The sequence below is a fragment of the Paenibacillus pectinilyticus genome (assembly GCF_001700435.1).
Lineage (GTDB): Bacteria > Bacillota > Bacilli > Paenibacillales > NBRC-103111 > Paenibacillus_E > Paenibacillus_E pectinilyticus.
Genome location: NZ_LYPC01000002.1, coordinates 115,221 through 230,563 on the forward strand (window position 1 = coordinate 115,221; position 115,343 = coordinate 230,563).

The 115,343-nt window shown below is 45.3% G+C and carries 111 protein-coding genes, 2 tRNA genes, 1 other RNA gene and 1 other annotated feature (2 of these 115 cut by a window edge); of the genes, 18 read left to right on the plus strand and 96 right to left on the minus strand.

Annotation, left to right across the window (positions count from 1 at the left end; all coding sequences use genetic code 11):
- Positions 1 to 201, minus strand: the start of a protein-coding gene (locus A8709_RS00810; protein WP_141692376.1) for a collagen-like protein. 1,233 nt of this gene lie to the left of the window's left edge; only the first 201 of its 1,434 coding nucleotides appear in the window; the start codon lies at positions 199 to 201; its stop codon lies off the left edge, out of view.
- Between the two features lie 197 nt (positions 202 to 398).
- Here A8709_RS00810 and A8709_RS00815 point away from each other — a divergent pair, with 197 nt between their 5' ends.
- Positions 399 to 1,451: a YheC/YheD family endospore coat-associated protein gene (locus tag A8709_RS00815; RefSeq protein WP_084224584.1), complete on the plus strand. Its 1,053-nt coding sequence runs from the start codon at positions 399 to 401 to the stop codon at positions 1,449 to 1,451.
- A gap of 134 nt (positions 1,452 to 1,585) precedes the next feature.
- Here the strand turns inward: A8709_RS00815 and A8709_RS00820 are convergent.
- The 3 genes from A8709_RS00820 to A8709_RS34350 all read right to left on the minus strand — a co-directional run bounded on the left by A8709_RS00820 (position 1,586) and on the right by A8709_RS34350 (position 2,001).
- A tRNA-Ile gene (locus A8709_RS00820) sits at positions 1,586 to 1,659 on the minus strand.
- 11 nt (positions 1,660 to 1,670) lie between these two features.
- Positions 1,671 to 1,747, minus strand: a tRNA-Met gene (locus A8709_RS00825).
- 89 nt (positions 1,748 to 1,836) lie between these two features.
- Positions 1,837 to 2,001 (minus strand): hypothetical protein, encoded by a 165-nt coding sequence (locus tag A8709_RS34350; protein WP_167356966.1) that lies wholly within the window; start codon positions 1,999 to 2,001, stop codon positions 1,837 to 1,839.
- Between the two features lie 230 nt (positions 2,002 to 2,231).
- Between A8709_RS34350 and A8709_RS00830 the strand changes: the two genes are divergently transcribed.
- Both A8709_RS00830 and A8709_RS00835 read left to right on the plus strand, forming a co-directional pair.
- Positions 2,232 to 3,623, plus strand: a complete 1,392-nt coding sequence (locus A8709_RS00830) for a dipeptidase (RefSeq protein WP_341833411.1) — start codon at positions 2,232 to 2,234, stop codon at positions 3,621 to 3,623.
- Between the two features lie 33 nt (positions 3,624 to 3,656).
- Positions 3,657 to 4,160, plus strand: coding sequence for a GNAT family N-acetyltransferase (locus A8709_RS00835; RefSeq protein WP_065850319.1), 504 nt, complete (start codon positions 3,657 to 3,659; stop codon positions 4,158 to 4,160).
- Between the two features lie 207 nt (positions 4,161 to 4,367).
- Here A8709_RS00835 and A8709_RS00840 read toward each other — a convergent pair whose 3' ends face one another.
- Together A8709_RS00840 and dapA are read right to left on the minus strand one after the other, a co-directional pair.
- On the minus strand, positions 4,368 to 4,757 hold the full coding sequence (locus A8709_RS00840; protein ID WP_065850320.1) for a RidA family protein: 390 nt from the start codon (positions 4,755 to 4,757) through the stop codon (positions 4,368 to 4,370).
- Between the two features lie 22 nt (positions 4,758 to 4,779).
- On the minus strand, positions 4,780 to 5,655 hold the full coding sequence (gene dapA, locus A8709_RS00845) for a 4-hydroxy-tetrahydrodipicolinate synthase (protein WP_065850321.1): 876 nt from the start codon (positions 5,653 to 5,655) through the stop codon (positions 4,780 to 4,782).
- 122 nt (positions 5,656 to 5,777) lie between these two features.
- On the opposite strand from dapA, the gene A8709_RS00850 reads away from it, so the two are divergent.
- Complete coding sequence (locus tag A8709_RS00850) at positions 5,778 to 6,659, plus strand: LysR family transcriptional regulator (protein ID WP_065850322.1); 882 nt, start codon at positions 5,778 to 5,780, stop codon at positions 6,657 to 6,659.
- 236 nt (positions 6,660 to 6,895) lie between these two features.
- Here A8709_RS00850 and pyrE read toward each other — a convergent pair whose 3' ends face one another.
- The 7 genes from pyrE to pyrR all read right to left on the minus strand — a co-directional run bounded on the left by pyrE (position 6,896) and on the right by pyrR (position 15,650).
- On the minus strand, positions 6,896 to 7,537 hold the full coding sequence (gene pyrE / locus A8709_RS00855) for an orotate phosphoribosyltransferase (protein ID WP_065850323.1): 642 nt from the start codon (positions 7,535 to 7,537) through the stop codon (positions 6,896 to 6,898).
- A 51-nt stretch (positions 7,538 to 7,588) separates the two neighbouring features.
- The gene (gene pyrF / locus A8709_RS00860) at positions 7,589 to 8,317 is read right to left on the minus strand and encodes an orotidine-5'-phosphate decarboxylase (RefSeq protein ID WP_065850324.1); all 729 of its coding nucleotides are present in this window, start codon (positions 8,315 to 8,317) and stop codon (positions 7,589 to 7,591) included.
- Between the two features lie 15 nt (positions 8,318 to 8,332).
- Positions 8,333 to 11,542: a carbamoyl-phosphate synthase large subunit gene (gene carB, locus A8709_RS00865; RefSeq protein WP_065850325.1), complete on the minus strand. Its 3,210-nt coding sequence runs from the start codon at positions 11,540 to 11,542 to the stop codon at positions 8,333 to 8,335.
- Positions 11,529 to 12,701 carry a glutamine-hydrolyzing carbamoyl-phosphate synthase small subunit gene (carA, locus tag A8709_RS00870; protein WP_065850326.1) on the minus strand — a complete coding sequence of 391 codons (1,173 nt, stop codon included), beginning with the start codon at positions 12,699 to 12,701 and terminating at the stop codon, positions 11,529 to 11,531. Before carA ends, carB begins: the two co-directional genes overlap by 14 nt.
- Before the next feature lie 190 nt (positions 12,702 to 12,891).
- The gene (locus tag A8709_RS00875; RefSeq protein WP_065850327.1) at positions 12,892 to 14,175 is read right to left on the minus strand and encodes a dihydroorotase; all 1,284 of its coding nucleotides are present in this window, start codon (positions 14,173 to 14,175) and stop codon (positions 12,892 to 12,894) included.
- Between the two features lie 21 nt (positions 14,176 to 14,196).
- Positions 14,197 to 15,105 carry an aspartate carbamoyltransferase catalytic subunit gene (locus A8709_RS00880; RefSeq protein ID WP_065850328.1) on the minus strand — a complete coding sequence of 303 codons (909 nt, stop codon included), beginning with the start codon at positions 15,103 to 15,105 and terminating at the stop codon, positions 14,197 to 14,199.
- On the minus strand, positions 15,102 to 15,650 hold the full coding sequence (pyrR, locus tag A8709_RS00885; RefSeq protein WP_065850329.1) for a bifunctional pyr operon transcriptional regulator/uracil phosphoribosyltransferase PyrR: 549 nt from the start codon (positions 15,648 to 15,650) through the stop codon (positions 15,102 to 15,104). Before pyrR ends, A8709_RS00880 begins: the two co-directional genes overlap by 4 nt.
- A 403-nt stretch (positions 15,651 to 16,053) precedes the next feature.
- Here pyrR and A8709_RS00890 point away from each other — a divergent pair, with 403 nt between their 5' ends.
- The 4 genes from A8709_RS00890 (at position 16,054) to A8709_RS00905 (ending at position 21,594) form a co-directional block, all read left to right on the plus strand.
- Complete coding sequence (locus A8709_RS00890) at positions 16,054 to 17,778, plus strand: ABC transporter ATP-binding protein (protein WP_065850330.1); 1,725 nt, start codon at positions 16,054 to 16,056, stop codon at positions 17,776 to 17,778.
- The gene (locus A8709_RS00895) at positions 17,775 to 19,661 is read left to right on the plus strand and encodes an ABC transporter ATP-binding protein (RefSeq protein WP_065850331.1); all 1,887 of its coding nucleotides are present in this window, start codon (positions 17,775 to 17,777) and stop codon (positions 19,659 to 19,661) included. The genes A8709_RS00890 and A8709_RS00895 overlap by 4 nt, the downstream gene beginning before the upstream one ends.
- 73 nt (positions 19,662 to 19,734) lie before the next feature.
- Positions 19,735 to 20,445, plus strand: a complete 711-nt coding sequence (gene dapD, locus A8709_RS00900) for a 2,3,4,5-tetrahydropyridine-2,6-dicarboxylate N-acetyltransferase (RefSeq protein WP_065850332.1) — start codon at positions 19,735 to 19,737, stop codon at positions 20,443 to 20,445.
- 27 nt (positions 20,446 to 20,472) lie between these two features.
- Positions 20,473 to 21,594, plus strand: coding sequence for an N-acetyldiaminopimelate deacetylase (locus A8709_RS00905; RefSeq protein ID WP_065850333.1), 1,122 nt, complete (start codon positions 20,473 to 20,475; stop codon positions 21,592 to 21,594).
- A 576-nt stretch (positions 21,595 to 22,170) separates the two neighbouring features.
- Here A8709_RS00905 and A8709_RS00910 read toward each other — a convergent pair.
- The 3 genes from A8709_RS00910 to lspA are packed head-to-tail and all read right to left on the minus strand — an operon-like array spanning position 22,171 to position 24,802.
- Positions 22,171 to 23,325: an aminotransferase A gene (locus A8709_RS00910; protein WP_065850468.1), complete on the minus strand. Its 1,155-nt coding sequence runs from the start codon at positions 23,323 to 23,325 to the stop codon at positions 22,171 to 22,173.
- Positions 23,326 to 23,358: 33 nt separating this feature from the next.
- Positions 23,359 to 24,309, minus strand: a complete 951-nt coding sequence (locus A8709_RS00915; RefSeq protein WP_065850334.1) for an RluA family pseudouridine synthase — start codon at positions 24,307 to 24,309, stop codon at positions 23,359 to 23,361.
- Positions 24,284 to 24,802 (minus strand): signal peptidase II, encoded by a 519-nt coding sequence (lspA, locus tag A8709_RS00920; RefSeq protein WP_065850469.1) that lies wholly within the window; start codon positions 24,800 to 24,802, stop codon positions 24,284 to 24,286. Before lspA ends, A8709_RS00915 begins: the two co-directional genes overlap by 26 nt.
- A gap of 137 nt (positions 24,803 to 24,939) precedes the next feature.
- On the opposite strand from lspA, the gene A8709_RS00925 reads away from it, so the two are divergent.
- Positions 24,940 to 25,677 (plus strand): TraR/DksA C4-type zinc finger protein, encoded by a 738-nt coding sequence (locus tag A8709_RS00925; RefSeq protein ID WP_065850335.1) that lies wholly within the window; start codon positions 24,940 to 24,942, stop codon positions 25,675 to 25,677.
- A gap of 75 nt (positions 25,678 to 25,752) precedes the next feature.
- On the opposite strand, the gene ileS is transcribed toward A8709_RS00925, so the two are convergent.
- The 38 genes from ileS to A8709_RS01115 form a co-directional block, all read right to left on the minus strand.
- The gene (gene ileS, locus A8709_RS00930; RefSeq protein WP_065850336.1) at positions 25,753 to 28,521 is read right to left on the minus strand and encodes an isoleucine--tRNA ligase; all 2,769 of its coding nucleotides are present in this window, start codon (positions 28,519 to 28,521) and stop codon (positions 25,753 to 25,755) included.
- Positions 28,522 to 28,585: 64 nt separating this feature from the next.
- Positions 28,586 to 28,835, minus strand: a binding site (T-box leader).
- Positions 28,836 to 28,906: 71 nt separating this feature from the next.
- Positions 28,907 to 29,383, minus strand: a complete 477-nt coding sequence (locus A8709_RS00935) for a DivIVA domain-containing protein (RefSeq protein ID WP_065850337.1) — start codon at positions 29,381 to 29,383, stop codon at positions 28,907 to 28,909.
- A gap of 151 nt (positions 29,384 to 29,534) precedes the next feature.
- Positions 29,535 to 30,317 carry a YlmH family RNA-binding protein gene (locus A8709_RS00940; protein WP_065850338.1) on the minus strand — a complete coding sequence of 261 codons (783 nt, stop codon included), beginning with the start codon at positions 30,315 to 30,317 and terminating at the stop codon, positions 29,535 to 29,537.
- Positions 30,318 to 30,319: 2 nt separating this feature from the next.
- Complete coding sequence (locus A8709_RS00945; protein ID WP_141692377.1) at positions 30,320 to 30,592, minus strand: YggT family protein; 273 nt, start codon at positions 30,590 to 30,592, stop codon at positions 30,320 to 30,322.
- Positions 30,593 to 30,624: 32 nt separating this feature from the next.
- Complete coding sequence (locus A8709_RS00950) at positions 30,625 to 31,047, minus strand: cell division protein SepF (RefSeq protein ID WP_056612633.1); 423 nt, start codon at positions 31,045 to 31,047, stop codon at positions 30,625 to 30,627.
- Positions 31,048 to 31,094: 47 nt separating this feature from the next.
- On the minus strand, positions 31,095 to 31,781 hold the full coding sequence (locus A8709_RS00955; RefSeq protein ID WP_065850339.1) for a YggS family pyridoxal phosphate-dependent enzyme: 687 nt from the start codon (positions 31,779 to 31,781) through the stop codon (positions 31,095 to 31,097).
- Positions 31,782 to 31,822: 41 nt separating this feature from the next.
- Positions 31,823 to 32,677 (minus strand): peptidoglycan editing factor PgeF, encoded by an 855-nt coding sequence (gene pgeF, locus A8709_RS00960; protein WP_065850471.1) that lies wholly within the window; start codon positions 32,675 to 32,677, stop codon positions 31,823 to 31,825.
- Between the two features lie 148 nt (positions 32,678 to 32,825).
- The gene (locus tag A8709_RS00965) at positions 32,826 to 33,125 is read right to left on the minus strand and encodes a YlmC/YmxH family sporulation protein (protein WP_065850340.1); all 300 of its coding nucleotides are present in this window, start codon (positions 33,123 to 33,125) and stop codon (positions 32,826 to 32,828) included.
- 212 nt (positions 33,126 to 33,337) lie between these two features.
- On the minus strand, positions 33,338 to 34,120 hold the full coding sequence (gene sigG, locus A8709_RS00970) for an RNA polymerase sporulation sigma factor SigG (RefSeq protein ID WP_056612640.1): 783 nt from the start codon (positions 34,118 to 34,120) through the stop codon (positions 33,338 to 33,340).
- Between the two features lie 160 nt (positions 34,121 to 34,280).
- Entirely contained in the window at positions 34,281 to 35,003 is a 723-nt protein-coding gene (gene sigE, locus A8709_RS00975; RefSeq protein ID WP_065850341.1) for an RNA polymerase sporulation sigma factor SigE, read from the minus strand.
- A gap of 195 nt (positions 35,004 to 35,198) precedes the next feature.
- The gene (gene spoIIGA, locus A8709_RS00980; RefSeq protein ID WP_065850342.1) at positions 35,199 to 36,122 is read right to left on the minus strand and encodes a sigma-E processing peptidase SpoIIGA; all 924 of its coding nucleotides are present in this window, start codon (positions 36,120 to 36,122) and stop codon (positions 35,199 to 35,201) included.
- 323 nt (positions 36,123 to 36,445) lie between these two features.
- Positions 36,446 to 37,570 (minus strand): cell division protein FtsZ, encoded by a 1,125-nt coding sequence (ftsZ, locus tag A8709_RS00985; RefSeq protein WP_065850343.1) that lies wholly within the window; start codon positions 37,568 to 37,570, stop codon positions 36,446 to 36,448.
- Between the two features lie 30 nt (positions 37,571 to 37,600).
- On the minus strand, positions 37,601 to 38,845 hold the full coding sequence (ftsA, locus tag A8709_RS00990; protein ID WP_065850344.1) for a cell division protein FtsA: 1,245 nt from the start codon (positions 38,843 to 38,845) through the stop codon (positions 37,601 to 37,603).
- A 299-nt stretch (positions 38,846 to 39,144) separates the two neighbouring features.
- Positions 39,145 to 39,945 carry a cell division protein FtsQ/DivIB gene (locus tag A8709_RS00995; RefSeq protein WP_065850345.1) on the minus strand — a complete coding sequence of 267 codons (801 nt, stop codon included), beginning with the start codon at positions 39,943 to 39,945 and terminating at the stop codon, positions 39,145 to 39,147.
- A 185-nt stretch (positions 39,946 to 40,130) separates the two neighbouring features.
- Positions 40,131 to 41,399 (minus strand): UDP-N-acetylglucosamine 1-carboxyvinyltransferase, encoded by a 1,269-nt coding sequence (gene murA / locus A8709_RS01000; protein WP_065850346.1) that lies wholly within the window; start codon positions 41,397 to 41,399, stop codon positions 40,131 to 40,133.
- A 15-nt stretch (positions 41,400 to 41,414) separates the two neighbouring features.
- Positions 41,415 to 42,320, minus strand: coding sequence for a UDP-N-acetylmuramate dehydrogenase (gene murB / locus A8709_RS01005; protein ID WP_065850347.1), 906 nt, complete (start codon positions 42,318 to 42,320; stop codon positions 41,415 to 41,417).
- Between the two features lie 205 nt (positions 42,321 to 42,525).
- Positions 42,526 to 43,596, minus strand: coding sequence for an undecaprenyldiphospho-muramoylpentapeptide beta-N-acetylglucosaminyltransferase (locus A8709_RS01010; RefSeq protein WP_065850348.1), 1,071 nt, complete (start codon positions 43,594 to 43,596; stop codon positions 42,526 to 42,528).
- Between the two features lie 7 nt (positions 43,597 to 43,603).
- Positions 43,604 to 44,701: a stage V sporulation protein E gene (gene spoVE, locus A8709_RS01015; RefSeq protein ID WP_065850349.1), complete on the minus strand. Its 1,098-nt coding sequence runs from the start codon at positions 44,699 to 44,701 to the stop codon at positions 43,604 to 43,606.
- A 99-nt stretch (positions 44,702 to 44,800) separates the two neighbouring features.
- Entirely contained in the window at positions 44,801 to 46,195 is a 1,395-nt protein-coding gene (murD, locus tag A8709_RS01020) for a UDP-N-acetylmuramoyl-L-alanine--D-glutamate ligase (protein WP_065850350.1), read from the minus strand.
- Positions 46,196 to 46,198: 3 nt separating this feature from the next.
- Positions 46,199 to 47,134, minus strand: coding sequence for a phospho-N-acetylmuramoyl-pentapeptide-transferase (gene mraY / locus A8709_RS01025; protein ID WP_065850472.1), 936 nt, complete (start codon positions 47,132 to 47,134; stop codon positions 46,199 to 46,201).
- Positions 47,135 to 47,197: 63 nt separating this feature from the next.
- Complete coding sequence (locus A8709_RS01030; protein WP_065850351.1) at positions 47,198 to 48,580, minus strand: UDP-N-acetylmuramoyl-tripeptide--D-alanyl-D-alanine ligase; 1,383 nt, start codon at positions 48,578 to 48,580, stop codon at positions 47,198 to 47,200.
- The gene (locus A8709_RS01035; RefSeq protein WP_065850352.1) at positions 48,577 to 50,067 is read right to left on the minus strand and encodes a UDP-N-acetylmuramoyl-L-alanyl-D-glutamate--2,6-diaminopimelate ligase; all 1,491 of its coding nucleotides are present in this window, start codon (positions 50,065 to 50,067) and stop codon (positions 48,577 to 48,579) included. Before A8709_RS01035 ends, A8709_RS01030 begins: the two co-directional genes overlap by 4 nt.
- A gap of 100 nt (positions 50,068 to 50,167) precedes the next feature.
- Positions 50,168 to 52,096: a stage V sporulation protein D gene (locus tag A8709_RS01040; RefSeq protein WP_065850353.1), complete on the minus strand. Its 1,929-nt coding sequence runs from the start codon at positions 52,094 to 52,096 to the stop codon at positions 50,168 to 50,170.
- An 86-nt stretch (positions 52,097 to 52,182) separates the two neighbouring features.
- The gene (locus A8709_RS01045) at positions 52,183 to 54,477 is read right to left on the minus strand and encodes a penicillin-binding transpeptidase domain-containing protein (protein ID WP_065850354.1); all 2,295 of its coding nucleotides are present in this window, start codon (positions 54,475 to 54,477) and stop codon (positions 52,183 to 52,185) included.
- Between the two features lie 15 nt (positions 54,478 to 54,492).
- Positions 54,493 to 54,945 (minus strand): cell division protein FtsL, encoded by a 453-nt coding sequence (ftsL, locus tag A8709_RS01050; protein ID WP_065850355.1) that lies wholly within the window; start codon positions 54,943 to 54,945, stop codon positions 54,493 to 54,495.
- A 20-nt stretch (positions 54,946 to 54,965) separates the two neighbouring features.
- A complete protein-coding gene (gene rsmH, locus A8709_RS01055) occupies positions 54,966 to 55,916 on the minus strand; it encodes a 16S rRNA (cytosine(1402)-N(4))-methyltransferase RsmH (protein WP_065850356.1) in 951 nt (316 codons plus the stop codon).
- A 74-nt stretch (positions 55,917 to 55,990) separates the two neighbouring features.
- Complete coding sequence (gene mraZ, locus A8709_RS01060; protein ID WP_065850357.1) at positions 55,991 to 56,428, minus strand: division/cell wall cluster transcriptional repressor MraZ; 438 nt, start codon at positions 56,426 to 56,428, stop codon at positions 55,991 to 55,993.
- 126 nt (positions 56,429 to 56,554) lie between these two features.
- On the minus strand, positions 56,555 to 57,598 hold the full coding sequence (locus A8709_RS01065; protein ID WP_065850358.1) for a DUF4349 domain-containing protein: 1,044 nt from the start codon (positions 57,596 to 57,598) through the stop codon (positions 56,555 to 56,557).
- A gap of 214 nt (positions 57,599 to 57,812) precedes the next feature.
- Complete coding sequence (locus tag A8709_RS01070) at positions 57,813 to 59,075, minus strand: adenosylhomocysteinase (RefSeq protein ID WP_065850359.1); 1,263 nt, start codon at positions 59,073 to 59,075, stop codon at positions 57,813 to 57,815.
- Positions 59,076 to 59,086: 11 nt separating this feature from the next.
- Entirely contained in the window at positions 59,087 to 60,715 is a 1,629-nt protein-coding gene (bshC, locus tag A8709_RS01075; protein WP_244163060.1) for a bacillithiol biosynthesis cysteine-adding enzyme BshC, read from the minus strand.
- A gap of 171 nt (positions 60,716 to 60,886) precedes the next feature.
- Positions 60,887 to 61,867 (minus strand): ABC transporter ATP-binding protein, encoded by a 981-nt coding sequence (locus tag A8709_RS01080; protein WP_065850361.1) that lies wholly within the window; start codon positions 61,865 to 61,867, stop codon positions 60,887 to 60,889.
- Complete coding sequence (locus A8709_RS01085; protein ID WP_167356967.1) at positions 61,860 to 62,894, minus strand: ABC transporter ATP-binding protein; 1,035 nt, start codon at positions 62,892 to 62,894, stop codon at positions 61,860 to 61,862. Before A8709_RS01085 ends, A8709_RS01080 begins: the two co-directional genes overlap by 8 nt.
- A 16-nt stretch (positions 62,895 to 62,910) precedes the next feature.
- Positions 62,911 to 63,843 carry an ABC transporter permease gene (locus A8709_RS01090; protein WP_065850363.1) on the minus strand — a complete coding sequence of 311 codons (933 nt, stop codon included), beginning with the start codon at positions 63,841 to 63,843 and terminating at the stop codon, positions 62,911 to 62,913.
- Between the two features lie 3 nt (positions 63,844 to 63,846).
- Complete coding sequence (locus A8709_RS01095) at positions 63,847 to 64,779, minus strand: ABC transporter permease (RefSeq protein ID WP_065850364.1); 933 nt, start codon at positions 64,777 to 64,779, stop codon at positions 63,847 to 63,849.
- A gap of 98 nt (positions 64,780 to 64,877) precedes the next feature.
- A complete protein-coding gene (locus tag A8709_RS01100; protein WP_065850365.1) occupies positions 64,878 to 66,560 on the minus strand; it encodes a peptide ABC transporter substrate-binding protein in 1,683 nt (560 codons plus the stop codon).
- A 391-nt stretch (positions 66,561 to 66,951) separates the two neighbouring features.
- Entirely contained in the window at positions 66,952 to 67,350 is a 399-nt protein-coding gene (locus tag A8709_RS01105; RefSeq protein WP_065850366.1) for a DUF3397 domain-containing protein, read from the minus strand.
- 16 nt (positions 67,351 to 67,366) lie between these two features.
- Positions 67,367 to 68,326 carry a ketopantoate reductase family protein gene (locus A8709_RS01110; protein WP_065850367.1) on the minus strand — a complete coding sequence of 320 codons (960 nt, stop codon included), beginning with the start codon at positions 68,324 to 68,326 and terminating at the stop codon, positions 67,367 to 67,369.
- Between the two features lie 116 nt (positions 68,327 to 68,442).
- Positions 68,443 to 69,096: an RsfA family transcriptional regulator gene (locus tag A8709_RS01115; protein WP_065850368.1), complete on the minus strand. Its 654-nt coding sequence runs from the start codon at positions 69,094 to 69,096 to the stop codon at positions 68,443 to 68,445.
- Positions 69,097 to 69,452: 356 nt separating this feature from the next.
- Between A8709_RS01115 and A8709_RS01120 the strand changes: the two genes are divergently transcribed.
- Positions 69,453 to 69,683, plus strand: a complete 231-nt coding sequence (locus A8709_RS01120) for a DUF2626 domain-containing protein (protein WP_028558057.1) — start codon at positions 69,453 to 69,455, stop codon at positions 69,681 to 69,683.
- A 32-nt stretch (positions 69,684 to 69,715) separates the two neighbouring features.
- On the opposite strand, the gene A8709_RS01125 is transcribed toward A8709_RS01120, so the two are convergent.
- On the minus strand, positions 69,716 to 70,849 hold the full coding sequence (locus A8709_RS01125) for a class I SAM-dependent methyltransferase (RefSeq protein ID WP_065850369.1): 1,134 nt from the start codon (positions 70,847 to 70,849) through the stop codon (positions 69,716 to 69,718).
- An 87-nt stretch (positions 70,850 to 70,936) separates the two neighbouring features.
- Between A8709_RS01125 and A8709_RS01130 the strand changes: the two genes are divergently transcribed.
- The 3 genes from A8709_RS01130 to A8709_RS01140 all read left to right on the plus strand — a co-directional run bounded on the left by A8709_RS01130 (position 70,937) and on the right by A8709_RS01140 (position 73,629).
- Positions 70,937 to 71,902, plus strand: coding sequence for a hypothetical protein (locus tag A8709_RS01130; RefSeq protein WP_065850370.1), 966 nt, complete (start codon positions 70,937 to 70,939; stop codon positions 71,900 to 71,902).
- A 100-nt stretch (positions 71,903 to 72,002) separates the two neighbouring features.
- Complete coding sequence (locus A8709_RS01135; protein WP_065850371.1) at positions 72,003 to 73,097, plus strand: murein hydrolase activator EnvC family protein; 1,095 nt, start codon at positions 72,003 to 72,005, stop codon at positions 73,095 to 73,097.
- Between the two features lie 43 nt (positions 73,098 to 73,140).
- Positions 73,141 to 73,629, plus strand: a complete 489-nt coding sequence (locus A8709_RS01140) for a hypothetical protein (protein ID WP_065850372.1) — start codon at positions 73,141 to 73,143, stop codon at positions 73,627 to 73,629.
- Positions 73,630 to 73,670: 41 nt separating this feature from the next.
- Here A8709_RS01140 and A8709_RS01145 read toward each other — a convergent pair whose 3' ends face one another.
- A complete protein-coding gene (locus A8709_RS01145) occupies positions 73,671 to 75,002 on the minus strand; it encodes a PhoH family protein (protein WP_065850373.1) in 1,332 nt (443 codons plus the stop codon).
- A 113-nt stretch (positions 75,003 to 75,115) separates the two neighbouring features.
- Here A8709_RS01145 and A8709_RS01150 point away from each other — a divergent pair, with 113 nt between their 5' ends.
- The gene (locus tag A8709_RS01150; RefSeq protein WP_065850374.1) at positions 75,116 to 75,664 is read left to right on the plus strand and encodes a YhcN/YlaJ family sporulation lipoprotein; all 549 of its coding nucleotides are present in this window, start codon (positions 75,116 to 75,118) and stop codon (positions 75,662 to 75,664) included.
- A gap of 40 nt (positions 75,665 to 75,704) precedes the next feature.
- Here the strand turns inward: A8709_RS01150 and A8709_RS34355 are convergent, their stop codons facing one another.
- From A8709_RS34355 to A8709_RS01175, 6 genes are all read right to left on the minus strand, one after another.
- A complete protein-coding gene (locus A8709_RS34355) occupies positions 75,705 to 75,848 on the minus strand; it encodes a hypothetical protein (protein WP_167356968.1) in 144 nt (47 codons plus the stop codon).
- A 188-nt stretch (positions 75,849 to 76,036) separates the two neighbouring features.
- Positions 76,037 to 76,318 carry a hypothetical protein gene (locus A8709_RS01155; RefSeq protein WP_065850375.1) on the minus strand — a complete coding sequence of 94 codons (282 nt, stop codon included), beginning with the start codon at positions 76,316 to 76,318 and terminating at the stop codon, positions 76,037 to 76,039.
- Between the two features lies 1 nt (position 76,319).
- Positions 76,320 to 76,757 (minus strand): hypothetical protein, encoded by a 438-nt coding sequence (locus A8709_RS01160; protein WP_065850376.1) that lies wholly within the window; start codon positions 76,755 to 76,757, stop codon positions 76,320 to 76,322.
- Positions 76,758 to 76,779: 22 nt separating this feature from the next.
- A complete protein-coding gene (locus A8709_RS01165) occupies positions 76,780 to 77,055 on the minus strand; it encodes a YlaH-like family protein (protein ID WP_065850473.1) in 276 nt (91 codons plus the stop codon).
- Positions 77,056 to 77,201: 146 nt separating this feature from the next.
- The gene (gene typA / locus A8709_RS01170) at positions 77,202 to 79,043 is read right to left on the minus strand and encodes a translational GTPase TypA (RefSeq protein ID WP_065850377.1); all 1,842 of its coding nucleotides are present in this window, start codon (positions 79,041 to 79,043) and stop codon (positions 77,202 to 77,204) included.
- A 164-nt stretch (positions 79,044 to 79,207) separates the two neighbouring features.
- A complete protein-coding gene (locus A8709_RS01175; RefSeq protein WP_244163061.1) occupies positions 79,208 to 79,648 on the minus strand; it encodes a hypothetical protein in 441 nt (146 codons plus the stop codon).
- Positions 79,649 to 79,906: 258 nt separating this feature from the next.
- On the opposite strand from A8709_RS01175, the gene A8709_RS01180 reads away from it, so the two are divergent.
- Positions 79,907 to 81,112, plus strand: a complete 1,206-nt coding sequence (locus A8709_RS01180) for an MFS transporter (protein WP_065850379.1) — start codon at positions 79,907 to 79,909, stop codon at positions 81,110 to 81,112.
- 24 nt (positions 81,113 to 81,136) lie between these two features.
- On the opposite strand, the gene A8709_RS01185 is transcribed toward A8709_RS01180, so the two are convergent.
- The 9 genes from A8709_RS01185 to A8709_RS01225 form a co-directional block, all read right to left on the minus strand.
- Positions 81,137 to 81,817, minus strand: coding sequence for a TerC family protein (locus A8709_RS01185; protein ID WP_065850380.1), 681 nt, complete (start codon positions 81,815 to 81,817; stop codon positions 81,137 to 81,139).
- 71 nt (positions 81,818 to 81,888) lie between these two features.
- Complete coding sequence (thiI, locus tag A8709_RS01190; RefSeq protein ID WP_065850381.1) at positions 81,889 to 83,097, minus strand: tRNA uracil 4-sulfurtransferase ThiI; 1,209 nt, start codon at positions 83,095 to 83,097, stop codon at positions 81,889 to 81,891.
- Positions 83,094 to 84,272 carry a cysteine desulfurase family protein gene (locus A8709_RS01195; RefSeq protein WP_065850474.1) on the minus strand — a complete coding sequence of 393 codons (1,179 nt, stop codon included), beginning with the start codon at positions 84,270 to 84,272 and terminating at the stop codon, positions 83,094 to 83,096. Before A8709_RS01195 ends, thiI begins: the two co-directional genes overlap by 4 nt.
- A 166-nt stretch (positions 84,273 to 84,438) precedes the next feature.
- Positions 84,439 to 85,149: a lytic transglycosylase domain-containing protein gene (locus A8709_RS35370; RefSeq protein WP_065850382.1), complete on the minus strand. Its 711-nt coding sequence runs from the start codon at positions 85,147 to 85,149 to the stop codon at positions 84,439 to 84,441.
- A 124-nt stretch (positions 85,150 to 85,273) separates the two neighbouring features.
- On the minus strand, positions 85,274 to 86,566 hold the full coding sequence (locus A8709_RS01205) for a hemolysin family protein (RefSeq protein ID WP_065850475.1): 1,293 nt from the start codon (positions 86,564 to 86,566) through the stop codon (positions 85,274 to 85,276).
- A 336-nt stretch (positions 86,567 to 86,902) separates the two neighbouring features.
- Positions 86,903 to 87,313, minus strand: coding sequence for a hypothetical protein (locus tag A8709_RS01210; RefSeq protein WP_065850383.1), 411 nt, complete (start codon positions 87,311 to 87,313; stop codon positions 86,903 to 86,905).
- A 22-nt stretch (positions 87,314 to 87,335) separates the two neighbouring features.
- Positions 87,336 to 87,554, minus strand: coding sequence for a DUF1540 domain-containing protein (locus tag A8709_RS01215; RefSeq protein WP_065850384.1), 219 nt, complete (start codon positions 87,552 to 87,554; stop codon positions 87,336 to 87,338).
- A gap of 47 nt (positions 87,555 to 87,601) precedes the next feature.
- Entirely contained in the window at positions 87,602 to 88,696 is a 1,095-nt protein-coding gene (locus tag A8709_RS01220; RefSeq protein ID WP_065850385.1) for a glycoside hydrolase family 15 protein, read from the minus strand.
- 86 nt (positions 88,697 to 88,782) lie between these two features.
- Positions 88,783 to 89,283, minus strand: coding sequence for a YpuI family protein (locus A8709_RS01225; protein ID WP_065850386.1), 501 nt, complete (start codon positions 89,281 to 89,283; stop codon positions 88,783 to 88,785).
- Positions 89,284 to 89,465: 182 nt separating this feature from the next.
- Here A8709_RS01225 and A8709_RS01230 point away from each other — a divergent pair, with 182 nt between their 5' ends.
- Positions 89,466 to 91,394 (plus strand): S8 family peptidase, encoded by a 1,929-nt coding sequence (locus A8709_RS01230; RefSeq protein ID WP_065850387.1) that lies wholly within the window; start codon positions 89,466 to 89,468, stop codon positions 91,392 to 91,394.
- Positions 91,395 to 91,506: 112 nt separating this feature from the next.
- Here A8709_RS01230 and rnpB read toward each other — a convergent pair.
- From rnpB to rsgA, 25 genes are all read right to left on the minus strand, one after another.
- Positions 91,507 to 91,921: RNase P RNA component class A (rnpB, locus tag A8709_RS01235), an RNA gene on the minus strand.
- Positions 91,922 to 92,017: 96 nt separating this feature from the next.
- The gene (locus A8709_RS01240) at positions 92,018 to 93,127 is read right to left on the minus strand and encodes a Nif3-like dinuclear metal center hexameric protein (protein ID WP_065850388.1); all 1,110 of its coding nucleotides are present in this window, start codon (positions 93,125 to 93,127) and stop codon (positions 92,018 to 92,020) included.
- Entirely contained in the window at positions 93,103 to 93,867 is a 765-nt protein-coding gene (locus A8709_RS01245; protein ID WP_065850389.1) for a tRNA (adenine(22)-N(1))-methyltransferase, read from the minus strand. The genes A8709_RS01240 and A8709_RS01245 overlap by 25 nt, the downstream gene beginning before the upstream one ends.
- A 3-nt stretch (positions 93,868 to 93,870) precedes the next feature.
- Complete coding sequence (locus A8709_RS01250; RefSeq protein ID WP_141692379.1) at positions 93,871 to 94,713, minus strand: hypothetical protein; 843 nt, start codon at positions 94,711 to 94,713, stop codon at positions 93,871 to 93,873.
- Between the two features lie 109 nt (positions 94,714 to 94,822).
- The gene (gene rpoD, locus A8709_RS01255) at positions 94,823 to 95,938 is read right to left on the minus strand and encodes an RNA polymerase sigma factor RpoD (RefSeq protein ID WP_028558036.1); all 1,116 of its coding nucleotides are present in this window, start codon (positions 95,936 to 95,938) and stop codon (positions 94,823 to 94,825) included.
- Positions 95,939 to 95,975: 37 nt separating this feature from the next.
- The gene (gene dnaG / locus A8709_RS01260; RefSeq protein ID WP_065850391.1) at positions 95,976 to 97,823 is read right to left on the minus strand and encodes a DNA primase; all 1,848 of its coding nucleotides are present in this window, start codon (positions 97,821 to 97,823) and stop codon (positions 95,976 to 95,978) included.
- Positions 97,824 to 97,872: 49 nt separating this feature from the next.
- The gene (locus tag A8709_RS01265; RefSeq protein WP_244163062.1) at positions 97,873 to 98,373 is read right to left on the minus strand and encodes a YaiI/YqxD family protein; all 501 of its coding nucleotides are present in this window, start codon (positions 98,371 to 98,373) and stop codon (positions 97,873 to 97,875) included.
- Between the two features lie 59 nt (positions 98,374 to 98,432).
- The gene (locus A8709_RS01270; RefSeq protein ID WP_065850392.1) at positions 98,433 to 99,245 is read right to left on the minus strand and encodes a pyruvate, water dikinase regulatory protein; all 813 of its coding nucleotides are present in this window, start codon (positions 99,243 to 99,245) and stop codon (positions 98,433 to 98,435) included.
- 176 nt (positions 99,246 to 99,421) lie between these two features.
- Positions 99,422 to 100,171, minus strand: coding sequence for a DNA repair protein RecO (gene recO / locus A8709_RS01275; RefSeq protein WP_065850393.1), 750 nt, complete (start codon positions 100,169 to 100,171; stop codon positions 99,422 to 99,424).
- Positions 100,172 to 100,217: 46 nt separating this feature from the next.
- Positions 100,218 to 100,370, minus strand: coding sequence for a YqzL family protein (locus A8709_RS33445; protein WP_082593664.1), 153 nt, complete (start codon positions 100,368 to 100,370; stop codon positions 100,218 to 100,220).
- 96 nt (positions 100,371 to 100,466) lie between these two features.
- Positions 100,467 to 101,366 (minus strand): GTPase Era, encoded by a 900-nt coding sequence (era, locus tag A8709_RS01280; protein ID WP_065850394.1) that lies wholly within the window; start codon positions 101,364 to 101,366, stop codon positions 100,467 to 100,469.
- 6 nt (positions 101,367 to 101,372) lie between these two features.
- Positions 101,373 to 101,786, minus strand: coding sequence for a cytidine deaminase (gene cdd, locus A8709_RS01285; RefSeq protein WP_065850395.1), 414 nt, complete (start codon positions 101,784 to 101,786; stop codon positions 101,373 to 101,375).
- A gap of 79 nt (positions 101,787 to 101,865) precedes the next feature.
- A complete protein-coding gene (locus A8709_RS01290) occupies positions 101,866 to 102,570 on the minus strand; it encodes a diacylglycerol kinase (protein WP_065850396.1) in 705 nt (234 codons plus the stop codon).
- Complete coding sequence (gene ybeY, locus A8709_RS01295) at positions 102,570 to 103,106, minus strand: rRNA maturation RNase YbeY (RefSeq protein WP_065850397.1); 537 nt, start codon at positions 103,104 to 103,106, stop codon at positions 102,570 to 102,572. The genes A8709_RS01290 and ybeY overlap by 1 nt, the downstream gene beginning before the upstream one ends.
- 21 nt (positions 103,107 to 103,127) lie before the next feature.
- Positions 103,128 to 105,356: an HD family phosphohydrolase gene (locus A8709_RS01300; protein ID WP_065850398.1), complete on the minus strand. Its 2,229-nt coding sequence runs from the start codon at positions 105,354 to 105,356 to the stop codon at positions 103,128 to 103,130.
- Positions 105,357 to 105,396: 40 nt separating this feature from the next.
- Positions 105,397 to 106,359 carry a PhoH family protein gene (locus A8709_RS01305; RefSeq protein ID WP_425262301.1) on the minus strand — a complete coding sequence of 321 codons (963 nt, stop codon included), beginning with the start codon at positions 106,357 to 106,359 and terminating at the stop codon, positions 105,397 to 105,399.
- 9 nt (positions 106,360 to 106,368) lie between these two features.
- The gene (gene yqfD / locus A8709_RS01310; protein WP_065850400.1) at positions 106,369 to 107,562 is read right to left on the minus strand and encodes a sporulation protein YqfD; all 1,194 of its coding nucleotides are present in this window, start codon (positions 107,560 to 107,562) and stop codon (positions 106,369 to 106,371) included.
- 34 nt (positions 107,563 to 107,596) lie between these two features.
- The gene (gene yqfC, locus A8709_RS01315; RefSeq protein WP_065850401.1) at positions 107,597 to 107,875 is read right to left on the minus strand and encodes a sporulation protein YqfC; all 279 of its coding nucleotides are present in this window, start codon (positions 107,873 to 107,875) and stop codon (positions 107,597 to 107,599) included.
- Between the two features lie 139 nt (positions 107,876 to 108,014).
- Entirely contained in the window at positions 108,015 to 108,476 is a 462-nt protein-coding gene (locus A8709_RS01320) for a hypothetical protein (protein ID WP_065850402.1), read from the minus strand.
- Between the two features lie 17 nt (positions 108,477 to 108,493).
- Positions 108,494 to 109,483, minus strand: coding sequence for a flotillin-like protein FloA (floA, locus tag A8709_RS01325; RefSeq protein WP_279615835.1), 990 nt, complete (start codon positions 109,481 to 109,483; stop codon positions 108,494 to 108,496).
- Positions 109,480 to 110,163 (minus strand): NfeD family protein, encoded by a 684-nt coding sequence (locus tag A8709_RS01330; RefSeq protein WP_065850403.1) that lies wholly within the window; start codon positions 110,161 to 110,163, stop codon positions 109,480 to 109,482. The genes floA and A8709_RS01330 overlap by 4 nt, the downstream gene beginning before the upstream one ends.
- 139 nt (positions 110,164 to 110,302) lie before the next feature.
- Positions 110,303 to 110,746, minus strand: coding sequence for a GatB/YqeY domain-containing protein (locus tag A8709_RS01335; protein ID WP_065850404.1), 444 nt, complete (start codon positions 110,744 to 110,746; stop codon positions 110,303 to 110,305).
- Between the two features lie 8 nt (positions 110,747 to 110,754).
- Positions 110,755 to 110,928 (minus strand): 30S ribosomal protein S21, encoded by a 174-nt coding sequence (gene rpsU / locus A8709_RS01340; RefSeq protein ID WP_028558020.1) that lies wholly within the window; start codon positions 110,926 to 110,928, stop codon positions 110,755 to 110,757.
- 115 nt (positions 110,929 to 111,043) lie between these two features.
- Positions 111,044 to 111,394 (minus strand): histidine triad nucleotide-binding protein, encoded by a 351-nt coding sequence (locus A8709_RS01345; protein ID WP_065850405.1) that lies wholly within the window; start codon positions 111,392 to 111,394, stop codon positions 111,044 to 111,046.
- A gap of 89 nt (positions 111,395 to 111,483) precedes the next feature.
- Entirely contained in the window at positions 111,484 to 112,557 is a 1,074-nt protein-coding gene (rsgA, locus tag A8709_RS01350) for a ribosome small subunit-dependent GTPase A (RefSeq protein ID WP_425262302.1), read from the minus strand.
- Between the two features lie 182 nt (positions 112,558 to 112,739).
- Here rsgA and A8709_RS01355 point away from each other — a divergent pair, with 182 nt between their 5' ends.
- Complete coding sequence (locus A8709_RS01355) at positions 112,740 to 114,662, plus strand: FAD-dependent oxidoreductase (protein ID WP_065850407.1); 1,923 nt, start codon at positions 112,740 to 112,742, stop codon at positions 114,660 to 114,662.
- A 166-nt stretch (positions 114,663 to 114,828) separates the two neighbouring features.
- Positions 114,829 to 115,343, plus strand: partial view of a hypothetical protein gene (locus A8709_RS01360; RefSeq protein WP_065850408.1) — the 5' end (the start) only. Its footprint extends 685 nt past the window's final position; 515 of the gene's 1,200 nt are visible here — the first part of the coding sequence; the start codon lies at positions 114,829 to 114,831; the stop codon falls past the right edge of the window.

Sequence of the window (115,343 nt, forward strand, 5' to 3'; positions counted from 1 at the left end):
TGCTCCAGCTTCTCCAGTCGCCCCAGTTCTTCCTGTCGATCCCGTTGCTCCAGTTCCTCCTGTCGCTCCAGTTGGCCCAGTTCCTCCCGTTGCTCCAACTTCTCCTTTTGCTCCTGTTGCTCCTGTTGGACCAACTACTCCTTGAGGCCCTCGTGGTCCCTCAGGACCAGGTGGACCTGGAGGACAATTACATCTCCCCATAATCTCATCTCCTAGTTTTAGCAAATACTTCATCATATTAAAATTTCAAAAAAATGAATTGTATCCATGCCTATCTAACCCTAAAAAAAGAGGTATAATCCAATATTTCCCTTCTTCTACTATGCCATTGTCCATTACCTTTATATCTACGTCAGCATAGATAGTAAATGGAATCGATTGGCTAGGGAGTGATGAGATTGGAGAGTCGCCCATGGATAGGAATTTTGGTAACTAGTAGAAAAAGTAGAAAAAGAATTTTGAAGCTTTATCAACGATATAACAGTCTAAATCTAAAGCTCTACATCTTTACTCCATCAGATATCCGATGGAAAAAACAAAGAATTATTGGACTTAGCCTACAAAAAGGCATATGGAAACAAAGTTTATTTCCATTCCCACAAGTCGTATACAATCGATGTTTTAATAAAAAGGTACAAACTATTCAAAGCCTTGAGAAAGCAATTGGTAGGAATCAATGTTTCAATGCAATTAATTTTTTTAATAAATGGGATCTCTATAACCGATTATCACAGACAAGTCTAAAAACCTACTTGCCAGAAACATTTTCATATAAGTATTCGAATGTATCAGAGCTGTTGGAGACATATCCACTGCTGTATATCAAACCATTTTATGGATCAAAAGGGAGATCTGTTTATCGGATTGAACGAAGGGATCATGGAGACATTGATATCAGTTTGCATAGCACAGCTCCGAGATATATTTGCCGTAAAAATGAAGACATTCAGGGGAAATTGGACGAACTTCTTGGAAGTGCGCAGTACATGGTCCAGCAAGGCATTGCTATGAGTCGAGTCGACCGTAAGTATTTTGATATCCGTGTTCTTGTTCAAAAAGATATTTTAGGCGAATGGACGGTTTCGGCAATCACATGCAGAGTGGCTTATGAACAATATTTTAATACGAGTATGTGTGAAAACATGTATGATTTTGTTGAACTACTTTCGAAAGAACTTCCGCCCGAACAATTCAATACGATTCTTCAAACATTGAATGAAGTCAGTGTGAAGGCTGCACTAGAAGCAGAAACGCTTTTAGGTTTATTGGGAGAGTTGAGTGTTGATTTTGTTTTAGACGAGCAAAACAAGCTATGGATTATTGAACTTAACGGGAAACCTCAAAAAAACATGTACAACGACCTCAAATCGAAGTCTATTAAACGTAAAGTTTATAGTAAACCGTTGGAATATGCTTATTATCTTTCACAAAGCCCTCGTCCTTTTAAATAGGAATGAAGGGCTTTATCTCTTTGTGCACGCATTAAGAAAAAGCCCCTCATTTCCATCATAATCATGATGAAAACGAGAGGCTTTTTGGGTTCCGAAATAAATAAAAACCCTTATGAAGAAGGGTTTACGTGCTATGGGCCCAGAGGGACTCGAACCCCCGACCAATCGGTTATGAGCCGACCGCTCTAACCAACTGAGCTATAGGCCCTTATGAAAATTTGGTTGCGGGGGCAGGATTTGAACCTGCGGCCTTCGGGTTATGAGCCCGACGAGCTACCGAGCTGCTCCACCCCGCGTCATGTATGCCGCTCAACAGCGACAAAAATAAATATACACCAACCGCGCAGGCTAAGTCAAGCGTTAATTTTTGAGATTTTCAGCCCAATTATGTATTGTACCTAACACCGAAACGTCCTTTCTTAGACTTATAGACCTCCACTTCCTGCGGACATTCATAGCCATATATCCACCAATCTTCTTCCATTCTTTTCGCTAAACAACCAGCTTGAAACTTCGAATCATATAATTTCGCCCAATAAATCCAGTTCATGCTCATCCCTCCATCAATTTCAGATCGTTACAACTAGCTTATCCATAAATAGGGTCTCTTATTAGCCCGCTCCATTAGGCTGCTACTTCTGTAGAACAATCCGATTATTTTTTTGACCATATGACAAATAATTTGTGACGGTTTGCTGGAACAGCAGGAATTTAAGCGCTTTTGGGGAAGTTAAAGTAAGATAGACCAATTGGCATTGGAAAAAGGAGCATATACCCATGATGGATACGATCAAGAATTATTTACAAGCACATAGGGATCAACATATAAACGAGCTCATGCAGTTTCTGCGAATTCCAAGCATTAGTGCAGTTGCTCAGCACCAACCAGATATAACGCGGTGTGCCGAGTTCACAGCCCAAGCTTTGAAGCAAGCCGGCCTCGAAAATATTGAGATCATGCCTACAAACGGTCATCCCGTCGTTTATGCGGATTGGTTGCATGCCCCTGGCAAGCCAACCGTTCTGATCTATGGGCACTATGATGTACAGCCAGCAGAGCCATTGGAATTATGGGATACACCTCCTTTTGAGCCGATTATCCGAGATAATAAGCTTTTTGGACGGGGGAGCACGGATGACAAAGGTCAATTATTGCTCTATGTAAAAGTCGTTGAAGCCTTCCTACAGACACAGGGTTCGCTTCCCGTCAACGTAAAATTCTGTATCGAAGGTGAAGAGGAAATTGCAAGTAAGAACCTGCCTGCATTTGTAAAGGCACATGCTTCCAAACTGCAAGCCGATTCCATCGTTCTATCTGACACTCAGATGCATGGCCCTGGCAAACCGGCTCTGATGTATGGACTACGCGGTCTAGCTGGATTCGAAATCACCATAGACGGCGCTAACAGCGACCTCCACTCGGGTCTATTTGGTGGCGCTGTGCAGAATCCGATTCACGCTATGTCGAAGCTGCTCAGTTCTTTCCATGATGAGGAGGGTCGCGTGGCTGTTAAAGGCTTTTATGACCGTGTTATTGCCCTTTCCGACAAAGAACGCGAAGCATTCAAGAAAGTCGAGCCCGATGAGAATAAGGTTCGGACAGATTTAAGTGTTACGGACCTCTACGGGGAAAAAGGTTTCTCTTTCTATGAGCAAACGACTTCTCGCCCAACCCTAGAGATCACGTCAGTTAGTGGCGGATTCCAAGGTGAAGGTATTAAACCGATCATTCCCAATCGAGCTACTGCCAAAATCGCATGCCGCCTCGTAGCCGCTCAAGTGCCTGAAGAAATCATGGATTTGGTCGAAGCCCACATCCATGCTCAGTCACTTCCCGGCGTGAAGATCACGCTGGATCGCCAACTGCGCGGCAATCCTTTTATCACACCGATTGATGAGCCTGTGATGGTTGCTGCTGCTGAGGCTTACCACGAAACCTTCGGCGAATGGCCAGTCTATACACGCAGCGGGGGGTCCATTCCGATTGTAGAGGTTTTAGGCCGTGTCTTGGCTGCACCAGTCGTCTTGATGGGATTCGGATTGCCAGGAGAGAACCTTCATGCGCCGAATGAGCATTTCCATTTGATGAATTGGGACAATGGCACCGAGACCATCAGCCGATACTGGTTGAAACTTGCCGCTATGCCTGAAGAGGCTGCTCCATCTAAATAACGCTAAAATGACAGAGTTAAAGGAGATACTTCTATGGGTACGTCATTACATATACGCGATGCACAACTTGAAGATTTGAGTGAAATCGTCCGTATTTACAATTCAACGATTGCTGGCCGTATGGTTACAGCAGACACAGAGCCAGTTACAATAGCCAGCCGTGAGCGCTGGTTTCACGAGCATTCCGCGGACTTCCGTCCCTTATGGGTCCTGGAAAATGAGAGTGGCATCTGTGGATGGCTGAGTTTCCAATCCTTCTACGGACGACCTGCCTATAATGCCACTGCGGAAGTCAGTATCTATGTTGATGAAGCTTCTCGCGGCCAAGGCATTGGCCGCTACCTGATGGAACAAGCGATAGAAGCTAGCCCGAAGCTTGGATTGAAGTCGTTGCTCGGCTTTATTTTCGGCCACAATGAGCCGAGTTTACAGCTTTTCCGCAAATTCGGATTCACGAATTGGGCGCATTTGCCCGGAGTCGCGGAGCTGGATGGGATTGAGCGAGATTTGATTATTTTAGGGAAACGTGTGGGCTAGCCGATAGCTTAGGGACTCGTGTCGCTTATGAGACACGAGATAAGCTTGCCGATTATGAAACACGACAATTCCTTATCGCTAGGGAAAAAAGCGCTACTCCTCTTATGCACGCGGGTATGACACCGCGATGCGTGAGGGAATAGCGCTTTTTGTTTTACAGGGCTAAAGCAAGAATCAACTGTGGGAAGTACTGAGTGATTTTGCAAATTACTCTCCCACCACAACCGCCTCAACCTCAATCTCGATCAACAATTGCGGATCAATCAATGCCTTCACTTCCACCATTGTCGCCACTGGCTGCACATCCCTGAAATACTCACCATGCGCACGGCCATACTGCTCCCACAATGAGATATCCGTCACGAACATGCGGGTTCGAATGACATCAGACATTTGTGCACCAAGCTCATGCAACGCTCCTTCAATCAATTGAAGAATGCATCGCGTTTGCTCGTAAGCATCTCCGACACCGACGACCTCGCCATCCTTCATAGCCGTTGTTCCAGCAACTTCAATCCGATCCCCTACACGTATCGCCCGGCAATAACCAACAACTGGCTCCCATGGTGAGCCCGTAAACACTCGCGTTCTTTTCATACAGTCCTCCATAACCACGATCTTATAAATATGAAGCTAATTTCGCCTGTAAATTCTCCGTAATTGGTAAAAGCGGTAATCGCAATGTGCCCGACTCAATGATGCCCTGCTGGTGTAGCAGCCATTTGAGCGGAGCCGGATTAGGCTCTTGGAAAAGCAATCGAATCAGCGGAAGCAGCTCCTCGAATGCTTGTCGGCTTTGCTCCTGCGCCCCATTTGCAAATTGTCGAATAAATGACACGAAACGCTCTGTTTCCACGTTAGCTGAGGCACTCATTACACCTTTGGCCCCTGCTTGCAGCGCCGCAAAGAGTAGGGAATCCTCACCACATAGGACCGGTTTTGATCCAAGTCGCGTAAGTTCCGTGACCAGCTGTGTGTTCGGTGTACTGTCCTTCATTCCTATCACACCATCAATGTCAAGAATGGTACGCACGGTATCCAGCTCCAGCGTTACGCCTGTACGATGTGGTACATCATATAGAATAACAGGAACACCCACGCTGGCTACCTTGCGGAAATGCGCAATAATGCCTTGCTGACTCGGCCGGTTATAGTAAGGTACAACGACAAGTGCAGCCTCTGCGCCTAACTTTCCAGCCTCATCAGTCTTTTTAACCGTAGATAACGTATCATTCGTTCCTGTTCCCACAATAAGAGGGACTTGAACATGCGCAGCATCGCGTGCAGCTTGAGCAGTCGCGAACAGGACCCCTAGCTCGTCTTTCGTAATGGTTGGTGATTCTCCTGTTGTTCCATTGACAACCAACCCGTCGATTTCATCTTGAAACAAGTTATACGCCTGATTATAAAATGATGCGGCATCTACCTCGAACTCTTCATCAAAAGGTGTGATGATCGGAACATAAATCCCGTGTAGGTCTTTTTCTTGTAGCATATTAACCATCTCCCTGCTTCGATTGTCTGTACAATTACTTTAGCATGGAACTACTCATCACAGTTAGCTATAATAAATGATAGAACTCATCAAAAATTTTGATAATAAAAGCGAGGGCACCCATGGATCTGACTTATTTCCGAACCTTCCGCGAGGTAGCTCGCCAGAAAAGCTTCACACGTGCTGCTGAAGAACTAGGTTATGCACAATCTAGTATTACGATGCAAATTCAGAAGCTGGAGCGCGAGTATGGAGTTCCCCTTTTCGAACGATATGGACGCCAGCTCCGCTTAACACCACCAGGCGAGAGCTTACTCGTCCTGACTCTCCAAATGTTAGAAATTTTTGATCAATCCAAAGAAATGATTGCCAATCAAGTCAGCGGAACCCTGACGATCGGAACGATCAACTCGTTAGCCGCTTACTATTTGCCCCCTTTTTTACATGCGTTGAAACAGCTCTACCCTGGACTTAATATCCAGTTGTTCCCAGACAGCGAGACGGCCATCCTAACGAAAGTAAAAGAGGGAGATTATGACATCGGGCTGCTGTTAGATCAGTATCCTGCTGATCCCTCGCTTGCCTGTACGCGTGTGAGAGAAGAACAGCTTGTTCTCATCGCACCACAAAACCATCCATTAACTAGGCAAGCTAACGTACATGTTACCGATCTCGGGAATACCGAATTTATTGTCACGGAAGAAGGCTGTATATACAGAGGGAAATTTGAAAAGCTTCTGAAAGACAATGCTGTCGCTCTCCAAATAGGCTTTGAATTAGGCAATCTAGAAACAATTAAGCATTGTGTGATGAGTGGTCTGGGTATCGCCCTACTGCCTCGTATCACCGTTGCTAGCGAGCTTGAGATGGGAAAACTGGTGCAGCTGCCTTTTGCACATAAACAGCTTACGATGGACTTACAGCTAGTGCTGCATCCGAAAAAATGGATGTCTCAGCCTCTTCAAGCATTTATGAACATGTTAACGAAGCAGCTTGAATCTTGAATCTTTGAATCTCGCGTCTCCATACACAGCTAAAAAAAAGAAGCTCACCTTTTCGAAAAGGTAGAGCTTCTTCTTATTTATACGCGAGTAGCCAGACGGCGCCGCTGATGCGGTATCCTATGTGTCTGTCGCATTCACGTTATTCGCTTGTTCGTCCCTGAAAAGATACTTCAAGCACTCATTAAGTATAGAGGAATTTGATGCGATTCGTCAATTTTCACCCTAAGCTTTGAAGCCTAAACACCGTAAGCAGAAGGATTTGCTCTCCACGAACGAAGCAGCTCCATATCGGATTGCTGGATCTTCCCTTTTTCTAAAGCAACCTCAAGCAAGGTTGAGTAGTTAGAAAGGGTATCTAATGGCATATCTGCCGCCGCGAACGCATCGGTCGCTTTATCCAGCTGATAGGAGAAAATCGCAAGCACGCCTAGCGCAACTGCGCCAGCATCTTTGACGGCAACTGCCGCTTTCAACGAGCTTCCTCCTGTGGAAATTAAGTCCTCGATTACGATGACTTTTTGCCCCGGCTTTACGGTGCCTTCGATCAGGTTCTCTTTGCCATGACCCTTCGCTTTATCGCGAATGTAGATCATCGGAAGCCCCAGCTTCTGAGCAACCCATGCTGCGTGTGGAATGCCAGCCGTAGCTGTACCTGCAACAACCTCAGCTTCTGGGAATTTCTCTTTGATCAACGCTACGAATCCATCGGCAATCGCTTCACGAATCGCTGGGTGAGACATGGTCAGACGGTTATCACAGTAAATCGGAGATTTTAGTCCGGATGTCCATGTAAAAGGCTGTTGTGGACGAAGCGCAACCGCTTCGATATCTAATAACGACGCTGCAATATGCTGTGCAATTGTTTCTAGCTTACTCATACTACGCTCACCGTTCCCTTCATTTTCACATCATCGAAAAGCCTGCAAAACCTATACGATTGATTCGATAATCGCTTCAATTGCTGCTCTAGGGTCCGCTGCGCCCGTGATCGGACGACCGATCACAACGTAGTCCGTCCCCTGCGCGAACGCCTCAGCCGGCGTCATGATGCGCGACTGGTCGCCCACGTCGGCCCCCGCCGGGCGGATGCCTGGCGTCACGGTGACGAAGCTGTCACCGCACGCCGCCTTAATCGCTGTCACCTCAAGCGGTGACGCGACAACCCCTTGAAGCCCCGCGGCTTGCGCCAAGCGGGCATAGCGAATGACGGCCTGCTCGGTTGTACCGGCAAGGCCGATCTCGTCATTCAGCACCTGCTGCGAGGTGCTGGTTAACTGCGTCACGCCGATTACCATCGGGCGTGCTGCCCCTACTGCCAGCCCCTTGTCGATACCCTCCAAGGCGGCTTCCATCATGTGCTTGCCTCCGGCAGCATGCACATTGAACACATCAACCCCAAGGCGCGTCACGCTCTCCGCGCCGCCCTTTACCGTGTTCGGAATATCATGCATCTTCACATCGAGGAACACCTTGTAGCCGCGATCCTTCAGACTCGCGACAAAGGTAGGACCTGCAGCATAAAACAGCTGCATTCCTACCTTTACATAACAGGGAATGCCTTGGAGCTGCTTAAGCAGCCCCTCAGCACTTTCTGCGTTCGCGTAGTCCAAGGCGACCATAATGCGTCCGGTAACATCGTTTCGAGTTAACGTACTCATCGTTGGCACCATCCTTTAGACATGTATTGGCATTGCGCGTGAGGAGAAGTTAATCGCTTCAAGCATATTCACTAGTGCTCTGACTGTATCGAGGGATGTCATACACACGACACCGTTCTCTACAGCTTCACGACGAATGCGGAAACCATCACGCTCAGGCTCTTTGCCTTTCGTCAATGTGTTCACTACGAACTGAGCTTCACCGCTGCGGATGAGGTCAAGAATGTTCGGTGAACCTTCGCTAAGCTTGTTGACCGTCGTTACAGGAAGTCCTGCTTGTGCAATGGCTTCAGCAGTTCCACCAGTTGCAATGATTTTGTAGCCTAAGCGGTAGAAGCCTTTCAAGATTTCAATCGCTTCTTCTTTATCTTTATCCGCAACAGTGACCACAACGGATCCTGCAGCTGGAATTTTCATGCCTGCACCAATGAGACCTTTGTATAAAGCTTTTGCGAAATTGATATCGCGTCCCATTACCTCACCCGTGGACTTCATTTCAGGTCCGAGTGTTGTATCCACACGGCGAAGCTTCGCGAAGGAGAATACCGGCACTTTGACAGAGACGTATTTATCTTCTGGCCATAAGCCACCTTGGTAGCCCATGTCAGCAAGTGATTGTCCCATGATTACGCGTGTTGCCACGTTCGCCATCGGGATGTTCGTCACTTTGCTTAAGAAAGGTACAGTTCTGGATGAGCGCGGGTTAACCTCGATCACGTACACTTGATCGTTATGAATAACGAACTGGATGTTTACCAGACCAACTACGTTCAGCTCTAAGCCGATTTTCGTCGTGATATCGATAATTTGTTGCTTGATCTCAGCAGACAAGGATTGCGGCGGGTAGACAGCGATCGAGTCACCGGAGTGAACCCCTGCGCGCTCAACGTGTTCCATAATCCCAGGGATTAGAACCGTTTCTCTATCGCAAATCGCGTCAACCTCTACTTCTTTACCTAGCATGTAACGGTCGATTAGAACCGGATGCTCAGGGTTGATCTTCACGGCATATTCCATGTAGCTTAGCAATTCTTCATCGGAGTAGACGATCTCCATTGCGCGTCCACCAAGTACGTAGGAAGGACGAACGATAACCGGATATCCGAATTTCGCTGCTGTGCCAACCGCTTGATCGACAGATGTTACTGTGCCGCCTGGAGGTTGTGCAACCGAAATTTTGCTAAGTAATGCTTCGAATTTCTTGCGATCTTCCGCAGTGTCGATACTTTCTAGATCAGAACCTAGAATGCGTACGCCAGCTTTGTGTAAAGGAGCAGCTAAGTTGATCGCAGTTTGTCCACCGAATTGAACGATAACGCCGATTGGCTGTTCGCGCTCGATAACGTTCATGACGTCTTCGAAGAATAAAGGCTCGAAGTACAAACGATCCGATGTATTGAAGTCTGTTGATACTGTCTCTGGGTTATTGTTGATGATAACCGCTTCATAACCTGCAGCTTGGATCGCCCATACCGCATGTACTGTGGAGTAATCGAACTCAATCCCTTGACCGATACGGATTGGACCAGATCCCAGAACAACAACTTTCTCTTTCGTTGTCTCTGTCACTTCATCTTCTTGCTCATATGTGGAGTAGTAGTAAGGAGTTGAAGCTTCGAACTCAGCAGCACATGTATCTACCATTTTGTAAACAGGCTTGATGTTGTTTTGCAAACGGAATGTTCTTACATCCGTTTCTTTCGTGAAGGTCGAGCAGCCTGCCAATGTACGGATTTCCGCAACTGCACGGTCTGTAAAGCCTTTACGCTTGATTTCGAAAATAAGCTCAGCCGTTAACTCTTTAGCCGCAATTTCAGTTTCATAAGCGATAAGTGCGCTAATTTTGTTCAGGAACCACCAGTCAATTTTCGTCAAATTTTGCAATTGCTCCACAGTATACCCTCTGCGGAACGCTTCTGCTAGTAAGAACAGTCGCTCATCGTCTGGTTTTTGCAAACGTAATTCTAAAGTTTCTTTATCTAGTAGATCTGTTTCTTTCAAGAACAAGCGGTGCACACCGATTTCAAGGGAACGTACTGCTTTGTGAATGGACTCTTCGAATGTACGGCCAATTGCCATAACTTCGCCAGTCGCTTTCATTTGCGTTCCTAGCTTACGGTTTGCTGCTGTAAATTTATCGAACGGCCAGCGTGGAATTTTGGAAACGATGTAATCGAGTGCTGGCTCGAAACATGCATAGGTTTGACCCGTAACAGGGTTAACTAGCTCGTCTAGTGTGTAACCAATCGCAATTTTGGCTGCCATTTTGGCAATCGGATAACCAGTTGCTTTGGAAGCAAGCGCTGATGAGCGGCTTACACGCGGGTTAACTTCAATTACGTAGTATTGGAAGCTATGTGGATCTAGTGCGTATTGAACGTTACATCCACCTTCGATGTTAAGAGCACGAATGATTTTCAAAGATGCGGAACGCAGCATTTGGTACTCACGGTCCGATAAGGTTTGGCTTGGTGCTACGACGATACTGTCGCCTGTATGTACGCCTACTGGATCAAAGTTCTCCATATTACATACTACGATACAGTTGTCATTCGCATCACGCATAACTTCGTACTCGACTTCTTTCATACCCGCGATACTGCGCTCTACGAGACACTGACCGATTGGGCTGTAACGAATTCCGGAAGCTACGATTTCTGTTAGCTCTTCCATTGTGTTACAAATACCGCCGCCTGTTCCACCCAATGTGTATGCAGGCCGAATAATGATTGGGAAGCCAATTTCATTAGCAAAATCTACCGCTTGTGCCACTGTTGTTACGATAACGCTATCTGGAACAGGCTGTTCAAGCTCTCTCATTAAGTCTCTGAAAAGATCACGATCTTCCGCTTTCTCAATCGCCGTAAGTTGTGTACCGAGAAGCTTCACGTTCTCGCTCTCTAACACACCTGCGCGAGCAAGCTCAACCGCCATGTTAAGTCCTGTTTGACCACCTAGTGTTGGAAGCAAACCATCTGGACGCTCTTGACGAATGATTTGTGTAACAAATTCAAGTGTAATCGGCTCGATGTATACCTTATCTGCCATGTTCGTATCTGTCATGATCGTAGCTGGGTTGCTGTTGATCAGGATAACTTCCATGCCTTCTTCTTTCAATGCTTGGCAAGCTTGCGTACCCGCGTAATCAAACTCCGCCGCTTGACCAATAACAATCGGTCCGGAACCGATAACGAGAATCTTTTTGAGTGTATTATTTTTTGGCATATTGCAGTTCCTCCTTCACAGATGTCGATGCCGTGGAAGCATTCCACTGAGCAAGCATTTGCGCTTGGCGCGGCTGCTGTGGGTTGTCTAGTTTATGCTGACGAATCAGCGAGATGAAATCATCGAACAGGTAGCTGGAGTCAAATGGTCCAGGTGCTGCCTCTGGGTGATATTGTACCGAGAAAGCTGGGTACTGCTTGTGGCGTAAGCCTTCGATCGTGCGATCGTTATTGTTAATGTGCGTCACTTCAAGGTTCGTTCCTTGGATGGAATCTTCCTTAACTGTGTAGCCATGGTTTTGTGATGTGATGTAGCAACGGCCAGAGATAAGATCCTTAACAGGGTGATTACCACCGCGGTGTCCGAATTTCAATTTATCTGTGTCTGCGCCGCAAGCCAGTGCGAATAGTTGGTGACCTAAGCAAATGCCGAACAACGGAATGTCGCCAAGCAAGCCCTTGATCATTTCAACTGCGTGTGGAACATCCTTGGGATCCCCAGGGCCATTGGAAAGCAATACGCCATCTGGTGCAAGGCGGCGAATTTGTTCTGCCGTTGCATCTTGAGGAACAACGACAACATCGCAATCACGTTTGCTTAAATCACGGATGATTCCGCTCTTCGCGCCGAAGTCCACAAGTACGATGCGCTCTTTGTGACCCGGTGCTCCGTATACGCTTTGCGTTGAAACACGAGCAACTTGATCCGTCATGAGTGGCGTGCCTTTCAGCGTTGCCATCAATTCTTCAACCGATTTATTGGAAGTTGTAATGATGCTTTTCATAACGCCATAGTGACGGATTTTACGAGTCAACATGCGTGTGTCGATGCCGCTGATCCCAACGATACCGTATTCTTTCAACAGGCTGCCTAGTGTGTACTGAGCTCTCCAGTTACTTGGAATTTCTTCATGCTCACGTACTACGAAACCGTGGATGAATGGACGCACGGACTCGAAGTCATCGCGAATCACACCGTAATTCCCTTGTAGTGGATACGTCATCGTCACGATTTGTCCACAGTAAGAAGGGTCCGAAAGCACCTCTTGATAACCTGTAATTCCTGTATTAAAGACAACCTCGCCGACGGACTCACCTTCACTACCGAACGATTTCCCTGTAAAAAGTGTGCCGTCTTCCAGCAACAATCTTGCCTGCATGTTCTTTCAACTCCTTCGCTATTGTCAGGCGGTTCTCACGAACCGCAGATGTCATGCTTACCATGTAAAGCTTCACGGACTTGCATAAAGATTAATCTTTCTGTATAAATATACACGATTTTTGATCAATCGTATAGATGCTTCAAGCGATTTAGGCTGTCATTTCAGCCTATTTACGAATTTTCTTTGACTAAGACCAAACGATCTTACCAGAAGCGATCGTAACAACCGGCCAGCCTTGCAGTTCCCAACCGATGAATGGTGTGTTTTTGCTGCGCGACACGATTTCTTCTTTCAAGACTGCCTTCGTCGTATCCAGATCAACGATCGTAATGTCTGCCACGCTGCCTACTTCTAATGTTCCGTAAGGAAGACCGAAGACATCAGCTGGTTTTTTCGTCATACGATCCACTAGGAATCCTAGTGTCCATTTGCCTGTAAGAACAAACTTCGTATACAGCAAGGAGAAGGCTGTTTCGAAGCCAAGGATGCCAAATGGTGCAAGCATCATGCCTTTCGCTTTCTCTTCTTCCGTATGCGGCGCATGATCGGTTACGATGATGTCAATTGTGCCATCTTCCAAGCCTTCGATGACAGCCTGTACATCGCGAGGTGTGCGAAGCGGCGGGTTCATTTTCCAGTTCGCGTCCATTCCTGGAATGTCTTCTTCGGAGAGAAGAAGATGATGCGGACAAACCTCAGCGGTTACCTTGATACCGAACTGTTTCGCATGACGGATCAATCGAACTGACTGCTCTGTGCTGACGTGACATACGTGGTAGTGTACCCCAGTTGCTTCCGCTAGTAATACGTCGCGTCCTACATGAATCGCTTCGGATTCGTTCGGGATGCCTTTCAAGCCATGCTTCGTGGCGAAAGTGCCTTCGTTTACCGGCGCACCAACAACCAATGTGTCATCTTCACAGTGTGCGATGATTGGCATGCCGAGGGATGCCGCAAGTGCCATAGCATCCTTCATCATTTGCGCGCTTTGTACGCCAACTCCATCGTCTGTGTACCCGATAACGCCCGCTTCTTTCAAAGCTGCGAAATCCGTCAACTCACGGCCAAGCTCGTTCTTCGTGATCGTTCCGTATGGAATGACACGCACAACACCTTCTGTTGCTGCTTTATCTAATATGTAATTGACCGTATCCACGGTATCAATAACCGGTCTAGTGTTTGGCATACAAGCGATTGTTGTAAAGCCGCCTCTTGCCGCGGAGCGTGTGCCCGTTGCAATGTTTTCTTTATGTTCGAAGCCAGGCTCTCGCAAGTGAACATGCATATCAATAAAGCCAGGAGAGACAAGCTTGCCTGCAGCATCAATAACTTCATGACCCGCTGTTTGGGGCACTTCACCATTGGAAGCATCCAGTACCTGTGCGATCTTATCATTTTCGACTAAAACGTGTTTCTTCGTTTGTACATTATTGGCATCAACGGTAAGTCCGTTTAGAATCCAAATTCCCATGCTGTGAAATCCTCCTCAGGTTTATGATAAAGCTCGTTCGATGACAGCCATACGAATCGGCACGCCGTGAGCAATTTGTGTAAAGATTTTGGACTTCTCATGCTCGACCAGTTCATCATCTAACTCAACGTTGCGATTAACTGGAGCTGGGTGCATGATGATCGCGTGAGCCGCCATGCGGCTTGCGCGTTCCACAGTTAGTCCGTATTGTGCGCGATATTCTTCCGCGGAGTTCAGTAATCCTGTGTCGTGACGTTCAAGCTGTACGCGCAGCATCATGACCACATCGGCTTTCAAAGCCTCTTCGAAGGTCACATACGGTGCGAATTCCGCTAGCTCAGGTGCTTGCATACTAGCAGGCGCACAGAACTGAACTTTCGCTCCTAACGCGATGAGGCCCCAGAGATTCGAGCGTGCAACGCGGCTGTGCAGAATATCTCCGATGATGGAAACCGTCAAGCCTTTGATGGATCCGAATTGCTTGCGCATGGTATAGAAATCAAGCAACGCTTGCGTCGGATGCTCGTTATTGCCGTCCCCCGCGTTGATGAGCGGGATCTTGATTTTCTCGGCAAGCTCCTGCAGCACGCCATTCGGTTTCAGCCGAATCACTCCGGCATCGATGCCCATGGATTCCAGCGTGCGTACGGTATCGTAGATGGACTCGCCTTTTTGAACACTGGACTCCGCTGCTGAGAAGTTCAACACATCAACGCCCAAGCGCTTTTGCGCGAGTTCGAAAGAGAAACGGGTTCTTGTACTATTTTCAAAAAATAAGTTCGATACGAATTTCCCTTGAAGTTGATTCGTTACTTTGCTAGGGTTATGCTCCCAATAGGCTGCACGATCAAGAATGCTTGTGATCTCCTCTGCGCTTACGCCTTTCAGTCCCAAGAAATGTCTAGTTGTATATGTACTCACGCTACTCACTCCTGTTTCCCCCTCAGTATAATGACTTCATCTTTATCATCAATTTCAGTTAGCAGCACTTCAATACTTTCACTCTTCGAGGTAGGCACGTTCTTCCCTACGTAGTCAGGTCTAATTGGCAGCTCGCGATGCCCTCTATCCACCAGCACAGCCAGCTGAATCATCTGCGGTCTCCCTAAGTCAATCAGGGCATCCATCGCCGCTCTAACTGTTCTGCCTGTGTAGAGCACATCATCGAAAAGGATGATTTTGCGATCTTGAATTTGCAGCTTTCCGCCTTCTTGCACATTCTCTACCGATTTCACCTTAATGCGATCATCGCGGTAAGAGGTAATGTCAATCTCGCCGACCGGAATCGGAACGCCTTCAATTTCTAGAATTCGTTCTGCTACTCGCTTCGCTAAATAAATACCTCGGGTCCGAATCCCGATCAACGTACAATTCTCTACACCTTTATTCTTTTCCAGTATCTCGTGCGCAATCCGCGTAAGTGCTCTGCGAATTCCCATTTCATCAATAAGGGTGTGTTCCGCTGTTTCATTCATCGATATTCGCCTCCTGGCAAAACTAGCTTCGTCCGCATTTCCTTGCGTTTTCTGGCTGAACAACCAAAAAACTCCTTGCCCAATTCATGGCAAGGAGTTACGAGTGCATAAAGAGACAGAGCGGGGCTTGGCAGGATGCGCACACCCTCAAGCTTTCTGAATCAGCGATTCAGAATATACCCGACTTTTCTTATCGTTTTACCTTGCCAGCCTCTCTGGACTGTTTTTAAAGGCACATATGTAATTAAAAGAATTATGCCATTTTCGACACGATAAGTCAATGTTTTTTTGTTAACTTCCTTTGAGCTAATCTCCAAGCATGTGTTATAATTTACATATAAAATGGCGTTCTAACCCATCTTATTTATGAACTCAAAGTGCTTACAATGTTAAGGAGGAAACTATGTTCAAATTGTTTAGACTATTGAAGCCTTATCGCGTTTCGGTGGTTGCAGTCATTGTTTTAATGCTGCTGCAATCACTCTCACAGCTCTACTTGCCCACTCTCCTTTCTGACATTGTGGATGTCGGCGTTGTTAAAGGAGACGTAAGCTATATTCTTCGATATGGCGCGTACATGTTATTGGTCGCTATGGGCGCCATGGCCTGCGTGATGGTAGCCAGTTATTTGCTTGCCAAGACGGCTACCGGCTTCGGGAGAGATTTGCGGCGCAAGCTTTTTAGCCATGTGGAGAGCTTTTCCTTGAATGAATTTGATAAACTCGGTACTTCTTCCTTGATTACAAGAACGACGAATGATATCGCGCAGGTTCAACAATTAGTCGTGATGACGCGTATGTTTATCGGGGCTCCTACCATGCTCATTGGCGGGATTATTATGGCTTCATATAAAGATGCACATCTGGCTATCGTGCTTATCGCGGTTATTCCTATCCTTATTCTAGTCATTGCAGCCATTATGCGCAAAGGTCTTCCTTTATTCAAAACGCTGCAAGTTAAAATTGATGGGATTAATCTTGCCCTGCGGGAACATTTGACGGGTATACGAGTGATCCGTGCTTTCAATCGTTCTGACCATGAAAAGCTTAAATTTGAGCGTGCGAACCAAGACTTCACGCAGACAGCGATCAAAGTAAACACCATTATGGCGACTATGATGCCAATCATGATGCTTATTTTCAACTTAGGTATCGTCGTTATTCTCTGGTATGGCGGCATTCGCATCGATAACAACCAGATGGAAATCGGTGATTTGATGGCCTTCATTCAATATGCCATGCAAATTATGTTCAGCATGTTTATGATGACGATGATCTTCATGATGATTCCACGCGCATCGGCTTCAGCGGTGCGTATTAATGAAGTGTTGGCCATTGAGTCCAAAGTACATAATGATCCCCATGCCAAAAACTTGCAATCAGAACAAACGGTCGTTGAGTTTAAGGATGTTACTTTCTCATATCCAGGCGCTGAACAACCGGCCATTCAGGATATTTCCTTCCGGGCGAAGCCTGGCGAAGTCACAGCCATTATAGGCGGGACAGGCTCAGGTAAAACGACGCTTATTAACTTGCTCTTACGGTTCTATGATGTGGAGTCTGGCGTTATTACACTGAATGATCAGCCGCTACCATCGCTTTCATTGGAAAGTGTACGTGGCCAAATGGGCTATGTCCCACAGAAGGCCGTTCTCTTCTCGGGTACCATTGCGGACAACCTCCGCTTCGGTAATGAGCAAGCAACAGCAGAAGATCTCGCTCATGCGTCTTCCACGGCTCAAGCAGCAGATTTCGTTGAAGGCATGAAAGATACCTATCAAGCTGTTCTCGCACAAGGTGGCACTAATTTATCAGGCGGCCAAAAGCAACGTCTTGCTATTGGACGAGCATTGGCTCGGAAACCGAATATTTATATTTTCGATGACAGCTTCTCTGCACTTGATTTCAAAACGGATGCGAAGCTTCGTGCTGCACTGAAATCAGAAACAGAACGTGCAACGATGATCATTGTCGCGCAGCGCGTCAGCACGATTATGGATGCTAACCAAATCATTGTTTTGGATGAAGGCCGCATTGCCGGCATTGGCACGCACAGTGATCTAATGAGATCATGTGAGGTTTATCAAGAAATTGTTGCTTCTCAGCTATCAGAGGAGGAAAGTGCATGAGTGACAAAGCTAAAGAACCCCAACGACCCGCAGCAGGAGCTGGCGTAAACCCAGGACACTTTGGTCGTGGCGGGATGGCTGGTATGGGGAGACCCGTACAGAAAGCGAAAAATTTCAAAGGTACCTTAAAACGTCTACTCGCTTATATGAAGCCATTTCAAATTTCCATCTCTTTCGTTTTAATAGCTGCAATCCTGAGTACGGTGTTCAGTATTATTAGTCCAAAGCTTATGGGGAACGCAACAACGAAGCTCTTTGAAGGCTCCATGGCGAAGCTCAAAGGCGTAGCAGGCGCAAAAATAGATTTTGACGCGATTCTGCATATCGTACTTATTCTAGCGCTTCTTTATATTCTTAGTGCGACTCTTACCTTCATTCAACAACGAATTATGGTCAGTGTGACGCAACGCATGGTTTTTAATTTACGAAGAGATATCAGCGAAAAGCTAACGCGAGTACCGCTGTCATTCTTCGACGCTAGAAGTCACGGCGATACGATGAGCCGGGCGACGAATGACGTCGATACGATCTCCTCGACCATGCAGCAAAGTTTGACACAGCTCATTACATCGATTGTTACTTTACTCGGGATCATCATTATGATGCTGACGATTTCTCCTTTATTAACATTGGCGACCATTGTGACACTGCCGCTTAGTATTTGGGGGACGAAAATGATCGCTACGCGCTCCCAGAAATATTTTATTGGGCAGCAGCGCACCTTAGGTGAGCTTAATGGTCATGTCGAAGAGATGTATACAGGGCATACGATCGTTAAAGCATTTGGACGTGAAAAACAGTCGGTTGATAAATTCAATGAAATTAACGACCGTCTCTACCACTCGGGCTGGCGGGCTCAATTTATTTCCGGCCTCATCTTTCCTCTGATGTCTTTTATCGGGAATATTGGTTACGTTCTAGTTAGTGTAATTGGCGGGATTATGGTCACGCATAATGCGATCAAAATCGGGGACATCCTCGCTTTCATCCAGTATTCCGGTCAATTCGGCATGCCGATTACGCAGGTTGCGAATATCGCCAACGTCATTCAATCGACAATTGCAGCTGCAGAGCGGATTTTCGAATTATTGGATGAGCAGGAAGAAGTGCTGGAAGAGAAAGTTGCTCAGTCCGTTAGTAGCGTGAAAGGCCATGTACAATTTGATCATGTGTCATTCTCTTACAAAGCGGATTCTCCTCTCATCGAGGATATGAATATCGATGTGAAACCTGGCCAAACCGTCGCCATTGTCGGCCCTACCGGTGCAGGTAAAACGACGATCGTGAATCTGCTCATGCGCTTCTACGAGTTGAATCAAGGACATATCTCAATTGATGGAGTAGATTCAAGAGAAATGTCTAGAAGCCACTTACGCAGCCTGTTCGGCATGGTTCTGCAGGATACGTGGCTATTTAATGGCACGATACGTGAGAATATCGCTTACGGTCGTCATGGTGCTAGCGAGGCTGACATCATTGAAGCGGCTCGTGCGGCCTACGCGGATCATTTCATCCGAACGCTGCCTGATGGGTACGATACGTTGTTGAATGAAGAAGCTTCGAATCTATCCCATGGTCAAAAGCAATTGCTGACGATTGCCCGTGCGATCCTAGCAGATCCGCCTATCCTAATTCTTGATGAAGCGACGAGCAGTGTAGATACGCGGACTGAAGTATCTATCCAACGTGCGATGAATAATTTGATGGCAAACCGCACCAGCTTCGTGATTGCTCATCGGTTATCAACCATTCGCGAAGCCGATCTCATCCTCGTCATGAATCAAGGAACTGTCATTGAACAAGGCACGCATAGCCAGCTTCTTGAACAGCAAGGATTCTATGCCGATCTCTATAATAGTCAATTTGCCCAAAAAGCTGTATGAAACAGATTGGCTCAAACGCCCCCTTTCTGCTAATATAGGAGAGTCAATCATAAATTTGAAGGAGATGTCCCACATGACAGAAATGAATACCCTAGAAATTATCCAGTTTATTAAAGAAAGCAAAAAGAAAACTCCGGTGAAAGTATATGTAAAAGGAAACCTTGAAGGTCTTGAGTTTGGCGAAGGCAGCCAAGCATTCATTTCAGGCGCAAGCGGCGTTGTATTCGGCGAGTGGAGCGAACTTCAACCTATTCTAGAAGCAAACAAAGATAAAGTAACAGATTTCGTTGTAGAAAATGATCGTCGCAACTCTGCGATTCCAATGCTAGATTTGAAACACATCAACGCTCGTATCGAGCCAGGCGCAGTTATTCGCGATAAAGTACATATCGGTGATAACGCGATTATCATGATGGGCGCGCTTATCAACATCGGTGCTTCCGTTGGTGATGGCACGATGATCGACATGAACGCAGTTCTTGGTGGTCGTGCACAAGTAGGTAAAATGTGTCACATCGGCGCTGGAGCAGTTGTAGCAGGCGTTATCGAGCCTCCTTCCGCACAACCATGCGTAATTGAAGATGACGTTCTTGTTGGTGCTAACGCAGTTATCCTAGAAGGCGTACGCATTGGTAAAGGATCCGTTGTTGCTGCTGGTGCCATCGTTACGCAAGATGTTGAAGAGTACACTGTTGTTGCAGGTGCACCTGCACGCGTTATCAAAAAAGTTGACGACAAAACAAAATCCAAAACCGAAATTCTAGCAGACCTACGTACCCTATAAGGTGATCTGGATCTGGAGGAAATCGTTATGCTTAGCCCTTTTGTAGAGCTGCGACGTCAGCTTCATCAAATTCCTGAACCGGGATTCCAAGAGTTCAAGACGCAGCAGCTTCTGCTGGATCAGTTGGCCAAGCTGCCGCAGGATCGTCTCACGATCCGAACGTGGCGGACAGGCATTCTGGTCTATATCAAAGGTTTGAACCCGAGCAAACGCTTCGGCTACCGTGCCGATATGGACGGACTTCCGATCACGGAAGAGACGGGGCTTCCCTTCCCTTCTCAGCATCCAGGCTATATGCATGCATGCGGGCATGATTTTCACATGTCGATTGGAATGGGCGTTGTAACTCACTTCACGGAAAATCCAATACAGGATGATCTTGTTGTGTTGTTTCAACCGGCTGAGGAAGGTCCTGGCGGTGCATTGCCGATGTTAGCTGCGGAGGAATTGCAGGATTGGATGCCAGACCAGATGGTCGCGCTCCATATTGCACCCGAGTATCCGGTCGGCACGATCGCCGTCAGACCTGAGATCTTGTTTGCCAATACGTCCGAGTTGTTCATCGATCTGCTTGGTAAAGGCGGCCATGCGGCCTACCCGCATCAAGCAAATGACATGATCATCGCAGCGACGCAAATGGTTGGTCAGCTACAGACCATCGTGTCACGGAATGTGAATCCGCTGGATTCAGCCGTCATCACGATTGGCAAAATGGAAGCTGGCACAAAGCAGAATATTATCGCGGAGAAGGCTCGCTTAGAGGGTACGATTCGCACATTATCTGCGGCTTCTATGGACAAGATCAAAGGAAGAATTGAAGCGGTTGCCGCGGGCATTGAAGCATCCTTCGAATGCCAAGTGGCGATCGATTGGGGCTCCAATTACCGTCAGGTGTACAATGATCCAGCGTTGACCGTGGAATTCATGGACTGGCTCCGTGGACGTGACAACGTTACGTTGTACGAGTGTACGGAAGCCATGACCGGCGAAGATTTTGGTTACTTCTTGGAGAAAATCCCAGGCTTCATGTTCTGGTTAGGCGTTGATACGCCGCATGGTTTGCATCATGCGAAGCTCGAGCCGAATGAGGACGCGATTGATCTCGCGATTGATACGATTACCGCTTATCTGCGATATAAGTCTAGTTAAATTGGAAACCCTCCAAAACCCACCTCGGTGGTGTTTGGAGGGTTTTTGTATGTCTATTACAGGGGCGCTCATTTGGGTGAGATAGTCGGGTTTTCCGACTATCTCATCCACCCAAGCCACTTCTTTTACCGAGATAGTCGGATTTTCCGAGTATCTCACCCGCCCAAGCCACTCCTTCTCCCGAGATAGTCGGGTTTTTCTACTATTTGATCCACCCAAGCCACTCCTTCTACTCAGATAGTCTGGTTTTCCGACTATCTGATCCACCCAAGCCACTCCTTCTACTCAGATAGCCGGGTTTTCCGACTATCTGATCCACCCAAGCTACCCCTTCTCCCGAGATACTCGGGTTTTCCGACTATCTCATCCACCCAAGCCACTCATTCTCCTGAGATAGTCGGGTTTTCCGACTATCTGCTCCACCCAAGCCACTCCCCCTCCTGAGATACTCGGGTTTTCCGACTATCTCACCCGCCCAAGCCACTCCTTCTCCCGAGATAGTCTGCTTTTCCGACTATCTCCACCACAAAAAAATAACCGTTACTGCATCCGCAGCAACGGTTATTTCCCAATCCTTTAAAGCTTGCCCACAAATCGCTCGAGTCGATCCAGCGATTCCTCCAGCACATCCTGCGCATAGGCATATGATATACGGATATAGCCTTCTCCATACGAAGTAAACGCATCTCCTGGCACGACAGCAACATGCTCTTCGTTCAACAATCGCATCGCAAACTCTTGCGAGCTCAGTCCGAATTTCGCGATCGATGGAAACAGATAGAAAGCCCCATCCGGTTTTGCGAGTTCGATACCCATGGTGAGCAAGCGATCATACACATAGTCCCTACGCGCGACATAGGCTTCTCGCATCGGCAGCGCATCGTCGATACCGACGGTCAACGCTTCCAAAGCGGCATACTGGCTCACTGAGCTTGCACACGTCACATTATATTGGTGAACCTTCACCATATGCGCTGTGAGGTAAGCAGGAGCTAATGTAAAACCCACACGCCAACCTGTCATCGCATGCGATTTGGACAATCCATTGATAACGATTGTTTTCTCACGCATTTTCCCAACAGTTGCAATGGAATGATGTTGAACCCCATAAACCAACTCACTATATATCTCGTCAGACAGCACGAACAAATCGCGATCCGCCAGCAAGTGAGCCAAATCAGCTATCTCTTGCTCTGTGAGCACTTGACCTGTAGGATTCGACGGGTAACATAAAATAACACAACGCGTCTTCTCCGTTAAGTAAGGCTCCAATAACTCCGCTGTCAACTTAAGACCATTCGGTCTCGTATCCACATAAACTGGAACGCCGCCCGCTAAGCGAATTAAAGGCTCATAGCCCGGATAAATCGGGGCTGGTATGATCACTTCTGCGCCAGGCGTCAGGATCGTACGCAGCGTGATATCTACGGCCTGACTTGCCCCTGCCGTAACGATAATCTCATCCGCCGGGCGATAATCCTGTCCATATTTAACTTTTACGAAGTTGGCAACTGCTTCACGAAGCTCGATCAACCCCGGATTCTGTGTGTACACCGTTTTGTTTTGGTCCAAAGCCCTTTGACCCGCTTCAATAATGTGCCGCGGCGTCGGAAAGTCAGGCTGACCAATCGTTAACGTTAAAGCACCAGGAATCGTGCTGACTAGATTTGAAATTTTACGAATACCGGAAATTTGGATATCTTTCACTTGCGGATTTATCAAATGCTCCAACACAGGTAGCTCTCCTCTCTCCTTGAACAAGAACTATGTTGTTCGAATCGTTTGTATGAGGTTCTCCATATCAGAAGGAATCGGCGCTTCGAATTGCATCCATTCCCCTGTACGAGGATGTTTAAAGCCCAAAATAGCAGCATGCAGCGCTTGGCCATCCATCAGCATGCCTTTACTCTTCCCGTACATCGGATCCCCAACGAGCGGATGCCCGATGAACTTCATATGCACACGAATTTGGTGTGTACGTCCTGTCTCCAGTTTCAACTCAACCAAGGTGAAATCACCGAAACGCTCCAAGACAGCAAAATGCGTCACCGCGGTTTTACTGTTTTTCTCCGTGACGGTGTACATCTTACGATCATGCGAATCCCTTCCGATCGGCGCGTCGATCGTCCCTGTATCATGTTGAATATATCCGTGCACAAGGGCAATATATTTGCGATTGACCGTGTGAGCCTTCAATTGTTCCGCAAGGCTCGCATGTGCTTTATCATTTTTGGCAGACATAATTAAGCCCGAAGTATCTTTATCAATACGGTGTACAATGCCTGGACGCAGCTCCCCATTAATGCCAGATAAGTCTTGGCAATGGTACATCAACGCATTCACTAATGTCCCTGAATAATGCCCTGGCGCTGGATGAACAACAAGTCCTCGCTGCTTATTGATCACGATGACATCGCTATCTTCATAGACAATATTCAGTGGAATATTTTCAGCAGCAAGCTCTACACCTTGTGGCTCAGGGATTTGCAACGCGATTACATCATGCAGAGACAACTTATAATTCGGTTTTACAGCTTTGCCATTCACCTGCACGTGCCCATCTTTCACCCATTGCTGGACAAGGGTTCTTGAAATATCTTCTTCCAACGCTTCTGTAATAAACTTATCAATCCGTTCGCTGGTAAACTGATCTTCAACTGTCCATTCAATCGGTTCTTGGGATGCGGAATCAAGTGAGGTCTGGTTTGTGTTCATGTGTTGCTCCTTTTTTCTCTTTTCTTGCGGCAAACAAGGATTCAATAAAGATCAGAATAACCCCAACAACAATACAAGAATCAGCAATATTGAAAATCGGGAAAATATAATCGACATCTTTGCCAAAGAAGCTGAAATCAAATGTGAATTGCAGGAAATCAACAACTTCTCCGAATAGCGCACGGTCAATGAAATTACCCAATGCCCCGCCTAATAGCAAGGTTAAAGCAAAGGTTAACAGCACTTTACCTTCGCGAATTGTACGACGCATGTACCAGAGAATCCCGGCCAGCACAGCTAATGTCACAACAATAAAAAACCAACGTTGATTTTGTAAAATACCAAAGGCAGCGCCGCGATTCCGTGAGGACGTAATCATGAAAAAATCACCAATGACAGGACGTTCCTCGCCAATCGGTATTTTTTTTACAATAATCCATTTCGTTACTTGATCCAAAATAAATGCAAGAAGTGCATAAACATAGTATTTCACATATTTCATCTAAGTGTACCTCCTACATTGTTGAAAGCTTTACATTCCTAATTTGCAAGGAATTACCTCACTAAAAAAAGCGGTCAATCGGCATGATAAACGGTATGAATGATCTGTTTGAAGGGAGCCATCGACCTATGAGCCATTTAACAGAGGAACAATTAAATTCGTTATACGTGCAGCTTTTGGAGGAAAAGGTTGCACTTGAGAAGCATTTTGCCACCAATGATCATTACGGACTTTCTTCTTCCTTCTCCGATTCCATTGGTGAACTCTCCATGTATGATAATCATCCCGGAGATATCGGGTCCGAAATTTTCGAACGAGGAAAGGATATCTCGCTTAACGAGCATGCAGAGATGCATCTGCAACAAGTTAACGAGGCCTTATCCCGTATGGAGAGCGGTGAGTATGGCATCTGTGTATTCAGCCATCAACCCATCCCATTCGAACGTCTACAAGCTATTCCAACGACGTTGTACAGCATTGAGCATGTTCCTGATCCTGATCAATCATTCCGCCGACCTGTGGAAGAGCAAGTTCTTTACCCGCCTTTCGGACGAACGAGCTTCGATGAACGAAACGACGAAACCGAATTCGATGGCGAAGATGCTTGGCAAATCGTTGAAAGCTGGGGAACCTCGAACACGCCTGCTTTCGCAGAAAGCAATCAAGTGGAGAGCTACAGCGATATGTACGTTGAAGCCGATGAACTAGAGGGATATGTAGAATCCTTCGAAAGCTTCGTTGCCACGGATCTCTATGGTGAGCATGTTACGATTGTACGCAGTAAAGCTTACAATGACTATATGCATAGTGATGAAGGTGATCCATTCCTTGAACCCGAAAGAAAAGCAGATCTTAATGACGATTAAACAGCCTCATACATTTCTATATTAGTAAAACAGGACAAACGAGCTTCGCAAATCGCGTAAGCTCGTTTGGTTCCACTACTCGTGATAATGAGCAGTTACAACATCATTACATCTGACACAGAGTGTTGGATGCTCCTTACTGTGCCCTACCTCAGGCGTTACTATCCAGCAGCGCTCACATTTCTCACCATCAGCAACCGCAATTGCGATCGCCACATCTTTGGATTGTAGCGCTCCTTCCGGTGCTGCCGTGCCTACAGGATGAAGATTAACAGCCGATACAATGAATAATTGATCCAATTGTTCGAATTGTGTCAACAAAGCAAACATCGTTTCATTTGGATATAGATTCACCGCTGCTCCTAAGGAGTTACCAATAACTTTTTCTTTACGCGCTTCTTCTAGCGCTTTGAGAACGTCATCACGCACTTCCAAGAAGGAGTTCCACTTCATTTCTAATTCCTCGTTATATACATTCGCGTCAACCTCTGGCAATTCAGCAAGCTGAACGCTGCTTAATTCAACACCTGGAATGTACTTCCAAACTTCGTCCGCCGTATGTGGCAGAATCGGGGAGATCAACTTCGTGATAGCCGTCAAAGCAGCATATAACACTGTTTGAGATGCTTTGCGCGCAGGATCCTCAGCTGCATTCGCATACAGACGATCTTTGATAATATCCAAGTAGAAGGAGCTCATCTCCACCGCACAGAAGTGATGAATTGTTTGATACACAACATGGAATTCGTAGGCTTCATAAGCCTTCACAACTTTCTCAATCATGCGATTCAAACGAATCAACGCATAACGATCTAGTTCAGATAAACTTGTAAACGCTACGCGATCTGTCTCTGGGTTGAACTGACTCAAGTTTCCTAAAAGAAAGCGCATGGTGTTACGGATTTTACGATAAACCTCCGTCGTTTGGTTCAAAATATTGTCCGAAATCCGGTGATCGGATTGATAATCCACGGAAGATACCCAAAGACGAAGAATATCCGCGCCTAATTTGCCACAAACCACGTTCGGATCAATCGTATTCCCGATCGACTTGGACATCTTGCGCCCTTCACCATCCAGCGTAAAACCATGACTGAGAATACCTTTGTACGGTGATTTCTCTCTTGTTGCCACACCCGTGATCAGTGAGGAGTTAAACCAACCACGATATTGGTCGGAGCCTTCCAGATATAGATCAGCAGGCCATTGCAGCTCTGGACGGGACTCAAGAACCGCCACATGTGAAGATCCGGAGTCAAACCATACGTCCATAATGTCCGTTTCTTTACGGAACTCTCCATGACCGCACTTCGAGCAGCTAGTGCCATGTGGAAGAAGATCCTTCTCATCCTTGATAAACCAAGCATTCGACCCCTCTTGCTCAAATAGCTCAGCAACATGCTCAATCGTTTGCTCATTCACCAGCGGCTCATTACAGCTGCGGCAATAGAAAATCGGGATTGGAACGCCCCATGCCCGTTGTCTCGAAATACACCAGTCTCCACGATCTGCGATCATGTTATGAAGGCGAACTTCGCCCCATTCTGGCGTCCATTTCACTTGCTTGATTTCATCCAGCATCTCTTGTCTGAACTTATCGATCGACGCGAACCATTGCTCCGTTGCACGATAAATAACAGGCTTCTTCGTGCGCCAATCGTGCGCGTATTGATGCTGAATGTCCGCAGCTTTTAGCAAAAGACCGGACTCTTGCAGCTTCTCGATGATCAGCTTGCCGCCTTTTTCATAGAACATGCCTTCGAATCCAGGCGCTTCAGCCGTAAAATGCCCTTGGTCGTCCACTGGACACAACACGCCAATGTTGTAGCGTTGTCCAATCGCAAAGTCATCTTCCCCGTGACCAGGAGCTGTATGAACGCAACCTGTACCTGCTTCTAACGTGACATGCTCTCCAACCATAACAAGAGATTCGCGATCATAGAACGGGTGTTGACACGTGACGTATTCCAACTCACTGCCTTTTACAGTTGAAAGTACTTCGTATTCGCTCCAGCCGATTTCTTTCGCCGCAGCAGCTAGCAAGCCTTGTGCTAACACATATTTCTTCCCATTCGCTTGAACAACAGCATATTCGAATTCAGGATGCAGGGAAATACCCAAGTTCGCAGGTAATGTCCAAGCCGTCGTTGTCCAAATAACGATGGAAGCGTCTTGTGGAAGCTTCCCTTTGCCATCTTTTACAGGGAACGCTACGTAGATGGACGTTGACGTCTTCTCTTTGTACTCGATTTCCGCTTCAGCTAGAGCGCTCTCCGAGGATGGGGACCAGTAAACGGGTTTCAATCCTTTGTAAACGAAGCCCTTCTGAACCATCGTACCGAATACACGGATTTGCTGAGCTTCATAACCAGGTTGCAGGGTGATGTATGGGTTCTTCCAATCCCCACGAATACCTAGACGTTGGAATTGGCTCTTCTGCTTCTCAACCGATTGCAGCGCATACTCTTTGCAGTATTCACGGAACTCCGGAATCGTCATTTTCTTGCGATCGACTTTCCCACTGTTCGTAATCACCTGCTCGATCGGCAGACCATGCGTATCCCAACCTGGTACGTAAGGTGCATCGAAGCCTTGTAATGTTTTGAAACGAACAATAATATCCTTCAGCACTTTATTCAGCGCATGACCGATATGAATATCTCCATTCGCATAGGGAGGCCCATCATGTAAAATGAACTTCGTTCTACCCTTACGACTCTCTTGTACTTTCGCGTAAATATCTTCTGCTTCCCAATGCTCTTGCATTTTCGGTTCCGCTTGTGGCAAATTGCCTCTCATCGGAAACTCCGTTTGTAATAGATTTAATGTTTTGCCGTAATCCATGCTTTCCACTCCACTCCTGGTTCAATCTTAAGTTGGCTAAAAACAAAAAAAGCCTCTCATCCCAGAAAGGGACGAGAAACTTAAACTCGCGGTACCACCCTCGTTAAAAAGCCTCATGAACGCACGCCAACAGACGAGCCGATCATAGCTTCTTCACTCGATCATGTGTAACGGCATGACCCGTTTCTCTCTACTAAGTTTCAAGAGACGCTCCTGGGGGATATTCGGTACGTTGCAGAGATTAGGCTCACACCACAACCCTAATTCGCTGACACTGCGCTTAACGTCCTACTCGTTCCAGTCATAGCTTTATTGCGATACTTTTAACAGGAGTATACCCAATCTGGCAGGCTTAGTCAATATGAGGTCGGCCAACCCGCATTTCTTATTCTTCGCTATTGTCAAACTGCATACTTTGCCAGCCTTCTGTGTTCAAAAGTTCAAGCTGAGCTTCAAGTAAAGTCCGAAAGCGTGTACGATAAATGGAAGCTTGCTTCTTCAACTCTTCGATTTCAAGAGCGACTTTGCGTGAACGTGTCAAGGATTCGTTAATAATCCGATCTGCATTCTTCTCTGCTTCTTTCAAAATCAACTGCGCTTCCTTCTTCGAATTACTTCTGACTTCATCCGCAGCTTCTTGGGCAACGATAATCGTTTTACTTAATGATTCTTCAATATGCGTGAAATGATCCAGACGCTCTTGCAAACCTAGCGTTTGATTCTGTAAATCCTTATTCTCACGAATAAGTGCCTCATAGTCCTTGATGACTTGATCTAAGAATTCGTTGACTTGATCTTCATCATAACCGCGAAACGAACGCGAAAACTCTTTATTATGTATATCTAACGGTGTTAATGGCATCAGTGCCCCTCCTTAGCGTTTTGCGTAGCAAAACTGACTTCGTAAGCATAAGCTAAGCCTTTCTGAAAGCTAGCCTACACCCATGTCTATACAGTTCAGTTCGACAGAAAATTAGCAATTCCTGCAAAGTTCGTGGATAAATTATCCACGATCATGCAAACTTGCCAATCTTCACACGAATTCGCCCTTTTTTCGATACGCCTTCCACTTCAAGCACTTTAAAACGCCCAAAACCTTGCATTGATATCATATCGCCTTCTTTAAGCTGCTTGCTCGGATCCTCTTCCAGCTTCCAATTCACACGGCAACGTCCTGCTTGAATAGGCTGCAGTACTTTGGCTCGGCTAAGCCGGAAAACATCACTTACGATCCCGTCCATCCGCATGGAGGCAACGGATAGATGAAGTTCTTCCAGCTGGACTTTGGCTACAGCCAACTTATCCAACGGAAGCAGCTCTGTTTGAACATGCACGCGATGAACTTGGGACAAATTCAAATGTAAATAATCGGCCGCATCCTTCGTCACTAAGCAATGGCAGCCACCCTCTATAACTTGAATATCGCCAACCTTGTCCCGCTTCATGCCGAGTCCAAGAATGGCGCCCAGGTAATCTCCGTGTTCTAAGGTAAGAAACTTGCCATCCCCTGAAGAAACGGCTAACACAGCCATCGCCATGTCTTCGTCTTCCAAGGTCCGGTAGTCTGGGGCAATCAACGCTCGCCGGCGCTCTGCCGCCTCATAGCCGCCATCTAAGCGGCAGTGTACGTCAGGGTGTCGATTCACGAGCGAGTTCAAAATAAACGCTTGTCTGGGATCCAGAAAGTCGGTTAAGGTAACCGCATGTTGCTCCGCAGCACGCTCTACCCAATCCCAAGCTCTATCGACAAAATGGTGCTCGTCTGGATGGAAATGACCATAAATTTCTTTAACCAATGTTAGAATAACCTCGCAATGTAATCAAGAACAGCATAAATCCCACTAAATACGAATCGTAATGCAATTAACGCCACAATTGGCGAGAGATCCAAAGGTCCGATGTTCGGAATAATTCTGCGGAAAGGGCTAAGATAAGGTTCAACGCATTTCCCTAGAATCCCTCCGACGAAACTATCCCGTGCATTAGGGAACCAAGATAAGATCAAATAACCGATAATCATAAAATAATAAATTTCTTGAACAATACTCAGTAAGCTGTATACGTAATCCACGTAGTCATCCACCTCTGTGTTAGGATATACGTCTATTCCTCGCCCATCATCTCGGAGATGTGGCCATGAATATCTACTGAATCTGGTGTGCAGAGAAAGATATTCGGTCCAAGCTTAGAGATAGACCCATTTAATGCATAAACCGTTCCGCTTAAGAAATCTACGATACGTATGGCTTGATCACCACGAACGCGTTGCAAATTAACGACTACGGCTCTTCGAGCACGCAAATGATCTGCGATGTCCTGTGTTTCCTCATAAGTTCGAGGCTCACTGAGCACAACGCGAGAATTTTTCTGCGAATGTATACTTACGACATTTGCCTTATTTTTATTACGTAATTCATACGGATTGGTTTCAGGTTCTTCTGTTGCTTCTACAATTCGTTCGCGTTCCACAATCTCTTCCTCTTCCTGAAGCCCCAGAAAATTCATAAATCGGTTATAGACACCCATAACGGTCCCCTCCTAACGATATTTTCATCATGCCACACTGGCATGGATTAGCTTTCTTTTCCGACCAATACAGTCCCCAGACGTACCCACGTTGCTCCTTCTTCAATCGCAACCTCAAAGTCGCCAGACATGCCCATTGAAAGCTCCTTCACTTCATAAGGGAAAAGACTACGCTCATTCAAACGATCACGCAATTCTCGCAAACCTCGAAAGACGGGTCTCGTCTCCTCTGCTTCCAATTCATATGGCGCCATAGTCATCAAACCGCACACATGGATATGTTCTAATTTACTTACTTCCTCTGCAAATACAAAGAACTCTTGGGGCGATACACCATATTTCGATTCTTCGCCAGAAATGTTCACTTGCAGGAAACAATTCACTTTAATCCCCAATGCTGCAGCCTGCTTGTCCAATTCCTTAGCTAGCGACATGCGGTCTAACGAGTGAATATAGGCAAATTTACCAATGACATCCTTCACCTTGTTTGTCTGCAGATGGCCAAGGAAATGCCACGTTCCTTGTTCGTGCAGCGCTTCCCATTTTGGCTTTACATCTTGCCAACGATTCTCACCAATATGCAGCAGACCTGTATGTAAAACTTGTTCAGTTGTTTCTAAAGAAACATATTTGGTTACCGCGATGATCTTAATTTCATTCTCTTGCCGTCCTGTCTGCCGACATACAGCTGCAATCCGTGATTCAACCTCTTGCTTACGTTCTAATACGCTCATGCTTTTCTACACCTCAATTCGGTACACCACGTTGGATCCTCTTACGTTAGACCAATCCAAGCGATCATTCGACCTGTAGAACCACTTTCTTTTCGATGTGAAAAGAAGAGATCCGTCCGACAACTCGTACATAACTGAGTTACTTCGATATGGGACGACAAAATTCCTGCTTGCTCGATCAATTTTCGATTCAATTCTTGCAAATTTAACTGATACTTATGATTACCCTTATTTGTAATAATTGCTTCTTGTTCTACTTGTGTCATTTGTATTTCTTCAAAAACTTGCCTAACTCGCGAAGCAACCGTCTCATCTACTTCATAGCAGCAAGCCCCAATAGACGGACCAATCGCTGCACGAATATCAGATGGCCGACTACCAAAAGTATGTGTCATTAAGGATATTGTAGCCATGGAAATGTTTAACACAGTCCCCTTCCAACCCGCATGAGCAAGCCCCACCACTCGTTGAACAGGATCGTAAAAGTATAAAGGAACACAATCAGCGAATTGCGCGCAAAGAACAATGCCCGACTCCTTCGTAATGAATCCATCCGTAGCTTGCAAAGCAGTTTCGCGGCTCGTTCGCCCCATGCCTTGCTCATTCAGACTGACAATTGCGATCTCTTTCCCATGTACTTGCTCCGCATAGGTAAATGCATCAAATGGCTGACCTAGGACGTCAGCAATGCGCTCTCGATTGCGAACGACATCACTGGGTCTATCATTCACGTGAAGGCCACAATTCAACGATGTAAATGGTGCTTCACTAACACCGCCTAAGCGTGTTGTAAAGCCCGCTGTTATTTCTGGAAATGCTGACATCCAATTCGCTATAGTCAAAAGGACCGGCTGATCCTCATTCGTTTTCTGCGCTTGCACCACAAATGGTTCCATGCCCATCGCTCCCATCCCAAATCTCGTTTCTTTTCATTACTTTATCACATTTACAAAATAAACCGCTACGTTGAGCTCACAATAAAAAGACGCACGCTGGATAGATCTGCTGTATCAAACTGAGCAGTTCCACCATGTGCGCCTTCCGTCAATTCCGAAATTGACGATTAAACTCGTATACCCCTTCGGTGTCATCCGTTTGCCGATACGGCCTAACGTCTTCTAACTTCACGAGCACAACATCAGCACCAATCTTCACGATATGCTTCCAAGGAATAATGACATCTGTCCCTGAACCGAACAGTCCAAAAAACCGGCTCTGATTCGGCACAACGATGGACTCAATTCGCCCTTGACGCAGATCAAGCTCCAAATCACTGATTTGTCCAAGCTTTTTTCCGTCCACAATATTAATTACGTCCTTCGTCTGGAAATCAGATATTTTCATGAGGCCTATCACCACGTATCTCATTAGAATTTGAACTGATTTTTCTACTAGTATATGTGTACAATGGGCAAAATGTCCTGTCCACATAAAATAAACGAAAAAGCCGTCCTATGCGGACGGCAGCGTTTCTAGCGTTCTATTTCTTCGTTAAACGAGAAAAAAGACCTTCACGGCTTGTCTACCAAGGCCGTTCCAGTCTTTGTTGATTGCTTTTAGGATTTCACGTGTTTTTGCATTTGACAAATGGCTGATTTCTCCAGCCTGGATACTTGCGCTTGCGAGATACCAATTTCATCGGCTACTTCCATCTGGGTTTTACCTTCAAAGAAGCGCATAGATAAGATCATCTTCTCCCGTGCATTTAGCTTGTGCATCGCTTCGCGCAACGCAATTCCTTCGATCCAGGACATGTCCTTATTACGCTCATCACTTATTTGATCCATCACATAGATGGGATCTCCCCCATCATGATAAATCGGTTCAAATAAGGAAACTGGATCTTGAATGGCATCCAGTGCGAAGACTACATCTTCTTTCGGGACATTCAAAGCTTCAGAGATTTCATAGATCGATGGCTCACGTGAATTTTGATTCGTCAGGCTGTCTCTAACTTGTAAAGCTTTGTAAGCAATATCTCTCAAGGAACGAGAAACGCGAATCGGGTTATTGTCTCGTAAGTAGCGGCGTATCTCACCTATAATCATCGGCACAGCATAGGTCGAGAATTTAACATTTTGACTCAAATCAAAGTTATCGATGGCTTTCATCAAACCAATACAGCCTACTTGGAAGAGATCGTCCACATACTCTCCACGATTGTTGAACCGTTGAATCACACTCAGAACCAACCTCAAGTTGCCATTGACCAATTTCTCTCTTGCAGTTCTTTCCTGTTTAGTTTGCAAGTCAGTGAACAACTCACGCATTTCTGCATTGGTCAGAACAGGCAGTTTGGCGGTATCAACTCCACATATCTCAACTTTATTTCGGGTCACCGTGATTACCTCCCAAGGAGAAACATTACTGTTAATTATCCCCGTGAGCGGTCGATTTATTCCTGTCCAATCCCCCGTCCAGCCACTTGACAAAAGGGTAGTAACTCGCTCCCTCCCGTGTCTGCTGAACAATTTCGACATTACCTGCCAAAAAAAACTTTTAAACCATCTTGTTAAATTCTTTACGGAGCCTTTTTATGATCCGCTTTTCCAATCGCGAGATATAGGATTGCGAAATCCCAAGTAAATCAGCTACGTCTTTTTGTGTTTTTTCTTCACCATCTTGCAAGCCGAAACGAAGCTCCATGATGATCCGCTCACGTTCGCTCAGTTTATCCAATGCTTTGTGCAAAAGCTTTCTGTCTACTTGCTCTTCGATATTCCGATAAATCGTATCATTTTCCGTTCCAAGCACATCAGATAGTAGCAGTTCATTGCCATCCCAATCAATATTGAGCGGCTCATCAAAAGATACTTCCGTACGAATTTTACTATTTCTGCGTAAATACATTAGGATTTCATTTTCAATACAGCGGGATGCATACGTTGCGAGCTTAATCTTTTTCTCTGGATCAAACGTATTCACCGCTTTTATTAAACCGATAGCTCCGATGGAGACCAAATCTTCAATGTTAATGCCCGTATTTTCAAACTTTCGCGCTATATAGACAACCAACCTCAGGTTTCGTTCAATGAGCATGGCTCTAATGGCCGCATCCCCAGATGGTAATTTTTCCAATAAGTATTCTTCTTCTTCACGCGTAAGAGGTGGAGGTAACGCTTCGCTACCGCCTATGTAATAGATTTCCTCGCCTTTGAGACCTAGAAACATCAAAATTCGATAATACGCTAGTTGAAAGAGCAGTTTCCACTTCAAGAACATGTTAGTTTCCTCCTAAGAGTTTTGCTGTGGCAAAACTTTCTTCGTAAGCATAACGTGAGTTTTGCCTTGGCAAAACTTTCATCCTAAGCATAAGCTGCAGCATTTTCATAACGAAAACACACTTCGAACAATGTACTTTATTTGCTGCCAACGACTCTTTTAACTGCGTTATTTCGTATGTCTAGTTTGAAAGCGTTATCCCGCTGAAATCAAGGCAGGATGAATAATCGCTTGGTAGGAGCCGTCGCTACACAGCTTACCTCCGTCCAGACCAATAAGTACCTTGGTGGCTTCCATCTGTGAATCATTATGGGTGATCACCACCTTATCCGGTTTAATCGCCAACATAAACTGCGTATTCCGATTGACTCCACGGTATGGCACAAGACGTAAACGGTCCTGCCAAATAAAATCTTCCACACCTATGCCGCTAATAATTTGATCAACATCCGCTGATCGAATCCGTTGCAGCCAGGCTAGGGGCAGTACATCCCCCCACTCGGAGACTTCCATAACCATGACGGGAGTACGTGTTAATGGGTCATACAGTTGATTACCTGTATCAATCAATCCTTTGCACGTAGCGATGAAATCCCCTACATAAATCGTGACCTCTGCCAAATATGTCGTCATAACCTCACGCTGTTTCGTGCTTTGGAACACGGTTCGAAACCACCAGATGAGCGGAACGAGAAGAATTAGCACAAAGAGAATGCTGCCTATTTGAAATTCAAATACCGGCACCCCGGATTGTGTGAACATGATGCCTTTCATGACATCTGAGGAAGAGGCGAGCACATAATGGATGCCGAACAGCCCTCCGGCTACCGCAAAATTAATGAGAAGGAATGTCCCCATGTTGCGTAATAAATTTTGTAGGGATCCATAACCAAAAGCGGTCATAATCATACCTGTACAAAACATACATTTCACAGAAAATGTAAATAGCAAGGTAGGAACTGGTAAAAACATCATAACGACATAAGTAGCTCCTAAACCTGCTGAGAGTGCGATTCTCCACCATTTGAACGCTATTTTCCGCGTTTTAGCCGTAACCACAAGCAAGGCCGCATCCACCAGAAAGTTCAGCAGGAAAATGAGATCCGCGTAGACGACCACTCCATGCCCCACCTCCAGAAAGACACTTTCTAGCAATTTCTTGACGAAACTTTCTGCTTCTAAATCAGTATAGGGGATTCCAACATCAAAGTCTGTCTAAACTTGCTAGTAGGAACCTACTTTTTTTGTCAGTTAACGCGGGCTCGTCTGCGTAAAATAAAAAGCAGCACCACCTCGAGCCACAGCTGCTTTTATCAAGATATTTAGCCAAATGAACGTATGAAACATCCTGCTCCTAAATTTTCAGAAATCCTTGTAGAACAACAAAAAACCGAAGCATCTACATAAAGTAGGGCTTCGGTCTCTAGACAGTTATTGTGTAATTATTTGTCAGTATTCCGTCCGCGGTTACGCAAGAAAGTCGGAATATCTAATTGATCGTTTGAAGGTTGAGCCCCAAAAGGTTTGAGATTATTCAACCGATTGTCAGGAGCAGTTGGCTCAGGCTGAGAAGATGTAATTGGACGTTTGATCGATTGGTGAATTGGCGCAGCTTTATGTTCGAAACCCGTTGCGATTACCGTAACTAGAATTTCATCTTTCAGCTTCTCGTCAATAACAGCACCGAAGATCATATTAACCTCGATATCTGAAGCGGAAGCAACGATATCAGCAGCTTCATTCACTTCGTACAAGCTAAGGTTCATACCGCCTGTGATGTTCATCAGAACACCGCGTGCGCCTTCGATCGATGTCTCCAGCAATGGACTCGAGATCGCTTTCTTCGCTGCTTCAGCGGCACGATTCTCACCCGTCGCAACACCGATCCCCATCAGGGCTGATCCGCGCTCGGTCATAATCGTTTTCACATCGGCAAAGTCCAAATTAATCAGTCCAGGTACTGCGATTAGATCGGAAATCCCTTGTACACCTTGACGAAGGACATTATCCGCTTCACGGAATGCTTCAAGCATCGGTGTCTTTTTGTCAACAATCTCAAGTAGACGATCATTCGGGATGATAATAAGTGTATCCACTTTCTCTTTCAATGCGGCAATCCCTTGCTCAGCTTGTAACGAACGCTTGCGTCCTTCAAAAGTGAACGGGCGAGTTACAACACCAACAGTTAATGCGCCTACTTCTTTGGCAATTTCAGCAATAACTGGAGCAGCACCTGTTCCAGTTCCGCCTCCCATACCTGCTGTTACGAATACCATATCAGCGCCGCGAAGCGTATTCAGAATCGTCTCCCTTGACTCTTCTGCCGCTTTCTTCCCGACTTCAGGATTTGCTCCTGCGCCAAGACCTCGCGTTAATTTATCACCAATTTGCAATTTATGTACGGATTTGGCTAAGTGAAGTGCTTGCGCATCCGTATTAACAGTGATAAATTCAACACCTTTAACACCGTTTTCAATCATTCGATTAACGGCATTACTACCGCCGCCACCTACACCAATGACTTTAATTTGCGCTAACTGATCTAAATCCATATCAAATTCAAACATATGAGCCATATCCCCCTAACTTAACGTTCACTAAATAAATTCACTGAAGAAATTTTTAACTCTTTCCGCCCAACCTGGCTTTTGACTATCGGAGGATTTTTTGGTAGTCTTGGCAACCAGTTTTTTGGCGAAGCCTGTATTACGGTTCTTCATGTATTTGGAAACGAATTGAATAATGCCAACACCGCTAGTGTAGGATGGATCACGAACACCGATGAAGTCAGGCACTGCAATACGAACAGACGTAGCCAGTTCATTTTGCGCAATTGCGAGCATGCCAGGCATACAAACAGTCCCACCTGTGAGCACATAACCGCCAGCGATATTCCCATAGCCTAATCGATGAACTTCAGCACGAATTAATTGGAAAATTTCTTCGACGCGAGGCTCAATAATATTCGCTAGATCTACTTGCGAGAACTCTTTCTCGACATTGCTACCCATTCTCGTTACTTTAAACACTTGATCTGGAGCTGAATCTTCCACGGAGGCACAGCCATATTTCAGCTTAATCTTCTCCGCGATTTCCAATTGTGTATGTAATCCAATGGAAATATCATTGCTGATAAATTCGCCACCGATTTGAATCGTAGAGGTTGCAACCAAATTACCCTCATCAAACACAGCAATCGTCGTTGCACCGGCACCAATATCAACTAACACAGTACCTACAGATTTCTCATCTTTGGAAAGCGCCAACTGCCCAGATGCAAGTGACATCAAAATAAGACCTGCAACCTTCAGTTCGGATTTTTCCACAACACGGATTAAATTATGTATGCCTGTTTTCGCTCCAGTAATGATCGTTGCTTCAACTTCCAATCGAACCCCGATCATACCGCGTGGATCATTAATACCTTCTTGTCCATCCACTAAATATTGTTTTGGTACAACTCCAATTATTTCACGTTCGGGAGGTAATGCGATGACTCGTGCCGCTTGAATTACGCGATCAATATCTTCTTCTCCAATTTCCCGGTCTTCGTTCGATACAGCAACGACACCATGACTGGATTGAAGAGAAATATGATTTCCTGAAATTCCAACATAAACCTCGGAAATTTGTATACCGACCATTCGTTCAGCATGATCAATAGCACTGCGAATCGAATGCACAGTCTGATCAATATCAACGATTGCGCCTTTACGAATACCCTCTGACTCGGCAGATCCCACTCCTATTATATTAATGGTTCCGTTAACAACTTCCCCAATAATAGCTCGAACTTTGGATGTACCGATGTCTAAACTAACAATGATATCATTGTTGCTCAAGCCCCTGGCACCTCCTGTAATTAGGTAAAATTGCAAAATCTACATAAATACTCCTATACGTATTCCACACAACCGCCATATTCCCTCTTTTTTCAACATTTTTTTTGCAGTTAAAAAACAGTTTCAACATCTAAACTTATTGGTTGTGAAATGCAATCGTTCTTGTCTAGTAAATAGAAGAAAAAATAGTATGAACAGATAGATCCTATTTAACCATAAAACTAATTTTAACATTTTTTTAAGAGATTGAGTAGTCTTTGCCACGTTTTTTTGTCAGCAACCCCGCGCCGTTACTATTACTATGGCTTCGGTGTCGGTTTTGGCGTACTCTTCGGATCTGTTTTGGATTCTCCACTCGCAGCAAATGGTGTGTGATATTCAGCTTCGAGCATCGTGATCACACCATTGGTAATATGATTTTCTTGTAAACCAGCAACATAGCCTGGTAAATTATCGATTTTATCAGGAAGATAGGCAATAGTCGTGTGAACTTCGAATTGAGAACGGGTGTAGATCTTAATTTTATCTGGATAGGATTCGGATGGATCCGGTTTGATTTCAGATACATCGGATAATGCACTTTTGGGAATATCGCTGAGCACTTTGCACAGCGCTGCTTTATTAGGGTCTTGATCTGACCATCCGGTCAGAATCGGTAAATCAAGCGGGATGGCACTTCCAGGAGGCAGAGGAATGACACCGCCATCAGCAAGTACAGCTTGCTTTTTGCCATCAGGATCAATCTGAAAAGCTACCTTTGGGTATTCTTCCACCGTGATATGAATCACACCGGGAAAAGACTTGTTCACTTCCGCGCTCTTAATCATGGGAAGCTTCGCAATTCGCGCCTGAATGGTGGATGAACTTACTGAGAAATAGCGGTCGCCAACAGCGATCAAGCTAGCTTGTCCAATGACTTCCGAGCTTAATAGTTCGTTTCCCTCTACCTCAATGTGGCTAATACGACTAAGGGATGACTGAAAAAATAAAATGATGAGAACTGTTATAAAAAAAATGAACAAAAAAGCAAGCAGTTTCCGATTCGTACGCGCACGTGGTTTAGGAACAGGCAGCGCAGGTACTTTGTTATCTTCGGACAAGAGGGGCACCACCTATTGATTGATGACTTTCACATAAACGACTACGTCGTCTCCTGAGACGGTTACGTTTAACTTGAAATAAGCTTATTAACGAGTGAATGAAATAATTTCCAATTCCTATGCTTATGAAAACCGTGAATCCCCTCCTGCTTGCAGGAAGGGATACGCGATTGTCACGTAAAACTTTACTCACTAGGAACCGGAGCTTGACGAAGCACGGAGGCTCCTAACCTGACTAGCATATGTTCTATTCTATCATAGCCTCTATCAATGTGATGAATTTGCTCAACGATCGTCGTGCCATGCGCAGCTAGACCGGCGATTACCAGAGCAGCACCAGCCCGTAAATCCGTTGCCTCAACCGTAGCTCCATAGAGCCTAGGAACCCCACGGATAAAGGCCGAACTCATATCCACACGTATATCCGCTCCCATACGAGAGAGTTCATCCACGTGCTTAAATCTACCTTCAAATATCGTTTCTTTCATCACACTTAAGCCATCTGCTAGAGATAAAAGCACCATGACTTGTGACTGCAGATCCGTTGGGAAAGATGGATGCGGCGAAGTCACAATACGCTCCACTGCCTTGGGTCTTGTCGGGCAGCTTACATGTATTATATCACCGTCCGTGATGATTTGAACACCTGCACGCTTAAGCACATGGATCACCGAGGTCAAATGAGCAGGATTCACGCGTTCCAACGTAATATTCCCTTTGGTTGCGGCAGCTGCCACTAGAAATGTACCTGCCACAATACGATCAGGAATAATGCGATATGTGCAAGGATTAAGTGTCTGCACGCCACGAATTGTGATGGTATCTGTTCCTGCTCCGATAATGTCAGCACCCATAGCGTTCAAGAAGTTTTGTAAATCCTGAATCTCGGGTTCACGGGCTGCATTATAAATCGTTGTGGTGCCCTCCGCTTTCACTGCGGCCATCATAATGTTCTCGGTCGCACCGACACTTGGAAAGTCCAGGAAGATTTCATTGCCTTGCAGTGCGCTTGCGGTACAAACAATACGATTTGCGAATTCTTCAATTTCAGCTCCAAGAGATTGCAGCCCTTTCAGGTGCAGATCGATTTTACGTTCACCGATCGCGCAGCCGCCAGGCTGATACATGGTAACAGTGCCGAATCTGGCAAGTAGTGGACCCATAAGAAAGATGGAAGAACGCATCTGACCCATCAATTCTTCGGGGATGTGGGAGGAATGAACGGTGGTTGTTGTAATGGTTACCGTGTCTCCTTGCTGCTCGGCTCGACAACCCAGCGTACGCAAAATGCGCAGCATCGTGTCGATATCGAGCAGATTAGGAACATTGTGTAAGGTATGCGTGCCGCTAGCGAGTAGGCAGGCAGCTAAAATTGGTAATGCGGCGTTTTTCGCGCCGTGTATCTGGATGGCTCCCGTAAGAGGTCTTCCACCTTCGATAACGAGCTTCTCCAAAATTCCACCTCCGATTTACCTCTCACCCATGACCAGAACCTCAGGTACTAGCTTAATCCCGTACACTTGCTCTACGATCTGCTGTACTTCGCTAATCAGGGTAAGAACGTCCTCGGCTGTAGCTTCTCCAGTATTAACAATGAAATTGGCGTGAAGCATCGAGATTTCAGCTCCACCGACACGTTTGCCTTTCAGGCCTGCTTCTTCGATAAGCTTAGCTGCGAATCCCCCTTCGGGGTTGCGGAATACACTCCCTGCACAAGCTAATTGAAGCGGTTGTGTGCGAAGACGACGATCTCGGTAAGCCGCCATGGCCCCTGCGATTTCGTTACGGTCTCCAGCCTGTAATTCAAAGACAGCCTCTGTTACAATGCCAGGCAACGTATGCAAAATAGAATGCCGATAAGCATATTTCAAATCATCTGCCTGCATGACGACCAATTCCCCTGTATCCAGGATGACTTCAGCCTGCTTGAGTATGCGTGACACATCGGACCCATGGGCCCCTGCATTCATGTAGACGGCGCCTCCCACAGAACCGGGAATGCCAGAAGCAAACTCCAGTCCAGTTAGACCTTCTCTGGCCGCGAGTACGGACAATTTAATGAACGAATAGGAACCGCCAGCAACAACCATCGCCCCTTCGAAGCGAAGCGTATCTAACGCCGAACCTAGTTTAATGACGACGCCTCGAATTCCTTTATCCCGGATTAGCAAGTTGGAGCCTCGACCGATGATGGTCCAAGGGATGCCACGTTGATAGAGAAACTGGATGGCCTCAGTAACCTGCTCTTTGGACCCAGGAATAATCAAACAATCAGCCGGACCGCCGATTTTCCAAGTGGTATATGGAGCAAGTCGTTCATTCGTTCTTATCTCGCCAATATTTGATGCCTGTAAGTCGGCTATTAACTTCTGCATGGGAAAACCTCCTTCACAGAACGTAGGGCAAAATGTAAGGACTAACTGATGGAAGTACCAAACATTTCATGCCTAAGCGCCTTGTCGAAGTTGGCCGGTCTTCGAAGCATGGTGACTTAGGAAGCTCTAGGTGTCTGTCACGGTTATAGTGTAGTTTATGTAAAATCGGATAGAGTGTGACAATCGCCTATACGCTTTAACAAAATCAAAACGAAGCGCTATGCGTTTCAATCAACTTAACAATGGTTGCAACTGCATCTCTCTCATTGCGCAATTGCATGGCAGCCTTATATGTCTCACGGTTCTTATACAGTGCCTCAACGCGTTCAGCAAGGCCATCTACCGTGAGTTCTTCTTCTTGAATCACGTCCGCGTAACCCGCATTCTGAAACGAGGCCGCATTCAGAATCTGGTCTCCGCGACTCGCAAGACGGGAAAGCGGGATAAGCAGCATCGGCTTCTCTAAGCCCAAAAATTCAAAAATAGACGTAGCTCCCGCACGGGAAATAACAAGATCAGTCATTGCCAGCACATCGGGAAGCTCCTCATTTAAATATTCGAATTGCTTGTAGCCACGCGTCGTAACGTGCTCTTCAGCAACATTGCCTTTGCCGCAAAGGTGCACAATCTGAAATTGTGTCAGCAAACGCCCCAAATTGGCACGTACTGCCTGATTGAGTACTTGCGAACCCAAACTTCCACCCATGATCAAAATAACGGGTTTCTGTGAATGGAAATCGCATAATTGCAGAGCACGGGAAGCCTTACCGGCATTCATATTTTCACGGATCGGCAGTCCAGTAAGCACAGACTTACCACCTTTGATATGCGAAAGGGATTCAGGAAACGTTACACAGACTTTCGTTGCGAAAGGAATTGAAATTTTATTAGCTAAGCCTGGCGTCATATCAGATTCATGAATAATTACAGGAATATTGTTCATTCGACTTCCTAGAACGACTGGAACGGAAACGAACCCGCCTTTCGAAAAGACAATGGCGGGCTTCAAACGTTTAAGTAATCGGTAAGATTCATAAACACCTTTCATGACTCTGAACGGATCTTTTATATTTTTGACATCAAAATAACGACGCAGTTTCCCTGATGAGATTGGGTAGAAAGGAACCCCTTCTCTTTCGATAATGTCTTTTTCAATGCCCGTAGCCGAACCTATGTATTTGATTTCCCAACCCATCTGCTTCAGCTTATGCATCAGCGCCAGATTAGGCGTAACGTGGCCTGCAGAGCCACCTCCGGTAAAAACGATCGTTTTCATTCCCCTGTCACCTCGAATAGCGGGATATATTAAGCAGGATGCCAACAGATGTCAGCATGAGCGTCAACGAGGAGCCCCCTGCACTTATGAATGGCAGCGTAATACCAGTTACCGGGAACATCCCAATAACAACGCCAATATTAATAATAACTTGAACCGCAATCATGCCGATAATGCCGACTGCAATTAAACTAGCAAACGTATCTGGTGCCGTAATCGCTGCGCGCATACCTCGCCATACTAGAATCGTGAACAACAGCAGTACCAACGTGCCGCCAATAAAGCCAAGTTCTTCAGCGATAATGGAAAAAATAAAATCCGTCTGCGGCTCTGGTAAGTAGCTGTACTTTTGCCGACTCATGCCTAAACCAAGTCCTACTAGCCCGCCAGGACCAATAGCATAGAGAGATTGAATAGATTGATAACCTGCGCCCAGTGGATCCTGCCACGGATCTAGAAATGCGGTAATCCGCTGCAAACGATAAGGTGCAGCAATAACCAGACCCACAAAACCAGCAATCCCTATCATACCTAGATATGACAGATGAAGCAATCTCGCACCGGATGTGTAGATAATTAATAGCGAAGCGCCAACAAGGACGACACCCGTTCCTAAGTCCGGTTGCAGCATGATGAGGCCGAAGGCCAATCCCATAATCCCCAGCGGCGGTAATAAACCTTTGGTAAAAAAGGTGATCTTCGATTGATTTTCAGATAGCAGCTTCGCAAGAAAGAGAATCATCCCAATCTTCATAAACTCAGAGGGTTGAATCCCAAAAGCGCCGATCCCTAACCAGCTTCGAGCACCGCCGCGAACGACGCCAATCCCTGGGATCAACACGATGACGAGCATCCCGAAACAGACGAAGAGCGCAATTTTGCCAAACCGTTTCCATACCAAATAGTCGACGTTCATCGTGAAAAACATCGCGATCACACCAAGCACCGCGAAAATCAGCTGTCTTTTCAAATAATAGAACGAGTCGCCAAATTCCCGAAATGCAAGAACACTACTAGCGCTGTAGACCATAATAACGCCGATTGTCAAAAGCAGCAAGGTCGGAATAATAATCCAAATGTCAGGAGCGGAGCGTGCTTTACCCATTACAGACACCTCTTTGTCAGTTGTGGGCTTCCATCTAATGACAATTGAATTGACACTAGTCCGTCAATCTGCACGTCCATTAAAGTGGATAAGCCCTACTTAAAGGTTATGCACGGACTCCTTAAACATGCGTCCCCTGTCCTCATAGGATGGAAACATATCCCAACTTGCACAAGCAGGTGACAGAAGGACAACATCCCCCTGTTCACTCATCTCCCAGGCAAGCTGCACGGCTTGTGAAACCGCGTCCGCTGCATCCTTAGCAGTATCGACGGTTTGAACCTTGCTAATCCCTGCCAATTGGGCAATATGCTTAATTTTCTCTTTGGTTTGACCTAAAGTTACAACGCCTTTGATGCGCTCCTTGAACGTAGGCAGCAGTTCCATGTAATCTGATCCTCGATCTAGGCCCCCTGCGATCAGTACAACGGGTTGGTTGAACGCCTCGATGGATTTCACAGATGCGGCTGAATTCGTGGCTTTGGAGTTATTATAAAACGTAACACCATCAAGCACTCTCACAAGCTCCAAACGGTGCTCTACGCCTTGGAAGCTTCTCAACACACTAGCGATCGTCGCTATGTCCACACCTGCCGTAATCGCCGCAGCAGCTGCTGCTAGCGCGTTCTCAACGTTGAAACTAGCCGGCATGCCCATTTCAGCCGCAGGAAGTATGGATTGAATATGACCCTTACCATCTGCATAGACCATTACGTCCGAATCAACATCCAGATACACACCATATTCGAGCTTTTCTTTCATGGAAAAATGAAACTGTTTCGCCTTAAGACTTGGAATTAGACGCTGACACACTTCTTTATCCCAGTTCAAAATAGCCGTATCGGCTTCGGTTTGATTCTCAAATAATTTGGCTTTCGAAGCGATATAGTCATCCATAGAACCATGGTAATCCAGATGTGTTTCGTAAACATTGAGAAGCAGCCCAATCGTAGGACGGAACGCCGTTGTTCCTTTTAACTGAAATGAGCTTAACTCTACAACCATCCAATTCTCCGATGTCACTTCTGGTGCTGCTTCCGTCAAGGCACGACCAATATTGCCTGCGACGACAGGCTTCAATCCAGCTTCCTCTAGCATCAAACCGATTAACGTAGTCGTTGTCGTTTTTCCATTCGATCCCGTTATCCCGATGATCGGCGCTTCACAGAATTGGTAAGCAACTTCAACTTCGGTCACTACCTCAATTCCCAGTTGCTCCGCTTTACGGATCGGTTCAACGGAGTAAGGAATGCCTGGGTTTTTAACGACTAGCGAAATCCCCTCATGAACAAGAGACTCCGGATGATAGCCACAAATAACAGAAATACCCAGAGCCGTAAGTTCGTCGGCTTCAGGGCACGCACTTCGTTCCTTTTTGTCGTTAACAGTGACGATGGCTCCATGTTGATGAAAAAGCTTAGCTGCAGCGACACCGCTGCGAGCCAAGCCGAGTACAACCACTTCAAGTCCACGATAATCCCGCGGATGCTTCATATTCTACAACACCTCATTCATATATAATCCGAGTATCGCAAGTACCAGACCCACGACCCAGAATGTAATTACAACACGCCATTCAGACCATCCAACCAATTCGAAATGGTGATGGATTGGACTCATTTTGAACACGCGCTTCTTCCTCGTTTTGAAAGATACGACTTGGATCACGACAGATAAAATTTCAATTAAGAAAACTCCGCCAATAATAGCAAGCAATAGCTCTGCTTTGGTTAAGATCGCTACAGCGACTAGTCCCCCACCAATTCCCAAGGAACCCGTATCCCCCATGAAGACTTTAGCAGGATGCGCATTAAAGACAAGAAATCCGAGTACCGCACCTACCATGGCCGCTGAGAATATCGCCGCTTCTGGCTGCGTATTATTCATGGCAATGATCGTATAAGCACCGAAAGCAATTGCACTTGTCCCTGCTAACAAGCCATCTAAGCCGTCTGTAAAGTTAACGGCATTCGAAGCGCCTAGCATTAGAATCGCCATAAGTGGGAAATACAGCCACCCTGCATCGAAGTGGAAGGAAACAAAGGGCACATAAAGCTCAGTGTTATGCCCTTGCGTAACGAGCAAAACACAAACAACCGCCGAAATCAGCAATTGACCGAAAAGCTTTTGCTTAGCTGTTAAGCCTAGCGAACGTTTAAAAATAATTTTAATATAATCATCCAGGAATCCAACAAGTCCATAACCTAATGAGGCCAATAGAAGAATGAGTAAATCTGTATTTTTATCTGCAAAACGAAGGGTAGCCAACGAGAGGGCAAGTAAAATAATGACGCCGCCCATCGTTGGGGTGCCTTGTTTTTTGAGATGGCCTTGCGGGCCATCCTCCCGAATTTGTTGACCGAATTTCATGCGCCTTAGAATAGGTATACATAGCGGCCCCATGATTAGCGCAAGCACGAAAGCCACACCCATTGTTAATAAAACTGTGTTTTCCACGTTGGTTCCCCCTGCTAAATGATCTTGCCTTTACGCCGATCAGGCGAGTAAGCTTTGTACTACCTGCTCGAGCCGCATGCCGCGCGAGCCCTTCACGAGCACGAGATCCTCGGCTCGTGCCATTGCAGCGAGCTCCTCCGCGAGCTGCGCCTTGTCCTCGTAGGCGCGCACCTGCGCCTCCGGGAAGTGCGGAGCCGCTTCATCCGCGATGAAGCGGCCGAGCCGACCGAACGTGAAGACGTAGTCTACACGTTCCGGCGACAGCATCGCGCCTATGCCGCGATGGAACTGCTCTTCGTGCTCGCCAAGCTCCAGCATGTCGCCGAGCACGAGGAACTTCCGACCGAAGCCGCTCAGCTGCTCGGTCAAGGCGATCGCCGCCCGCATAGAGGCGGGACTGGCGTTATACGCATCGTTAAGCACGGTCAGCCCAGAGGCTGCCGTGAGCTTCTCGATGCGCATGCTCGTCATCTGCAGCGAGCGCAGCCCCGCTGCAATGGCTTCTGGTGAGGCGCCGAAGGCCTCCCCGATGCTGATGGCCGCAAGCGCATTAATGACGTTATGCGTGCCGAGCAAGGGAATGAACAATTCCGGATAATCCGTAGAATTGATGGTGAAGTACGCCCCGTCCGCATCCATTCGGATGCCGGTCGGATAGCGATCATTGCTTTCGGCATGGCCGAAGCGAATCCGACGCAACCCTGCCGGCAGCGCCAGCTCGCCGAGCGCTTGTTCAATTAACGGCTCATCGCCGTTATAGATGATCAAGCTGTCACTAGGCATCCCCGTGACAATCTCAGCCTTCGCACGGGCGATTTCATCCCGTGAACCCAGCTGCAGCAGATGCGATTCGCCGATCATCGTGATGATCGCGGCTTCTGGTTCTGCAATTTCGGATAAGAGCGCAATCTCGCCGCGTCCGCTCATGCCCATTTCAACAACAGCAAATTGTGTTGTTTCTTCTAATTGGAGCAGCGTAAGCGGTAAGCCAATATGATTATTCAAGTTTCCTTTTGTTTTATGAACCTCGAATGTACTGCCTAGGACGGAAGCTACCAGATCTTTGGTCGTGGTTTTGCCATTACTTCCTGTAATGCCAATGATGCGAACAGGAAGCTCTTTGCGATAGGCTTTGGCCAAACGCTGTAAAGCTGCAAGTGTATCCGCCACAAGGATATACGGAATGCCCTCTGGCGCTGCCCCATGATCATTTTGCCAGAGAATCGCTGCTGCCCCTTTATGATAAGCATCTTCTGCATATGCATGACCATCGAAGTTCTCTCCGATAAGCGGGATGAACAAACTGCCAGCTTGAATAGATCGTGTATCAGTGGAAACACCATGTATGGATATGTCATTAGAAGTGCCAGAAACCTCACTCCCCAACATCGTTGCTATATGAACAATTGTACGCTGAATCACTGTGTTCTCCCCCTTATCGCAGCCTTAGCCACCAAGCGATCATCGAAATCATGCTTCACGCCCATGATATCTTGATACGTTTCGTGGCCTTTTCCCGCTATCAATATTACATCCTTAGGGCCTGCCTCTTCAATAGCCTTCTGTATCGCTTTTTTGCGATCTGCCTGTAAAACATACTGATGAACTGGGTATTCAACTTCTTTCAAGCCTGGCTCAATGTCAGCGAGAATGGCATCTGGATTTTCAGTGCGCGGATTATCGGAAGTCACATACAAAAAGTCGCTGTAGCGAGCGGCAACTTTGCCCATAATCGGACGCTTCGTTCTATCGCGATCGCCGCCACAGCCGAATACGGTAATCACTCTACCCTCGGCAAACTCACGTACGGTTGATAACGCCTTCTCTAATCCGTCTGGCGTATGTGCATAATCCACTAAGACCAAGTAATCCTGACCCTCGTTGACCACTTCCATGCGCCCATCTACGAAGGCAATACTTTCTAGACTAGCACGAATAGCTTCCAGAGGGAACCCCTCTGCCAATGCTGCTGCAATAGCTCCGAGCGCATTATACACATTGAATTTACCCACGAGTTTCGTATGGAAGCGTGCATCACCTGCGAAGGATTTCAGCTCAAATTCCGTCCCGTTCGCTGACATACGGATCTGTGAAGCCCGTACATCGCATTCATTTTCGATACCGTAAGTAATCACTTGCGCAGCCGTTAGCTTTTGAAAGGTATGCGATGCCTCATCATCCGCATTCAGAATGGCATATTGACGCGAATCTGCATCTGCAGAGAAACCGTTCCCTAATCGAGAAAAGAGCAACCCTTTGGCCGCCGCATAGGCATCCATCGTTTTGTGATAATCCAAATGATCCTGCGTTAGATTCGTAAAAATACCCGATCGGAACTGGATCCCCTTGACCCGTCCCATATCTAGACCATGCGATGAAACTTCCATGATCACATACTGTGTGCCGCTGTCTGCCATTTGCCTAAGGATACGCTGAAGTTCCAGCGCTTCTTGGGTATTCGTCGCTTTGTTTTCTATGTAGGTGTCACCAATTTTGATATGGATATTGCCCATCAATCCCGTCGTAAAACCTTGATCTGCGATGATTTTTTCCAATAAATACGTCGAGGTTGTTTTGCCATTGGTCCCTGTAATGCCAATCATCTTCAGTTCTTTGCTCGGATATCCGTAGAAATGAGCAGACAACGCAGCCATCGCATATCTAGCGTCTTTCACGACGAGCTGCGGGATTGGAAGATCCAGGACTCGTTCTGTGACAAGCGCAGAAGCCCCGAGCGCAAGCGCTTTAGGGGCATAATCGTGACCATCAGCTGTCAAACCAGGGATACAGAGAAACAAATCCCCTTGTTTTATTTTACGAGAGTCTGCCTCAATTCCCGTAATCTCCGTGTTGATATCGCCATGTATGTGGGTAATGAGCAGTGCGGAAGCAAGTTCCTGCAGTTTCATTTGCAACCCTCTCTTCCTTGTTTTTCCTATCTATTATGGACAATTTTATGCAAGTAGAAAAGCTAAACATGTCTTATTTGTAAATCTTTTTTGGAGAAGTCTATTTCTCTGGGTCCACATCCGATAAGAAAATTCTGATTGTCGAGCCTTGATCCACACGCGAGCCTGCTTTAGGTGCCTGCGAAATGACATATTTACCATTTCCTGACTTCGCCAATTTAAAATTCATGTTCAGGTCTTCTAATATATCATCAACTGACGCGCCAACCAAGTCCGGAACTTCAACAACAGGTGTTTCACCGTACCGGTAATCTTTGTCAAGTTGATTTTTGTCTGGTTCTACCTTCATATAACGCAAGGCATCTGCCATCATATTCTTAACGAGCGGCGCTGCAATCAGACCCCCGAACTGAATACCCTTCGGGTCATCCACTGCCGCATAAATGACAACCTTCGGATTATCCGCCGGCGCGAAGCCAACGAAAGAAACGATGTGTTCATCTGGCGAATAGCGACCATTGATAACTTTCTGTGCTGTTCCTGTTTTACCACCAACCCGATACCCATCAATAAAGGCATTACGGCCCGTACCTTTGGCCACGACACTCTCTAATGCTTCACGTACTTGCTTGGATGTCGCTTCAGAGATGACATTTCGCACGAGTTCTGGCTCTACTACTTTGACAACCTCACCGGTATCCGGATTGGAGAAGGATTTAGCAACGAAAGGCTTAAAGAGCTTACCGCCATTAATTGCTGCGGAAACCGCTGTAATTTGTTGAATAGGTGTTACGGATACCCCTTGACCGAAAGCGGTAGTAGCCAATTCGACTGGACCCACTTGAGACGGTTTAAACATGATCCCGTTCTCTTCCCCGCCAAGATCAATACCTGTCTTCTTCCCAAAACCGAATCGAGAAATATAATCAAACAATTTCTCTTTGCCTAGACGCTGTCCCATCACGACAAAACCAGGGTTACAGGAGTTTTGAACAACTTGCAGCATCGTTTCACTGCCGTGCCCACCACGTTTCCAGCAGCGCAGTCTTGCGCCGCCAACCTCGATCGAGCCGGGATCGTAAAACTGCTCGTTATTCAGATCCACTTTCTTTTCCTCAAGCGCTGCGGCTAATGTAATGATTTTGAACGTGGAACCAGGCTCGTACGTTTTCCATATCGGTAAATTCCGGTTATACGTTTCGGCCGGTGAATCCATATACTTAGCAGGATCATATGTAGGACGGCTTCCCATTGCCAAGATCTCACCGGTGTTCGGATCCATCATGATGGCGAGCACGTTCTGCGCTTGATACTGCACCATAGCTTGATCCAGCTCACGTTCCATCACCGATTGTAGATGGCTGTCAATTGTCAATTTCACATTTAGGCCATCTATAGGCGCTGTATATTTATCCGTCGTACCTTGCAGAGTCCGACCTGCGGCATCCGTCATATAAGCGATACTGCCTGGAATCCCTGTTAACTGCGTATTGTATTTGGACTCAATCCCTGTTAACCCTTTATCAATACCTGCAAAGCCAAGGATATGCGCAGCCAATGAACCATAAGGATAATAACGTTTGTTATCCTCAGCAACCACGATTCCCGGCAACTGCAGCATGCGAACTTCTTGCGCTTTCTCGATCGTAATCTTACGACCAGAGGGTCTTATATTATTTTGCGACGTTTTTTTCGTAATTTGTTTGTAGATATCATCTTCATTACCCTCGAGCACTTGTGCAAGCTTAGCAGCAGTCGCATGGGCATCTTGAATTTGAACAGGGATGGCGACGATCGTTGGCGTCGTGATGCTGTACGTCAAGGTCACCCCGTTACGATCTTGAATTTCGCCTCGTTTAGGCGCGTAATTGATGACTCTTCGCCAGCTATCCTCGGCTTTACTCGCTAGATCTTGTCCAATCCAAAGCTGAACATAGGCTAATCGGACAATCAATGCTGTAAAGATAACAGTTCCAATGATTAACGCAGTAAACAATCTGCGACGAACGGTAACGTTAGAAGCCCGCATGAACGTTCAGTCTCCCTTCCCATTAAGTCAAGTTCATTCCTAACATGACTATTCGGGACAAACAGGGGTTAGAACAAGCTATCTCCCTAACGTGCTTTATTCGTCGTTGATTGTCCAGCATCCGCCTTTTTATTTGGCGATGGTGTTGGTGTTGGCGAAGCAGGCGGCGCAGAGGCAGGCGGTGTACTCGCTGGCGCATCTGCTTTCTCATTTAAAGGCTTAAATTGCAACGTTACGCCTCGGCCTTCGTCTGCCGCAGATTGTGAAGACACATAACCCTCACCAGAGGTTTGACAATCTACTTTGAAGAAGGAACAAGCCTCAACGGCATCACGCAGCGATTTACCTTCCAGATTAGGAAGCGGCATTTCTTCGACTGGCTGCATGGCGACATAGATATGCTGCGTGGATAAAATTTTCGTCCCAGGCTTCGGAAACTGATCGACAACCTTATCCCCTTTTCCAAACATTTCTAACGCAAGTCCCGCATCTTTGGCCGTCCCTTTCGCACTTGCCGAGGTCGCATCCATAAAATTCGGCACATCTAATTGATTCGCTGATTTGGTCACGGTTTTCGGTTTCTTACTTGAGGGTACGCCCATGTATTGCAGGGATTCTCCGACGATTTCCTTGAAAGCTGGTGCAAGCACTTGTCCACCTAAATGATAGTTACCGCCTAGATCAGGTTGATCTGCAATAAGGGTAATTAAGATTTTTGGATTCTCGACAGGCGCATAGCCAATAAACGAAATAACCCAAGTATCCGGTGAATACGTTTGTTGGCCAGGCAGAACGATGTTGGCTGTTCCTGTTTTCCCAGCTACACGATAATCTTCCATGTAGGCAAGCTTACCCGTTCCGATCTCTTGATCCGATACAACTTGTTCCAAATAGTTACTTACTTGTGTAGCCGTTTGAGGGCTGACAACTTGTCTGATGACTTGTGGTTCAAAAGGGGTAATGACTTTCCCCGTTTTGGGATCCACAATATCCTTCACAATGTGCGGCCACATCAATTTACCGCCGTTTGCCATCGCTGCATAGGCTGCTGTTTGCTGGATAGCCGTTACAACGACTTTCCCTTGACCGTACGTAGCCGTCGCAAATTCGGATGGATACTTCATATCAATAAGCCCGGACACTTCGTTAGGCATATCAATATTCGTTTTTTGGTCAAAACCAAACTTCTTAATGTAGTCAACTAACTTAGGAGGTGTTAACTTCTCGTAGCCAAGCTTAACAAAAGCTACGTTACTGGATCGTTTCAATCCTTCTAGGTAGGAAATTTTCCCCCAACCAACGAGATTATGGTCATGGAGTGTACGATCTAATACTTTTATTGAACCGGATTGGTACGTGTCAGTTGGGTTGAACAACCCTTCTTCTACGGTTGCAGCAAGTGTTACTAGCTTAAATGTAGAACCCGGCTCATATCGCGAGGAAATGGCACTATTCTTAAAATCTGTTTGATTATTAAAAGTCCAATATGTATTCGGATTAAACGTCGGCGTATTCGCCATCGCAAGAATTTCCATGGTCTGAGGATCAACCGCAATGGCAGTCAAGCCTTTAGGATGCCACTTCTCATTCACTTTCGCCAAGGCGCTTTCCATATAAAATTGGATGTTTTTATCGATGGTTAGCCGCACATTATTTCCGTCTTCAGCAGGCTTGAAGTTGACTTTACCATCTGGTAATTCGACGCCTTTGCCATCCTTCTCATAGCTCAACATACCGGGAACACCCTTGAGAACATCGTTTAATTTAAGCTCCATCCCAAGTGCGGCTTCGCCTTCTTTATTCGTATATCCGAGGATATGCGAAGCTAACGTTTCACCTGGATAGTACCGCTTCTTATCTTCCAGGATCGATATACCTACACTCGTTTTAGCAGTCAACTTGAGCTTGGTTTGCAGATTGGTGATGAGCGCTCGGACTTGGTCCGCTTTCTCCTTCTCAATCTTCCAGCCTTCGTTCCTCACTTCTACGTTCACGGCAAAATCTGAGCCATCCTGTTTCTTCTTCGTTGCTAGGTCACGAATTTTATTCACAAGTGTTGGCCGATTTGCCTCTGAATCTTTCAAAATATCTGCAAGGCCTTGCGAAATATCTTCGGCAATATGCAAACTATCAATCATTTGTGGGTTGAGCGCAATCGTATAAGCCGTAGCTTCTACAGCCAGCACTTTATCATTCCGATCTAAAATCGAGCCGCGAACAGGTGTCAGAATCTTATCTGTTTCCCATCGCTTTTCAGCCTTATCTAGCAGCCAAGAGGCTTCTACGACTTGAATCCAATAGACTTTGGCTAAGAGGACAACAAAAAGAAGGGTAAAAAACCCTCCGATTAGCAAAGAACGCAACTTAATTTTTTTTGTCATATGTATACCTGCCCATTACGGTTTAGAAGCTGACTTCGTATTTTTACTGCTAGTAGATGTGCTAGTTTTCGGTTTCACAGTAGACGTTGCTTGAGCAACTACGCTAGCTTGCTTATCATCTTGTAAATTAAACCCGAGACGCGTAGCTTCCTCTTTTAAACGATCAGGACTTTGCAGCTTCTCCACTTCTTGCTTAAGAGCGCTGTTCTGCGCCTGAACTTCACGGATCTCGCCTTGCATTTTCTGAATATCGGCATTCATCTGATAGATGGCCGCGTACCGCCAAATGATAACTCCGGCAACGATGACACAAAGAACAACCGTGAAGAGATACAGCATCTTTTCTTGAGCGGGCAGTGAGGAATTCCGATAAACAACTTTCGTTGTTTCTTTGATCTTTACACGCGGCCCCGTATTCGGTTTCTTTTTCGGATCAAGCGCCAAATTGCCTTGAATGTATGATGACATCGATTAATTCCTCCCTTGGTTCAAATCTTTTCTGCTATACGCAACTTAGCTGATCTTGCACGTTGATTCACATCTAGTTCATGTTCACTAGGTAAAATAGGTTTACGCGTAACCAGCTTCAAATCCCCCGCTTTGTCGCAAACACACATTGGAAAGGCTGGCGGGCATGTACATTTCTCCACATTTTTCACGAAAAATTGTTTGCAAATGCGATCTTCCAGCGAGTGGAATGTGATGACGGCGATACGCCCATGAGGCGCTAGACAGTTCAGTGATTGCTGAAGCGCTTCTTCAAATGCACCTAGTTCATCGTTTACGGCGATTCGCAATGCTTGGAAGCTCCTCTTGGCAGGATGTCCGCCTGTCCGTCTAGCCGCCGCAGGAATCCCTTCCTTGATCAGTTCTACGAGCTCTCCTGTTGTTTCAATCGGTTTCTTGCTGCGTGCTTCTACAATGACACCTGCGATACGTCTGGAAAACTTCTCTTCGCCATATTCAAATAAAATTCGCGCAATTTGGTCAGCCGGCCACTCATTAACGATCGTTTTGGCGGTTAATGTCGTATCACGATCCATTCTCATATCGAGTTCAGCGTCATGATTGTAACTGAATCCACGTTCACCATCATCGAGTTGTGGTGAGGAAACACCAAGATCGAATAGAATGCCGTCTACCTGAGGCTTACCATCGCGTATTGCTTTAGGAACACCGCGAAGTACATGCTCGATTTCTCGGAAATTACTTTTGATAATCGCAACACGATCAAGATATGGTGCAAGCACAGTTTGTGCATTAGCTAGAGCAATATCATCTTGGTCCAGGGCAATCAGCAGCCCTTCTGGGCCTAGTTTGGAAGCGATAAGAGCGCTGTGTCCCGCTCCCCCCATGGTACAATCGACGTAAACGCCGTCTGGTTTTATATGTAAACCTTCTACAGATTCTTCTTTAAGTACAGTCACATGATGAAACACTCTGTATGTCCTCCTATACGTTTTGCCTTGGCAAAACTGGCTTCGTACGCCTAATCCTTAACAGGCAATATCTTCTATAAGTCAAAATTAAAATCGACCAGCTTCTCTGCGATTTCATTGAATGACTGTTCAGACTCATTGGCATAGCTTTCCCAAACTTGCTTACTCCAAATCTCTACGCGATTAGAAACACCGATGACAACACAATCTTTTTCTAACTTCGCATGATCAACGAGATTGCTCGGAATGTTCGCTCGTCCTTGCTTATCCAGTTCACATTCGCTTGCCCCAGAGAAGAAAAACCGGGTAAACGCACGTGCATCTGACTTCATTAATGGCAATGCTTTAAGCTTCTGTTCGAGTATTAACCATTCTGATTGTGGATAAACGAATAAACACTGATCCAAACCACGGGTGATGACAAAAGCTTCGCCAAGGGCTTCACGAAATTTAGCCGGGATAATCATTCGGCCTTTCTCGTCAATGCTATGTTGATATTCGCCCATAAACATAGCATGTCGCCCCCTCTTCCCTCCACTTTGTACCACTTTTCACCACATTTGAATCAATATTCGCTAAAAATAAAAGAAATCCTGCTTAGTTAGCAGGATTAAGTAAATTTATTTTCATTTTTGAGTCTATTCTGTGCCTTTTGTTCCTTGTTCGGTCGTTTCAAGTGCATGTTCAGATGCATGTTGCTCTTTTAACTGTGCTCGCAGTTCCACTAATTTTGCATTGCGTTTGCGTCTGTATACCCAAAATGGCACGCCAATTAACAATAAAATGACCAAAACAGGGACCGCGGCTGCCAGGAAAACGAGTACACCTTGCATGACGGCTACCAAAACATTCAGGCTAGAGTCCCACGCTTTCTGAACCCGTTCCCCTAACGTTAGTTCATTAGGGTCAGAAAGAAGTGGCTTTTTACCTGTTTGCTGGTACATACGCAGCTCAATTGTTGAATATGAAACATTTTGATCTAAGTAACGCATTCTTCCTTTTATCTGCTCAATCGTCTCTTGCACCTTTGCTAATTCATTGGAGAATGCAAGGAGATCATCCGTTTTGGATGCCTTTTCCATAAAACTCAGTAATCTCGTTTCAACAAGTTGTTTGGCCGTCAACCGAGAGCTAAGATCCACATATTCTTCGGTGACATCCTGACCTTGCACATTTCGTTGTAAAGATGGACTCAGCTTTTCCAACCCATCCAGCATGGATACGAACCCGCCCGCTGCAACTTTAATTGTGTAAGTACCGCCTCTCTCGCCCGTATTGGCATTCTCAGAGAACTGCAAGATGTAAGCGCCGCTTAAGGCGACAAGATCACGTAAAGCTGTCTGAGCTTTGCTGTAGTCCTCTACAGGCATCACCAGATTGGCACGGTAGATGAGTTTCCGATTAAACCCGGCCTCTTGATCGTTCCCGCTTGCCGGTATCACAGTACTCGGCACCTCTTTGTTATCCACCTGCTTGGAAGATGCCGCATCCGCTTTGGCGGCAGGAGCCGCAGCATGACTTGCATTCGATTCTGTACCGGCTGTTAATTGATCTGACGCTGCTGTTGTTGATGTCTGCCCTTTCATTTTTTCAGCACTAGTTGCCGAACTCGCGACAGAGGATGCCTCATCCTTCGAAGTAGAAGAGGATGTCGAACCACACCCCGCTAACACCCCTGCCATCAACAAACAGCACACAAGTAACAAAGCTACACTACCTCTAGTCTTACCCCCCAAACTAACAACCCCCATTTTCCATTTTTAGGATATACACCCTTCAAACGGAATCATGTACAAGAAAGTTGCAAACCGTAAATTTTCTTTTTACAACGCAAAAAATGCCCTTTAGCCCAGAATTGGACCAAAGGACATTCTTACTTAAACGATTCTTTAACTTCTAGTGCTCATCCCAGCTATCCAGATAAGCCTTTTGCTCGTCGGAAAGGGCATCTACACTTGTACCCAGTGATTCAAGCTTGAATCGAGCCACTTGCTCATCCAACACGTAAGGCACATTCACAACCGTTTTGCCTAGGGATTCGTAAGCATCATTCACGTGTTTCAAAGACATTGCCTGTAGGGCAAATGTCATATCCATAATTTCAGCCGGGTGTCCGTCACCTGCAGCTAGGTTGACTAGGCGACCTTCAGCAAGTACGTACACTTTACGACCATCAGTCAATTGATATTCTTCAATGTTGCGACGAACCGTACGCTTCGAGGATGACATCGCCTCAAGTTCTGGTTTATTGACTTCAACGTCAAAGTGACCTGCATTCGATAGAATCGCGCCATCCTTCATCACTTTGTAATGCTCACCACGGATGACATCACGATTACCTGTAACCGTCACGAAGAAATCGCCTAATTTCGCAGCTTCAATCATCGGCATAACAGCGAAACCGTCCATGTAAGCTTCTACACCTTTAATCGCATCGATTTCAGTAACAATTACGTTAGCACCTAAGCCTTTTGCACGCATGGCCACACCTTTACCGCACCAGCCGTAACCAACGACAACAACCGTTTTACCTGCAACAACCAAGTTCGTTGTACGGTTAATGCCATCCCACACGGATTGACCTGTACCATAACGATTGTCGAACAAATATTTGCAATAGGCATCATTCACAGCAACCATAGGGAATCCAAGCTTCCCTTCTTTTTCCATCGCTTTCAAACGAAGAATACCTGTTGTTGTTTCTTCCGCGCCACCGCGCACATTCACTGCTAAGTCTTTACGCTCGGAATGTAAAAGAGAAACTAAATCACCACCATCATCAATGATCAGATCCGGTTTGGATTCCAATGATTTGATAAGAAGTTCTTTATACTCTTCAGGCGTTGGATTGTATTTTGCAAATACGGTAATTCCATCTTCAACCAGTGCAGCACAGACATCATCTTGCGTGGAAAGCGGGTTACTTCCTGTGATTGTGACTTCTGCTCCACCGGCTTTTACAACTTTCGCTAGGTAAGCTGTTTTAGCTTCCAAATGCAAGGAAATCGTTACTTTCAACCCTTTGAAAGGTTGTTCTTGTTCAAATTGCTCGCGAATACGGTTCAAAACAGGCATATGCGCCTGTACCCAATCAATTTTCAAATGACCATCTGGCGCTAGCGCCATGTCAGTTACGATACTTTTAGTTCCGGTTGTCATCTTCGTTCCTCCTATAAATGATAGATACGGTGCAAGCCGTCTACGGGTATCGGCGTTTCAATTAAGCTATGTAGCCAAGCATTCCCATAACGATTCAGATAAGCACACCCATTATACACTCTTTCCTGCGGCTTGGCTAACGGGAATATCGTAAGACGAATTCGCTCTAATTGCCGGATCGCTGCATCGAATTGTGTATGTGAAGCTTCATTAGCTTTATGATGCAAGTAATCGATTTGTTCCAGAATTTTAGCCAAATTCGTATCCCCAAGCTTCTTAACCCCTGGATTAATAGCACTGAGTGACTCTACCAGCGGTGCATAACTGCTGCGGAAGGACTCTTTCACCTCGTCGAAGCGGTCATTCAGCCTCAAGGTATCTTGCGCATCCAACCAGGCTTGTTTCTTCTCATCAAAGCGTTCTAATACATCATTTATTGTGAAGTCATATTTGTCCATCTGTTTCTTGATCGTACCTTCAATTAAGGTAAATTCTAAGCGTGGAGCAACAATCGGCATTCTCATATGAAAATGTTCGAAAGCTTGCTTCGTCAGCGCCCAGTATGCGATCTCGCCTGGACCCAATACGGTCGCAAGTACGGGAAATAGAAATTCCTGCATAAGCGGTCGAGACATGACATTATTACTTAATCGTTCAGGCTTCCGCGTTGCCAAATCCCTTAGATCATCCTTCGAGAAACGAATCAAGTTCTTCTTATCTGCAAAATAGTTACTCTCCCGATGCAGCAACAAACGCTGCCCTTCAGCAAAAGTAAAAAGATTCGCGCCATCTTCTTGAATCTCAGCTTGGATGCCATAGCCAGCCCCACTAACGTCCGATTGACTACGCAAAAGCGCACCAGCAAAAGATTCATTCTGATCGATGATCATTTCAAACATAGATGATTCCAAGGCGCGAACGCCAGGTTCATCCGCATCAATAAGTACAAGCCCATATTCACCAAACAACATCGCCATCCAGCGGGCAAAAGCGTCACTCAACGTAGCTCCATCCTCTGTAGCTGAACGCAAGTTCGCTATTAGTGAGGCTTTGAACTCCGTATCCATCAAGGCGCTGTCGAGCTTGTTCAAAGCCTCTTCCCAAGCCTCTGCGGAAAGCGGTAAACGACTTACAGACGTACGTAGTCCTGTAGGGTGATCCACTTTCAACTTCTCTATGTGCTGCGTATTCGAAAGTACGTTAATATGATTAACTTCATCAAAATCATGATCTTCCCCAGCGATCCAGAAAATAGGAACGACGGTGCGCTGCAGCTTGTGACTCCATTCACGGGCCAATTGCAGAATCGTGATCGCTTTATAGAGAACGAGCAGCTCGCCACCGAACAGGCCTGCTTGCTGACCGCCAACGATGGCTAGCGTCTGAGCATCCCCCAAAGCATCTATATGCCGCATGGCCGCACCTGAATTGCCAACACGCAGATTATATGCATGTAATGTGTCTACAAGACGTTTACGATCTACACGCGGACTTCCAGCCGCGCCATCCAGCCAACTAACACGGGCTTGCCAATCTTCCTCACGTCCAAAATGATAGGGAAATAGTGCTTTAGCAGCATCTTTACCCGCAATATAATCTTCTGACAATTGCTGATTTTTTTTCCAATGAAAAGTTTCCATTTGCATATGCGTCTAGTGTCTCCTCTTCCTGACAAATAAAACGACTATCCCTCAATTGTACACGTAAGCTCTGCAATCGTCAAAACTGTATTTATTCTAATTACAATTAATAGGCGCAACAACCTTAAGGCTAAACAACGAAAAGCCGCCCCCATCGGGACGGCCACGCTATTAATAAAGATGACAAGCTACAAAGTGATTTGGTTCCACTTCTTTGCTCGGCGGCATCGAATCTGCACACTTCGCCATGGCTTGCGGACAACGCGTACGGAACGGACAACCACTAGGCGGGTTGAGCGGACTTGGTACATCGCCTTGAAGAATGATACGCTCACGCGTACGCTCTATTTCTGGATCTGGAATCGGAATAGCCGAAAGAAGTGATTGTGTATACGGGTGCAGCGGCTTCGCATAAAGCGCATCCGATGTCGTTACCTCTACAAGACTTCCCAGATACATAACGCCAATACGGTCAGAGATGTGCTTCACCATCGCCAAATCATGCGCGATAAACAAGTAGGTCAAGCCCATTTCTTTTTGCAATCGTTTGAAAAGGTTAACCACCTGCGCTTGTACGGAAACGTCCAAGGCAGAAATCGGCTCATCCGCAATGATGAATTTCGGTTCAATCGCAAGCGCACGGGCAATCCCGATACGTTGACGCTGACCACCGGAGAATTCATGCGGGAATCGGCTTGCATGCTCGTCATTCAAACCAACAGCACGCAATAACTCCATCACGCGTTCTTTGCGTTTAGCACCTTTGTATAAACCATGAATATCGATGCCTTCAGCAATGATATTCCCTACGGTCATACGCGGGTTGAGCGATGCGTAAGGATCTTGGAATACCATTTGCATATTGCGGTTGAAGTCTTTTAACTTTTTACCTGTCAGCTTGTGAACATCTTCACCGTCGAAGATAACTTCGCCTTCTGTCGCGTCATAAAGCTTAATAATGGTTCTTCCTGCTGTCGATTTCCCACAACCAGATTCCCCTACAAGTCCAAACGTTTCACCGCGTTTAATTTCTATTGAAAAATTGTCAACAGCTTTCAAAATCTTACCGTTTCCAAGATTGAAGTGCTTCTTCATATTGCGAATCTGCAGAATCGGTTTTTCCGACTTCGATAGGTTGCTTGAATTAGACATGTTGATGACCTCCCACTCCTACAGGACGTTCAACCTTCGGTGCATCAGGGTGAAGCAACCAGCAAGCTGCTGAATGAGTCTCAGACAAGACAGAATGCGCTGGATCTTCTTCCAAACAGTGATTCATCGCATAAGGACATCTCGCTGCGAATGCGCACCCTTTTGGCGGAGCAAACAAATCAGGCGGCGTACCAGGAATCGGCACAAGCTCCTCATTCGTGTTGGTATCCAACCGCGGCACTGAACGAAGTAAGCCCCATGTATATGGATGCTGCGGCTCGTAGAAAATTTCATCTACGGTGCCTTGTTCAATAATTTTCCCTGCATACATGACGACAACACGCTGTGCCATATCAGCCACAACACCAAGATCATGGGTAATTAAGATAATGGATGAGTCCGTTTTCACAGAGATTGTCTTCATCAAATCAATGATTTGTGCTTGAATCGTCACATCTAGCGCCGTTGTAGGCTCATCAGCAATGAGGAGCTTTGGCGAACAAGCTAGAGCAATAGCGATCATAACACGTTGACGCATACCGCCAGAAAGTTCATGCGGATACTGATGAATTCGACCCTCAGGGGAGTTAATGCCTACCAGCTTAAGAATTTCAATTGCTCTTTCTCTAGCTGCGCTTTTACTCAATCCTTCGTGCTTGATCAAACCTTCCGTAATTTGATCACCGATTTTCATCGTTGGGTTCAAAGAAGTCATTGGATCCTGGAAAATCATACCCATTTCAGAACCACGAATTTTCTCCATCTGTCTGTTAGAAAGCTTCGTAATGTCGTGCTTCCCGTCAAACATGATAGAACCGCTTTTTATATAGCTAGGCGGAGTAGGAATTAAACGCATGAGCGTTTGTGCCGTTACGGATTTACCGCAACCGGATTCACCTACAATCGCCAACACTTCACCTTTTTTCAAAGAAAAAGACACGCCGCGAACAGCTTGAACTTCACCCGCATACGTTTGGAATGAAACTCGAAGATCTTTTACTTCAAGTAAATTGTTATTGGTGCTCATCATTATTCACCCCTTCTTACTTGCGCATTTTCGGATCTAGCGCATCACGAAGCCCATCGCCGAGAAGATTGAAGCTCAATAGAATTAAGCTGAAAATAATCGTCGGGAAAATAAGGCGATGCGGATACAAACGTATATAGTTAGCACCGTCTGACAGCAAGTTTCCTAGCGATGCCAGCGGAGGCTTAACACCAAGACCAATGAAGCTTAAGAATGCTTCGGTAAAGATCGCAGATGGCACAACGAATGTGATCTGTACAATAATTATACCAAGTGCGTTGGGGATCAAGCTACGCATAATTATTCTCATGGGAGAAGCTCCCAATGTACGCGAAGCCAGTACAAATTCTTGCTCTTTGAGCGTGAGCATTTGCCCACGAACAAGACGAGCCATCGGAACCCAACCTGTAATACTATACGCGATGATAATCGATGAAACACCTGAGCCGATAACCATGATTAACAAAATTGCAATCAACAAGAACGGAATCGCATAAACGATTTCGATCGAACGTTGCATAATTTCGTCAACTTTTCCGCCGTAGTAAGCCGAAATCCCACCATAGATAACACCTACAACTAAGTCAATAAGCGCTGCTGTGATACCAATGAATAAGGAGATGCGAGTTCCCCACCACACACGCGTCCATACATCACGACCAAAGTCATCCGTACCGAACCAATGTTTAGCAGTTGGACCAATATTTTTAATTTTGAGGTCTTGCGTCTGATAATCGTAGCTCGAAACAAATGGCACAATGATCGCTAGAACGATCAACGTTACCAATATAATTAAGCCAGCCATAGCCAGTCTATTTTTCTTAAGTCGTCTCCATGCGTCCTGCCAATAATTGAGCGAAGGTCTAACAATGACTTCACCAGTTAAAGATTTATTTGAAACGGGAGCAAACTTGAAGTTAGTCTCTGTTGATTCATTTGGAGTTTGCATGAATTATTTCCCGCCTTTCCCAAGACGAATTCTAGGGTCTACAAAGCCATACACGATGTCGGTTAAGAAGATCACTACGATCAAAATTGCTGAGTAAAAAATAGTTAATCCAGAAATCATCGTATAATCATTCGAGTACACCGATGTTACAAAATGCTTACCCAATCCTGGTACACCGAAAATCTGTTCAACTACTAACGTACCTGTGATGACGTTTACAAATATTGGGCCGATGATCGTAATGACAGGTAATATCGCGTTACGAATTGTGTGTTTAAATACGACTGTCAAATTAGACAAACCTTTAGATTTCGCTGTTTTAATATAATCTTGATTCAATACATCCAGCATGGAAGTACGCATTAAACGCGCCAGAATGGCAATCGTACCGAAAGATAACGCAAGTGATGGCAGAATCATGTATTTCGGGCCTTTCCATAAACCAGCAGGTAAAATCCCCCACTTAACACCTACATAGTAAGAAAGCATTGGACCCAAAACGAATGACGGAATGGATACACCTAGAATCGCAATAAACATCGCTGTATAATCACCAGCTTTATTATGGTTCAAGGCCGCAATAATCCCTAAAGTTAAACCAACAACAACCGCAATAACGATTGAAATCAATCCAAGTTCTAAGGATGAAGGAAATGCTTGCTTGATAATATCAGTAACTTTGTGTGCAGGAAATTGAAAGGAAGCTCCTAGATCGCCATGGATGATGTTGTTCATAAATGTCAAATACTGATGCCACAATGGCTTATCTAACCCGTATTGCTTCATCAACATATCTCTCGTAGCTTTCGGAATCTTCTCAGCACTTTCACCTAGTGGATTACCTGGCAAGTTTTTCATCAAGACGAAAGTAAATGTTGCGATCAGCCATAACGTGATGAGCGCATATAGGAAACGGCGAAGAATGAACTTAACCATATTGCTCCTCCTTTATTAAAATATACAGACAAGAATTAGAAGGGGCCGCTCCCACGAGGTGCGAACGGCCCCTTCTCCATGCAAAAACTTCATTTAAATTACTTGATTGTTGCCCATTTCAATTCCCACTCTTGCCCGAAGGAAGGAAGGATCAAACCACTTACACTTTCTTTTTTCAGGTAAGCACGTGTACGGAAGTACAATGGCGCTACACCTTGATCATCCATAAGGATTTTCTCAGCATCAACTAAGGATTTCGCACGTTTTGTTGCATCCGTTTCTGTTTGAGCGGATTTAACAAGTTTATCGTAATCTGCGTTGCTGTAGTCGCCTTCGTCAAACTCGCCGCCAGTTACCCACATATCCAAGAACGTCATTGGATCGTTGTAATCCGCGCCCCATAGGGAAAGAACGATGTCGAAGTCATGTTTGGAGGACAATTCGATACGCAAAGCATGTGGAACTGGGTTCGCTTCAGCTACGTAACCTAGGTTTTGTTTCCATTGTGCAAGAATGAATTCAAGTGATTTTTTCGCAGTTTCTGTATCATCTGCGTTCACTTTCATTTTTGGAAGCTCTGTTAAGCCAACTTCTTTCAAACCTTCAGCAAGCAATTGTTTTGCTTTTGCTGCATCGAACTTCGGCTGTGTATCACCAGCAGTTTTACGGAAATCGCCGCCAGCGCCATCTGATGTACCACCTGGGATTAGACCAGTGGAAGCTACGGATCCGTTAGCAAGAACTGTATCTACATAAGCTTGACGGTCAATTGCCATACCTAAAGCTTGACGGATTTTTTTGTTAGCAAGTGCTGGTTGTTTTTTCACTTGGTACATCAAGTAGGAGTTCGTCAACTCTGGCTTAGGCAGGTTGTCCGGTTTACCTTTGTACAAAGTAAGTTGGTCACGGTTGATTTCAGTTAGATCAGCCGCGTCTGTTTCATATAGGTTAAGGCCTGTATTTGTGTCTTTAACGATATTGATTGTTGCTTTTGTTAATTTCACATTTGCAGCATCCCAGTACTTGTCGTTTTTCACAAGCTCAAGTGTTTGACCGTGATCCCATTTGCTCAAAATGAAAGGACCTGCGCCAATTACTTTATCAGCTTCTGCGCCATATTTGTCGCCAGCTTTTGTTACGAAATCTTCACGTTGTGGCAAGAAAGTTCCGAATGCCAACATGGAAGTAAAGAAGGCAACTGGTTTTTCAAGTGTAATTTCAAGTTGTTTGTCGTTGATTGCTTTAACGCCTAGTGCGTCTTGAGCTTTTTTAACATCTTCAGGCGTTTTAGCTGATGTTACAGCTTCTCCACCTTTAATCCAAGCTACTACGAAGCTATATTGCCCTTTTGTAGCAGGATCCAATGTACGTTTGAAGGAATAAACGAAATCTTGTGCTTTTACTGGTTGTCCATCAGACCAATTCGCATTGTCACGAATATCGATCGTGTACGTTAAACCATCAGCAGAAATTTTTGGCATGTCTTTTGCAAGACCAGCAGTTGCTTTACCATCTTTATCGATACGATATAGACCTTCGTTAAATGCGCTGATAAATGTAAATGCCGCATTCGCTGTTGCTTTGGAACTATCCATAATCGGTGGTTCTGCAGAGAAATTGATTTTAATTTCTTGAGGCTTGTTGGAAGCCGGAGCTGAAGTACCTGTTGCGCCACCGGATGGTGATGCAGATGGTGTTTCCTCATTTTTACCACAACCAACTGCTACGCTACCCATAAGCGTTAATGCTACTGCTGTTGTAACCCACTTTGTCGCTTTCATATAAACTCCTCCTTTAAAATATGTATATCTAGACATCTACGGCCAGATGATTTGTAAGGTTATATAACATAAACCTTTCACCTTTAACCAAGGATATCAATGAAACCGCTTCTTTAATGTTATATATCATTACATAAATCTCTGGTAAAAAAAATTACTAGAGTCTACGCAAGGAATTATAACATATTATGAATGTTTGTCCATAAATAATTTACCATTGACTAATTCACTGGTAAAAAAATTTACCTTAACAGTTTTTTATTATACAACCATCGGTCAATAAAATCTAGACGATTTTCTTTGTTATTTTCTACAAATATCAAAGAAATATTACAAAGTTCAGCTACAATATTGTCCAAAACATCAAATATCAAGAAAACGAAATGAAGAACTAGGTTGAAAATAGGTAGTTTTTACTAATATGCACTACAAAAAGTAGGATATATAACGCGGACAAGCCGACAAAGCTAAGCCTCCAGACAAGCCTGCCTACCTTTAATAAATTCGTTTCACCTTTAAGATGCGTTTGATAACCCCCAATAATACCGAAAGCAATTAATAAAAACAGGATAATTAACCAAAATCCAAATTGGGTTTGAAATAGTTTGTTCCACATTAAAGAAACCGAGCCTAGTAGAAACAACGTGGTCACATCCATGGTTAACCGCGTCGTCATCTTCTTATCTTTGAGAAATAGAAAAACAAGAAACCAAATGATAACGAACGTTATGAATGGCGCAACCGCCAATATCGCATACAACGTGGAAATGATATTCACTAAACCATCCATCCCGAACTGTCACCTCTTATTTTTCTAATGCCTTGATCATCCGATAAATCATGCTATGAGTCGGCAAACTGAGATCAGACTCCTTCGCCAACCGAAGTAAGCTTCCGTTCATATAGTCAACTTCTGTATGCCTTGATGCCTCGATATCCTGCAGCATAGAAGAATGATTGCGACTTGTTGCTTCGCATACCCCAAGAATGGTGTCCCATAAATCATCGGGCAGCCTTATACCTTGGGCATACGCCACGCTTTGCACTTCTTGATAAAGATCATTCATCAGATCGAGGGTCCATGCGGACTCCAGCAATTCTCCATTCCTCATTCGAAGTAGCGCTGTTAGCGGATTAATAACCGCATTAATGGCAAGTTTACTCCAGACCCTGACTTCCATATTTTTCGACAAAACGGTTTGAAATCCTGCTTGCTCCAGCACTTGCACCAACAAATTATGCTGATTATGTTCAGCACCCTCCTCGTTCGATGCCATTTCACCTATATAAGTAATCCCATGACCGGTGTGGTTGACAGCCGTATACCCATTCCGCTTAGCCCCTTCCGTTGTAACAGCAAGCAGTAAGCGATCTTCACCGATGGCTTGGCTTAGCTTCCACTCATGTCCAATGCCATTTTGAAAGCTAACCAGATAAGTAGCTATAGATATGTGATTCTGTATAAATTGAAGAAGCTCCGACGTAATCGCCGTTTGCTTGACCATAAGGAAGATATAATCTAATCGCGGATTGGGAGTGTTAAGAGTCCTATCCACATTCATTTCATCTATATAGCTGCAAAATGACAGGCTGCTCTCATTCACATGTTCCTGTGATTCTCTTTCATTTCGCGTTATACCAACCCTTGTAAGCTCTATTGCTTGCTCTCTCGTCCTAGTGACGACTGTTAATTGACTGCAGTAGGCAGCCATCTTAGAGGCAAAAAGGAGTCCTAGTGAGCCTCCACCAATTATCATGATTCGCATAGATCGACCTCCTAGCTATTGTCCTAGCTTATTATACATGAAAAAAGCCGCAGCCCAAGAGATCCCTTGGACAACGACTTTTACTTGAAGTCTTTACTTAGTACTTCCATTTACACTTAATCTACTCTTTCTAAATTTCCGTTGGCATCCATTTTGAACCGAGGTTTCTCTTCTTCCTCTTCTTCAACAAGGAAAGCCATTTTCCTAGCTCGATCCATAATTTGTATAAGCGCTTTATAATCATCATTCACAACACGGTAATCTGTTTCAACTTCATTAACTTGTTTATTCAGCTTATTATTTTCTCTGCCAAGTCTATCGAGTTCGTCCTCTTTATCCTGCAATTCTTTTTCCAACGTCTTGATATGACGATTCATATCCTGATAGGTGCTCCGCCATTGACGTAAGAATCGAATGACAGCATCTATAGAAAGCGTCTCTTCTGTAAAGGATTCACTTTTACCCGCTTGAGCCTCCGGGCTATCAAGAAGACCAATCGTAGATGAGCCTGAAATCGAAACGGGTGCATGTTTTTTCAACTGCGTCCGTTTCTGACGCTGCGCTTTGGCGATTTGAATCGCTGCTTCATACTTCTTTCTAACAAAACTGTTCCAACGGAACCCACATGCAGCCGCTGTTCGTCCAATGCGCTCGCCAACTTCTTCAAACGCAGATAATTGTGTACTTCCTTCTCGGATATGACGCAATGTCAACTCCGCTAAAATTAAATCGTCTTCATCGCTCCAAGCATCTTGTCTAATTGCCGACATAAGGTCAAACCTCCTAACATAATATAGGGAGCTTCGCATGTTTTGAACAAAGTCTCTCCTACCCACGGTTACATCATAAAGAAGAATCAATTTGTCAAGTCAGGGTATCAATTGATTCGTGCCATTATTACTATTTCTATGCCCGTACTAGAGTTCATAGAATCTATTTGATACTAAATGGTATTGCCAAATTTTTTGACACTCATACATGGGATTCGTATAAAAAGACATACTACGTGTATCTGATGAAATGTTTTCAATTTCGTCACCGTTTGACGGTTTACACCACTTGGATCAAACGGTATAATGTGTTGTAGTTAAAGTGCAACGTGGTATGAGAGGGGGATGTAACGAGAATGGATCGCATGTTTCGGGTTCTAGGTTTTTGGACACTTGTTATCGCACTAATGAGCTTAGCTGGCGATATGATACCTATGTCTCTGATTTTCTTTTTTCAAACTGCCGTATTCGTCATTCTAGGCTATATGCGCTTGTCAGAACGTACTTACATATTGTTGTTCTGGGGATATATGATTATCTCCTTCAGCGGATTTACGTACTGGTCATTTTTCAAAATGTCCATCTAATCCACACAACAAACAAAAAGGTGAGTTGGCTCTTAAGCCAATTCACCTTTTTTCGTTGTGATGCACACTTTAAATAATTCACTCATTCCGTCACTCAGTAGCAATTGTCGAATCGAACGGTTCCGTTTGGAAACTTCACTGAACGGATTCGGATCAGCATGATTTTGTAATTTTTCCAAAATGCCTTGATCAACCAAGAACTGTCGCTGCGTTACTAACGGACAGACATCAAAACCGGATGCCATAGCGGCCCTTTGGCAATAGCTAAAATTCACATGAGCTGTTATATCCTGTTCCCCCGGGAACAAGAACGGATTATCATGAGCTTCATGCTTGCGATAGCACATCAGCGTTCCTTGATGTCTGTGCGGCGCGAATAGTTCAGACTCGATGTCTCCATAATCAATGGCGATGACAGCACCGCTGCGCATTCGCCCAGATAGTCTGGCATACCAATCCCATGCACCCAGATTCACTTCCCCTATTTGTCCCTCACGCCATTGAACTTCTATAGAAGAAAGATAGTCTAAAGTACGTTGTGATTCTACAGGGAACCAAACCTCTATGAAATGAGGGAGTTGATCCTGCCAAGTCACATAAGACTCTTGGTAATGATCATCCAGATATCGGACTCTTTGGACTGGGAAAGCATCAAGCAGTTCATTGGCAATTACATAAACATGTTCCTCTGGCATCTCTTTCAGCCACTCTGTTTCATCTACGAAACGCGTTAAGGCAGCATGTTCTACCAGCCTGTCTCTTTGGAGTTGACGGTGGTAGGGACTAGATTCAATGATTGCATAGGAAGTACGAGCGTAAACGTTAGGGAAAGATGACTTTAATTCATCAAGAATCTGCAAAGCCATCCGTCCATTCCCACCACCCCATTCAACAAGTTGGATAGACGCCGGCATCCTGATAGATTGCTGCAAATCCTTACTGATATACGAGGCTACCATTTCCCCCATCACCGTGCCGATCGAAGAGCTTGTGTAGAAATCGCCTTGTTTACCAATCTTGATTTGATCATTTCGATAGTATCCGTAAGTCTCTTGATATAAGCAGATTTCCATATAGGTTTGAAAAGGAATTCGTTGATTGGCCGCGGTTTTAATCGCTTCCTTTAAGGCTGAAACGACACCAACATTCCCTATTCGTTGCTCCATGTCACAACCCCCAGTTCTTTACTTACAGACAAATGAATACGAAACCCTTATAATGAAAAAGGATTATGGAAGGAGAGACAGCCCCGCATGTCAAAAAAATGGATTACCTTAACAGCGATAACGGCAATTAGCCTAGTCTCGTTGACAGCTTGTACCGATAACACCAAAGTGAAAGAAGCATTTCAACAATCCGTAAACAAACAAACAGAAATGAAGTCGTATACCTTTGATGGTAACACGACACTATCGATCAGTGATGGTTTGATGAAATCAGCCAACCCTCTTACGAACGGGTTGTTGTCTTTGATCAGAGAAAGTACAATAACTTGGAAGGGGATCAGCAATGTAGACCCGCTTCAATTCCAAACTGACCTGCAGGTTACGGCCAAAGGATCAACATCCCCTATTGCCATACCAATTCTCATTAAAGATAGCAAAATGTATTTTAATATGCCAGTCTTAAATAAAACGGCTGATGAGTATTATGCGATCGATTTGCAAAAAATGAGCCAATCTTCCAGCCCATTAACAGCAGACACTTTAAAGAATTCGTCTCAAGTATCTAGTACGCTAAGTAAATTGATTTTTGAAGGCATCGATGCGAAGTGGTATAAAGAATCCAAAGACCCTGTGAAGTTGAGCGATGGCACCTCCGCTAAGTCGATACAGGTTGATTTAACATCGAAGAATGAGAAGGAAATCAATAAGCAATTCCAGACCAAATTACCAGAATTTGTTGATACCTTGAAATCGAACGGCTTCCTGTCCGCAGACAAAGCGGAAGTTCTTAAGAAAAATGACTTAGGCTCCCTTCAACTCAAAGCACCAAGCTCCATGAAGGTTGCTATTGACGATAAAGGCTTTATTCGCGACCAAACGCTAGATATTACGTTCGCTGTAACCGTAGATGGCAAAGCCCTCGACAATCATATCCTGCTTCATCAGACGTATGATGCGATTAATCAAGGCACGCCGTTAAGCAAGGAAGTCCCTGCTAAGGTGAAGAGCTTCGATGACATTTTGAAGTTAGTAGCACCTGCTGCCAAAAAATAGATGTAGGGTGAAATACTTACCTTTCCCCAAAGGTAAGTATTTTTTTGTGCTTCATTTAATAGAAATATGATAATCTATTCATAGGGGGAGAATACCATCAATGAAATCTAAAAAACTCACAGCGATGCTGTTGTCTATTGTTATGCTAACGCAGCTCACATTGCCGTATACAGCAGTTTCGGCCGAAGAGACCGGCACGGCACAAGACGAAGCGAAAGAGCTAGTCCAAAAAGGACTCACCATTTTTGAAATCGATAAAGAAGTCGCTCGCTTAAATGATCAGGATGCCAAAATCGGCGAACAAATCAAGCAGAACGAGCAAGATATAGCGAAGCAAAGCGGAAATGTCGATACCACTCGCAAGCACGCCGGCAAAGTATTACGCGCTTATTATACAGGAGATCGGGATTCGATCTGGATGCTGCTATTCGCTGCCAGCTCCTTCACCGACGCGCTTCGAATGTTTGAATACCTGCAAATGATTATCACCAATGATCATCGATCTTTGGCGATGTTTACGGATTCCTTTCAGAAGTTGAAGAAACTACAAACCGTGTTAGCTGACTCGCGAACTCAACTTCAGACGACCAAGGATAAACTGCTTCAACAACGCGAAAGACTCGTTAAACTTCAAGAAGATTTGGACAAACAACTCGCGATCAGTACGCAAGCCGCGGCGATCACAGCGCAAATCAAGAGCTTGAATGATCAATGGAAACAAGATGGCTTGCCGTTAGCGAGGGATTACTTAGATAATTTGTCCACGGCTTTCCGGGCGCTACCAGATTTTCTAATGGCTGGTAAATATATTAGCGTCACTTCCAATACGCCAGTTGTCAATCTGACCGACACCGATTTCAACGCGTATCTTCACTCCAAAAGCGATCTTCTCCAAACATTGAATTTCGAATTCAAGGATGGCGCTATGATTGCTACAGGCAAAAAAGGTGACCTGCAGATTTCCATATACGGGAACTTCGTTCTGCTTACGAATGCAGATAATATGAATGAGGTGCGGTTTGTCGTAGACAATCTGGAATTTAACGGCTTCAAGCTGCCTGATACGACAATTGCTGACTTTTCGAAAGATTTTCAGCTAGGCTTCGTCCCGAAAAAAGTAGCAAGTTATCTCGATGTGCTTAGTGTAGAGACCAAAAAAGGTGTAGCAGTTGTGAAACTCAAAATATCTCTGTAAACTACTAGTACAGATAATCAAGATAAAGTGAGGACTAACAGCGATGGAATCTAAAATTGGTCTTATGATGGACCTGCCTGACGGGAAAATCCCCGGCTTTTACGCTCAAATTATCAAAGCACTTGCCGATAAAGTCGAGCTATTCGACCGTGACAAAGAAATGCTAATTGTCAGCAATGAAGAGCAGCGACGTGCTGCTCTCGAGGTAATGGTGCATTTTAACATTGAAACCACGCCGATGGCGCTTCGTTTGCTCCAAGAGGATGCCGAATTGACCGATTTGTTCAGTGATTATGGCTTTACTAGCCGCGCCGAACATCATTATCTGTATGACAAAATCGTCACCTCCTTCCGATTCACGACGGACAGCCCTCCTGTTGAGGTCGATCAAGCTGCGCTTCAAGTGGAAGAACACCTCATCGCGCAGTACAAGGATCTGGATAATCGAGATGTGTACGTTGTTGATCGACAGCTCGAGGAACTCATGTTTGGCATTGCCAAAGCCTATCGATGTAAGATCGAAGTGCAATGAAAAAAGCCCACATCGTCGGATGTGGGCTTTTCTTTCTTTTTTTAAAGCAAATCTGCCGCCAATTGTGCCAGATGAGAACGCTCACCGCGCTCTAACGTGATGTGTCCGCTAATCCCTTCCTGTTTGAAGCGCTCTACCACGTACGTAAGGCCGTTACTAGAGGCATCCAGGTATGGATGGTCGATTTGATCAGGATCGCCTAAGAGGACGATCTTACTGCCTTCTCCCACACGTGAGACAATCGTCTTGACTTCGTGCTTCGATAAGTTCTGTGCTTCATCAATGATAATAAATTGACCAGGAATGGACCGTCCACGAATATACGTCAACGCCTCTACTTGAATACTACCTAAACCAGCAAGTATTTTTTCAATATCGCCTGGTTTTTTGGTATCAAACAAATACTCCAAATTATCATAGATCGGCTGCATCCAAGGACGCAACTTTTCATCTTTTTCACCAGGCAGGTAACCGATATCCTTGCCCATCGGAACAACTGGACGAGCAATCAACAGCTTCTTGTACTTGCGATCATCCTCAATTTTCATGAGCCCCGCAGCTAACGTAAGCAGCGTTTTACCTGTTCCCGCTTTCCCTGTCAGGGTGACGAGCGGGATATCGTCATTGAGCAGAAGCTCAAGAGCCATTCGCTGCTGCGCATTCCGCGCTGCAATTCCCCAGATGGGATCATTACTCATGTAAAGCGGCTCAAGCTTTTTGGCGTCCGGTGTGACTTTGAGCAGAGCAGATTTGGAAGAGCCTAGCTCATCCCGCAAAATGACAAATTCATGCGGGTGCAGCATGTAGCCCAAATTCAGTGAAGTCACGGTCAAGAAGCGGTACGAGTAAAACTCATCAATGACCGATGGATGCACGAAAAGCGTGATATACCCCGTATACATATCGGTTTGAGCTACTATCCGATCCGTTAAATAATCCTGCGCCGGAATACCAAGGACATCCGCCTTAATCCGAACAAGCGTATCTTTACTTACGATCACGACGGGTCTGGCGATATCATTTTCTTGCTCTTCTAAATGGTAGTTAAGCGCAACCGCAAGAATGCGATTATCATTCGTTAATTCAGCAAACGTATCTTGCAATTTCGCAAAACTGCGATGGTTAAGCTCCACTTTGATACTGCCGCCATGGCCAAGTGTAATGCCATCGGATAAGTTGCCTTTGGCTCTTAATCCGTCTAGCAATCTCGAAACATGTCTGGCATTGCGACCGATTTCATCCGCATTTCGTTTCTTCGAATCGATTTCCTCCAACACCACGGCGGGTATGACTACTTCATTATCTTCGAATGCGAATAGGGCATTAGGGTCCTGAAGCAGTACATTGGTATCCAACACGTAAATTTTTTTCATTGGTGTGTCCCCTCCCAGATTTGGCGTTAGATCATTGGTTATATTCATACATACAACCTAACTGTGCAGGACAAACTAAACGCGAGATTCAAGGAAAGAAGGGAACGATTCTGGTGAGACTAATATGCGTATGTGCACTGATACTTACCCTCGCGGTAGGCTGCAGTCAAGCGCCGAAAAGTGGTGCCCCCTCTCAAGATACGAATCAAAAACAAGTAAAAGTTCAACAAATTGCTCCGCAAAAGCTTGAAATCAAAGATTCGAAGGCAGTTGCAGCGCATTTGGAAAACCTAGCAATGGGTATCCCGTTAGTAGAGAGCGCTCACTGCGTTGTCTTCGGCAATACAGCTGTTCTCGGCATTAACATTAAGAAAGACCTAGATCGTTCTAAAGTAGGTACCGTCAAGTACTCGGTAGCTGAGGCACTCAAGAAGGATCCGTACGGTGTTAATGCGATCGTGACGGCTGACATGGATTTAGATCAACGCTTACGCAATATCCGGGATAACATCAAGGCAGGAAGACCGGTCACAGGCTTTGCAGAACAAATGGCTGATATTGTAGGTCGAGTCATGCCTCAGCTGCCACGTGATATTCGCAATGATCAAGATATAGATAACGCCGGCCCCAATGGCAACAGTCCACAGGTTCCAGCCCGATAAATCGCTGAAGATGACAAAAAGCCTGACTGCAGACGCAGATCTAGGCTTTTTTTATCGCATCAAAAACTCGGCCGAGTGAAAAGAGGTTGTCTCGGCTCTCACAAGCTTTTGCATATTCAGCTTTAATTAACAGTTCGGCGCTATCCAACCATTGCTTCATTGTAGCAGTTAGGTGTTCAGCCATATCGTTTGCGCCTCCTACTAGGTGGTTGAAAACGCTCCTTACACTTACAGTATAGCATAGCTAGTGCCAAGCGTTCCACCATTATGTATCTATTTTCAGATAGGCTGAGTACTCCTTTTTCACCCAGATATACATTAGTGTACGTTCATTAACGCAACTTATGTCCGTCAATTCACAGCGTTAAACCGCTATTGATTGTTGTAAATAGGGTTGGAGTTGATATCATCTAACAGCTTCTCTGCGCTCTCACGATCAAAGTGATGTCGATGATACTCTCCCTCATGTTCATAACCAATCCAAATCTTCATGTCGTCTGATTCTGGCAGAATAGTAAGATTACTGACTCCATGATCTTCACGAAGGATGAGTGCAAAGAAATCAAGTGTCTCCTTGGCCGCTTCATCCTCAGGTCTTGCTTCTGAAACGATATGCATTTGCAGCCAATTGAAGAAAGCATCGCCAAGCTTCATGTCAACATCCGTCCTCTCTTAATAGCACAATGTCATAACCAGCTTCTAACCACTCGCGCCACTGTTTCAGCCAACCTTTAGGAGGACCTTCTAATGAACCCGCTTCTTCCTCCATGACTGACAACAGTAAACCGGCCTCTTGGTTAGTCAACAAACGATCGAGGAACGCTTCTGCGCAATGCGATAGATGTAAAGGCTCACCATTAAATACGAGATCCTCTTCAAGCGTTAGATCTAATTCTACGAGCTCTGAACCACATACATCTTCATCGTCACTCAGAAGCAGACTTGCTTTAAACATCGGGAGTAATCGCGGATGCTGATGGGCCGCCATTTGGCGGAAAGCTTCAAAATCCGAAGCAGCAGGAATATCCATACGCGCGGCACCTAAGGTCAAAGGCGAATAACTTACGATGGGCGTTAACCAATATCGAGTCATAAGGCAAGGGCTCCTCACTCAATTAAGTCGGTCTTTTACCGCTTCTTTTTTCCATAAAATATCGAATTCTCACCATAAACATCATCGCGATCGCAACCGTTAAGCAGAGTACAATGGGCAATCCGACAATTTGAAAGACGAGCAGCATCACAGACCCGATGGCAAGCAGCACATAAATGAGTGCCGTCTTGAGGACAGGCAACTTACGTGTGCGGAACACTTTATTATACACATAGGACATGAAAACAAAGATTAAGAGATACGTGATTAAGAGGTGATTGGCGAACCATTCATTCAAGGCAGTCAACGAACATACACTCCATTTCATCAATAAGTTAATAATTATACAAGCAACTATTCCCCATTATCCCTTAAAACGACAAAGAAATAAAGGGAAATGCGGCGTGATAGCCGACATTTCCCTTTATTCGAACACTTTGTGAATTAAACGTTAGCTTCCGCCGTTTTGCGGTGCTTCTCAGCACGCTCGCGCTCGCTCTTGTTCAAAATCTTTTTACGGATACGAACAGATTTCGGAGTGATTTCGCAATACTCGTCATCATTCAAATACTCAAGCGCTTGCTCCAAGGAGTACGAGCGAGGAGTTTTCATTTTTACTGTTTCTTCTTTATTCGCGGAACGGATGTTATTAACCGCTTTTTCTTTACAGATGTTAACGATAATATCATTGTCACGTGTGTGCTCACCAACAACCATACCTTCGTAAACTTCTGTTTGTGGATGCACGAACAAGATACCGCGATCTTCTACAGAAAGAATTCCGTAAAGTGTGGATACACCGGATTCACTGGAAACCAGTACGCCTTCGTGACGTCCGCCAACGCCAGCTCCTTGGTAAGGACCATAGCTGTCGAACGCATGGTTCATAATTCCGTAACCGCGTGTCAGTGTCAGGAAGTTCGTTCTGTAACCGATCAAACCGCGTGCTGGGATTTTGAACTCTAGACGAACGTTACCACTGCCGTTATTAATCATGTTGACCATTTCGGCTTTACGAGAACCTAAGCTCTCCATTACGGAACCCATACTGTCTTCAGGAACATCGATGATCAAATGCTCGATTGGCTCCATTTTTTGTCCGTCGATTTGACGAATGATAACTTCCGGTTTGGAAACTTGCAATTCAAAGCCTTCACGGCGCATGTTTTCGATCAGAATACCTAAGTGAAGCTCACCGCGGCCTGATACAACGAATGCATCCGGGCTGTCTGTATCTTCAACGCGCAAGGAAACATCTGTTTCAAGCTCTTTGTATAGACGCTCACGGATTTTACGGGAAGTCACCCATTTACCTTCGCGGCCTGCGAATGGTGAGTTATTCACGATAAATGTCATTTGAAGCGTTGGCTCATCGATTTTCAAAACTGGCAAAGCTTCTGGGTTCGCAGGATCTGCAACCGTTTCACCAATGTTAATATCTTTGATCCCTGCAATGGCAATGATGTCCCCTGCAGCTGCTTCTTCGATTTCAATACGTTTCAAGCCACTGAAGCCGAAAAGTTTTTCGATTCTAGCTTGTTTTTGTCCGCCTTCACGTGTCATAACCGTAACTGTTTGACCTTGACGGATTTTACCACGGTTCACACGGCCTACACCGATACGACCCAAGTACTCATTGTAATCCATCAATGTAACTAGGAACTGAAGCGGTTGTTCAACATCTTCTGTTGGAGCTGGGATGTGCTGAACAACTGTTTCATAAATTGCTTCCATGTTATCATCTTGTTTCTCTGGATCAAGACTTGAAGTTCCTTGCAATGCAGAAGCATATACAACGTGGAAATCAAGTTGCTCGTCAGTTGCGCCAAGCTCGATGAACAAGTCAAGAACTTCATCAACAACTTCTTGTGGACGCGCATTTGGACGGTCAATTTTGTTCACGACAACTACTGGAGAAAGGTTGCTCTCAAGTGCTTTACGCAGAACGAATTTCGTTTGTGGCATTGTACCTTCGAAAGCATCAACTACCAGCAATACGCCGTCTACCATTTTCATGATACGTTCAACTTCTCCGCCGAAGTCAGCATGCCCAGGTGTATCTACAATGTTAATCAAGTAATCTTTATAGTTAATCGCTGTATTTTTCGCAAGAATGGTAATACCGCGTTCTCTCTCTAGATCGTTAGAATCCATTGCTCTTTCTTGAACAGCCTCGTTATCACGAAATGTTCCGGATTGTTGAAGCAATTTATCTACGAGTGTTGTTTTGCCGTGGTCAACGTGTGCGATAATCGCGATGTTGCGAATCTTGTCTCTTGCATGCATGAATGTCAAACCCTCTCTACCCTATAATTTTCGTCTCTGTTCATAAAACAAGCGTCGGACATAAGCGCCGACGCTTGACATTTACCCTTAGTATACGCAGTTTCTCGACATTATGCAAGATAAAAGGCGCATAAAACAAAACTTTTCACTGGAAAGAGGCGCGATCACCAAAATCTGCGCTTGCGGAAAATCATGGAAAGTCCAGCAATGACAAGGATCAAAGCGATTACATAAATCCCTAATTTAATCAGCACTGTTAAGCAAAATAAGATAGCTGCAACGACACCCAGGACCATAGCTGCAATCCAAATACTTCGATCACTACCACGATCAAACAAATGAAGTTCATATAATCCAATCGCTACGCCTAATATGAAGCCAGGCCAAATATAGCTCATGGAGCCCCAGCCGAATAAATTGCAAAAGAAAAACATCAGTGCATACGTCGTTAGAATGCCTCCTGGAACGAGCACACCCGCAGGTAATCTTCGGTTAAAGTACAAGTAATGAAAGAGCAGTCCAGGCACGAGTAAGATAAGCGGCCAAAAGAATGAAAGAAGAAGCTGGAAGAACCCTAGTTTGCCCAGCAATAACAAAACGGCCAAGCCAATAAATAAAATTCCGATGGAGTAGCTATTTCTAGCGATACGAATCCCTCCTAAATGTTTACAGCATAATGGGATGTGCTTATAAGATTAATCGACATCCTTCAACAAATAGTTTAGCGTACCTGACATGAAAATGCTAGGTGTTTATCGCCAAATAAAGTTGCGTTCATTTCCCGATCCTAGGGAAGACTAACTCACGTGCAAATCCCTTATTTACAGCTAAAGGGTTTGTCGATCTACAACTGGGGAGGCAGCATGAAACAATCCGTCACAAGCAAACAAAAACAACGAAAACCTTTATGGACCAAAGATTTTTTGATCACAGCCCTGGCCAATCTATTGCTTTTCTTCAGCTTTCAAATGCTCATTCCGACCATCCCAACACATTTGTCGCAATTAGGCGGGGATAATGTACAAGTGGGTCTCGTGATTGGCATATTTACAATATCTTCATTATTAACTCGCCCTTTTGCTGGACGGGCTCTAGATTTATTAGGAAGAAAGCATGTGCTGCTTGTCGGCTTAGCCATTTGTGCGCTCACGATCGCTGGCTACTCCTACATCGCAGCAGTCACACTTATTCTCGCTGCACGCTTCGTACATGGTATAGGCTGGGGCCTTTCTACAACTTCTCTGGGCACCGTAATTGCCGATATCATCCCCGCGGAACGGCGAGGAGAAGGCATGGGCTATTACGGATTATCCAACACCTTTGCCATGGCAGTTGGGCCGCTCACCGGCCTGTGGATTATGCAAGCATACAGCTTCCGTTATGTGCTTCTAGTATCTACATGCCTAGCTATTCTATCTTTATTCAGCTCACTCTTTATTACATACCCGAAACCGATCACATCTTTACATCCAACCCAACGATCTCGTTTTGTCGATCGATTGTGGGAACGTTCGGCCCTTCTTCCCTCATCTCTCTTGCTCTGCACAGCCATTTGTTATGGCGGCATCGTTACCTTTATCACCTTATTTGGTCGTGAGACGGGCATTCCGAATGTAGGTTTGTTCTTCTTCTGTAACGCCAGCATGGTCCTGCTCGTGCGGCCAGTTACTGGTGTACTGTTTGATCGCAGAGGACCCGAATGGGTGCTCATTCCTGGCGCCATCTTCACCATAAGCGGGCTGTTTCTGCTATCTTATGCACATTCCAATCTCAGCTTAGCACTGGCTGCACTTTGTTACGGTGTAGGCTTCGGTTCGATTCAACCCGCTTTACAGGCCTGGACCATATCACGCTCGTCGCCGGAACGACGCGGGGCAGCAAATGGCACCTTCTTCTCTGCCAACGATCTCGGTATTGGCTTAGGTGCCATGGTGCTAGGAGCGCTTGCCAACTGGAGCGGCAGTTATGCGCTGATGTATCGCTATTCCACGATCCTTATCGTCTTGTTTCTTGTGATCTATGGTTGGTCCTTCTGGACCTTAACGCTGCACAAAAAAACAGCACACTGACAACGCGTCAGTGTGCTATATCTGTTATTCATTCCTAGTCTTGAATGAGAGCAATCGCACCCATTTCGCAATACCGCCTGTCGCAATCACGACAACTGTCGCCATAATCGGAATCCAAACATGGAGAAACTCATAATCATGCAGCAACCAGTCGATCATTTTGTCATCCTTAACGAACATCTCCCCTGCGGTATAACCGAGAATTCCTGCGCCCATATATACCAGAATCGGATATTTTTGCAGCAGTGTCATAACCATCGTGCTTCCCCAAATAATAATCGGGATACTTAGTCCTATTCCTAAGATGATGACCGTATTATTGCCATTCCCCTTGGCAGCGATCGCTAAGACATTATCCAAACTCATCACAAAATCAGCGACGATAATTGTCCATATCGCCTTGCCAAGTGTTGCAGCCTCTTTCACATTCGCATGGCCATCTTCGTCAGTGAGCAGCTTAATGGCGATCCATAATAGCAGCACAGACCCGCCCGCTTGAATGAATGGAATATCCAGTAAACTTACAGCGACAAGTGTCAGAATCAAACGCAAGGCAATGGCCCCGAAGGCCCCCCACCAGATCGCCAGCTTGCGCTGATCCAGCGGAAGGTTTTTGCTAGCAAGCGCGATGACAACGGCATTATCTCCGCTCAGCACAATGTTAATTAACATAATTTGCAGAAATAAAAAGAGCGCATCAATCATGCTTTACATTCCTCCTAGCGAACATGGAGAGCAAATGATTGGAAGTGTGGCGATTACAGCGGCATCAAGAGTTAGAATAAATGGGAATTAGTTTCCTTTTTCAATTGTCCATGCACGATTTCAATAGTTTCTGTTCCTAAGACCGCTTTATCGATCAGATCGTTTAAAAAATCCATGCTCTCTTCCAAATTCTCAACCAACCGCAAGTTAGGATTCGTGCTTGGCGACGGCGGCAGAAATAAGGAACAGCAATCCTCATAGGGGAGAATCGAGATTGGAAATGTACCAATGTTTTCTGCAAGACCAATGATTTCTTGCTTGTCCATCATCATCAACGGCTGCAGCAACGGCAGTGTGACAACCCGCCCAATGACGTTAAGACTCGGTAACGTTTGACTGGCCACCTGTCCTAAGCTTTCACCGGTTACTAAGGCACTGAGTCCTTCTCGCTCTGCGACACGCTCCGCAATGCGGTACATAGCTCTTCGAATGAGTGTAACAAGCAGATTATCCTGATAGGCACGGTGAATCGAGGTTTGAACCTCTGTGAAAGACACCAGATGCAGCTTTAAGGAGTCCGTATAGCCCGCAAGCTGATGAGCAAGCTCGATGACTTTATCCTTTGCACGCTCGCTTGTGTAGGGATAGCTATGGAAATGTATCGCCTCCATGGTAAGTCCCTTACGCATCGCTAACCAACCTGCTACAGGGCTATCAATGCCGCCTGACAGCATCAACAAGGCTTTGCCGCTTGTACCCGATGGAAAGCCGCCTGCTCCTGCAATAACCTCGACATAGAGAAGCACCTTGTCTTCTCGAATTTCAACACGCAATTCAACCTCAGGCTTCTTAACATCCACCTGTAACCCAGGAATGGCTTGTAGAACGTAGCCGCCAACCAAATAATTCATCTGCTGTGAGTCATGGGGAAATGATTTATTCACCCTGCGAACCGTTACCTTAAAGGTCGCTGGTTGTTTCGGCAGTGCCTGCATCATTCGCAGTGCAGTCTCCTGGATCGCCTCTAGCTCTAGTGGCGCGTGAAATGCCGGACTGAAGGAAGCAAGTCCAAATACACGCTGCAGTGCTGCTGAAGTAGGCTCATAAGCAGCACCCCCTAGCTCCACATATACGCGTCCAAACTCGGGAATATACCTGATATCTGGAAAAGAACTTAAAACTTTACGAATTTGAATCATCACACTATGTTCAAAACGCTTCCGATTTTTGCCTTTCAGCATCATTTCGCCAAAACGTAAAATTAGACAATCTGGTTTCATCTTCGCTTCCCCCTGTTGATCATGGATGGATTCCTCATGGGAGCTAGCTCCTTGACCACCTCTTGTAACGTACGTAAGAATTGTGCAATATCTAGTTCTGTATGTTCATCTGAAAAGCTAATCCGCAAGCCGCTCACGGCCAGCTCACGGCTGCAGCCCATTGCCAGCATAACCTCACTCGGTTCTGATTCACCTGACGTACAGGCGGATCTCGTCGAGATATAGATCTCTCGCTGCTCTAGTGCGTGGACGACGACCTCTGCTTTCATTCCTGCAAAAGCAAAATGAACGATGTGTGGAGCCATCTCCTCTTCCTGTTCCGAACCTGTTAGGCTGAGTTCAGGCATTGACGCAATACCCTCTAACAGTAAGCGTCTCAACTTATATTTATGAGCTATTTTCGCAGCTTGATTGTCCATCGTTATTCGCAATGCTTTGGCCATGCCCACAATTAAAGGGACATTTTCTGTTCCTGAGCGAACACCATATTCTTGCCCGCCTCCGGCAAGTTGAGGTTTCAACTGCAGGCCCGTTCTCCGATATAAGAAGCCCACGCCTTTGGGGCCGCGAAATTTATGCGCCGATGCGCTGCATAGATCGATTCCCCATGCTTTTGGCTCCAGCGGTAATTTCGCAAGTCCTTGTACAGCATCGACATGAAAAATGATTTTAGGATACGCTGAGAGATAGCGACCAATGTCTTGAAGCGGTTGAATTGTGCCTACTTCGTTGTTCACATACATGATACTAACTAGAATCGTATCCTCACAAATCGCGGCCTGCAGGTCGGCTAGACTAACGCTCCCTGTATGAGAAACAGGCAAATAGGTGACCCGAAAGCCTTCCTGCTCTAATTGACCGAATACTTCTTTGACCGAAGCATGCTCAATTTGTGTCGTAATAAGATGTTTACCTCGCTGTTGATAACCGTAAGCTGCGCCTTTAATGGCGAGATTGTTGCTTTCGGTCCCGCCGGACGTGCAGATGATCTCATTCGGAGATGCGCCGATCGCTGACGCGATAACGCTCTTCGCACTTTGCAGAAGCTTCTCGGCTTCCACACCCAAACGGTGGATCGAGGATGGATTCCCATAATGGGATTTCATCACCTCGGCGATGGTATCAATAACTTCCTCGTAGAGCGGCGAGGTTGCCGCGTAATCCATATATAGCATAGCAGGCTGATTCCCCTTCACAACCATTAACTACGTCCTTCCTGTTCAGCATGGGAGGCCTTTCATTATTAAAGCCTATAACCCGTGAGAACTCAAGTTTGCTTGTTCAAAAGAAAAAGCCGATCTCCGCATGTCACACGCGAAAATCAGCCTATGTTTACACGTTCTATAGAGAAAAATTTTGACGATGTCCAAGTACTTTGGATACGTAAGCTTGTGTTTCTTTGGGAAGAAACTGCAGCTTTTTCTCCAAATCCTGATCGGTTCGAATACCCAAACGGTCCACACGACCAGGTCCAGCATTGTAGGCTGCTAATGCAACCCCTTCGTTGCCATTATATTTACTGAGCAAGCCGCTCAGGAAGTGCGTGCCAGCATCTACATTTTGTGCGGGATCAAATGGATTCGTTACCCCATAGCCGCTGCTTGTTCCATCCATCAGTTGCATTAAGCCCTTAGCACCTGCTGTAGAGACAGCCTGATGATTAAACGATGACTCTTGCTGAATAACCGCTTTAACCAGGGATGAGTCTACCCCATATTTCTGACTTGCCGCTTGGATCAGCCCTTCAAATTGTGAAACAGATGACGTTTGTGAGATGGATTGAAGCGGTGTATACGATTTATTTAATGCACCTAGTGCGCTTGGCAAACTATTTAAAGATGGGTTGAGCGATGAAGTATCGAATACATTACTTGTGTCCGTACCTTGTCCCATTAATGAATTCAAAAGTTCACTAAAATCATTCGAATCATCGGTTTCGGAGGAGGACGATGTATCGTCGGCAAACAGACTCAACTTGCTCATCGTCTGAAGCTGAAGCAGCTCCTTCAATACTCTTGGGTCGATTTGGTTCGTATTTGTTACGCTGCTCATCTGTCAGACCTCGCTTTTTGAATTTCAATGTATTTATTGTACACGTTTTGAGCCTTCGCGACCATCCTTTTTTTATTTTCCGATCATAGAAAAAAGACAGTCAATTGACTGTCCCTCTTCGCTTTCAAGAAATATTTTGCTGAAGCATTTCATTGTCATTCGTTGCTCTTCTCACCATGACGCGTGAAATACGTAAATGATCGGTTTCTTCGACGATGAACATAAATTCATCATTATAGCTGACTTGTTGATTACGACTTGGCGGTATTTCGGTCTGGGAATAGATCCAACCACCGATCGTATCATAGTCATCCGACTCAATTTCGAGACCAAAGTAATCGTTCACTTCATCAATTAACAATAAACCGTCAATCGAGAATGTGTTCTCATCCCTCATCTCAATCGTTGGGCGTTCCTCATCGAACTCATCTTGGATTTCCCCAACAATTTCTTCCATGATGTCTTCTAACGTAACTAAACCTGAAGTACCACCGTATTCATCAATCAGCAAAGCCATTTGACTTTTGCGTTTTTGCATCATTTTGAGCAAATCACTGATATGAATGGAATCTGGCACGGTTGTGATCGGTCGAATAATTTTCTTAATACCTTTCAAGTTGGCATCGGGCTTCAATAAATCTTTGATGTGAACGAAACCAATAATATTATCCTTATCGGGATCACATACAGGATAACGTGTTCGCATCTCTTTGATCGCGATGGCTAAGTTCTCTGCATAAGAGAGACCCGCATACAAACATTCCATTTCTGTTCGTGGAATCATGATTTCGCGAGCCGTCGTTTCTGCGAATCCGAATATATTATCAACAAGCGTGAGCTCTGTATTATCTATTAGTCCATTTTTGTGGCTCTCCTGCATCAAGACACGAATTTCATCCTCTGTATGAGCGGATTCATGCTCCGTTGTAGGCTCAATCCCTGCTCTGCGCAGCATCCAATTGGAAATTCCATTCAACATCCAGATGAAAGGGTACATGATTTTATAAAATAATACCATGGGTCCTGAGGAAAGCAATGTAATTTGTTCTGCTTTACGAATCGCGTACGTTTTGGGAAATTGTTCACCTAACGTAATATGAAGAGTGGTCATTAAAGAAAAGGCAATAATAAACGTAATTGTGTGAAAAACGGTATCAGGCAGATGCAGCGGCGCAAATAGTGGCTCCAAAATTTTGGCAAAGGTTGGTTCACCGACATAACCAAGTCCTAACGATGTGAGCGTGATACCTAATTGACAGGCACCTAAGTAGGAATCGAGGTTATTCATAATCCGTTGAGCAAATTTCGCGTTTCGGCGACCTTCCCCAACAAGCGACTCAATACGGCTTCCCCGTACTTTAACCATGGCAAATTCAGCTGCGACAAAAAAACCGTTTAACAACACCAGTCCAAACATTAACAGAAAACTGATTAACGTTTCGGGCAAAGGATCTTCCAATACCTTACCTATCCCCTAACAGGCGCAAAAGCTGCACCGAGGAGAGTAGGTACACCTCCCTTAATTTCGATTTTAAATTTTAAATATCACTATTCATTATATAATAATACTGTAATCATTCAAAGGTGCGAATATGACTCTTGAAGCCAAATAGTACGAGCAAATGGGCGCAAATCTATTAAAATGAGCCCATTTTGAGTCAATTACCCTCATTAATCGCCTCGTAATGCTCTTTTTCACGTTTTTTTCAGATAAAATAAAAACAAGCCGATTTCTCGGCTTGCTTGAAAAGTGCTACGAATAATAAGGCATTAGCAAAAAATAGGCGGCTACAGCAATAATTCCCAAGGCCACAGACCACGAGCCTAATCCCTTATTTCCCATTACAAAAGCAATAACACCGAGAATGATACCCGAAACACCCAGCAGCACTGGCCAGACAAATAAAGAGGCTAACGCTACGAAGAAAGCAACATACCCCACGGCTTTATTTCGCGTGACAGCTTCAACAAGCTCAGCAACTTCTTCATCCGAAACCGAAGAACCTGGTGCACTCGATTCATAACGGTTCATCCGACCACTGGTTGGTACAGCAATTTCAGCAGCATACTCTTCTCGGCTATTCAAACCGCTCTCGATGCGAAGCTGATCCTTCTGGAATCGCTCCTTGGTCGCATTGTCTAGAGAAACTTCCTCTTTATTCATGCTACCTCCGCGTTACACATACCTAATGTTTGGTCGCGGCTTTAAACGTATGACAACACGTATTCGCCGCTTTCGTCGCTGCATCATGATGCGTGGTTTCAAATGAGTCCTCTGAAGCAAACTCTTCATTGTAGCTAGCATTTGCATGTTGATCGACTTCGATCATGATCGTATCTGCATGACAATTGTTGCCTTGTGTCCAATATTCACAATTAGCAACTGCGCATTTTACTGCTGGCATCCTCATCACCCCCTTAACAATTTGCCCGCCTCAGGAGTGAAGTATGCTCAAGAAAGTCTGTCAGATAGCACCAAGAACATCGCATGAGACCATAGGAGCGGCAGCGCGGGTTCACCATGCTTGGCGGTCCATTCTGCATAGACACCAGGCTCTCGTAGATGATCGGTCACTTGTTCGGGAAAGCGCCCCAGCCCGTCTGCTTTACTCATGATCCAAGTTAAACATCGCTGCGCCTCTTCTTTGTCACCCATTTCTAACTTCACTAAGCCATACCACGCGGTCAAAAGCAGCCATTCGCCTCCACCGTAATAACGATCTTCGTAATATCTTTGGATGCCCCCATGCTTCAATTCAGCTTCGATCGTCTGCACGGTGCGGACCATGATCGGATCCGTGGCCTCGCACACGTTAAAAGGTACAGCGAGCCACAGCAAGCTGGCGTCTACACCGCTTAGAGCCGGTTGCCATATTTCATTGATGCAATGGATTGATTTCACAAATCTTCCTTCATGGACAGCATGTGTATGTATAAATTGTCGAATAAATTGTGCCTTTTCAACTAAATCCTGTCGTGATTCCAGTTCTCCAAGCGTGTTAAGACCGCCATACAGACAAGCCAAGGTTGCTGGATGTACATAATCCGGATATTCTTCCCAGCAGTCAAAATTCGGATAGTGCCAGAAGTTCATCACATAATCTACCGTTATTTCAATACTCGTTCTGAACTCATCTAACAGTGAGGTATTGCCAGTCTGGCGGATATGTGCCACCAGTCCCCATAGCCAAGCTCCATATCCATCCAGCTGAAAATGACCCCACTCCGAATGATCGTCGCGACCATCCAAATGATACCGCGTTCCGAGAAACTCAGATCGATCAATCCAGATGTTGTTCGCATGCTTGCGAAGAAGCTCATCTAACCGCGAACGCTTGTCTTTCAGCACATTGTGCACCCACCGATAAAATTGCTCAGCACTCTGTGTCTCTCCCACACGGTCCATCGCATTCGCTATAAAGGTCCCATCTCGTAACCAACTATACGTATACGCAGGAAATAGCGGCGAAGCCACATAACCTCCGCTTGGATGTTGATTCAACTTAATAACTTCAATGCTTCGGCTGATGAGTTGTTCCTGCTCCATGGTTGATCTCCCCTTTGTATAAGAAAAGAGATGCGCGAATCGCATCTCTTGGTCGTTTATTTCTGAAGTTGAGATAAATAGTCAGATTATACTTTTTCGCCTTGCATACGGCGTTGTGTGATGTAATCTGTTTCATAGTAGGCCAAATCTTCACGAAGTTCTTCGAAGACTTTGGACAATTCGATCGTTAGATCACGAACGTCACGGGATGGTTTTTTACGGAAACGAATCGCATCTTGCCCGGTATAAGCATAACGACCGTCTTCGGAATAGCACTCATTCTTCGGATAGAAAAAGGTATTAACACATGTATGATATACCTCATAGAGCACTTTTTCTGAAAAATCAACATTAAAAGTAGGACGTCTCAAGCTAACGCCCAATTTCTCATAAGCCACTTCGCAAAAAACAAGAAGATGACGAGTATCCTGTAGATAACCGCGGTAAAACTCGTCCATTGCTGGATCATTTTCCACATTTAACAGGGAGAGCGAATGTTGATTAAGAAACAGTTCCATTTTGGCCGTCGTTTCTTTTAGTTTAGTACGCGTGGAATCACAAACATTTTTCACATTAAAAACAGCCATGTAAGAAGACCTCCTATAATTGCGCTACTTCTATCCTACCATAAATGTTCCCGAAGTGGTATATGTAAAACAGCACATACCATGCATAAAACAATCCCGCTCGCCTAACCCTAAACCTAGTTAATTTGTTTTTTACTACGAGTTGGCCTTTTTTCAAAAGTCAGAAAAGGAGGGTTAGAGCCATGTGGCGTTATCTTTCAACCATTACACTTGCTTTAGGCTTAGGTATTATTTTATTTCCCGAGCACAATAACCGCCCCAAACCTGGACCCGAAGTCTACAGTGCAAAGTACGAAACGACATCAAAGCTTGCCCTGTTGGAACAGGATGTGAAGCTGACGGATGAACTATGTAGGAGTCAATGCGCTATTGATTATACCACTATGCTCAGTCAAATTGAAGGCGGCGAGCCGGTAACGAATGTGTTAAAAAATATGCGAAGCCATCACGAGAAGATGGATGTGCTTGTTTGGTCCCAAAAAGGCCAGCCATGGGAGAAAGGGATTCAATCCGGTGACTTACCTCCTTCGAACAAAGATCAAGCAGCAACCTATCTGAAAGAAGCGAAAACGGCTGTAGATGCTGGCAAACATTATCAATCACCTAAATTTGGAGCTGGGCATCAGGTTTATTTTGTACAGGGCACTCCATCAACGAATGGCAATGATTCCTTAATTGGTGTCATACATCAAGATGTACTTGCACAAGTCACGGATCATCAAATGAAAAATTTAAGACTTGAGCCTTATCCGAATGAGAATCGGTGGAAGGTTGAATCGGTGGATACGCACTCTCTGAAAGATAAAGTTGTGGATCATCCCGAGGATAATCAAGGGACAAGCCATTATCATCAGAACGAAGTTGTGGTACGTTTCAAAACGGATCCAACAGACGCCCAACTGAAGCAAATCAAAGCAGAGATTAAAGCCATTTCAGCACAAAAGCTAGGTTATACGTATGTTTTCCGTACAGAGAGTATGGAAGCTAAGGCGTTAATGGCCTATTTTAGCAAATGGAATGTCGCTTATGTGGAGCCTCATTTCCTATATATGACGAATGATTATTACGACGATCAAGAAAAAGACCAGGATACAACGGATTCTAGTTCAAATTCGAATTCACATTCTTCTGGCACAGAGCAAGCACCTGTTTCTGCGAATTTTATGCCTAATGATCGTTTGTATCAAAAATATCAATGGAATTTGCCGCTCATTGAAACAGTCCAAGGCTGGCAATTGAACCGCGGTGCGAATGATGTCATTGTAGCCGTGGTAGACACCGGGGTAGATCAACAGCATCCTGACCTGCAAGGACAGCTTCTGCCGGGCTATAACGTCATCAGTGGGAATGACAACCCACAAGATGATGTTGGCCACGGGACTCATGTAACAGGCGTTATCGCGGCGCTTGTGAACAATAATCTAGGCGTTGCAGGAATGACTTGGTATAACAAGGTTTTACCTGTGAAAGTACTCGATCAAACGGGTGCAGGCAGCACCTACTCGGTCGCACAAGGAATTATCTGGGCTGCTGACCATGGCGCTAAAGTGATGAATCTTAGCCTTGGCAACTATGCGGATTCAGGCTTTCTGCATGATGCCATCCAATATGCTTATGATAAAGACGTTGCCTTAATTGCAGCAAGCGGAAACGATAACACCGAACAGCCTGGTTTTCCAGCTGCGTATCCCGAGGTCTTTGCAGTTGCTGCCAGCGATTCGCAGAATCAGAAAGCTCCATTCTCCAATTATGGGGATTATATTGATGTCACCGCACCTGGGGTCAGCATTGCCAGCACGTATCCGAATAATCAATATGCAGCATTGTCCGGTACATCCATGGCAAGTCCACATGTGACCGCGCTTGCGGCACTGATTCGGTCCACGAATCCGAATTTGAAAAATACGGAAGTCTACGACATCATGAGAAAGTCTGCTCAAGATTTGGGAGACGAAGGTCGAGATAAATATTTCGGCTATGGCTTGATTGATGTGGTAAAAGCGATCGAAATGGCGAAGCAAAATACCGCTCCGCTTTCTTATTGGCCGCAGGATTTTGCGCGTCAGCTGCACTTGGTACCGAGAAAGTATGCGGGAGCGATCGAAAGATAACTCCCATTTAAATGGTAAAAAAACCTTCAATGCCACTTCGTGGGGTTGAAGGTTTTTTATGTAGAAAAATAATAATACCCGCATAGCCGAGGCCATGCGGGTAACCGACAGTGTGGAAAGTTTGCCGTAAGCCGGGTTCTGTACTTCCAGTGGTCATAACGGGCGTCTGCTCCCCTGCCACTATTGAAGCGACAATCATCTATCTAGGCCATGCATTGCTACACAGCTCAAGCGACCAACCCGAACGCGTCTCAGGCGAAGACTGCTGCCTCGAAAGCAACTAGCGTTCCATTAGGTCTTGCTCCAAGTGGGGTTTACCAGGATCTATGTCACCATAGAACCTCGTGGTCTCTTACACCACGGTTCCACCCTTGCCTGTGCTATATTTCAAGCCATCGGCGGTCCATTTCTGTGGCCCTATCCTTCAACTCGCGTTGACTGGACGTTATCCAGCACCCTGCCATATGGAGCCCGGACTTTCCTCTCGCTATGGCTTACCCATAGCCAGCGATTGTCTGTCAAACTTTCCAGTGCATAGGCTAGTATACTAGGAATGCCTTCGAATTACAACTAAAAAGCCGAACTGAAAACAAACAGTTCGGCTTTCTTGTTCATAACCGTTCCTAGATGAACTGGAACGGTTCGGTATCAATCGCAGACGCAAGCACCTGCGTATCCGTCTTTGCCAGCTGCGCGGCGAGGTAATCCGCGACGCCGCGCTTCATGACCTTCTCGACGTTGTGTCCAACGTCGAGGATCGCCAGCCCCGCCGCAAGCGCATCGTGCGCGGTGTGGTAGTCAATGTCGCCAGTGACCAGCACATCGGCGCCTGCAAACATGGCGTGTCGCATGTAGCGGCCGCCAGAGCCCCCTAACACGGCCACCTTGCGGATGGGCCGTGAGAGATCGCCGACGACGCGCACCGTCGGCACGTCGAACACCGCCTTCGCGTGCTCCGTGAGCTCACGAAGCGTCATGGCCGCTGGCAACTTGCCGACGCGGCCCAAACCGAACACTCTACCCTTGAGATCCATCGGGTAGAGGTCATAGGCCACCTCCTCATAGGGGTGGGCCTTCAACATCGCTTGAACCGCTCTGCGCTGTACGCCAGCGGTTACAATCGTCTCAACGCGCACTTCCTGTACGCGTTCCAGCTTACCGACTTCCCCGATAAACGGAATCGCCCCTTCCTGCGGCAGGAACGTCCCCGTCCCGGGGATGTTGAAGCTGCAAGAGCTGTACTGACCAATGCCGCCTGCTCCCGCCTTAAATAGGGCATCCAGGACCTGCTGATGATGTGTCTCAGGTACGAAAACAACAAGCTTTTGCAGCTTCTCTGTATGCACATCTTCTAAGTGAGTGAGTTCCGTTAATCCTAACTGATCCGCCAACAAATCGTTAACGCCGCCTTCAGCCACATCGAGATTCGTATGCGCGATATAGACCGCGATATCATGCTTGATACATTTTTCATATAAACGCCCTGCCGGAGTGTCGGTTTGGAGGTGAGCCAAAGGCCTGAAAATAATCGCATGGTGAGCAATAATTAAATTAGCCCCAGTTGAGATCGCTTCGTCAACAACGGCATCCGTGACATCAAGTGCAACCAATACCTTCGTAATATCCTTCTGTAAGGAGCCAAGTTGCAGACCTATTTTGTCATCAGCCATCGCGTAATGCTTGGGTGCCAGCTGTTCGAATAGCTGAATTACGGTTTGACCTTTTGCAAGCACGCGAGAACCTCCTTGATTTCATTTATTTCCTTGTGGACCTGCTCCGCTTTAACAATAGAAGCCTCAGCAGTCGAAAGCTTTAACTGCGCTTCGATCATCGCTAGCTTGTTCAGTTCGCTCTCCCACTTCATAAACCAAATCTCTGGAGCTTCGTTAATTAAGTAGGGCCCCATCTGATGCAAGCGTTCCTTGGACACGTTCACTCCACCTGGAAGTTGTCGCTCGGCGTAAAGCGATTCTAATGCATCACGTTCCTCCAATGAGCCTGTACTCGCTGTTAGAATCTCATAAATCTTGCCGTCTTCCTCTAGAATCGCTTCCGATTCCAGCTTCCAGCCATTCTCAAGCAGCCAACGACGAACATGATCCTCACCTACATTTGGCTGTAAAATAAGATGCTTTACTCCTGGAAGCTTTGACTTCCCCGCATCCAAAATACTAGCCATCAAACTCCCGCCCATACCCGCGATAGTAATGACATCCACTTCACCAGTTTCAAGGACGGCAAGCCCGTCACCGGATCTTACTTGAATTACTTTCGATAAGCCGCTTTCTAATACTTGTCTCTGCGCTGCTTCATAAGGCCCTGGATTAACTTCACCCGCAATTGCGGATACAATAATCCCTTGCTGTGCCAAATAGGTTGGAAGCAACGCATGATCCGAGCCAATATCTGCAACCTTTGAACCCTTAGGTACTCGGTCTGCAATCATTTGAAGTCTTTTCGATAGTTTAATCATCTGCTACATTACCCACTCTACCCATTTTTTGCGCAACAGAAATAACGCTGCGCCTACTGAAACTAATTTAGCTGTAAATGACATCTGAATCAATCTTTCGCTCATGTCGATGTTGACAAGAAAGGTCATGGCTTCTGGAATAAACCATACAAGACCTCCCACTAGCATGAGCACGCTAGCCGCTTGTTTATTCGTATGATGTGCAAGCCAAGCCATCCATATAAGTACAATACTCACTGGAATCCAGCTTAATTCGAGTGAAAACCAGGCTGGATTTGTTAACTTTTGCATTAAGAGCCAACCGTAAGTAGCTATAAGACCGACCCAACCGCATATCTGAAAGATGGCCATCCGACCAATCAAGCCATTGAAAAGCCAGATACAACTGCAGAAAGCCAAATAACCAATATACGTTGTAGATTTCTGAATATCGGCCAAATCCATCATGTGTAAACCCAATAACAGCATCGCAATGGAAGCAATTCCGCACATGACATATGAAATCACGGGTGCACGTCCAAATTGTCGATAGGCAATTGCATAACAAATGATGACAAAAAGTGTGGAAATACCAATTTGCATTGGCAATCCAAAAGAGTTAAAATTAAGAGCAGATAAGGCAAGAGCGGCGATTACCGCTAAAAAGCCCAACCATATTTTCCAGTTACTGTTTGTTATTGCTGTAGCCGAAACACCCAAAATTGATGCAGGTTTAGGTGTCATATCATCCACATACAAATTCATTAGAAAATCGCAATAATGCTCCGGGAGCAATTTGCTTCTACGCCAATGATCGATTTCTCTTACTATCACTTTTCTTCTCTCAGCATCCATTTGTTCGCTCACCTTCCTAGCTACTTTATCGGTGATATCATGCTAAGATTTTAGTAGTAGTTTTAAAATGTCCACAAAAAAAAGACCCCGCCGAATCTGGCAGGGCCCACTCACAGCGATTTTATTCCAAAAAGTCCTTCAAACGTTTACTACGGCTTGGATGTCTTAACTTCCGCAAGGCTTTTGCTTCAATCTGACGAATCCGTTCCCGCGTAACACCGAATACTTTTCCTACTTCTTCTAAAGTTCTTGTACGTCCATCATCGAGTCCAAAACGTAAACGCAATACATTTTCTTCTCTTTCTGTCAACGTGTCAAGTACGTCTTCAAGCTGTTCTTTCAGAAGCTCATACGCAGCTGCGTCTGCTGGTGCTAATGCCTCTTGATCCTCGATAAAATCCCCCAAATGTGAATCATCTTCTTCACCGATCGGTGTTTCTAACGAAACAGGCTCTTGTGCAATTTTCATGATCTCACGGACTTTATCTGTGCTCAAATCCATCTCTTTGGCAATCTCTTCTGGCGTCGGTTCGCGCCCTAATTCTTGCAGCAATTGACGGGAAACACGAATCAATTTATTAATCGTTTCGACCATATGTACCGGAATTCGAATCGTTCTCGCTTGATCGGCAATCGCACGAGTGATCGCTTGGCGGATCCACCAGGTCGCATAAGTACTGAATTTATAGCCCTTTGTATGGTCAAATTTCTCAACAGCCTTAATAAGACCCATATTTCCTTCTTGAATCAAATCAAGGAAAAGCATGCCGCGGCCTACATAGCGTTTGGCGATACTTACAACGAGTCTAAGGTTCGCTTCCGCAAGACGGCGCTTTGCTTCCTCATCCCCATTTTCAATACGTTTGGCTAACCCCACTTCATCTTCCGCAGAAAGAAGCGGCACGCGGCCAATTTCTTTCAAATACATCCGAACAGGATCGTTAATTTTAATGCCTGGCGGCAACGCCAGATCATCATCAAAGTTAAATTCATCGCGCTCATTTTCTTCAGGATTCATCGAATCTTCATCCGATTCGTTCCCCACATCAATACCTTGCTCGGATAGCTGTTCGAAGAACTCATCGATTTGCTCAGGATCCTGATCGAAGGGAGCTAATTTCTCCATGATATCCTTGTAAGTTAGTGAAGACCGTTTTTTCCCCTGCTCTATAAGTTGGTCTTTCACCTGGTCCAGGGTCAATTCTGTCTCTAGTTCTGTACGCTGATCATTCGCCATGGTACGGACTCCCTCCTCCCTAGTCATATCAGTCTATCTAAGATGACTTCAACCGCTTTTCTAGGGCAATAATTTCAATTGCAATTTGTGCAGCTCTAAGATGGTCGCCCGCGCGTTCGGCGCGAACTTGTTCTTCTTTCTTGCGTTCAACTTCCTCTTGCATTGGAACTTTGCGAATTTGGCGAATATAGTCGTCAATCACTTGTTCGTTCATTCCATGACCAGCTCCCATCATAACAATGGAACTAGCCAAGCTCTCCAGCTGTTCGTCTTGCAGCATGGCAATGTATCGGCTTGCATCGGGCTCTAAATACTGAGCGTAGTAAGCATATAAATAAGCAGCTAAGACTGCGTGAGCTTCAACATTAAACTGGTCACCTAACTGCGCTTCAACATGTGCGCAAACATCACGATCATGCATCATAACAGCCAAAATCAATCGCTCTGCATTATGATATGCAGGTAGCAGCGAAGGCTTTTTTTGCCGTGTTCGTTCCGCTGTTCTCCCATTATTCATAACATTATTCCACAGAATTGGTTTATTATCCCCATCTGGTCGGTTTTTTTCCGATTGCAGCAAGATTTCATGGAGATCAAGTTTCATGGCTTCATACGATGAATCCGGGAATTCGGAAGCCAACTGTTTCAAATAATGTTCGCGTTCCATCGGAGATTGCAGCTGACTAATTAATTTAACAGCCGATTGTAGATAACGTAATCGTTCGCCATCTTCATGTAATTTAAAATTTTTGCGAATATATAAGAGCTTATATTTCATCGACGGTACGGAAGCTCCAATGACCTCCCGAACGAATCGGTCAAACCCATAATTACGAATATAATCGTCAGGATCTTTACCATCTGGCAACATTGCTACGGTAACTCGACTGCCCGTTTCTTCCAACATCGGGATACTTTTGTAAGCAGCAGATTGACCTGCATTGTCACCATCGTAGCATATGACGATTTCATCCGCGTTGCGATTCAGTAAGACGGCATGCTCTTTCGTTAACGCAGTTCCCATCGTAGCAACACCATTCGTGACGCCAGCTTCCCAAGCTTTAATTAAATCGACATAACCTTCAAAAATAACCGCTTGCTGCAGTTTGCGCATGTTAGGCCGTGATAAGTGAAGATTGTAGAGTGTTCGACTCTTATTAAAGAGTATTGACTCTGGACTATTTAAATATTTGGGCTGTGCGTCTCCCATGGCTCTGCCAGCAAACGCAATAACTTTGCCTGTAGAGTCGCAAATAGGGAACATGATACGTTCACGGAATTTATCCACGTAGCCATGACCATCATGTTTGGCGGAAATCAAACCGCCTTTTTCCATAAGAGCTAAATCAAACCCTCGCTTTTCCAATTGCTGAACGAGCGTGTCCCACATTAATGGTGCATAACCAATCTGAAACGTGTCAATTAGCTTATCGGAAATCCCCCTAGAAGTCAGATATCCTTTGGCCGCTTTACCTTGATCGGTATTCCCAACCACGTAATGATAGAACTTGGCTGCAAACTCATACGCCTTTAATAACGTGGCTTTTTCTTGCTGCTGCTCACTCTGCTCTTCAGATACTTCCTCCCAAGTAATCGGAATGTCCGCATCCTCAGCAAGCTTCGTGATGGCTTCAGCAAAGCTCAAACCTTCAATCTCCATAATGAAACGGATTAAGTTCCCGCCGGCCTGACAACCAAAGCAACGATAAATCTGCTTCTCAGGTGTAACCGTAAAGGATGGACTCTTCTCCGAATGGAAGGGGCAAAGCCCTTTCATATAATGCCCTTGTTTGCTCAAATGTACGTGCCTGCCGATAACATCTACGATATCATGGCGTTTCAGTACAGCCTCAATGACCTCTTCAGGTATGCGTCCGTACTTCATTTTTGATCCACCTACAATTCAGGTCGCTTTTCCGACTAATTACTATTCGCTATTTAATTTCGATTTCCTGCAAATCTTTTAAAAGATTTGTCAAACCATGTAGAAAATTTTTACGATCTGCCTCCGTGAACGGTTTAGGCCCCTTCGTGTGTTTGCCATTTCTTCGCAATTTAGCTGAAGCATGGCGGCGTTCCAATAGATAATCAATCGAACTATCGGTATATTCCTGCCCCCGATTCGTTAAACAGATCGAACCCTTTGCTAGTCCTAATGCAGCGAGCCCAAAATCCTGCGTTACGAGAATATCACCTGATCGAATCTGATTGGCAATATATAAATCGACAGATTGATCGGAACGGTCTACTTGAACAACCTTCACACCAGGGCTTTCCGTCATCTTGTGATCGAATGAAGCAACTAGAACAACTTGTACACCAAACTGTCTACCTGCCTGCTCGATTTCAGCCTTAACGGGGCAAGCATCGGCATCTACGATTATACTTCTCGCAACCACGTACGTGTCAGCCCCTGCCTTTAGTTGAAATCTCACCGTACTATTATATACGATGGACTTATAAAAAATCCTGCAAGCCGAAACATAAAAGGTAATTAGATATGTTCAATATGATCCATAATTAGACTTGCCGTTTCTTCTACAGCACGATTGGACACATCGAAAATAACACACCCGATTTTGCTCATAATTTTATCAGCAAAATCCAGTTCTATCTTAATACGTTCTACATTCGCATAGGTTGCATTTTCTGCAAGACCAAGTGTACGAAGACGTTCTTGACGTATGACATTCAATTTATCCGGGTCAATTCGTAGTCCAATGATTTTATCCTTTGGCACCGTGTAGATGGCAGCAGGAGGCTGCATTTCAGGCACAAGCGGAACATTGGCCACTTTCAATCTTTTGTGTGCGAGATACATAGATAATGGCGTTTTGGACGTGCGCGATACGCCTAATAAGATGATATCCGCTTTCTGAATCCCGCTGAAATCGCGCCCATCATCGTATTTGACTGCAAATTCGACAGCTTCGACTTTCTTGAAATAATCCTCATCCAGCGGATGAATCATGCCTGGCTGTCTACGCGGCTCCTGGCGTAATGCTTTCCCTAACGTAGCGACCACAGGCCCGAGTAAATCGATATAAGGAATATCATATTGATTCGCTTTAGTGATCAAGTCATCCCGCAGCTCGGGAATCACTAATGTAAACACAACGATGCCGCCGTGCGTACGAATCGCATTGATGACTTTATCTATGCCTTCGAAATCATGAATAAACGGTGCTCGCAATATTTCAACGGGTACAGGGTGAAACTGCATGGCAGCTGCCCTTACAACGGATTCTCCTGTTTCACCGACAGAATCAGAAACTACGTATACACGAGTAGGTTGTGGGTGGTCCATAATCCTAACCCCTTTCAGCAGGGACAGACCCTACACTAGTCATTTGTATGTAAAGAAGTTCAGAACAGAACGATAGCATGAGAAAAACCTCACCGATATGCGTATAGCACAAGGGCGAGGTGATTTCCACCACATCATATCAAAGCAAGAATCACATGTCAAATGTGTCCATTTTGTTAAATATTGTACTTTTCCATTTGTTCAATGAAACCTCTGGACTTCCACTGAACGCCAATATGGACATCCATGTAGGTTCTCATACAGCGCTTAAGCTGTTCTTTGGTCTCATCCTTGACTTGGACCGAGCCCAGTCTGCGCATGTCCATTCGCGGAAAAAGCCTTAGCAGCTTATGAGCCCCTTCTCCGATCGGGATCGTTGAAGCATCCTTAAATCGGCAGCGACTGCATAACGTTCCACCCATATTGGGACTAAACGACGTAATGCCTGTGGTTTCACCGCAAGAGACACAAGCATCGGTAATAGGTAAATAACCGGCTAGATCAAACATTTTCATCTCATATAGATGAGTGACAATCTGCATATCCTTGTCTTCTTCTATGGCCATCAGACCAGCCTTAAGCTGTTCGAATATATAGTTGTTGCCTTCTTCATCGCCAAGCATACGATCCGTCATCTCAGCTAGATAGGAGGCGTAGGCCGACTTATACAAATCTTCACGTAGCGCATGATGGGCGTCAATAATCTCAGCACCATTCAGCGAGCCCATTTGACCCCGTTGTTTGTAAAAAACAAAATCGCCGTACGTAAAGAGCTGCGTAACGGCGCCATGTTTGCTTTTCAATTTTTTCGCACCGCGAGCCATCACGCCGACTTTCCCCAGCTCGGGGGTGAATAAACGAATGATTTTGTTGCCTTCTCCGTAGTCCATGCTACGAATCACAATACCTTGAACGCTATGCAGCAAATAGCTTCCCCCATGAATGCCGCTCTGAATATAGGAAAGCTTGCTTTCACATATTCAGACCATCAAGCGGCTCTTCGTTACTTTGATCCTCTTCCTGCACTTCTGAATCCATACCTGGTTCTCCCGTTACTTGTTTGTACAGCAGATAGGCGTCCACATCACCGGTCTTTGAAAAATACGTCCACGAAAAATCTTTCATGTTCAGCATCCTCCCCATCGAACGTGATGTTCATAGGATGTGCAGTGGGCGCTTCTCTATGCGATGTAAAAACTGGTACTCACAGGGAATTATCGTCTATTCGTGACGGAAACCAAGATCACGCAGGACTCTGTCTTGATTTCTCCAGTCTTTCTTCACTTTAACCCATAGCTCTAAGAACGTTTTGGAGCCAAGCAGCGTCTCAATATCTCTCCGAGCTTGTCTGCCAATCTCCTTGAGCAGAGCACCTTGCTTGCCAATTACAATGCCCTTCTGTGACTCACGTTCTACGAAGATGACGGCCGAAATATGAACGACACCATTCGGTTCCACCTTCATATCTTCGATCTGCACAGCGATAGAATGCGGAATTTCTTCCCGCGTCATATGCAAAATTTTCTCCCGCACAAGTTCCGCGCAGACGAATTGTTCCGGGTGATCCGTAATTTGATCCGCTGGATAATATTGTGGACCTTCTGGTAAATAGCGAATAATTTGTTCCAGAAGCGTTGTTACGTTATTGCCTTTCAGCGCAGAAACAGGTACGATCTCAGCGAAATTGTATAGATCTTTGTAATTCGTGATAATCGCAAGCAGCGCTTCAGGCTGGACTAAGTCAATTTTGTTCAATACCAAAATGACCGGTGTTTCAATATGCTTCAACTGCTCGATAATATAACGGTCTCCTCCGCCAATACCATCTGCCACATCAACTAAGAACAGGACAGCATCTACTTCGCCAAGCGTACCATGAGCAACTTTACTCATGTAATCGCCTAATTTGGATGTAGGTTTGTGAATCCCTGGTGTGTCCAGGAAAACGATTTGACCATTATCCGACGTGTACACACCATGAATCTTGTTTCTAGTTGTTTGGGGCTTATCCGACATGATCGCAATCTTCTGTCCGATAATTTGGTTCATTAACGTTGATTTACCGACATTGGGCCGTCCAATAATTGCGACAAAGCCTGATTTAAACACTTTTTTAGCCACTTCTACTTATCCTCCATTTGTGTGCAAATCTTTCGTTGTGAAAGCGCCTGGCAATAAAGCAGCCACCGTCGTTTGAACGAAAGCTCCCTTAAGATTACTCAAATACACCGGCATTTCCGGGTCGCACAGTTCGATTAATACTTGGCGACAGACGCCACACGGCGAAATCGGCCCTTCTGTATCTCCAGTTACCGCGATCGCTTGGAAAGAACCTCGCTTGTGTCCATCCGCAATAGCGCGGAATAAAGCAGTTCTTTCTGCACAATTCGTCGGTCCATATGCAGCATTTTCTACATTACAGCCAAAGTGGACATCGCCATTCGCATCCAACAGCGCCGCTCCGACTTGAAAGTTGGAATAAGGCGTATAGGCTCGCTTCATCGCTTCTTTGGCGAATACAATGAGTTCTTGAGGATTCATAGCCATCCACCCTTTTATCAAATATAAGTAATTGTAAGTTTTACACCTTTAGTTGACTATATAGAAAGTCATAGTTAAGTTATAGCATGTTTAAGCAGGAAAAAGCGAGGAGCGTTACGACAATTCCAATCAATGCACCCAAAAAGAGTGCGGGGAATGGTCTCGTTTTTTTATCATATAAGACAATTAGAATAAGAATAGCTAGTGTGTAGGCTAGCAAAACGACAATCGTTTGGGTTGTAAATTCAAGTATAACCGTCGAAATGGCAAAGGCAACAGCGGTTAGCAAGCTCGGTCTAACAAGCTTCCCTTTATCTGAGAATCTTGTTTCAATGACGATAACAGTTAGGATGACGAGAGCAATTAATATCCATATCGTTCCCGCGGACATAGGCGTATCTTGTAATCGTTTATGACGAAGGAGCTGATCAATCGGCTCGTAGAAAACGACCATTCCGACAACGACGGCAAAAACAGCAGACACCAAGACGGACGCCGCGGCGACGTCCTTCGCAATTTTGGCTAATGGATGGCGGTCTGGCATGGCCAGGTCCACTGTTTTTTCGACAGCTGTATTGATTAATTCGGTAACGATCATCAGGGTTACTGCAAGCAGAATAAACAAAATATCGGATTTGGATAAATGGATAAAAAGAGCCGCTAATAACACAAGAAACGCAACGCAAAAATGAAATTTCATATTGCGCTGCGTATCTAAGGCATACTTGATTCCTTCATAGGCATACCGAAAGCTTCTGCGCCATTTCCGGAAGCCGCCCGACATTAACGTGTCAAGCCTGCCTTTTGTAAAATATCCTCCTGCTTAGCGAACATGACTTTCTCTTCCTCTTCACTCTGATGGTCATATCCAATCAAATGCAAGAACCCATGAACAAATAAAAAGCCAAGTTCGCGCTCAACGGAATGACCGTAATCTTCTGCTTGCGCAATGGCGCGCGGCACAGAAATGATAATATCGCCGAGCGGCTCAATGAAGGCTTCCGAAACGGTTTCACCTTCCGCTAGCTCCCCGTCTGCATCTTCGCCATCGTCTTCATAATTAATTTGGATTTCATCATCGCCAAACTCGCTCATCGCAAAGGAAAGTACATCCGTTGGTTTATCTAAATTACGATATTGCTTATTCAGATCCTGGATCGTCTCATCATCAACAAAAGTAAGCGCTACTTCGCCTTCTGTAACGCCTTCAAGCTCTCCAGCCAGTTTCAACAGTTCTTCCAGCTTTTCAATAAAAGCAGGTGCGATTTCTTTCTCTTCTTGCTCACTGCTCCATGCTAACGTTAAATCTACACTTGCCATATGAAGTTACCCTCCTTTAAATTATGCCCCATGCTTCTTCGTCGCCATGTCACTTGGATACTCAATGCGCGAATGGAAAATCCCTAACAAGGTTTCATTCAGCGTCTTAGCAATGCGATCCAGTTCTTTCAGTGTAAGGTCACACTCATTGAATTGACCATCGTCTAAGCGTGACTTAATGATTTTGGTAACCATCGAATCAATCTGCTCTAGCGTAGGGTTTCGCAGTGAACGCACCGCGGCTTCCACACTATCCGCAATGCCAACAATGGCCGCTTCCTTCGTTTGCGCCTTTGGACCTGGATACCGGAAATCTTCTTCGCGTATTTCTTTCTCACTATTCTCTTCTTCAGCCTGTTTAGTCGCTTTATGATAAAAATAGTGCAATAACGTCGTACCATGATGCTGCTCTGCAATATCGCGAATCGGCTTCGGCATTTTGTAATCCTTCAGCATATCAACACCATCGCGTGGGTGCGCAATAATAATGGATTTGCTTAAATTAGGATCAATCCGATCATGCGGATTCTCAATATTCGTTTGATTTTCAATGAAATAGCTAGGTCTCTTGGTCTTCCCGATATCATGATAATACGAGCCTACTCTGCATAAAAGCCCATCTGCCCCGATGGATTCAGCTGCCGCTTCTGATAAGTTACCAACCATGACACTGTGGTGATAGGTCCCTGGCGTCTCTGTGAGCAGTTTGCGAAGTAACGGATGATTCGGATTCGATAGCTCCACAAGCTTGAGCGGTGACAGGATTCCGAATGCCGCTTCAAAAAACGGCAGCAATCCGATCACAAACACAACGGTGACTAACCCGCCTGCTGTTGCAAAAGAAAGCGACATTAGCACCTCTCTTTGTTGAAAATGATCTTCCATTAGCAGCATCGACGTTATGGTTAACATAGAGAAAAAAGCGATCATGAGGCCAGCTTTCAGAATGGTTGCTCGTTGGCTCGCTCGTTGTATGGTAAAAACAGAGCTGAAGCAGCCAACTAAACTCACTAATCCGAACCGGAAATCGAAAAGGAGTTCATGTTCTGTATTAAAAATGATACTAGCCATAAAAGCGAATACGACAGAAGAAAGAAAAGCAAGCGGTGCATCTAGCAGAATAGCGATCAAGATACTCCCAAGGGCTGTTGGCGCTAGGTACCCAATAAAGGGATATTCCACATTTTGTAATAACGAGATGATCTTCATACCGGCCACATTCATGACAAAAATGAGAATCAGCATCACGAACTGCGAATTATTATATTTGACCTGCAAGGTGCTCTGCCTTACGAACATAAAGATCACAAAAGATAAGAGAGCACATAGAATGCCGAGGCCAAATTGAGGTAAATGATTCGCTTTATCTTTTAAAAGCTTCAATTTCTCTAACCGGGTATATATTTCTTCTGTGATGACGTCACCGGCTTTCACCAGGACATCATTCTTATTAATATAAACAGGCTTTATATTGCCTCGAGCTTGTCCTTTGGCATCATCCGTACCTTTTTGATCAAAAAACTTATTCGGGGTAATCAGCGTCCTGGCGATCTCAGTGACCATCTCACGCGATGTATTCTTGGCTAGCGTAGACGTATTAACCAATTCTGCCACTTTGGCACGCGCTGTTTGCGCATCCAAAATTTGATCATTCATCAGCTTGGCTACGATCTCTTTGGTTACTGGCCGCATGTCGGCCAGATCTTCTTTGGTCAACCGAGGAAGCTTAAAATACACTTCCTCCGGCAGCGGATACTTCTGATCAGATAAACCTTGCTGTATTTGTTCCAGTAACGAGTCGTTGTATTGCCCGCTATTTTGTAAAGTCTTAATGGCATCATTCGTCAGATCACTAATCAATTGTGGAATGACACGGCGGTAAATACTCACTTTATCGTCGAATTTCACTTCATCATCGGCATTAATTTGAGATAACTTATCAAAAATAGCATCACTAATGACTTCATTCTTGAGATTAACGATCCGATAAACAGGCTGAACCTTCTTCGCTGCGTCTTCTTTGGCTTGCTCCGTTGCGACAGCGTTCTCAATCTGCTCAGGCGCATAGATCGTCTTCTCACTCTTCATGCCTAATGTAATATCAAATACTTGCGGAACCAGCTTCGAATAAAGTGAGGTATAGAAAATCAACCCCAATATCAGAAACATGAGTATTCTTAATCCTGTATTGTATTTCCACCCGCTCAGCCGGTAATGAAATTTGCCTTTCATTTGCACTTCATTTTTCATTACGGAGGTCATTCCTCTCTGTCAAGCCAACCTAGCTTCGTTACTTGTTCGATTCTGCGTTATAGGCAACAATGATTTTCTGAACTAGCGAGTGACGAACCACATCTTGCTCATCAAAATGAATAAAGCCAAGCTCTTCAATGTCACTCAGAATTCGCGAAGCTTCTACAAGTCCAGAGGATTTGCCTCTAGGCAAGTCAATTTGCGTCACATCTCCTGTAATCACCATTTTGGAACCGAATCCAAGTCGGGTCAGAAACATTTTCATTTGCTCTGGTGTCGTGTTCTGAGCTTCATCCAAAATGATAAACGAATCGTCTAAAGTACGGCCTCTCATATAGGCTAACGGGGCAATTTCGATTAATCCCCGCTCTAGTGACTTCGCAACTTGTTCAGGCCCGAGGACATCATTAAGAGCATCATACAATGGGCGTAAATAAGGGTCAACTTTTTCCTGTAAGTCCCCTGGAAGGAAGCCTAAGCTCTCACCAGCTTCAACAGCTGGGCGTGTTAGAACGATTCGTTTAACCGCTCCTTCTTTCAGTCGTGTGACGGCAAGAACAACAGCCAAATACGTCTTCCCTGTCCCTGCCGGGCCAATCCCAAAGACAATATCCTTCTTTTTAATCGTTTCGACATACTTCTTCTGACCGATTGTTTTGACACGAATAGGCTTACCTTTGTGTGTGGAGGTGATTTCACCTTTGAACAAATCAAGTAACTGATCGGCCTTCATCTGCTTAGCTAACTCAACCGCATAGAGGACATCTCGCTCGGTCACTGTGTAATTATTACGTATGAGCTGTAAAAGAACTTCAAAGAGCTGCTGAAGTGAGTTCACTTCGGCAGCCCTGCCTTGTATCGTTATTTCGGCTTCTCGTGTAAAGATTTGAGCCTCAATTTCCCGTTCAATAACGTGCAGGAATTTATCCTGTGGCCCAAATAAAGCTAGTCCTTCAGCCGGATTTTTCAATGTAATTTTCACAGTTTGCGCATTTTCTATCAACAGGCCTCATTCTCCTTGTGTCACAATTGGTTGTTCTTCTGCAATATTTTCTTCGACCTCAAAATGAACGTCTATATAAATTTTACCATTCTCTGTTTTTTCATGCAAAATTTTTTCTCCGACGATCCTTGCATCACTGCCTGCTGAAGCCAACAATTTCGCTTTCGCCTGCTCGATTCCACCTTGCCTAGCAGCCTCCACAGCTACTGGCTCTTCGATCAGATTAACCTCCATCACTTTCTCATGCAACCATCCTAACGGAAGCGAAAACGAGCGCCATGCTAACGTTTTACGTTCAGGAATCGTTTCAAAATGTTCAAATGCGGTCTTCCCATAACCACTGACCTGCAAAGCTCTTGTCCCAAAAACGAGGTAATTGCGGTGAATCGTTTCTCCTGTGTAGACCTTATACTGTTTCGTAAGCGGTGCTTCAATTCGGGAGGTATACCAGACCACTCCCCTTATCTTACCATCTGCGACCACCAATTGACTATTTTGCTCATCACCAATCGTTCCAGAGATCAGGACAGCCCCTTTGCGCACATAGGTATTAGGCTTGACCATCGGCCTTCCTTTTTTGGATTCAATCAATGTGACAAGCGCATTTTTGGAAGCCACGATGTTCCGAGGACTCGTTAACGGCTTTTTATCTGGTATTGTCGCTTCGACAACTTTGATGTTGATGTGCGTGCCTCTGATTTCGACGCCTACCCATGCAGCACTAGGCAGCTGTTGTTGTATGGCACGTGAAAGATTCTCTGCCGGATCTAATTTAAATTTCCATTGAAACTTATGTATACCTTGTTTGGCAGCCGCCTGCAAAATCTCAGATGCTGCAATGCGATCATTCCCTTCGACGGTAACTTGCCATACCAGCGATGTTAAGAGATATATACCAATAACGAAAGCGGCCAATCCACCAAAGAACACTTTCCTTCGCCCCATTTTTTCCATAAAAAAAGGCATCCCGTGCCGCCTGAGGACGTGCACTCTGCAGCCTGTCCGCTTTAAGAGCGGCCGAAGTCGAAAGAAATCCTTGATCAGGATATTTAGCTCCAGCTTCCCCTCTTGGCCAGGTTGAATATCCCATATGGAGAAGCCTCCCTCCACCATAGGATGAATCAACCTTTCACAGTCCTTGCCTCGAATTTGTATGCGTACATAGCCACGCAAACGGGCAATGAATAGGGATTGTTTCATGACACAGCCTCCAGTTCCTCATTCACCTTACTTATCAGGGCATATATTTAACATGGTCAATGATGCCTTCAATAAAAACTTCCTCTGAAAGAATAGCTCGAATGACCAATTGTTGGCCGAAAACCTCCAACGTTCCTTTGCCTAGTTCCAGCTTCAGGTTTTCACTCGAGAAATGCAGTACGCCCCGATGATTCTCTACATATAGCTGTACGTTGCCGATCATCGTGATTCGCGGCAAATCCGTAACAACATCTTGGGGAAGATCAAGGATCTTGGCCGTGAATTGGTTCCATTTGCGGGTCAAGCGACGCATAGCTGGGCAGTACCCCCTCTAACTTGAAGATCATGCATGCAGAAAAAGCCCATAGACTTTCTACCAAAATATGCGAGGAGGCCCGCTTTTATGCAAAAAACGCCCTTCTCGATTGAACGAGAGGGCGTCGATTTGGTTATTATCTTCGAAATGGTTTTTTCGAGCGAGGTGGACCTAAAATCTCTGCCCACACAACACCTTGAAGCACTTGTTCGCGCTTCGGATTATCTAGAAAAGGACTGGATGATGAAATCTCATCCGCATATACAGGCGAATCTGCCGGTGCATTCTTTGATGCCTGTGAAGGAAAGGGGGACGTCTTCTGCTTTGGCGGAGCAACTGTCTGCTTAGCAAAGCCAGACTGATTAAATTCGTCCCTGACGCGTTCTACGCGGTCAACCGAGTTGGCAGGCTTTGCCTGCACGTTCCTCGCCTCTACCGGCCGCTTAGCGCCCTCTGGCGCATTACCAAATGTCGGCATCCCTGGTCTTGGCGCACTTTGCCCTGCACGCTTTCTTCTGCTGTTCATTTGATAGAAAAAGGTCAAAGCAATAATGACCAGATACCAGTTCTTCAGTAGGAATACAATAAGCTGTTCCATCTGATCACCTCAATTCTTTATTCTTTTTCATTTTTTCCATCATTTATTTTTCCAAGGGATGATCGCATTTGCGTATCCGATTCAATATTTTTGAGATTCATATAATCCATTACACCTAATTGACCATTGCGAAGTGCTTCTGCCATAGCGAGCGGCACCTGCGATTCGGATTCCACCACTTTGGCGCGCATTTCTACAACTCTCGCTTTCATCTCTTGCTCTGCAGCGACAGCCATTGCGCGGCGCTCTTCTGCCTTCGCCTGAGCAATTCGTTTATCTGCCTCTGCTTGCTCCGTTTGCAAATGCGCGCCAATGTTTTTGCCTACATCAACATCCGCAATATCAATGGATAGGATTTCGAATGCAGTCCCCGCATCCAATCCTTTACCGAGCACGGTCCGAGAAATCAAGTCTGGATTTTCCAAAACATCCTTATGAGATTGACTGGAACCTACTGTCGTAACGATCCCCTCGCCGACACGGGCAATAATCGTTTCTTCACCAGCACCACCGACGAGGCGATCAATATTGGCACGAACCGTAACGCGAGCAATAACTTTTACTTCAATACCATTCTTGGCAACCGCCGAAACATTAGGTGTTTCGATAACACGCGGGTTAACGCTCATTTGAACAGCTAGTAAGACGTCACGACCTGCCAAATCAATCGCAGCCGCGCGTTCAAACTCCAAATGAATCTTTGCACGATGAGCAGCAATCAATGCATTCACAACACGGTCAACGTTACCACCAGCAAGAAAATGACTCTCGAGCTGATTCACACTGAGATCTATCCCCGCTTTCGTCGCTTTAATCATCGGATTGACAATTCGACTTGGTATAACACGACGAAGCCTCATGGCAATCAACGTAATAATGCTGATTCGCACCCCTGACGCCAATGCTGAAATCCACAACATAACGGGGACGATGCTCAATAAAATCGATAACACGATAATAATTATGGCTGCTAATAATACCAAATATAAACCTGGTTCAATCGTCATTTCGTATTTCCTCCTAAATTGTTTTGTTCGTTTGCCACTTCTTTGACTACAACCCGAACCCCTTCAACTTCGATAACAACAACAGCATGGCTGGCTGGAATAAAGCTTCCACTCGTCACAACGTCAATACGTTCACCTTGTATCATAGCTGTTCCAGCCGGACGCAGAGGTGTTATGGCTTCGCCTGTTTTCCCAATTAAGTATGAACGGTCCGGATTCGAGGTAAACCCCTTACTCGTCGTCAACTGTTCTCTCAGAATAAAACGGTTCCACACTCCACGATGCTTAAATGTCCTAATCGCCAAAATAATGGCGACAAGAGCGACAAGCAAGGCAATACCGAGCATTAACGCAGCTTCCTTCGGATCTGAAGAGGCCATGATGACTCCGCCAAAAAGGCAGATCGCACCGAGAACACTAAGAATACCAAAACTAGGAACTACAATCTCTAGAATTAACATGACTAATCCCAATCCGAATACGGCCAAATCGCCAAAGCTTGCGAAGCCAGCTAGATAGAACCCCAAGAAATATAAAGCAAAGCCTGCTACACCTCCCAAGGCCAATAAGCCGCTGCTGAAAAACAACAGTTCAAGGGCAATACCAATAATCCCAACCATTAATAAAACCGTCGCGGTTACAGGGTGAGTCAGAAAGGCGGATAAGTTATCAAGAAACATCGTCGTTCACTCCTTCCCCAGAAACTTCCTTATCACAGGTATGTACGTATTAATCTATGAACTGTTTCAGTTTTTATTAAAAAAAAAGAAAAAGACCGGGTGGAATCATCCACTCGGTCTCCATAACACATATTTGGTGTTAACCTAATAATTGTTGAACTAACTGATTGATAATCTTACCATCAGCGCGTCCTTTAACCTGAGGCATTAATGCCGTCATCACTTTGCCCATATCCGCTTTGGAAGAAGCACCAATTTGCTGGATGGTCTGCTGTACAATGGCTTTCACTTCTTCCTCAGAAAGCTGTTGCGGCATGTACTCAGCTAGAATAACAAGTTCTGCACTCAGGTTGTCGGCTAGATCGTCACGACCTGCCTTGGCAAATTCTTGGAGGGAATCCTTACGCTGTTTGATCTCACGAGTTAGAACATCAAGCACTTCATTGTCGTCTAAGGGTCTTTTCAGATCAATCTCAGAATTCTTAATCGTAGAACGTACCATTCGAATTACAGAGAGCTTAAACTTGTCCTGACTCTTCATCGCTTGTTTCATATCTTCGTTCAATCGATCGCTTAAGCTCATGTTGCCTCCTAGAACTTTCTTTTACGAGCAGCCTCAGATTTAAGCTTACGCTTAACGCTAGGCTTGTCATAATGCTTACGTTTCTTAACTTCTGCAAGAACGCCATCCTTAGCGATGGAACGCTTAAAGCGACGAAGTGCAGCATCTATAGTTTCGTTCTTACGAACTCGAGTTTCTGACAACAGTTTTCCCTCCCTCCGAACAGACCATCTAAGACAAAACGGTTCATCAAATCTCATTATAGGTGATAGTAATTAGGGTGTCAATCGCAAAACGGATGTTTCCTACTAGGAAAGTTTAGTTATGGACGCCAAGTGGTGCCAATCTAGCACCTGCCATCAAATGATAATGCAAATGGTGAACAATTTGACCCGCGTTTGCACCAACATTCGTAATTACGCGATAGCCGGAATCTTCTACCTCTAGCTCTCTAGCAACCTGGGCAGCGACACGCTGCATTTGCCCGACAACAGCCCAATCTTCCGTTTCCCCCGCGGCCAGCGATGCGAAGTGTTTCTTAGGAATGATCAGGACATGAATCGGAGCAGCCGGTTGAATATCATGAAACGCTAGAATTTGATCATCTTCATAGACTTTCTTTGAGGGTAGATCCCCTGCAACGATTTTACAAAATATACAATCACTCATTGATTGATTTGTCCCCCCGACTTTGTTATCCTATCTAACTTTAATTTTATCGGAAATTAAATTAAAAATCCATTCCAAATTATCTCGCATTATCGGTGGGGTTGACTTTTGAGGGATTGATGGATCTTCTTCCATTTCGCTTTCTCGGCAGCTTGGAGTCCTTTATCTTCTTTGCGCGCCAAATAGGCAAGCTCTTTCTGTAATTTCACATAGCTTTGGAAACGCTCCGCGGCTAATGTCCCAGTATCCAAAGCTGCTTTCACAGCACATTTGGGTTCATTCTCGTGCTTACAATCTTGAAAAAAGCATTGCTCAGCAACTTCCTCTATATCTTGAAACGAGGTGCTCAGCCCCTCAGAGGCACTCCAAAGTTGGAGCTCTCGCATACCAGGCGTATCGATTAAAATGCCGCCATCAGGCAGCAGAATCAGCTCACGGTGTGTCGTCGTATGCTTTCCTTTATCATCATCCGCACGAATATCACCGATATTCAAAATGTCGCGGCCATAGATATGATTCACTAATGTGGATTTGCCAACACCTGAAGACCCAAGTAAGGCTACGGTCTGACCTTGCGTGATATAACGTGCCAACGCATCCAAACCACGGTGCTCTGCTGAGCTTATGATGTGAATAGGCACGCCTATCGCGACCGCGGCAACTTCTTCGGCTAGTTCATCTGGATTCTCACAAAGATCAGCTTTACTTAGCACGATCACGGGGTTCGCTCCACTTTCCCAAGCTAACACCAGATATCGTTCAATTCGACGAACATTAAAATCCTGATTGAGCGCAGATACTAGAAATACCGTATCTACATTCGTTGCAACAATTTGTTCTTCCGTGACTTGACCAGCCACTTTACGGGAAAACTTACTTCGACGAGGGAGGACAGCATGAATGACCGCTCGTTGCTCACCCTCTCTTAGCGATAATACGACCCAATCACCAACAGCGGGATAATCCTCCCGGCGCAGCGCATTGTGACGCATTTTGCCAGAAATCTCAGCGAGCATTTCACCAGACTCTGTCTGAACACGGTACATATGCTTATGTTCTAGTGATACCCGGCCTGCGACCCAGCCATCTTCATTCTGATATGGTTGAAAAGCTTTTTCAAAAAAGGAATGCCATCCTAAATCTATTTTATTCAAGTCAATAATTCATCCTCTCAAGGTGTTCTAACGTGAAGTATATACCGATCCGCTGCACCCCACACGGGAAAGAATGATTAAGATCAATTAATCCGAAAGCCCTTGTTTAACAGCGGTCAATTCATTTGTAGACTACAAGTCTATTTTTGCATATAATAGGTGTAAACTGATCGCCCGAATGGAGTGAGCGGATGAGTCAATTCATGAGAGCCTCCACCCGCAAAAAGCGAGAAGTGATGATGGAAGTTGCCTTAGCTATGTTCATGGAAAAAGGCTATGAGAATGTCTCTGTTGATGAAATTATCGCTGCGACGAATACATCCAAGGGAACCTTTTATCATTATTTCAAAAGTAAGGACGCCATCATTTCAGCTCTTTACAGCAAGCAAATTCAATTGATCCAAGATTGGGTCAAGCAACCTCCCTCAAAGGTACAATCGTTAGAGGGACACATTAATCGCCTATTTTTAGACTTAGCGTCGAATATTCAATTCTCACCTAGATTCATTCGCAGCTTACAGGCGCTATCTTTACAAAACGATACCGTGAGAATGGAAGAACAGCAGCAATTACGCGTTTTGACCGAAGGTTTATTGCACTGGCTCCCGGAGCCTCCAAAGATTGAACTTCTCGTCTGTATGTATGCGGGAACGATCCGTACATGGTGCAACCAAGAGAATGCCGACCTACTCTCCATGATGAAAAACAACTTAGCCTGGCTTTGGGTAGGCCTTCGTTCCGAAGCCCCCTTCGCATCGTTGCAGGTAGAACCAGTCCCCAAGGAGGAAAACCTAATGAAAGTAGCTATTATTGGCGGTGGTCTTGCTGGTTTAACAGCAGCTGCCTATTTATCCGAAAACCCGCATGTTGAAGGTATTTTGTTCGAACGCAGTCCGCAGCTCGGCGGGCGTGCTTTTACGTATGAGAAAGCTGGCTTCACACTGAATTACGGCGCTCATGCGATTTATGGGATTGATCGTCACACCCTAACAACGATGGAAAAGGAGCTAGGTCTCTCCTTCTCATCCAAACAAGTGGATAAGCGTAAAGTTGTCTATGCCAAACACAACCAGCTCACGACTGCGCCTCTTGATGCCATTAATTTATTGAAAACAGATTTACTCAGCACGATTCAAAAAGTTCGTTTCGTCGGGGAAATCGCCGCAATTATTGCCAATATCCACAATATTAAAAACTACGCAACCTTAGCCGATTATCTTGCAGAATCGAATGCAGACGAAGATGTGAAAGAGCTTTGGGAGCACCTGGTGTGCTCAAACTTCTTCATCACACCTGAGGATGCACGCAACGTATCCGGTGCTGTTATCAGCGAGTACTACCACAACTTGTTCTTATCAAGCAAGCCGGTCAACTATGTACTTGGCAGCTGGGCTGTTATCACGAATCAGTTGAAACAGAAAATGACTGCGTCCGGTAACTGGGAAATTGCTCTACAAGAAGGCGTCGAAAGCTTGCGCTATGCCGATCGCAAATTCGTACTTCAAACGAAATCACGTGAAATGGCGTTTGATAAGGTCATTTTCGCAATGCCAGTTCAGCAAGTTGTCAAACTCCTCAAAGGAACAGCATGGGAGCCATTCCTTGCTCCGTATGAGTCCAACACCGCGACAGAGGTTATGGTTTATGATATCGGGCTTAGCCGCGTGGTCGCTCGACCGTTCAGTTACATCAGCGATATGGACAACAAGCTGTTCATCAGTGATGTATCCGCGACGGACCACACATTAGTTCCAGAGGGTGGACAATTACTGCAAGGCATCGCCTACCTGAGCGATAACTTCGATAGCGACGAGCAGCGCAAAGCCTATTTGGACAATAAAACGTCGCAAATGGAAGCTCTCTTCGATCAGCACTACCCGGGCTGGCGTGATGTGACTGCCGTCAAACGGGTGTCCAAGAAAGCGATGGTCTCCAGTGTGAAAAATATTGCTACCAATAAGCTTTTACCGACCCGCGTTGAAAATATTCCGTTCTACTTCTGCGGAGATGGATGTACGGGTAAGGGCGAGCTTGCTGAACGCGCATTTTCGAGCGCGCGCAGCGCGGCACTCTCCATCGTTCAAGAAGTGGAGCAAGCTCTGCAAAACGCATAAGGTTAAGATTAAACCATTTCAATTTATACACAGCCAGTGCTTCCGATTCGGGGTGCTGGCTGTTTTGCGTCATCCTAAATATTGGTAAATGTTCGCTTCTTTCGTGCAACTTCATACTGCGAAATTCGTCTACATAGACAACGAATGACATGTAGGAGGTTTTGGTATGACGAAAGTAAGGAAATGGCTGACTGTCGGATGGATCACGCTTGCTATTATGGTTCTGTTCATCGTAGTTAAAATCCTGATACCAACGCCAGCTACGCAGGCCATTGAAAGTATACAGCCTACAGGAACAGCTCTACCGAATGCCAGCATGCAACCCCAGGAAACGGTACGACCAGATGAAAATATAAATACACAAGTAACAGTTCAACCAAATCAAAACATTTTGCCCATAGAAACAGCCCAACCAAAAGAAAACATGCAACCTAGTTCCGCACGGTGGTACGATCCTTCACAGCTTGGAATCGGTGATTCAATTGGTGGTTGGAACGTTGTTGACTTGAAGTTAGAAACGTATGGCAAAGGCTCAAAAGCCTTCATCCTGGAAGGAGAGGCACAAATCTCTGGTACTTTTACGGTTAACTATGCAGAGGATACGTACAATAGCCACCAGATTATTTTGTTAGCCGACGACAATCCCTCCCGTTCATTACCTAAGCCGCTAGCCTTCGGAGG

What these genes read in the sequence shown, in the direction of transcription:
- A8709_RS34350 (WP_167356966.1), bottom strand. Translation starts at nt 2,001, where the DNA reads ATGAACTGGATTTATTGGGCGAAATTATATGATTCGAAGTTTCAAGCT.
- A8709_RS00830 (WP_341833411.1), top strand. Translation starts at nt 2,232, where the DNA reads ATGGATACGATCAAGAATTATTTACAAGCACATAGGGATCAACATATA.
- A8709_RS00835 (WP_065850319.1), top strand. Translation starts at nt 3,657, where the DNA reads ATGGGTACGTCATTACATATACGCGATGCACAACTTGAAGATTTGAGT.
- A8709_RS00840 (WP_065850320.1), bottom strand. Translation starts at nt 4,757, where the DNA reads ATGAAAAGAACGCGAGTGTTTACGGGCTCACCATGGGAGCCAGTTGTT.
- dapA (WP_065850321.1), bottom strand. Translation starts at nt 5,655, where the DNA reads ATGCTACAAGAAAAAGACCTACACGGGATTTATGTTCCGATCATCACA.
- A8709_RS00850 (WP_065850322.1), top strand. Translation starts at nt 5,778, where the DNA reads ATGGATCTGACTTATTTCCGAACCTTCCGCGAGGTAGCTCGCCAGAAA.
- pyrE (WP_065850323.1), bottom strand. Translation starts at nt 7,537, where the DNA reads ATGAGTAAGCTAGAAACAATTGCACAGCATATTGCAGCGTCGTTATTA.
- pyrF (WP_065850324.1), bottom strand. Translation starts at nt 8,317, where the DNA reads ATGAGTACGTTAACTCGAAACGATGTTACCGGACGCATTATGGTCGCC.
- carB (WP_065850325.1), bottom strand. Translation starts at nt 11,542, where the DNA reads ATGCCAAAAAATAATACACTCAAAAAGATTCTCGTTATCGGTTCCGGA.
- carA (WP_065850326.1), bottom strand. Translation starts at nt 12,701, where the DNA reads ATGCAGGCAAGATTGTTGCTGGAAGACGGCACACTTTTTACAGGGAAA.
- A8709_RS00875 (WP_065850327.1), bottom strand. Translation starts at nt 14,175, where the DNA reads ATGGGAATTTGGATTCTAAACGGACTTACCGTTGATGCCAATAATGTA.
- pyrR (WP_065850329.1), bottom strand. Translation starts at nt 15,650, where the DNA reads ATGAATGAAACAGCGGAACACACCCTTATTGATGAAATGGGAATTCGC.
- A8709_RS00890 (WP_065850330.1), top strand. Translation starts at nt 16,054, where the DNA reads ATGTTCAAATTGTTTAGACTATTGAAGCCTTATCGCGTTTCGGTGGTT.
- A8709_RS00895 (WP_065850331.1), top strand. Translation starts at nt 17,775, where the DNA reads ATGAGTGACAAAGCTAAAGAACCCCAACGACCCGCAGCAGGAGCTGGC.
- dapD (WP_065850332.1), top strand. Translation starts at nt 19,735, where the DNA reads ATGACAGAAATGAATACCCTAGAAATTATCCAGTTTATTAAAGAAAGC.
- A8709_RS00905 (WP_065850333.1), top strand. Translation starts at nt 20,473, where the DNA reads ATGCTTAGCCCTTTTGTAGAGCTGCGACGTCAGCTTCATCAAATTCCT.
- A8709_RS00915 (WP_065850334.1), bottom strand. Translation starts at nt 24,309, where the DNA reads ATGAACACAAACCAGACCTCACTTGATTCCGCATCCCAAGAACCGATT.
- A8709_RS00925 (WP_065850335.1), top strand. Translation starts at nt 24,940, where the DNA reads ATGAGCCATTTAACAGAGGAACAATTAAATTCGTTATACGTGCAGCTT.
- ileS (WP_065850336.1), bottom strand. Translation starts at nt 28,521, where the DNA reads ATGGATTACGGCAAAACATTAAATCTATTACAAACGGAGTTTCCGATG.
- A8709_RS00935 (WP_065850337.1), bottom strand. Translation starts at nt 29,383, where the DNA reads ATGCCATTAACACCGTTAGATATACATAATAAAGAGTTTTCGCGTTCG.
- A8709_RS00950 (WP_056612633.1), bottom strand. Translation starts at nt 31,047, where the DNA reads ATGGGTGTCTATAACCGATTTATGAATTTTCTGGGGCTTCAGGAAGAG.
- A8709_RS00955 (WP_065850339.1), bottom strand. Translation starts at nt 31,781, where the DNA reads ATGAGCGTATTAGAACGTAAGCAAGAGGTTGAATCACGGATTGCAGCT.
- pgeF (WP_065850471.1), bottom strand. Translation starts at nt 32,677, where the DNA reads ATGGAACCATTTGTGGTGCAAGCGCAGAAAACGAATGAGGATCAGCCG.
- A8709_RS00965 (WP_065850340.1), bottom strand. Translation starts at nt 33,125, where the DNA reads ATGAAAATATCTGATTTCCAGACGAAGGACGTAATTAATATTGTGGAC.
- sigE (WP_065850341.1), bottom strand. Translation starts at nt 35,003, where the DNA reads ATGTTCTTGAAGTGGAAACTGCTCTTTCAACTAGCGTATTATCGAATT.
- ftsZ (WP_065850343.1), bottom strand. Translation starts at nt 37,570, where the DNA reads ATGTTTGAATTTGATATGGATTTAGATCAGTTAGCGCAAATTAAAGTC.
- murB (WP_065850347.1), bottom strand. Translation starts at nt 42,320, where the DNA reads ATGCAGAAGTTAATAGCCGACTTACAGGCATCAAATATTGGCGAGATA.
- A8709_RS01010 (WP_065850348.1), bottom strand. Translation starts at nt 43,596, where the DNA reads ATGAAAACGATCGTTTTTACCGGAGGTGGCTCTGCAGGCCACGTTACG.
- spoVE (WP_065850349.1), bottom strand. Translation starts at nt 44,701, where the DNA reads ATGGGTAAAGCACGCTCCGCTCCTGACATTTGGATTATTATTCCGACC.
- murD (WP_065850350.1), bottom strand. Translation starts at nt 46,195, where the DNA reads ATGAAGCATCCGCGGGATTATCGTGGACTTGAAGTGGTTGTACTCGGC.
- mraY (WP_065850472.1), bottom strand. Translation starts at nt 47,134, where the DNA reads ATGGGTGTGGCTTTCGTGCTTGCGCTAATCATGGGGCCGCTATGTATA.
- A8709_RS01035 (WP_065850352.1), bottom strand. Translation starts at nt 50,067, where the DNA reads ATGAAACTGCAGGAACTTGCTTCCGCACTGCTCATTACCCACATACAT.
- A8709_RS01040 (WP_065850353.1), bottom strand. Translation starts at nt 52,096, where the DNA reads ATGCGGGCTTCTAACGTTACCGTTCGTCGCAGATTGTTTACTGCGTTA.
- A8709_RS01045 (WP_065850354.1), bottom strand. Translation starts at nt 54,477, where the DNA reads ATGACAAAAAAAATTAAGTTGCGTTCTTTGCTAATCGGAGGGTTTTTT.
- ftsL (WP_065850355.1), bottom strand. Translation starts at nt 54,945, where the DNA reads ATGTCATCATACATTCAAGGCAATTTGGCGCTTGATCCGAAAAAGAAA.
- mraZ (WP_065850357.1), bottom strand. Translation starts at nt 56,428, where the DNA reads ATGTTTATGGGCGAATATCAACATAGCATTGACGAGAAAGGCCGAATG.
- A8709_RS01065 (WP_065850358.1), bottom strand. Translation starts at nt 57,598, where the DNA reads ATGGCAGGGGTGTTAGCGGGGTGTGGTTCGACATCCTCTTCTACTTCG.
- A8709_RS01070 (WP_065850359.1), bottom strand. Translation starts at nt 59,075, where the DNA reads ATGACAACCGGAACTAAAAGTATCGTAACTGACATGGCGCTAGCGCCA.
- bshC (WP_244163060.1), bottom strand. Translation starts at nt 60,715, where the DNA reads ATGGAAACTTTTCATTGGAAAAAAAATCAGCAATTGTCAGAAGATTAT.
- A8709_RS01080 (WP_065850361.1), bottom strand. Translation starts at nt 61,867, where the DNA reads ATGTCTAATTCAAGCAACCTATCGAAGTCGGAAAAACCGATTCTGCAG.
- A8709_RS01085 (WP_167356967.1), bottom strand. Translation starts at nt 62,894, where the DNA reads ATGAGCACCAATAACAATTTACTTGAAGTAAAAGATCTTCGAGTTTCA.
- A8709_RS01090 (WP_065850363.1), bottom strand. Translation starts at nt 63,843, where the DNA reads ATGCAAACTCCAAATGAATCAACAGAGACTAACTTCAAGTTTGCTCCC.
- A8709_RS01095 (WP_065850364.1), bottom strand. Translation starts at nt 64,779, where the DNA reads ATGGTTAAGTTCATTCTTCGCCGTTTCCTATATGCGCTCATCACGTTA.
- A8709_RS01100 (WP_065850365.1), bottom strand. Translation starts at nt 66,560, where the DNA reads ATGAAAGCGACAAAGTGGGTTACAACAGCAGTAGCATTAACGCTTATG.
- A8709_RS01105 (WP_065850366.1), bottom strand. Translation starts at nt 67,350, where the DNA reads ATGGATGGTTTAGTGAATATCATTTCCACGTTGTATGCGATATTGGCG.
- A8709_RS01110 (WP_065850367.1), bottom strand. Translation starts at nt 68,326, where the DNA reads ATGCGAATCATGATAATTGGTGGAGGCTCACTAGGACTCCTTTTTGCC.
- A8709_RS01115 (WP_065850368.1), bottom strand. Translation starts at nt 69,096, where the DNA reads ATGTCGGCAATTAGACAAGATGCTTGGAGCGATGAAGACGATTTAATT.
- A8709_RS01120 (WP_028558057.1), top strand. Translation starts at nt 69,453, where the DNA reads ATGGATCGCATGTTTCGGGTTCTAGGTTTTTGGACACTTGTTATCGCA.
- A8709_RS01125 (WP_065850369.1), bottom strand. Translation starts at nt 70,849, where the DNA reads ATGGAGCAACGAATAGGGAATGTTGGTGTCGTTTCAGCCTTAAAGGAA.
- A8709_RS01130 (WP_065850370.1), top strand. Translation starts at nt 70,937, where the DNA reads ATGTCAAAAAAATGGATTACCTTAACAGCGATAACGGCAATTAGCCTA.
- A8709_RS01135 (WP_065850371.1), top strand. Translation starts at nt 72,003, where the DNA reads ATGAAATCTAAAAAACTCACAGCGATGCTGTTGTCTATTGTTATGCTA.
- A8709_RS01140 (WP_065850372.1), top strand. Translation starts at nt 73,141, where the DNA reads ATGGAATCTAAAATTGGTCTTATGATGGACCTGCCTGACGGGAAAATC.
- A8709_RS01145 (WP_065850373.1), bottom strand. Translation starts at nt 75,002, where the DNA reads ATGAAAAAAATTTACGTGTTGGATACCAATGTACTGCTTCAGGACCCT.
- A8709_RS34355 (WP_167356968.1), bottom strand. Translation starts at nt 75,848, where the DNA reads ATGGCTGAACACCTAACTGCTACAATGAAGCAATGGTTGGATAGCGCC.
- A8709_RS01155 (WP_065850375.1), bottom strand. Translation starts at nt 76,318, where the DNA reads ATGAAGCTTGGCGATGCTTTCTTCAATTGGCTGCAAATGCATATCGTT.
- A8709_RS01160 (WP_065850376.1), bottom strand. Translation starts at nt 76,757, where the DNA reads ATGACTCGATATTGGTTAACGCCCATCGTAAGTTATTCGCCTTTGACC.
- typA (WP_065850377.1), bottom strand. Translation starts at nt 79,043, where the DNA reads ATGCATGCAAGAGACAAGATTCGCAACATCGCGATTATCGCACACGTT.
- A8709_RS01180 (WP_065850379.1), top strand. Translation starts at nt 79,907, where the DNA reads ATGAAACAATCCGTCACAAGCAAACAAAAACAACGAAAACCTTTATGG.
- A8709_RS01185 (WP_065850380.1), bottom strand. Translation starts at nt 81,817, where the DNA reads ATGATTGATGCGCTCTTTTTATTTCTGCAAATTATGTTAATTAACATT.
- thiI (WP_065850381.1), bottom strand. Translation starts at nt 83,097, where the DNA reads ATGAAACCAGATTGTCTAATTTTACGTTTTGGCGAAATGATGCTGAAA.
- A8709_RS01195 (WP_065850474.1), bottom strand. Translation starts at nt 84,272, where the DNA reads ATGCTATATATGGATTACGCGGCAACCTCGCCGCTCTACGAGGAAGTT.
- A8709_RS35370 (WP_065850382.1), bottom strand. Translation starts at nt 85,149, where the DNA reads ATGAGCAGCGTAACAAATACGAACCAAATCGACCCAAGAGTATTGAAG.
- A8709_RS01205 (WP_065850475.1), bottom strand. Translation starts at nt 86,566, where the DNA reads ATGTTTGGACTGGTGTTGTTAAACGGTTTTTTTGTCGCAGCTGAATTT.
- A8709_RS01210 (WP_065850383.1), bottom strand. Translation starts at nt 87,313, where the DNA reads ATGAATAAAGAGGAAGTTTCTCTAGACAATGCGACCAAGGAGCGATTC.
- A8709_RS01215 (WP_065850384.1), bottom strand. Translation starts at nt 87,554, where the DNA reads ATGCCAGCAGTAAAATGCGCAGTTGCTAATTGTGAATATTGGACACAA.
- A8709_RS01220 (WP_065850385.1), bottom strand. Translation starts at nt 88,696, where the DNA reads ATGGAGCAGGAACAACTCATCAGCCGAAGCATTGAAGTTATTAAGTTG.
- A8709_RS01225 (WP_065850386.1), bottom strand. Translation starts at nt 89,283, where the DNA reads ATGGCTGTTTTTAATGTGAAAAATGTTTGTGATTCCACGCGTACTAAA.
- A8709_RS01230 (WP_065850387.1), top strand. Translation starts at nt 89,466, where the DNA reads ATGTGGCGTTATCTTTCAACCATTACACTTGCTTTAGGCTTAGGTATT.
- A8709_RS01245 (WP_065850389.1), bottom strand. Translation starts at nt 93,867, where the DNA reads ATGATTAAACTATCGAAAAGACTTCAAATGATTGCAGACCGAGTACCT.
- rpoD (WP_028558036.1), bottom strand. Translation starts at nt 95,938, where the DNA reads ATGGCGAATGATCAGCGTACAGAACTAGAGACAGAATTGACCCTGGAC.
- dnaG (WP_065850391.1), bottom strand. Translation starts at nt 97,823, where the DNA reads ATGAAGTACGGACGCATACCTGAAGAGGTCATTGAGGCTGTACTGAAA.
- A8709_RS01270 (WP_065850392.1), bottom strand. Translation starts at nt 99,245, where the DNA reads ATGGACCACCCACAACCTACTCGTGTATACGTAGTTTCTGATTCTGTC.
- A8709_RS33445 (WP_082593664.1), bottom strand. Translation starts at nt 100,370, where the DNA reads ATGAAAGATTTTTCGTGGACGTATTTTTCAAAGACCGGTGATGTGGAC.
- cdd (WP_065850395.1), bottom strand. Translation starts at nt 101,786, where the DNA reads ATGAATCCTCAAGAACTCATTGTATTCGCCAAAGAAGCGATGAAGCGA.
- A8709_RS01290 (WP_065850396.1), bottom strand. Translation starts at nt 102,570, where the DNA reads ATGTCGGGCGGCTTCCGGAAATGGCGCAGAAGCTTTCGGTATGCCTAT.
- ybeY (WP_065850397.1), bottom strand. Translation starts at nt 103,106, where the DNA reads ATGGCAAGTGTAGATTTAACGTTAGCATGGAGCAGTGAGCAAGAAGAG.
- A8709_RS01300 (WP_065850398.1), bottom strand. Translation starts at nt 105,356, where the DNA reads ATGAAAAATGAAGTGCAAATGAAAGGCAAATTTCATTACCGGCTGAGC.
- yqfD (WP_065850400.1), bottom strand. Translation starts at nt 107,562, where the DNA reads ATGAAACAATCCCTATTCATTGCCCGTTTGCGTGGCTATGTACGCATA.
- yqfC (WP_065850401.1), bottom strand. Translation starts at nt 107,875, where the DNA reads ATGCGTCGCTTGACCCGCAAATGGAACCAATTCACGGCCAAGATCCTT.
- A8709_RS01320 (WP_065850402.1), bottom strand. Translation starts at nt 108,476, where the DNA reads ATGGAACAGCTTATTGTATTCCTACTGAAGAACTGGTATCTGGTCATT.
- floA (WP_279615835.1), bottom strand. Translation starts at nt 109,483, where the DNA reads ATGACGATTGAACCAGGTTTATATTTGGTATTATTAGCAGCCATAATT.
- A8709_RS01330 (WP_065850403.1), bottom strand. Translation starts at nt 110,163, where the DNA reads ATGTTTCTTGATAACTTATCCGCCTTTCTGACTCACCCTGTAACCGCG.
- A8709_RS01335 (WP_065850404.1), bottom strand. Translation starts at nt 110,746, where the DNA reads ATGAGCTTAAGCGATCGATTGAACGAAGATATGAAACAAGCGATGAAG.
- A8709_RS01345 (WP_065850405.1), bottom strand. Translation starts at nt 111,394, where the DNA reads ATGAGTGATTGTATATTTTGTAAAATCGTTGCAGGGGATCTACCCTCA.
- A8709_RS01355 (WP_065850407.1), top strand. Translation starts at nt 112,740, where the DNA reads ATGAGTCAATTCATGAGAGCCTCCACCCGCAAAAAGCGAGAAGTGATG.